The sequence below is a fragment of the Embleya hyalina genome, from assembly GCF_003967355.1.
GTDB classification, from domain to species: Bacteria; Actinomycetota; Actinomycetes; order Streptomycetales; family Streptomycetaceae; genus Embleya; species Embleya hyalina.
The window spans coordinates 57,672-152,482 of sequence record NZ_BIFH01000041.1 but is presented as its reverse complement, the minus strand read 5'-3'; the positions used below and the strand labels follow the sequence as shown (position 1 = coordinate 152,482).

The 94,811-nt window shown below is 69.8% G+C and carries 72 protein-coding genes and 2 pseudogenes (1 of these 74 only partly in view); 30 read left to right on the top strand and 44 right to left on the bottom strand.

The genetic code is table 11. From position 1 onward, the window contains the following. The first annotated feature begins 21 nt into the window (after positions 1 to 21). Both EMA17_RS41550 and EMA17_RS41545 read left to right on the top strand, forming a co-directional pair. The gene (locus tag EMA17_RS41550; protein WP_126642416.1) at positions 22 to 816 is read left to right on the top strand and encodes an ATP-binding cassette domain-containing protein; all 795 of its coding nucleotides are present in this window, start codon (positions 22 to 24) and stop codon (positions 814 to 816) included. Further along, positions 813 to 2,099 carry a sugar ABC transporter permease gene (locus EMA17_RS41545; RefSeq protein ID WP_371863125.1) on the top strand — a complete coding sequence of 429 codons (1,287 nt, stop codon included), beginning with the start codon at positions 813 to 815 and terminating at the stop codon, positions 2,097 to 2,099. The genes EMA17_RS41550 and EMA17_RS41545 overlap by 4 nt, the downstream gene beginning before the upstream one ends. Before the next feature lie 69 nt (positions 2,100 to 2,168). On the opposite strand, the gene EMA17_RS41540 is transcribed toward EMA17_RS41545, so the two are convergent. Both EMA17_RS41540 and EMA17_RS41530 read right to left on the bottom strand, forming a co-directional pair. Beyond that, positions 2,169 to 5,012, bottom strand: coding sequence for a SpoIIE family protein phosphatase (locus tag EMA17_RS41540; protein WP_246127235.1), 2,844 nt, complete (start codon positions 5,010 to 5,012; stop codon positions 2,169 to 2,171). A gap of 589 nt (positions 5,013 to 5,601) precedes the next feature. After that, positions 5,602 to 6,030, bottom strand: coding sequence for a MarR family winged helix-turn-helix transcriptional regulator (locus tag EMA17_RS41530; RefSeq protein ID WP_126642414.1), 429 nt, complete (start codon positions 6,028 to 6,030; stop codon positions 5,602 to 5,604). Positions 6,031 to 6,116: 86 nt separating this feature from the next. Between EMA17_RS41530 and EMA17_RS41525 the strand changes: the two genes are divergently transcribed. Together EMA17_RS41525 and EMA17_RS41520 are read left to right on the top strand one after the other, a co-directional pair. Continuing rightward, positions 6,117 to 6,851 (top strand): SDR family oxidoreductase, encoded by a 735-nt coding sequence (locus EMA17_RS41525; protein ID WP_126642413.1) that lies wholly within the window; start codon positions 6,117 to 6,119, stop codon positions 6,849 to 6,851. 277 nt (positions 6,852 to 7,128) lie between these two features. Then, entirely contained in the window at positions 7,129 to 8,304 is a 1,176-nt protein-coding gene (locus EMA17_RS41520) for a PP2C family protein-serine/threonine phosphatase (protein WP_126642412.1), read from the top strand. Positions 8,305 to 9,109: 805 nt separating this feature from the next. On the opposite strand, the gene EMA17_RS41510 is transcribed toward EMA17_RS41520, so the two are convergent. Genes EMA17_RS41510 through EMA17_RS41485 form a run of 6 tightly spaced genes read right to left on the bottom strand, consistent with a single transcriptional unit; the run spans position 9,110 to position 23,112 of the window. Further along, positions 9,110 to 10,609: a hypothetical protein gene (locus EMA17_RS41510; protein ID WP_126642411.1), complete on the bottom strand. Its 1,500-nt coding sequence runs from the start codon at positions 10,607 to 10,609 to the stop codon at positions 9,110 to 9,112. Continuing rightward, complete coding sequence (locus EMA17_RS41505; RefSeq protein ID WP_126642410.1) at positions 10,606 to 11,115, bottom strand: hypothetical protein; 510 nt, start codon at positions 11,113 to 11,115, stop codon at positions 10,606 to 10,608. Before EMA17_RS41505 ends, EMA17_RS41510 begins: the two co-directional genes overlap by 4 nt. After that, positions 11,112 to 15,323: a discoidin domain-containing protein gene (locus EMA17_RS41500; protein ID WP_126642409.1), complete on the bottom strand. Its 4,212-nt coding sequence runs from the start codon at positions 15,321 to 15,323 to the stop codon at positions 11,112 to 11,114. Before EMA17_RS41500 ends, EMA17_RS41505 begins: the two co-directional genes overlap by 4 nt. Beyond that, positions 15,320 to 17,584 carry a hypothetical protein gene (locus tag EMA17_RS41495; RefSeq protein ID WP_126642408.1) on the bottom strand — a complete coding sequence of 755 codons (2,265 nt, stop codon included), beginning with the start codon at positions 17,582 to 17,584 and terminating at the stop codon, positions 15,320 to 15,322. The genes EMA17_RS41500 and EMA17_RS41495 overlap by 4 nt, the downstream gene beginning before the upstream one ends. 7 nt (positions 17,585 to 17,591) lie before the next feature. Then, entirely contained in the window at positions 17,592 to 21,923 is a 4,332-nt protein-coding gene (locus EMA17_RS41490; protein ID WP_126642407.1) for a DUF6603 domain-containing protein, read from the bottom strand. 19 nt (positions 21,924 to 21,942) lie between these two features. After that, on the bottom strand, positions 21,943 to 23,112 hold the full coding sequence (locus EMA17_RS41485) for a ComEC/Rec2 family competence protein (RefSeq protein WP_126642406.1): 1,170 nt from the start codon (positions 23,110 to 23,112) through the stop codon (positions 21,943 to 21,945). A 430-nt stretch (positions 23,113 to 23,542) separates the two neighbouring features. On the opposite strand from EMA17_RS41485, the gene EMA17_RS41480 reads away from it, so the two are divergent. After that, complete coding sequence (locus tag EMA17_RS41480; RefSeq protein WP_246127234.1) at positions 23,543 to 24,448, top strand: DUF6461 domain-containing protein; 906 nt, start codon at positions 23,543 to 23,545, stop codon at positions 24,446 to 24,448. A gap of 266 nt (positions 24,449 to 24,714) precedes the next feature. On the opposite strand, the gene EMA17_RS41475 is transcribed toward EMA17_RS41480, so the two are convergent. From EMA17_RS41475 to EMA17_RS41460, 4 genes are all read right to left on the bottom strand, one after another. After that, the gene (locus EMA17_RS41475; RefSeq protein ID WP_218043234.1) at positions 24,715 to 24,876 is read right to left on the bottom strand and encodes a hypothetical protein; all 162 of its coding nucleotides are present in this window, start codon (positions 24,874 to 24,876) and stop codon (positions 24,715 to 24,717) included. 185 nt (positions 24,877 to 25,061) lie between these two features. Continuing rightward, the gene (locus EMA17_RS41470; protein WP_126642404.1) at positions 25,062 to 26,630 is read right to left on the bottom strand and encodes an RICIN domain-containing protein; all 1,569 of its coding nucleotides are present in this window, start codon (positions 26,628 to 26,630) and stop codon (positions 25,062 to 25,064) included. Positions 26,631 to 27,040: 410 nt separating this feature from the next. After that, a complete protein-coding gene (locus EMA17_RS54805; RefSeq protein WP_246127233.1) occupies positions 27,041 to 27,256 on the bottom strand; it encodes an alpha/beta fold hydrolase in 216 nt (71 codons plus the stop codon). Positions 27,257 to 27,552: 296 nt separating this feature from the next. Then, positions 27,553 to 28,365 (bottom strand): MBL fold metallo-hydrolase, encoded by an 813-nt coding sequence (locus tag EMA17_RS41460; RefSeq protein ID WP_126642403.1) that lies wholly within the window; start codon positions 28,363 to 28,365, stop codon positions 27,553 to 27,555. Between the two features lie 936 nt (positions 28,366 to 29,301). On the opposite strand from EMA17_RS41460, the gene EMA17_RS41455 reads away from it, so the two are divergent. After that, entirely contained in the window at positions 29,302 to 29,748 is a 447-nt protein-coding gene (locus EMA17_RS41455; RefSeq protein WP_126642402.1) for an Rrf2 family transcriptional regulator, read from the top strand. A gap of 774 nt (positions 29,749 to 30,522) precedes the next feature. Here the strand turns inward: EMA17_RS41455 and EMA17_RS41445 are convergent. The 9 genes from EMA17_RS41445 to EMA17_RS41405 form a co-directional block, all read right to left on the bottom strand. Continuing rightward, positions 30,523 to 31,104, bottom strand: a complete 582-nt coding sequence (locus tag EMA17_RS41445; RefSeq protein WP_126642400.1) for a cysteine hydrolase family protein — start codon at positions 31,102 to 31,104, stop codon at positions 30,523 to 30,525. Then, the gene (locus EMA17_RS41440; protein ID WP_170222341.1) at positions 31,101 to 32,465 is read right to left on the bottom strand and encodes an MFS transporter; all 1,365 of its coding nucleotides are present in this window, start codon (positions 32,463 to 32,465) and stop codon (positions 31,101 to 31,103) included. The genes EMA17_RS41445 and EMA17_RS41440 overlap by 4 nt, the downstream gene beginning before the upstream one ends. 71 nt (positions 32,466 to 32,536) lie before the next feature. Further along, positions 32,537 to 34,270: a hydantoinase B/oxoprolinase family protein gene (locus tag EMA17_RS41435; protein ID WP_126642399.1), complete on the bottom strand. Its 1,734-nt coding sequence runs from the start codon at positions 34,268 to 34,270 to the stop codon at positions 32,537 to 32,539. Next, positions 34,267 to 36,378: a hydantoinase/oxoprolinase family protein gene (locus tag EMA17_RS41430; RefSeq protein WP_126642398.1), complete on the bottom strand. Its 2,112-nt coding sequence runs from the start codon at positions 36,376 to 36,378 to the stop codon at positions 34,267 to 34,269. Before EMA17_RS41430 ends, EMA17_RS41435 begins: the two co-directional genes overlap by 4 nt. 171 nt (positions 36,379 to 36,549) lie before the next feature. Further along, positions 36,550 to 37,686, bottom strand: a complete 1,137-nt coding sequence (locus EMA17_RS41425) for a pyridoxal phosphate-dependent aminotransferase (protein WP_126642397.1) — start codon at positions 37,684 to 37,686, stop codon at positions 36,550 to 36,552. A 63-nt stretch (positions 37,687 to 37,749) separates the two neighbouring features. After that, on the bottom strand, positions 37,750 to 38,181 hold the full coding sequence (locus tag EMA17_RS41420) for an ATP-binding protein (RefSeq protein ID WP_218043233.1): 432 nt from the start codon (positions 38,179 to 38,181) through the stop codon (positions 37,750 to 37,752). A 144-nt stretch (positions 38,182 to 38,325) separates the two neighbouring features. Then, positions 38,326 to 39,039: a GntR family transcriptional regulator gene (locus EMA17_RS41415; protein WP_126642396.1), complete on the bottom strand. Its 714-nt coding sequence runs from the start codon at positions 39,037 to 39,039 to the stop codon at positions 38,326 to 38,328. A gap of 311 nt (positions 39,040 to 39,350) precedes the next feature. Further along, a complete protein-coding gene (locus EMA17_RS41410) occupies positions 39,351 to 40,034 on the bottom strand; it encodes a CoA transferase subunit B (protein WP_126642395.1) in 684 nt (227 codons plus the stop codon). A 1-nt stretch (position 40,035) separates the two neighbouring features. After that, the gene (locus tag EMA17_RS41405) at positions 40,036 to 40,806 is read right to left on the bottom strand and encodes a CoA transferase subunit A (RefSeq protein ID WP_126642394.1); all 771 of its coding nucleotides are present in this window, start codon (positions 40,804 to 40,806) and stop codon (positions 40,036 to 40,038) included. 210 nt (positions 40,807 to 41,016) lie between these two features. Here EMA17_RS41405 and EMA17_RS41400 point away from each other — a divergent pair, with 210 nt between their 5' ends. Then, a complete protein-coding gene (locus tag EMA17_RS41400) occupies positions 41,017 to 42,903 on the top strand; it encodes a helix-turn-helix domain-containing protein (RefSeq protein WP_126642393.1) in 1,887 nt (628 codons plus the stop codon). Positions 42,904 to 42,992: 89 nt separating this feature from the next. Here the strand turns inward: EMA17_RS41400 and EMA17_RS53475 are convergent, their stop codons facing one another. The 3 genes from EMA17_RS53475 to EMA17_RS41385 all read right to left on the bottom strand — a co-directional run bounded on the left by EMA17_RS53475 (position 42,993) and on the right by EMA17_RS41385 (position 45,267). Next, positions 42,993 to 43,298: a hypothetical protein gene (locus EMA17_RS53475; RefSeq protein WP_126642392.1), complete on the bottom strand. Its 306-nt coding sequence runs from the start codon at positions 43,296 to 43,298 to the stop codon at positions 42,993 to 42,995. 389 nt (positions 43,299 to 43,687) lie between these two features. Next, the gene (locus EMA17_RS56185) at positions 43,688 to 44,068 is read right to left on the bottom strand and encodes a hypothetical protein (RefSeq protein ID WP_371863124.1); all 381 of its coding nucleotides are present in this window, start codon (positions 44,066 to 44,068) and stop codon (positions 43,688 to 43,690) included. Positions 44,069 to 44,616: 548 nt separating this feature from the next. After that, positions 44,617 to 45,267: a TetR/AcrR family transcriptional regulator gene (locus EMA17_RS41385; protein WP_126642391.1), complete on the bottom strand. Its 651-nt coding sequence runs from the start codon at positions 45,265 to 45,267 to the stop codon at positions 44,617 to 44,619. A 69-nt stretch (positions 45,268 to 45,336) separates the two neighbouring features. Here EMA17_RS41385 and EMA17_RS41380 point away from each other — a divergent pair, with 69 nt between their 5' ends. After that, positions 45,337 to 46,782 (top strand): MDR family MFS transporter, encoded by a 1,446-nt coding sequence (locus tag EMA17_RS41380; protein ID WP_126642390.1) that lies wholly within the window; start codon positions 45,337 to 45,339, stop codon positions 46,780 to 46,782. A gap of 367 nt (positions 46,783 to 47,149) precedes the next feature. Here EMA17_RS41380 and EMA17_RS41375 read toward each other — a convergent pair whose 3' ends face one another. The 4 genes from EMA17_RS41375 to EMA17_RS41360 form a co-directional block, all read right to left on the bottom strand. Beyond that, positions 47,150 to 47,533: a hypothetical protein gene (locus EMA17_RS41375; protein ID WP_126642389.1), complete on the bottom strand. Its 384-nt coding sequence runs from the start codon at positions 47,531 to 47,533 to the stop codon at positions 47,150 to 47,152. 90 nt (positions 47,534 to 47,623) lie between these two features. Next, positions 47,624 to 48,025 carry an SRPBCC family protein gene (locus EMA17_RS41370; RefSeq protein WP_126642388.1) on the bottom strand — a complete coding sequence of 134 codons (402 nt, stop codon included), beginning with the start codon at positions 48,023 to 48,025 and terminating at the stop codon, positions 47,624 to 47,626. Positions 48,026 to 48,477: 452 nt separating this feature from the next. After that, entirely contained in the window at positions 48,478 to 48,873 is a 396-nt protein-coding gene (locus EMA17_RS41365) for a hypothetical protein (protein WP_126642387.1), read from the bottom strand. A 229-nt stretch (positions 48,874 to 49,102) separates the two neighbouring features. Beyond that, on the bottom strand, positions 49,103 to 49,747 hold the full coding sequence (locus tag EMA17_RS41360) for a TetR/AcrR family transcriptional regulator (RefSeq protein WP_126642386.1): 645 nt from the start codon (positions 49,745 to 49,747) through the stop codon (positions 49,103 to 49,105). Positions 49,748 to 49,875: 128 nt separating this feature from the next. Between EMA17_RS41360 and EMA17_RS41355 the strand changes: the two genes are divergently transcribed. Beyond that, the gene (locus EMA17_RS41355) at positions 49,876 to 51,342 is read left to right on the top strand and encodes an amidase (RefSeq protein ID WP_126642385.1); all 1,467 of its coding nucleotides are present in this window, start codon (positions 49,876 to 49,878) and stop codon (positions 51,340 to 51,342) included. A gap of 974 nt (positions 51,343 to 52,316) precedes the next feature. On the opposite strand, the gene EMA17_RS41350 is transcribed toward EMA17_RS41355, so the two are convergent. The 3 genes and pseudogenes from EMA17_RS41350 to EMA17_RS55635 all read right to left on the bottom strand — a co-directional run bounded on the left by EMA17_RS41350 (position 52,317) and on the right by EMA17_RS55635 (position 55,040). After that, on the bottom strand, positions 52,317 to 52,925 hold the full coding sequence (locus EMA17_RS41350; protein WP_126642384.1) for an NADPH-dependent FMN reductase: 609 nt from the start codon (positions 52,923 to 52,925) through the stop codon (positions 52,317 to 52,319). A gap of 501 nt (positions 52,926 to 53,426) precedes the next feature. After that, positions 53,427 to 54,044, bottom strand: a pseudogene (locus EMA17_RS54795) (IS701 family transposase); the annotation flags it as partial. Between the two features lie 69 nt (positions 54,045 to 54,113). Further along, a complete protein-coding gene (locus EMA17_RS55635; RefSeq protein ID WP_126642382.1) occupies positions 54,114 to 55,040 on the bottom strand; it encodes a calcium-binding protein in 927 nt (308 codons plus the stop codon). A 1,381-nt stretch (positions 55,041 to 56,421) separates the two neighbouring features. Here EMA17_RS55635 and EMA17_RS41335 point away from each other — a divergent pair. From EMA17_RS41335 to EMA17_RS41315, 5 genes are all read left to right on the top strand, one after another. After that, complete coding sequence (locus EMA17_RS41335; protein WP_246127238.1) at positions 56,422 to 57,153, top strand: sulfite exporter TauE/SafE family protein; 732 nt, start codon at positions 56,422 to 56,424, stop codon at positions 57,151 to 57,153. A gap of 164 nt (positions 57,154 to 57,317) precedes the next feature. After that, complete coding sequence (locus EMA17_RS41330; RefSeq protein WP_126642381.1) at positions 57,318 to 57,788, top strand: hypothetical protein; 471 nt, start codon at positions 57,318 to 57,320, stop codon at positions 57,786 to 57,788. A 199-nt stretch (positions 57,789 to 57,987) separates the two neighbouring features. Continuing rightward, positions 57,988 to 58,656, top strand: coding sequence for an ATP-grasp domain-containing protein (locus EMA17_RS41320; RefSeq protein WP_126642380.1), 669 nt, complete (start codon positions 57,988 to 57,990; stop codon positions 58,654 to 58,656). Beyond that, complete coding sequence (locus tag EMA17_RS52225) at positions 58,656 to 58,829, top strand: hypothetical protein (RefSeq protein ID WP_160161749.1); 174 nt, start codon at positions 58,656 to 58,658, stop codon at positions 58,827 to 58,829. Before EMA17_RS41320 ends, EMA17_RS52225 begins: the two co-directional genes overlap by 1 nt. Positions 58,830 to 58,910: 81 nt before the next feature. Further along, entirely contained in the window at positions 58,911 to 59,939 is a 1,029-nt protein-coding gene (locus tag EMA17_RS41315) for a methyltransferase domain-containing protein (RefSeq protein WP_246127232.1), read from the top strand. Between the two features lie 1,899 nt (positions 59,940 to 61,838). On the opposite strand, the gene EMA17_RS41305 is transcribed toward EMA17_RS41315, so the two are convergent. Continuing rightward, positions 61,839 to 62,942: a phage tail sheath family protein gene (locus tag EMA17_RS41305; protein WP_126642377.1), complete on the bottom strand. Its 1,104-nt coding sequence runs from the start codon at positions 62,940 to 62,942 to the stop codon at positions 61,839 to 61,841. 890 nt (positions 62,943 to 63,832) lie between these two features. Between EMA17_RS41305 and EMA17_RS41300 the strand changes: the two genes are divergently transcribed. Further along, positions 63,833 to 64,159 carry a thioredoxin family protein gene (locus tag EMA17_RS41300; protein WP_126642376.1) on the top strand — a complete coding sequence of 109 codons (327 nt, stop codon included), beginning with the start codon at positions 63,833 to 63,835 and terminating at the stop codon, positions 64,157 to 64,159. Between the two features lie 198 nt (positions 64,160 to 64,357). Here the strand turns inward: EMA17_RS41300 and EMA17_RS41295 are convergent, their stop codons facing one another. Beyond that, a complete protein-coding gene (locus tag EMA17_RS41295) occupies positions 64,358 to 64,720 on the bottom strand; it encodes a UBP-type zinc finger domain-containing protein (protein ID WP_126642375.1) in 363 nt (120 codons plus the stop codon). 696 nt (positions 64,721 to 65,416) lie between these two features. Between EMA17_RS41295 and EMA17_RS41290 the strand changes: the two genes are divergently transcribed. Further along, entirely contained in the window at positions 65,417 to 65,791 is a 375-nt protein-coding gene (locus EMA17_RS41290; RefSeq protein WP_160161748.1) for a peptidase inhibitor family I36 protein, read from the top strand. 667 nt (positions 65,792 to 66,458) lie between these two features. Here EMA17_RS41290 and EMA17_RS41285 read toward each other — a convergent pair. Further along, positions 66,459 to 66,692 (bottom strand): annotated as a pseudogene (locus tag EMA17_RS41285) (transposase); the annotation flags it as partial. 42 nt (positions 66,693 to 66,734) lie between these two features. Between EMA17_RS41285 and EMA17_RS41280 the strand changes: the two are divergent. Next, a complete protein-coding gene (locus EMA17_RS41280; protein WP_126642373.1) occupies positions 66,735 to 67,151 on the top strand; it encodes a hypothetical protein in 417 nt (138 codons plus the stop codon). A 477-nt stretch (positions 67,152 to 67,628) separates the two neighbouring features. Here EMA17_RS41280 and EMA17_RS41270 read toward each other — a convergent pair whose 3' ends face one another. Beyond that, the gene (locus EMA17_RS41270) at positions 67,629 to 67,970 is read right to left on the bottom strand and encodes a hypothetical protein (protein WP_126642371.1); all 342 of its coding nucleotides are present in this window, start codon (positions 67,968 to 67,970) and stop codon (positions 67,629 to 67,631) included. Between the two features lie 325 nt (positions 67,971 to 68,295). Between EMA17_RS41270 and EMA17_RS41265 the strand changes: the two genes are divergently transcribed. The 3 genes from EMA17_RS41265 (at position 68,296) to EMA17_RS41255 (ending at position 72,037) form a co-directional block, all read left to right on the top strand. Then, the gene (locus EMA17_RS41265; RefSeq protein ID WP_160161747.1) at positions 68,296 to 70,152 is read left to right on the top strand and encodes a DUF8189 domain-containing protein; all 1,857 of its coding nucleotides are present in this window, start codon (positions 68,296 to 68,298) and stop codon (positions 70,150 to 70,152) included. Between the two features lie 760 nt (positions 70,153 to 70,912). Continuing rightward, positions 70,913 to 71,293: a hypothetical protein gene (locus EMA17_RS41260; RefSeq protein WP_126642369.1), complete on the top strand. Its 381-nt coding sequence runs from the start codon at positions 70,913 to 70,915 to the stop codon at positions 71,291 to 71,293. 207 nt (positions 71,294 to 71,500) lie between these two features. Beyond that, positions 71,501 to 72,037 (top strand): SMI1/KNR4 family protein, encoded by a 537-nt coding sequence (locus EMA17_RS41255; RefSeq protein WP_126642368.1) that lies wholly within the window; start codon positions 71,501 to 71,503, stop codon positions 72,035 to 72,037. Positions 72,038 to 72,083: 46 nt separating this feature from the next. Here the strand turns inward: EMA17_RS41255 and EMA17_RS41250 are convergent, their stop codons facing one another. The 8 genes from EMA17_RS41250 to EMA17_RS41220 form a co-directional block, all read right to left on the bottom strand. Further along, positions 72,084 to 72,572 carry a hypothetical protein gene (locus EMA17_RS41250; RefSeq protein WP_126642367.1) on the bottom strand — a complete coding sequence of 163 codons (489 nt, stop codon included), beginning with the start codon at positions 72,570 to 72,572 and terminating at the stop codon, positions 72,084 to 72,086. A 38-nt stretch (positions 72,573 to 72,610) separates the two neighbouring features. Next, on the bottom strand, positions 72,611 to 74,005 hold the full coding sequence (locus tag EMA17_RS41245; protein ID WP_126642366.1) for an amidohydrolase family protein: 1,395 nt from the start codon (positions 74,003 to 74,005) through the stop codon (positions 72,611 to 72,613). 75 nt (positions 74,006 to 74,080) lie between these two features. Beyond that, complete coding sequence (locus EMA17_RS55630; protein ID WP_281290598.1) at positions 74,081 to 74,212, bottom strand: hypothetical protein; 132 nt, start codon at positions 74,210 to 74,212, stop codon at positions 74,081 to 74,083. Between the two features lie 476 nt (positions 74,213 to 74,688). Beyond that, positions 74,689 to 75,588, bottom strand: a complete 900-nt coding sequence (locus tag EMA17_RS41240) for a dihydrodipicolinate synthase family protein (protein ID WP_126642365.1) — start codon at positions 75,586 to 75,588, stop codon at positions 74,689 to 74,691. Between the two features lie 45 nt (positions 75,589 to 75,633). Next, a complete protein-coding gene (locus EMA17_RS41235; RefSeq protein WP_126642364.1) occupies positions 75,634 to 77,226 on the bottom strand; it encodes an N-acyl-D-amino-acid deacylase family protein in 1,593 nt (530 codons plus the stop codon). 57 nt (positions 77,227 to 77,283) lie between these two features. After that, positions 77,284 to 78,342 carry a dipeptidase gene (locus tag EMA17_RS41230; RefSeq protein ID WP_126642363.1) on the bottom strand — a complete coding sequence of 353 codons (1,059 nt, stop codon included), beginning with the start codon at positions 78,340 to 78,342 and terminating at the stop codon, positions 77,284 to 77,286. Then, positions 78,339 to 79,595 carry an NAD(P)/FAD-dependent oxidoreductase gene (locus EMA17_RS41225; RefSeq protein ID WP_160161746.1) on the bottom strand — a complete coding sequence of 419 codons (1,257 nt, stop codon included), beginning with the start codon at positions 79,593 to 79,595 and terminating at the stop codon, positions 78,339 to 78,341. The genes EMA17_RS41230 and EMA17_RS41225 overlap by 4 nt, the downstream gene beginning before the upstream one ends. Positions 79,596 to 80,162: 567 nt before the next feature. Then, positions 80,163 to 81,590 carry a serine hydrolase domain-containing protein gene (locus tag EMA17_RS41220; RefSeq protein WP_126642361.1) on the bottom strand — a complete coding sequence of 476 codons (1,428 nt, stop codon included), beginning with the start codon at positions 81,588 to 81,590 and terminating at the stop codon, positions 80,163 to 80,165. A 116-nt stretch (positions 81,591 to 81,706) separates the two neighbouring features. Between EMA17_RS41220 and EMA17_RS41215 the strand changes: the two genes are divergently transcribed. The 6 genes from EMA17_RS41215 to EMA17_RS41190 all read left to right on the top strand — a co-directional run bounded on the left by EMA17_RS41215 (position 81,707) and on the right by EMA17_RS41190 (position 89,303). Continuing rightward, positions 81,707 to 82,759 (top strand): alanine racemase, encoded by a 1,053-nt coding sequence (locus tag EMA17_RS41215; RefSeq protein ID WP_126642360.1) that lies wholly within the window; start codon positions 81,707 to 81,709, stop codon positions 82,757 to 82,759. A gap of 165 nt (positions 82,760 to 82,924) precedes the next feature. After that, a complete protein-coding gene (locus tag EMA17_RS41210) occupies positions 82,925 to 83,944 on the top strand; it encodes a 1-aminocyclopropane-1-carboxylate deaminase (protein WP_126642359.1) in 1,020 nt (339 codons plus the stop codon). Continuing rightward, positions 83,944 to 85,620: a CocE/NonD family hydrolase gene (locus tag EMA17_RS41205; protein ID WP_126642358.1), complete on the top strand. Its 1,677-nt coding sequence runs from the start codon at positions 83,944 to 83,946 to the stop codon at positions 85,618 to 85,620. The genes EMA17_RS41210 and EMA17_RS41205 overlap by 1 nt, the downstream gene beginning before the upstream one ends. Then, positions 85,617 to 87,311, top strand: a complete 1,695-nt coding sequence (locus EMA17_RS41200) for a CocE/NonD family hydrolase (RefSeq protein WP_126642357.1) — start codon at positions 85,617 to 85,619, stop codon at positions 87,309 to 87,311. The genes EMA17_RS41205 and EMA17_RS41200 overlap by 4 nt, the downstream gene beginning before the upstream one ends. Next, a complete protein-coding gene (locus tag EMA17_RS41195) occupies positions 87,295 to 88,398 on the top strand; it encodes a P1 family peptidase (RefSeq protein ID WP_126642356.1) in 1,104 nt (367 codons plus the stop codon). The genes EMA17_RS41200 and EMA17_RS41195 overlap by 17 nt, the downstream gene beginning before the upstream one ends. Before the next feature lie 62 nt (positions 88,399 to 88,460). Next, positions 88,461 to 89,303 carry a M55 family metallopeptidase gene (locus EMA17_RS41190; protein ID WP_126642355.1) on the top strand — a complete coding sequence of 281 codons (843 nt, stop codon included), beginning with the start codon at positions 88,461 to 88,463 and terminating at the stop codon, positions 89,301 to 89,303. A gap of 9 nt (positions 89,304 to 89,312) precedes the next feature. Here EMA17_RS41190 and EMA17_RS41185 read toward each other — a convergent pair whose 3' ends face one another. Further along, complete coding sequence (locus tag EMA17_RS41185; RefSeq protein WP_246127231.1) at positions 89,313 to 90,953, bottom strand: PucR family transcriptional regulator; 1,641 nt, start codon at positions 90,951 to 90,953, stop codon at positions 89,313 to 89,315. A gap of 319 nt (positions 90,954 to 91,272) precedes the next feature. On the opposite strand from EMA17_RS41185, the gene EMA17_RS41180 reads away from it, so the two are divergent. The 4 genes from EMA17_RS41180 to EMA17_RS41165 form a co-directional block, all read left to right on the top strand. Then, on the top strand, positions 91,273 to 92,874 hold the full coding sequence (locus tag EMA17_RS41180; protein ID WP_126642354.1) for an ABC transporter substrate-binding protein: 1,602 nt from the start codon (positions 91,273 to 91,275) through the stop codon (positions 92,872 to 92,874). A 65-nt stretch (positions 92,875 to 92,939) separates the two neighbouring features. Further along, positions 92,940 to 93,905, top strand: a complete 966-nt coding sequence (locus EMA17_RS41175) for an ABC transporter permease (protein ID WP_126642353.1) — start codon at positions 92,940 to 92,942, stop codon at positions 93,903 to 93,905. Next, positions 93,902 to 94,771 (top strand): ABC transporter permease, encoded by an 870-nt coding sequence (locus EMA17_RS41170; RefSeq protein WP_126642352.1) that lies wholly within the window; start codon positions 93,902 to 93,904, stop codon positions 94,769 to 94,771. Before EMA17_RS41175 ends, EMA17_RS41170 begins: the two co-directional genes overlap by 4 nt. Continuing rightward, a protein-coding gene (locus EMA17_RS41165; protein WP_246127230.1) for a dipeptide ABC transporter ATP-binding protein crosses the window boundary here: on the top strand, positions 94,768 to 94,811 show its 5' portion. 1,939 nt of this gene lie beyond the right edge of the window; 44 of the gene's 1,983 nt are visible here — the first part of the coding sequence; it begins with the start codon at positions 94,768 to 94,770; the stop codon falls past the right edge of the window. Before EMA17_RS41170 ends, EMA17_RS41165 begins: the two co-directional genes overlap by 4 nt.

Genomic DNA, 94,811 nt, shown 5'->3' with positions numbered 1-94,811 from the left:
CCACCGGTCGCGGCGAAGGAGATGGTCCACGTGGCAACGACGCCGCTGCTGGCCCTGCGCGGGATCTGCAAACGTTTCGGCGCCCTCCACGCGCTCACGCGCGTCGAGCTGGAGATCAACGCCGGGGAAGTCGTCGCCCTGGTGGGCGACAACGGAGCCGGCAAGACCACCCTCGTCAAGGTGATCACCGGCGCCGGCCCCGCCGACGAGGGCGTCATCGAGTGGAACGGCCGGCCGGTGCGGATCGGCCGGCCCCGCGATGCCCAGTCGCTGGGCATCGCGAGCGTCTACCAGGAACTGGCCCTGTGCGAGAGCCTCGACGTGGTCGGCAATCTCTTCCTGGGGCACGAGATCTGCCGGGCGGGCGTGCTCGACGAGGTGGCGATGGAGCGCCGCGCGAGGGAGCTCGACCTGCTGGACGTGCTGTCCGTCCGCATCCCCAGGACGAGGGTGCCGGTCGCCTCGCTCTCCGCAGGGCAGCGGCAGGCTGTCGCGATAGCCCGGACGCTGCTGAGCGAGCCCAAGGTCCTGATCCTCGACGAGCCCACCGCGGCGCTGGGCGTGGGGCAGACCGCGCACTTCCTCGATCTGATCGAGCGGCTGCGGGAACGCGGCCTGGGCGTCCTGCTGATCAGCCACAACCTCGGCGACGTCAAGGCCGTCGCGGACCACGTCGCGGTGTTGCGCCTCGGCCGCAACAACGGGTTCTTCGACGTGTTGACCACGTCGCAGGAGCAGATCGTCTCGTCCATCACCGGCGCCACGGACAACGCCGTGACCCACCGGAAGACGCAGCCGTGGGAGGCGACGCTGTGACCGGTACGAAGACACCGGGCGACATCGATCGCAACAGGGCCGGGGCCGTCACCGACCGGCCCGGCGCTCGCGACCCGAGGGCCGGGGATCGCCCATCCGGCCCGAAGGGCTACGCGAGCGACTTCGTCGTCAGGCTGCGCAACGGTGAACTCGGCTCGGTTCCCGGTGTGTGCGCGGTCATCGTGATCTGGACGACCTTCCAACTCCTGGACAACCACTTCCTGTCCCCGCGCAATCTCTCCAACCTCAGCGTGGACATCGTCGGCACGGGGCTGATCGCGGTCGGGCTCGTCTTCGTTCTGCTGCTCGGCGAGATCGACCTGTCGGTGGGCGCGGTCAGCGGACTCGCGGCGGCGGTGTTCGCCGTGATGAACGTCAACAGTGGCATGCCCGAGTGGTTGGCGGCCGTCACCGCGGCCCTCGTCGGGGGCGGGATCGGTGCCCTTCAGGGGTTCTTCTTCGCCAGGGTCGGCGTACCCGCCTTCGTCGTCACGCTGGCCGGACTGCTGGTCTGGAACGGCCTGATGCTCTATGTCCTGGGTGCCAACGGCACCATCAACCTGCACTCCGGCGGCTTCGTCTCCGCCCTGACCGAACGCTATTTCCACAATGAGGCCGTCGCGTACGGGCTCGCGGCGATCGGAGCGGCCGGGTACTTCCTCGCGTCGTACCACGACGAGCGACGCCGCAGGGCGGCCCGGGTCTCGTCCCGCTCGCTCGGCGGGATCGCCGTGCGCACCGGCACCGTGGCGGTGATCGGCTTCGCGGCGGCGTACGTGCTGAACCGGTTCGAGGGCCTGCCCCTCGCCCTGCTGATCTTCCTGCTCTTCGTCGTCGGTCTGGACTTCGTCCTGCGGCGCACCAGATATGGGCGGAAGATCTTCGCGATCGGGGGTGGTGCCGAGGCGGCCCGCCTCGCCGGTATCAACGTGGTGTGGATCCGCGCCTCGGCGTTCGCGGTCTCCGGGACGCTGGCCGCGTTCGGCGGGCTGTTCCTCGCCTCGCGCGTCGCCTCGGTGGGACAGACCTCGGGCTCCACCAACCTACTGATCGACGCCATCGCGGCGGCCGTCATCGGTGGCGTCAGCCTCTTCGGCGGACGCGGCACACCCTGGTCCGCGCTGCTGGGTGTCCTGGTCGTCCAGTCGATCGCCTCGGGGATGGTGCTCATCGGCATCCAGACGTCGGTGCAGTCGATGATCACCGGTGGTGTGCTGCTCGCCGCGGTGGTCCTCGACTCGCTCTCCCGCCACTCCCGGAGGTCGCACGGTGTGGTGCGGTAGTCGAAGCCCGCGGGCAATCGAGCAGGCGGCGAGGCGGCACGCCGGCGGGGCCGGCGTCGTGTCGGCCGTTTACGCGTCGAGTGCCTGTTCGGTCCAGATGCACTTGCCGGTGAGGGTGTAGCGCGTTCCCCATCGTTGAGCCATGGCGGCGACGAGTTGGAGGCCGCGTCCACCCTCGTCCGTCGCGTGGGCGTGTCGGATGTGAGGCGTGGTCAGACTGCCGTCGGTGACCTCGCAGATGAGGGTGCGGCTGCGCAGCAGGCGCAACTGGATCGGACCCGTCGCATGGCGGATGACGTTGCCGACGAGTTCGCTGACGATGAGCTCGGTGGCCATTTCCAGCTCCTCGCCCAAATGCCAGATCCGGAACTGCTCGTGGACGTGGTGCCGGGCCTGGCCCGCGGCCGTGGGGTCTTCGGGGAGGGCCCAGGTGGCGATGTCACCCGGCGAAAGGGAACAGGTGCGGGCGACGAGGAGGGCGGTGTCGTCGGTGGTGCGGCGGTGCTCCGGCAGCAGGGCCGCGGTGACGGCGTCGCACAGTTCGTCGGGTTCTCGGGCCGGCCCGTCACGGTCGGCGAGAGCGGCGGCGACGGTCTCGGTGAGGTGACGCAGGCCCTTGTCGATGTTGAGACCCGGGGTCTCCACGAGACCGTCGGTGTAGAGGACGACGAAGCTGCCGTCGGGCAGGGACACGTCGTGGACGCCGAAGGGCGGGGCGGCGATCCCGAGTGGCGGGTCGGGATCGAACGTCAGCAGGGACGCGGTGCCGTCGCGGTGGGCGACCACGGGCGGGAGATGGCCGGCGTTGGCATACGTGAGGATCTGGGTGGTCGGGTCGTAGACGCCGTACAGGCAGGTGACGAAGGACTCCTCCCCGAGTTCGCCGACGATGTCGTCGAGTCGGGTGAGGACGTCGTCCGGAGGCAGTTCGAGGTCGGAGAGCGTGCGCACGGCGGTGCGCAGGCGGCCCATGGTGGCGGCCTCGGGCATGCCGTGGCCCATGACGTCGCCGATGACCAGAGCCACACGGTCGCCGGACAGCGGAATGATGTCGTACCAGTCGCCGCCGATGTCCGCACCGTGTCCGGCGGGCAGATATCGGGCGGCGGCGGTGATCGCGGGAAGCGACGGCAGGGCCCGGGGCAGGAGGGCGTTCTGGAGGTCACGGGCGCGCGTCGTGGCCACGTCGTACTGCCGGGCCCGCTCGAGCGTGTGGGCGAGTTGGCCGCCGAACACGGTCAGCAGGCTCCGTTCGTCCCCGGTGAGATGTCGCGGCCGGTCGAAGGAGACGACGACCACACCGATCTCGCGGCCCGAGACGATCAACGGAAGGAAGGCCCACGCCTGCTTCCCTTCGGTGATCGGGCAGTCCACCGGCCCGGGATGGCCGGCGACGAGGTCTTCGGGTGACTCGATGAACTTCGGTGCGCGGGTGCGCAGAACCTCTCCCAGAGGTGTGGCGGCGACGACCGGCATGCCGTGGAGGCGATCGAGGAGCGCCGGCGGATAGCCGACGGAGCCGACAAGGTCCAGTCGCTCGTTCCCCAGGGCCAGGATGACCAGTCCGGTCGCGTGGAGGGGAGGAAGGACGCTCTCGGCCACGGCGGCGGTCACGTCCCGGGTCGTGGTCGCCTCGGCGAGTGCTCGGGTCAGTCGGGTCGTGAAGGCGGCGCGCTCGGCGGCGGCGCGTTCGGCGGCGGCGCGCTCCGCTTCGCGCAGGCGTCTTTCGGTGACATCCGTGATGTAGAGGGTGAGTCCATCGGCAAGGGGGACCAGCCGTAGGTGGTACCAGCGATCGGTATCCGGCCACGGCACCTCGAACCCGTCGGGGACCCCCGTGGCGACGGCTCGGCGGGAGCGCTCCTCCAGCAGGGGCACCTTCCGCACGACGTAGACGCCCCACAACGACCGCCCCACCAGGTCGCGCGGCCGGCCGAACAGACGCTCGGCGGCCACGTTGACGAATCCGATCCGCCCGTCGCGGTCCACGGACAGGAAACCGTCGCTCATGTGTGCCAGGGCACGCCCCACCGATTCCAGCGCGGCATGGGTCTCGGTGGTGTACGACATGGTGCCGACCAGCCGAGTCGGCTCGCTGCCCCGGTGCGAGACCGCCCGGCCGCGGAAGCGCACCCAGGCATACGTCCCGTCCGAGCGGCGAACCCGGTACTCGCTGTCCGCCCTGCCACGGGTCCTGAGTGCCTGTTCGACGTCTCCCACCACCCAGGGGAGGTCATCGGGATGGACGTAGTCGTCGAAGGTCGAGAGCCGTCCGTCGAAGGTCTCCCGCTCGATGCCGATGGCGTCGAGCAACCGCTCGTCGAGGACGACCTCGTTCGCCTGCACATCGAATTCGAACTCGAACTCGGTGGAGGTCTCACCGGGGCCCTGTCCGGGAGCACGCTCCGGTGGCGTCCCCAGCAGAGTGCGCGAGACGGTGTCCGGCGTGGGAGGGGCCAGCCGCAGCCGTTCCGCCGCCCACCGGGCCACCTCCCCGAGAAACGTTCGTTCCTCCGCGGAGAGCGCGTCGGTCACCGGCAGCAGCACCGACAGGACGCCGAGCGGTCCGTCCGGTCCGGACAGCGGTACGGCCGCCATCGCGGAGCGCGCCGAGACGTCCGCGGCGGGCGACGGGTGAGGCGGGTCCGAGGGGTTGCGTTCGGGGCGGTTCGCGGTGGACGCGAACGCGAACTCGCCGGTTCGGAAGGCGCGCGCCGGAGCCACCGAATCGGTGATCCGGATGTCCTCCCAGTTGCGGGTGACGGCTCGGGGCAGTCCGCTGCTCGCGATCAGATGCAAGCCCCGGGAGGCGCTTGCGCTCAGGTGTCCCATGGCGCCGAATCCACCGAGCGCCGCGGTCGCGTGCTGCGCTGCGGCGGTCAATACGTCGGTGTCCGTCGTTTGGTCGTCCAAAGCCGCGAGCAGGCACAATCTGTCGGTTCGTGCCGTCCCCGTGCCCGTGCCCGTCTTCGTGCCCGTCCCGCTTCCCGGGCCCGAGGGGCTGCCGAGACCTGCGGTCGGTCCAGCCTTTCCGTCGGATCCGTGTTGCACGACTCGGCTCCTTCAACACCTGATATGCATCATTTCCAGGAGAAAAATATCACATTAGTGTCTATTTATTGATTTTATAGGTAGTTATCCGTATTGCTGCTCGGCTGAAACCTCCCGCAGGAAAGGCCGCCGGGGGCCGGACGCACGATCGGGTGCCGGCGCCGCAGGACGGCACGAGCGGAGCGGGGCAGGCCCTGTGCCCAGGGTTCCCTGCGGTACAGCCACACCCCGATCGGCGCGAAGGCGGCGATGATCGCCGCATCCCACGCCGGCGCCTGCCGGACGTCGGTGGCGGTCGGGCCACCGAGTACGAGGGCGCGTACCGCGCCAGCGTTGCGTGGGACCGGGAGCGTCGACCGACCCGATGCGGTTCGTCCGTGAGGAGCATCCGAAAACGGCCGGCTCCGGCCGACGAGTTCGCCGGCCCGCACCACGAAGTGCTCGCGGTGTGTCAGGAGCGGAGGGCTCCGGTCGCGGTCTGCGCCAGTTCGGCGAATCGCAGTCGCAGGTCGGACGGCCAGGACGCGAGTCGCGTCTCGATCGCCGCCGTGACCGCGTCCCTGAAGCGGGCGACCAGTTCCTCGCCCCGATCGGTCGGGTGGACCCTGGCGACCCGCCGGTCGTTCGGGTCGGGCCGCCGGCGCACCAGGTCGCGCCGTTCGAGCCGGTCGACCAGCCCGGTGACGTTCGTCTTGTCGCAGTGGAGCCGGGTCGCCAACTCGCCGTGTGTCAGCTCGCGTTCGGCCACGGCGGTGAGCAGTTGCGACTGTTGTGGAGTGAGTTCGAGGTCGCGGCTGACGGTGCCTCTGATGCCCTCGACGACACAGCACATCTCCAGCAGTACACGCGCCAGTTCCGCATCGGGTGTCGACTTCGCCATGCGTGGAGCCTAGTTGACAAGTCCATGACATCGACTGTTTAGTCGATGATACAGACTATCGATGATATCGACTGAACGGGGTCGTCATGTCGAGCGAGCGTCAACGCGTCGCGGTCGTCACGGGAGGTTCCCGCGGGATCGGCCGGGCCACGGCCCTGCGCCTGGCCGCCGACGGATCGGCCGTCGTCGTCAACTACCACGCGGACGCGGACGCCGCCCGACGGGTGGTCGAGGCCGTGGAGGAGCTGGGCGGCCGCGCCGTGGCGGTACGCGCGGACGCCGCCGACCCCGGCGAGTTGCGGGCACTGATCGACACGGCCGAGCAGCGTTGGGGCGGCCTGGACGTCCTGGTGCACAATGCCGCCGGTTTCGTCCGCGGCCCCCTCGCCGACGCCGCGGACGACGACTACGAGCACGTGTTCGACCTGAACGCCCGAGCGGCCTTCGTCGCGCTGCGCGAGGCCGGCCGACGTATGCGCGACGGCGGACGCATCGTCTACGTCTCGTCGGTGGCCACCAGACTCTCCCCACCCGGCGAGGCCCTGTACGCGGCCGCCAAGGCCGCCGGGGAACAACTCGTACGCGGCTTCGCCCGCGAGATGGGCGGCCGCGGCATCACGGTCAACAGCGTCCTGCCGGGACCGACCGACACCGACGGCTTCGCGGCCGCCGGCGCGCCCACCGAGGCACTCGTCGCACGCACCCCACTGGGCCGACTGGGCCGACCCGAGGACATCGCGAACGTCGTGGCCTTCCTCGCCTCCCCCGACGCGGCCTGGATCACCGGCCAGAGCGTGACCGCGGACGGCGGCCTGACCTGACGCCGGCGAACAACCGCGCCGTCACGGCACCCGCACGAAGACGCGCCGCCATCCCGGTGCCCGTCGCCCCGGGCGTGGCACCGGGACGCGAAACCGGGGCGTGGATTGTCGACGCAAGAGCTTCCCCGATCGTGTGGCCGCCGTCGACGAGGCGTCATGCGGACGGGAAGCGTCCCGACCGGCGTTCGACGATCTTCGCCGGCCCGAACGGGCGACGAGATGCGGCCGGCCCGCCGATGCGGTCGTTTCGGACGCCTCGGGGAGTCAAGCTGTATGTATGGGGTCGTTCCAACGCTCGGCTCCCGGATCGGGAGTCGGCGGTCGCAGCCGGGTCCTGACCGTACTCGCGCGGTGCGTGCCGTTCGCCATCGCACTCGTGGTGGTGGGGATCGAGTTCTCGCCCGCGCACTTTCTGTACACCGGGCCCCTGCTGACCGCGACGCCGGCGCTGGCCGCGGTCACGATGGGCCCCAGGGGGACGATCTCGGCGGCGGCCGTCGCTCTGGCCGTGAGCGTGAGCACCGCCACCTACAACCAGGCGTGGGGCAGCCAACAGGTCTACACGAATTTCCTGGCCATTCTCCTGGTGTCCGCGGCCAGTGTCATGACCAGTCGTTTCATGCGCACGCGCAGACGGAACGAACTCGAGCGGATTCGCCGGATCGCCGAGGCGGCGCAGAGAGTCCTGCTCCGGCCGGTGCCCGCGCGCCTGGGCCCCCTGCGGACCGCCAGCATGTACCTCGCGGCGGAGAGCGGCGCGCAGATCGGCGGTGACCTGTACGAAGCCGTGCAGACGCGGTACGGGGTCCGGATGATCATCGGAGACGTCCGCGGCAAGGGGCTGCCCGCCGTGCGCTCGGCCGCGGTGGTACTGGGCGCGTTCCGCGAGGCCGTGCACTACGAGGACGACCTGGTGGAGGTCGTGGCCCACTGCGCGGCCGCGTTGCGACGCGAACGCGCCATGCCGTGGGCGATCGATCGGGACGACGACGAGGAGCAGGCGGAGTCGTTCGTCACCGTGCTCGTGGCGCAGGTACCCGACAGGTCCGTGGTCGAGATGGTCAACTGCGGCCATCCGCCGCCGCTGGTGCTGCGCCGGGGCACGGTTCACGCTCTGATGCCCCCCTCGCCACTTCCGCCCCTCGGCCTGGAGGACCTGATCACCGGTCCTTTGGGCGAGGCGGAGAGCTATGTGTTCCTCCCCGGCGACCGTCTGCTGCTGCACACCGACGGCGTTCTCGAGGCACGCAACCGCGACAACGATTTCTTCGCGCTGCCCGAGGCAATGGAAGCGGTGCCGACATGCGCCCCGTCGGAGTTCCTCGAGGAACTGCACCGGGGATTGCTCCGTCACACCCAGGGCCGCCTGGCCGACGATGTGGCCATGATCGTCGCGGAACGGCTCGACGGCGAAGCCGACACCCCCACGGCGCCGCATGACGCTCCGGAATGACGCCGCAGCCCTGTCGATCCGGCGCGGAGTCACCGGCGACGAGTTCCCACCCGGGTGCCCGGTTCGGTGATCGGCGCGTCGATGCCGCCGCCCACGCCCGGGACCATTTCGTGCCCGTCTCGGGACAGTTCGGCAGCGGATCCGGCCCGAGACCCGGAAAGGGGACCGGGCACAGCCGTCCCGACGCGTCCCGCTCCACCGTCCCCACCGACGGGTCGCCGGGCCTGCGGTCGGCGAACGCGGTCCGCAGCTCCGCGGCGAGGTCCTGGTTGGCGGTGTCCCTGGGACCTGGATCGAACAAGGAGGCCGGGCGCGGTCATCGTCATGCCCTGGGGCACCGACTTCACCACCGGAGACTGCACCCTGCGCCTGGTCGTCGACGCGGACGGACGCTCCGCGAGCGGACCGTTCACGATGGCCACCGCGTTGACTGCCTCGCCCAGCCCGTTCCGGACGACCGGGGTGGCGGAAGCCTGTGGCTGTACACCGCCGACACAGGCCACGGGCATTCCGTCGCCGCCGCCGCCGGGTACACCCCGAACACCCTCCAGAGCGAACCACGACGCCTGTGGGACGAGGTCGAGACGGCCTGGCGCTGGTGGGATGGCCAACAGCGCCCCACCGTCCCCGACTTCGGCCTCACCGCCACCATCGCCGACACGGCCGCAGTCGGGCAAGTGGTCTGGTGTCGCGACCGAGACCGGCGGACGGACATCGAGAGGCAACACGCGTGACCGCACGCTGTCTTCCGGGGCCCGCCGATCCATTCCGGCGGGCCCTGCCACTTCCCTCCGCTCCGGCGGAGTCAGGACTCGGGATCGACGGTTGCCGTCTCCTTCTCCTGTTTGACCTCCACGGATTGTTGGGCGTTCTCGGCGGCCTCTTCGGACGAGAGGGTTGAGGCTACGTGGTAAGTCTTCCAGTCGGAATTCCGGTAGAGGGTCCTGGAGGTGTCGACGGGCACGAACTCCTGCGACGAACCGGCCACATCCTCCTCGAGGTACCTGTTCGTGTGGCTGACGAAACGCAACGTGTCACCCGCCCGCAGCACCCGGTGACCGCCTGCGGTGATGTTGCCGGTAGCCGTGATGTTGCCGGTCGTGCTGATCGAACCCGACGTTTGGCTGATGCTGTTCTCGACCGTGAAGGCGCCGTTGATCGTGGACTTGACCTTGATGACGGCCAGGGTGCCGTAGACGTTCATGTTGGCCGTGTCCTTGATGTCCAGGCGGCCCGTCTTGAGCCAGATGTATCCGTTGGCGCCGGGGTCGACGGTGACGTTGCCGTTGACGGTCAGGGACTTGCCGGACTCGACGGTGACGTTGCCCTTGGCCGTGATGGTGCTGTTCGTGGTGAGCGGGCCGTTGGCGGTGAGTTCGCCCGTGGTTGCCGCCGGGCCGGCCTTCGCGGTGAGTGCGCCGAAGACGGTGATCTGGCCGCCGTTCTGCGGGATGGTCAGCCCGGCCTTGCCCTCGAGTGCCAGGGTGTTCTTGACGGCGATGGTGCCGGCGGTGGTCGGGGCCGCCACGCTGGTGACGGCGATGTCCGGGGTGTTGACCTTGATGTATGTGGTGAGGTAGCGGACTTCGTTGCCCATCTTGGCTTCGAGGGTGAAGCTGGAGTCGTCGACCAGGGCCACCGGGGAGGTCCAACTGCCGTTACTGGCCGGGGCGGAGCCCTGGGTGCCGTCCGGCTTTCGGTAGTACATGGTGTACGTCGCGTGTGGGGTGCCGTCCCACAGGAGGGTGGCCTTGGTGTTGCGGGCGATGGCGACGGTGGCCGGTCGGAAGCTGTGCAGGTAGAACGAGTCGTCGCGCTTGCGCACTTCGCCTCGACCCTCGCGCTCCTCGAACCGGCCGGTCGCTCCGGTGGTCGAGGTTGATTCCTCCCAGACGATGTCGACCGGGCCGACTCCGCCGTTGACCTCGATGCCCCACAACTCCAGGACGACGCTCCAGGTTCCGTCGAACGCGGCGGGCTCGTCCGGCGGCGGCGAACACGTGAAGATCACCTGGTTCGGGTCGCGGGTGTCGCGGTCCACGGTCCACTGCCGCTTGCCGGCGGGGACGGTCAACTCGTACTTGATCAGCCCCGGTTCGCCGGTCAGCGCGGATGCCTGACGGCCGGTCGGGATCCGGACCTTGAACCACTTGCAGTGCACGGGCCAGGAGCCGCCCGACTTCACCTTGCCGTAGGTGAGGGTCAGTTTGGCGTACTCCGGTTTGGCGAACGTCGAGACGTTCGGCGTCGCCGGCTCGGGCACCATGGCGGGCGGGAGCAGCATGGGAAGGGCGGCGGTGGTCACGGCTCTCCAACTCTCTCGGACGGCGTGGCGGTGGCGGTGGTGAGAGTGGTGTTCCCGGCGCGGCGCTGCGGGGGGCCGTCACCCGGCGCGGTGTCCTCGGTGATCCGGCTCAGGGTGCCGAGCGGGGTGCTGATGTCGAGGATGAGGGTGAGGGTCCAACTGCCGTCGAAACCGGCCGGTTCGGCGGGGGTGAGGGTGAGGAGGGTGGTGGTCGGGTCGGTGGTGCCGGTTTCGACCAGCCACTGTCGGCCGCGCCCGGGGCCGCGTCGCACGTCCAGTCGGGTGCGCAGGATCACGGGTTCGCCGGTCCGTACGACCGCGTCGTGGGCGGTCGGGAGCGCGAGGGCGATCCGCGCGCAGCGCACCGGCCAGGCGGTGCGGCCCTCCGGGTCGTCGCCGACGGTGAGCCGGACACGGTGGAGGGCCGTCTCCTCGGGTCGGGTGGCCGGCGCCGGGGTGTGCTCCAGGCGGTACGGGAGCAGCAGCGCCGAATCGGGGCTGGTCACGAAGCACTTCCTTCCTCGACCGGGGCAACCGGGGCAACCGGGGCCACCGTCGGAGCCGGCGAACCCCCGCCGCCCACCGCCGCCGCGCGCCTGCGCACCGAGCCCGCCGGTTGCAGTTGGAGGTAGCCCGAACGGGCCACCGGCAACGGTGCGTCGGGGTGGGACAACGGGTCCGCGTTGTGGATGACGTGCTCGTCCCAGTCCGGCAGTGCCGCGCCGTCGGCGGTGCCGTCCACCACGATCGGTTCGGCCCAGGTCCACTCGCCGTGCCAGGCGGCGGGGCGGGGCATCACGAGGGAGCTGTCCGGCGGTTCGGCCCGCACGCCGAACTCCCGGACGGCCCACGGCTCGTCGGCGGCGCCGGTGTACCGCAGCCGCAGGAAGCGCACGGCGAGCGGGGGTTCCACGTCGTGGTGGATCTCGGCCACCCGGTCGTAGCCCCGCAGCACGGTCCACTGCTCGCCGTCGGCGGACGCCTCCAGTTCGGTCGCCGCCGGAATGCCGCTGCCGTCGGCCCGGCCGAGGAGGATGTCGACGCCCGCCACCTCCCGTTCCACGTGCAGGTCGAGGCCGACCCAGTCGCCGGCGACCGGCGGTTCGACGCTCTCGTAGGAGGTACTCGGGTCGCCGTCGGCCATGGCGGCGGCGGGATGCCCGGCGCCGGCCTCGGCGGAGGCCGAGGCGGTGGGCGGGCCGAAGCGGTCGGGGGCGAGCAGGGGATTGAGCCGGAACGAGGCGCGGATCCGGGCCAGGGCCCGATGCGTGGTGTCGGCGTCCACCCCGACCTCGGCGACGGGCAGGATGTCGGTCGTGGCGTGCACGGCGGTGTGCGGGCAGGCCAGCAGGGTCAGGTGGTGGGTGGCGGGACGATCGGCGGGCCGAGCCGGCACGGTGAGGTGGGCGCCGGTGTCGATCGCCGTGACGTACGTGTTGGCCGGACCGTTCGGGTCGACGGCGTGGAAGCGGTGGTACCGGGTGCGCCGGTCGTGGTCGTCGGCGGCGAAGTAGCCGATGAGCCCGTCGGAGAGCCGGTCGGGATCGCCCAGCCGTACGGTCCAGCGATAGTCCGGGTAGTCGCGATGGTCGGGGTACTCACCCGCGTCGGGGTAGGGCTCGCCCGCCGGCACGAGCGCACGTTTCCAACTCGGGTCGCTCAGCGGCTCACCCATCAGGTCCAGGTTGAGCCGGGCCCGGACGAGTGCGATGGGGCGCCCGATCAACCGCGCCGGGGACCGGTCCTCGTCGGGCGCGGGCTCGACGATGTGGTCGAGCGCGGTGTCGATCGTCTCGGTCAGTGCCTCGAATGCCGCCAGCTCGTGGCTGAGCAGGCCACGCGCGAAGGCCGCGAGGTGCGGGTAGGCGGCGGCGAAGTCGTCGTCGTCCGGGTGCCGGAACGGCGCGTGCGGAAGCGTATTCCAGGCAGTGGTACGGATGTTGTCGACGTCGCGGACCACCCGCAGTTCGCCCAACGGCTCCCCGTCGGGGCCGTAGGCCAGGAGGGTCCGGTCGAGGTGGTTGACCAGCAGCCATCCGGCCACCGGCGTCTCGGCGCCGGCCGATCCCGCGACCTCGACGGCCCCGGTTCCGGCCCCATCCACCTCCGCGGGCGGCTCGTCGACCCGCAGCGGCACGGGATCCAGCCGCACCCGGGCTGGTTGTGCGATCCGGGGCGGCAGTTGCACGAAGCGCTGCGGGCCGGGCGGGTCGCGGAACAGATCGCGATCCGGCACCACGCTCTCCGCCCGCACGAGCGGAAAGTGGATGGGCTGGCTGCCGACCGGCTGCACCAGCGAGCACACCCGGCCGAAGCGGTCGACGACGATCAGTTCGATGAAGTGGAACTGGCCGGCCCGTACCGGCTGGAAACGCCGCGTGCCATGACCCTCGGCGCCGTCGGGGACGTGGTTGGTCTCCCCGGCCAGGGCCAGGACGGACGCGTCGGTGACGGCCTGGGCGGCGCCGTCCTGCTGGAGGAGCCAGTCGTGGAAGCCGTCGAGGCTCTGGGAGAGCACATCCATTGTCTCCAACTCCGAGCGCATGTCCCGCAGTTGCCGGGCCAGCTCCGGCGGCGCGTGGTCGGCGAGTCGGCGCGCCTGCTCGCGCAGTACGTAGCGGGTGGAAGGGGTGACGAAGGCACGTGCGCCGAAGGCGGTCCACCGTCGGCCGCCGTCCCCGTCGCCCTCGGCCGCGTTCGTACCCTGCCAGCGGTAACGGTGGATGTCGGGTTCGGGGTCGCCGTCGCGACCGGGGCCGAACTCCCAGTTGAGGGTGGCGTCCGGACTCCGGTACGGGGTGGCGCAATACTTGACCTCCCACTGGAGGTAGAGCGGCAGCCAGGGTTGCCGCCACACGCCGGTGTATTCGGGCCACGGACCCACGGAGTTGGCGTCCGGGTCGGCGACGACGGCGTGCAGCGCGGTGCGCGCGGGCTCGCCACCGGTCGTCGGGGTGCGTACGGCCCGGTCGAGCAGGGCGAACTCCGCCACCAACGCCCTGATGCCGCCCGGCACTTCGGGGGTGTTGACGGGCAGCAGCGGGGTGCCGGAGACGTCCGCCCAAGTGCCGTTGATCTTCACCCGGGTCAGCAGCCGGGACGGCAGCCGGCACGGCAGCGGGTCGTCCTCGTCCCGGCCGAGCGGTTGTGACGTACCCGAGCCGGTGAGCGCGAGGACGGGGTCTGCGGGGCTGTGGAAGCTCTGCCGAGGGGTGCGCCTCAGCTCCAACTCGGCGGGCAGTTCGCGGGTTTCCGCGTGGCGATCGATCGCGGCCTGGAGCGTTTCGGGAGTGAGCCCGTGCGGGACCTTGGGCGCGAGCCGTTCGACTTCGGCCCGGCAGTCCGTCACCCGCGTGCCGGCGTCCCGGATCCGCGCGTCCCAGGCGACCTCGTCGAGGTCGAAGTCGAGCGGGCGGCGGTTCTCGGGCAGGTGGCGCAACCACCACAGGCGCCAGAGCCGCCACTGCGCGGCGGCGAGGTCGTGGCCGGCCCGGTCGTAGTCGTCCTGGTCGTCGTTGAGGTCCGCGATCCAGTCCGGTTGCGCCGGCGGCGGGGCCTGGTTGTCGGCCTGTCCGTTGGGTCGGTTGACCACCTGCCAGCGGGCGCCGCCGTCGTGTCCGCTGAACCACGACCGGCGGGTGATCTCGTCCAGGGAGACCTGCCCGTCGGGGTGGTCGAGTTCGTCGGGGTTGCCGTGGAACAGGGCGCGGACCCGGTCGGCGAGGTCGGTGTCGCCGGTCGGCTGCGCGGCGAGCGCGGCGACGGCGTCGGCGGTGCTGTGGCCGATGGCGACGTTGACGTTTCCGCTCGCGGGGCGGTCGGACTCGGGGTGTCCACCCTCGCGGTCCCAGGGGATGCCGAGGGCGGTACCGACGTACCGGGTGCGGGTGATCGTGCTCGGCATGCCGTCGGGCGCGGCCCAGCCCAGTGCCCGGAGCACGTCCGCCGGGTCGTCGGGGTCGGCGTCGGGGGGCAGCAGGCCGGCGATGTCGCGGGCGGTGGCGAGGATGTCGGCGTCGTCCCGGCTGTACCAGCCGATCACCTGGTAGCTCACGGTGCACGGCGGTGGGTGGTTGTCGTTGGCTTTCAGGTCGGCGAGGGTGTCGTGGAAGAGGAACACGTTCTCGTGGTACGGCGCGAACGCCGCGAACGCGGGCAGTCCACTGCCGATGGCGGTGAGGAACAGGGGCCGGGCGGCCGGCTCGCGCCAGGGCCCCTCGCTCAGTGCATGCGCCCGGCCGATGTAGTCGGCGCGAGGCCGCTCCCTGGGCGACGCCGGGTCCACGAACGGAGTGAAGGCGGACTCGACGGGCCCACCGTCGGCCTTCTCCAAGTAGTCGGAGTGGACCAGGAACCCGGCAGCCTTCAGCGTGCCCCGCACCTCCGCGTAGCGGACCACGAGCCAACGGTTCGGCACCAGCGGGAACGTGCTGACACCGGTGGCGGCGTCGATCACGCCGGTGCTCAGCGCCTCGGGCAACTGCCACTGGACATGGATGCCCTCTTCGGGGTTGCCCTCGGCGTACTGGACGGGCGGTTCGGCGTTGCTGCGGAACTCCTCGGCGAAGGTCCACGGGTAGCGCGGGCTCCAGCGACGAAAGTCGTCGTACGCGGCCACGTCACGCGTGGCGAGGAGCGCGTGGACCTCGACGGGGACGATCAGGTCGGTGTCGGCCGTCGAGGCGCTGCCGGTCGTCGGATCGGTGTCGGTCATCGGGCGCTCTCCCGTTCCGGCGCGGGGTCGAGGGTCAGGCGTTGCTCGACGGGGGCGTTGACGAGTTGCAGGGCGAACTCGCCCGGCGCGAGGTCGCGCAGCGCGGGGTCGAGCCCGGCGGCGAGCGCGGGTACCAGGCCCCGGTCGCCGCGCAGGGCGAGCACCTGCGGGACGTCGCCCTCGTGCGGCAGGCGCAGGTGGCGGGTGAGCAGGCCGCCCTCGGCGGGGTAGTCGCGGCGCAGCGGGTGGCCGAGGTTGTCGCCGGGTCGGTGGTCGCGCAGGTTGATCACGCTGTTGTCGCCGGCCCCCTCCTTGCTGTCGATGCCGAAGTGGATGCCCTGGCCGGGTTCGCGGATGACGATCTCGTCGGGCACGGCGTCCAGGAGCACCAGCAGGGTGTCGGGGGCGAGGTGGTCGCGGCGCAGTTCGCCGACGTCGGCGCCGGCGATGCTCGCGATGAGGTCGAACACCGGCCAGGCTTCCACTAGTTCGGAGCGGATCAGCAGTCCGGCGCGGCCGGCCGCCCCGGTGCGGGTACGGGTGCGGCGCCGGTCGACGGCGGCGGTGAGCGCGGTGTCGGCGAGGGCGTCGAGGGAGCTGTGTACGCCGACGTCGCGCGCGCCCGCGAGCAGCGCCTCGATCCAGTTCTCGTCGATGCGGAAGAGCCGGATCGATTCCGGGGGGAGCATCGCGGGGTGTGGGACGAGGTAGTTGAACGGTACGCGGCGCAGCAGGGTCAGTTCGTCCAGCCAGGCCGGCAGCGTGCGGGTGTGTCGTTCGGCGGCGGCGGTCAGGGCCGCCGTCGCGGCTTCGGCCGCGAGCGCGGCGCGGGCGCCCTGCCGGGTCGGGCGGGTACGCCGGCGCCGCGTCGGCGTCGGGGCCGCCCGGTCGGGCGTGGCCGGCGGGCGGCCGAGTGCGTCGAGCAGGCGGGCGGCGAAGCCGGGATCGGCCAACTCGCGCAGGGTCCGCCCGTCCGGGTCGCCGTCGGCGAGTGCCCGGCCGGCCGCGGCTCGGGCCATCACGGTCGCCGCGGTGTTGGCGAGTTCGCGCCGGGCGCGGGTGATCTCCTCGCTGTAGTCGGGGTCGCTCAGCGCCAGGGTGCGGCCGAGGGTCCAGGCGGCGGCGTAGGAGACGTCGAACAGGCCGTGTTCGGGTTCGTAGATCAACGCGTGGTCGGCGGTGGTCTTGGGCGTGTCCCGGGCGAAGTCGCGGGTCTCGGCGGCGATCACGGGGACGAACGGGCCGCGGTACCAGCCGTAGGTGGTCTCCCCGGACAGCAGCCGGTACGGCACCGGGGTGTAGCCCAGGTGCAGTCGGCGGCGGGTGTAGTCCTCGGCGTCCCCGGTGGATCGGGCCGCGACCTCGCCGTTCGGGCGCAGGCGCAGCGCCAGGTTCTCCCGGTCGGTGCGCGCGGGGGCGACGAGGTTGCCCAGCAGGGCGGCGGCGTCGCGGGTGCCGGCCGGGTCGCTGGTGAACGTCCACGAGTGCAGTACGCACAGCCGCACGAACCGGATGTCGGCGTCCAGTCGGCCGGGGTCGAGCTTGCCGTCGAAGCCCTCCAGGGAGACCAGGTGCGCGGTGTAGGTGCCGGTGTGCCGGGGGAGTCGGTTGGCGGCCAGGACGGCGTACCGACCCTCGGTCGGGATCTCGCCGTCGTCGAGGAGTCGCGGCTTGGTGGCGACGTCGCGGACGTGGGCGAGGTAGTGCAGTTCGTCCTCGCGCGGTACGAGCGCGGTGAACAGCGCGGCGGGCACGTCGATGCTCTGGCAGCGGCTCGCCGCGACACCCGGGGTGATGCCCTCGTCGCTGAGGTCGGGGCCGAGGATGCCGGCGCCGGGGTCGCGCAGTTCGGCGACGGTACGGGTGGTGGTGCGGCCCATTCCCTCGGGGTCGTCGGGCAGTTCGCCCGCCCGGAAGAGCATCAGCGCCAGCCAGGGCGCCTGTTCGGGTACCGCGCGGCCCTTGGTCAGCCGTTCCCAGGGCAGGATGGAGCGGTCCAGCGTGATGTGCGGCAGGGTACGGCGGAAGTCGCCCGCGGCGCCCTCGGCGGGGTAGTGGGCGTGCACGGACGCCGGGTCGAGCACGAACCGGACCGCGCGGATCTCGAACTGCCGCGTGGTGGTCGGGATGGCCGGGTTCGCGTCGACCCGGTCGCCGCCCTTGGTCAGGTGGTGCTCCGCCGTGAGGGTGTAGACGCCGGCGGGGGCGAGCGGGCGACGGTAGTCGTGGAAGGCGACGAGGAGGTCTTCGGTACCGCTCAACGTCGGTTCACCTCTCGGCTGTGGTGGTCATGGGCGCGGTGGTGAACGTGCTCCTGGCGAGGTCGGCGTAGCGGGTCGGCGGTTCGTCGGTACCGGGGGCGAGGCCGAGCGCGGCCAGGGCGGCGTGTACCGAGGCGCGGCGTTCGGCGGTGGTGGGCGCGGCGATGCCGGTGTCCGGGTCGACGATGGCGCGGATACTGCCCTCGCCCTCGTCGTCGGGGATCGACGGCGGCCCCTCCGGGTGCGCGCCCAGTCGTGGGATCTCGGCGTCCGGGAGTCCGTCGGCCTTCAGCGCCTTGCCGTCCACCCAGCCGACGGCGGGGCCCAGTTCGGGTTCGGGTATCTCGAAGGTGAGGCCGGCCGGGCGGTCGGTGAGCAGGCCGTCGCCGTCGAGCACGTCCGTGGGCTTGCCCAGTGGCGCGCCCCACATGCCCTTGGGCATGTCCTGCCGGTGCACGGTGACGCGCCATCCGGTGGGGGTGTACTCGGTGTCGAACCGCTCGAGCGTGACGTGGTGTTCGGAGACCACGCCCTGTCCCTTGGCGCCCATCGGCCGGATGTCGATGGTGTCGTCCGCGCTGCCGGCGAAGGTCTTGCCGTTGAGGGTGATGCGGCTCGCGGGCACGGCGGACTCGGTGCGTACGGTGAATCCGTCGCCGGAGACCAGCAGCGGCTCCCCTGCGGCGGACCGGCTCGCGGATTCCTCCGGGTCGACGTCGACCAGCAGTCCGGCCAGCGGGGCGATCGACAGCGGCGCGGGCAACTGCACGGCGAACTCGGGCCATTCGACCGCCGGTACACCGGCGCGGTCGGCGCCGAAGCCGATGGTGAAGCCGATGAACCAGACCTTGATCCGGGCCCGGCCGCCGATCGGCGGCCCCCACAGGTCCAGCGACACCCCGACCGACAGGGAGACCCGCACGCGGATGAACAACACCTTGACGGTGGCCGCGACGCCGATGCTCAGGCCCATCGACAGGTCGAAGTAGAAGGGTTTCCACTGCACGAGCGCGTCCAGCCAGGCGGTGAACCAGGCTTGCAGCTTGATGCCGTGTCCCTTGTCGTAGTTCGCGGACAACTCGCCGCCGGCCATGAACGCGCCGTCGGTGAGCGCCGCGTACACCTGGCCCCGGATGGCCACCGGGCCGATCGCCCAACGCCAGCCCACGCGGGGCGGGTTGGGGTAGTACGCGGGGCGTTTGAACCGCGGGTGGTAGCCGCCCAGGGTGAACACGAAGCCCCTGCCGCCGCCGACGGCGGTGCGGTCCTTGCCCCAGATGTACAGGGACAGTCCGCCGGTGAGTTCGGCCGCCGGGTCGATGACGTAGGAGCCGGGCGCGATGACGGCGTCCATCGAGAACAGGCCGTGGTCGTGGTGGTATCCGATGGCCAGGTCGATCACGACGCGGGCGATCGGTTTGGTGGCGGCCTTGGTGCGCGGCAGGTCGATCGTGGTGCGCCCGATCAGCAGCACCTTCCACTGTTCGCCCCCCTCGACCAGGAGCAACGCCCGGGAGCGGATGAACTCGAACGAGCTGAACTCGATGCCGCCCGCGCCCCAGTACCGGCCCTCGCGCGGGGTGATCCAGCCGCCGGGACCGGCGAGTTTCTCCAGCACCTGTTCCGGGGTGTCGCCGCTGCCGCTCCCGTCCAGGCGGTCGACCAGCGGGAAGGTGCCGACGTCCGCGATGGTCGGGGTGCGGACGGTGCTGTTGACGCCGAAGCCGAGCGAGAGGGCGATCACCCGGAACGGGGGCGGGCCGAACAACCCCCGCTCGCCGCCGGAGAGTTCGCCGAACAGGAACATCGACGACCAGCCGTCGACGGCCTTGGCGTACGAGCCGGCGGCGTGCAGGGCGAAGAATCCGGTCTCGATGGAGGCGAGTCCGATGAACTGTTCGGTCAGGCCGGGGGCGACCTCCGAGCCGGTGCGGCGCTCGACCATGCCGCTGATCCGCAGCGGCGGTTGGTGCAACTGCACGCCGGCGCCGCGCAGTCGGGGCGAGACGGTCAACTCCCCGTCGATGCCCAGGCCGAGGCCCATCAGCACGAGCCGGACCGGGCCCACCGACAGGACGGCGTCCAGCGCGACGAGGATGCGCCCGTCCGCGAGGCCGACGCCGATCCGCGAGATGCGCACCGCCCCGAAGGTCAGGTCGAGGTCGCGCGCGCCCGTGTCGGCCGGTGCCGCGTGCACCGTGAGCGGGGTTCGGGCGGCGGCCACGAGCATGCCGCCGGGGCCGGTGGTGATCGGCAGCAGCAGCGGGTCCTGCGCCACCCCGCCGATGCTCAGCTCGATCTGTACGGCGAAGCCGGGCCCGGCCGCGGCGCCGCCGGCGAAGCGCGGCAGTCGACGTTCGCGGCCGGAGTCGATCCGGTGCAACGCGTCGTTGATCGCGGCGGCCTGCGGCGCGTCCCAGCCGGTGGGCGTGGAGGTGAAGGCGATGCCGTCGACGACGAGGTCCGCGCCGGGCGGGATCGCCTCGCCGACCAGCGGCAGGTCCGAGGCGCGTGCCCCGAGCCGGGCGCGCACCGCCGCCGCATGCACCCGGGGCGCGCCCGGACCGGTGCCGGGGCGGGCGGCGTAGACCCAGCCCGTGTGTTCGGTCGAGGCGGTCAGCAGCACCCGGCCGGTCGCGGACTCGTACCGCACCGACAGTGCGGTGAGCACGGGCCGCAACACCTCGGGCAGGTCGGGCAGTTCGATACCGAGCGCGGCCACCAGGTCGGTCAGCGCGACGCCTTCGTCCGCGTGCCATGTCCCGGTGATCGTCGCCGCCGGGCCCTGTTCGTGGTACTCGACGGCGAAGACCAGCGTGCGCGGGTCGTCGTGCCCGTCGGGGACCCGCACGGTCAGTGTGCCGGCGACGTTCTTGTCGTACCCGCCGGCCGCCCGACGCGTCAGCCGGGCCGTCAGGTCGAGCACGGCGTCGGCGTCGCCGAGGGGGAAGGCGCAGGAGCAGCCGAGGTCGAACTCCCGGCCGCCGCTGTCGAACGACACCCTGGTCTCACGTACCGTCAGGTCGGCGAGCAGTGCGGGTGGCGCCACGTCGAAGAGCGCGAACAGGTCGGCGGGGACCAGGTCGTTGGCGATGCCGGAGAATCGCCACAGGCCGTTGTCGTAGCGGGCCGCGATGCTCAGCCGGGTGCCGCCGACGGCGGCCTCGGCGCTCAGCCCGACGGTGCGGCCGGCGGTCCCGGTGCCCTCGACGGACAGCGTGATGCCGGTGAGCGCGAAGACGTCGCCGATCTCCCAGTCGCCCGCCAGGTCCAGTTCGACACCGAAGTCCTTCGACCGCGCGTCGAGCCACGCCCCGAACGCCTCGACCGTCCCGGTGGGGATCTGGGCGCCGGGTACGAAGAGGCCGAGCACGTCGGTGAGCGGGAGCGGTTGGAGCAGCTCGGCGGTGAGGTCGAGTTCGGGTACGGAGACGGACACGCCGACGAAGGCATCACCGACGCGCAGGACGCCACCGAGTCGGGCGTGCACGTTCGCCCCGGTGCTGCGCGGGGACGCGATGCCGAACTCGGCGTCGATCTCCTCGACGTCGAACACGCCGGGGATCAGGTCCCAGCGGGCCGGGATGCCCACCCGTACCGACGCGCCGAGCACGGGATCGAGACCGGCCGCCGCGCGCTGCGCGTCGGGGGTGAACACGACGCTCAGTTCGAGGAGTTCGAGCGTGGCCGGGAGCGGCAGGCCGGGCAGGTCGGGCAGCACGAAGCGGCCGGCGGGTACTCCCGGGACGAGTTGGCCGAGGTCGCCGAGGGTGGTGAAGCCCACTCCGGCGAACGCGCCGTGCAACGTGTACGTACTGGCGGCCGGGCCGGTCTGCACGAGCGTGCGCAACCGCAGCGCGGCTCCCCCGGCGGCGGCGAACGGGAGGTCGCCGCCGACGGTCGCGACCGTGGACACCGCGTCGTCGGCGCCGGGTTCGGCGGACAACACCAACAACAGTCGGTCGAAGCCGTAGGAGCGCAGGAAGCCGGCTTCGAGCCGGAGGTAGGGGAGGTCGATCTTCCACTCGCCCGGGTCCGGCGCGGTGGTCAGGGTGACGTCGACGGTCAGACCGACCACCACCGGCGGCGATGCGGTCGTGTTCGCGGTGAAGGTGACCGTCGCCGCGGCGCCCGGGGTCAGGCCGGGCACGGTCACCGCCCCGGAGAGGGTGAGGTGTTCCGGGTCGACGGCGGTGACCCCGGTCACGGCCAGCGGGCCGCCGAGGTAGGTGCCGAAGAGGTCTTCCGTGCCCGGCACGGCCAGTTCGGCGGCGGTCAGGCGGAATTCGCCGCCGATCGTGGGAAACCTGCGCCGGAGTTCGTCTGTGGTCAGCGCCATGGCGTTGTCCCCCCGGGTCTCAGTAGCCGATCATGACGTTGCCGGCGGCGTCGAGCGTCAGGTGCCACGTGCCGCAGATGAAGCGCTCGTCGTCCGGTGTCGTGGGCGTCCAGTCCGGGTTGACCATCAACTGCGAGGTGAACACGCCCCGGTCGGTCTGGTCGACCAGGAACGACGGGTTCGGCGCGGCCCGGTCGTCGAAGTAGGTGTACTCGTGCGGTTCGGCGGGCTGGACGACGCCGGACCACGTCTTCACCTGTTCCAGGTGGCTGATCTTGGGGATACCCGAGCCGTTGAAGGACTTGGTCCCGGAACTGACGGTGAGCCGCTGCGGTTTGATCAGCTTGATCCACCGCTCGCGGGAGGAGGTGTCGCTGCCGTGGTGCCCCATCTTGAGGGTGACGTTCGCCGAGGGCAGCCGGGGTGCCCAGTTGGCGAGGATGAAGTCCTCGGTGACCACCGTCGAGTCCGCGGCGAACACCATCACGGCCTTCTTGTAGACCAGCGCCAGCACCGCGCTGTCCGGGTTCGGGTCGTAGCGTTCCAGTTCCTTCCGCAGGCGCGTCTTCTCGTGCGGATCCGTCGCCGGGGCCAGGCACTTCTCCCACTTCGCCTTGCGCGTCGCGTAGGTGCCGGTGGCGTTGGCCGCCACGGCGTAGAGCCCTTCGTCGGTGCCCAGGCGCACGATCGGCTGACCGTACTGCCAGGGCACGCCGGTGCCCCCGCCGGCCGGGGGTCCGCTGAACGCGAGGGAATTGGGCAGTGGTTGCGCGCCGTTGGCCTGGAGCCACCGGTAGGTGGCGTTCGGTAGACCGCCGGACTTGTCGCGACCGTTCTGGTAATCCTCCAGCACCCCGGTGTAGTAGGCGGACTTCACCGTGAATCCGTCGAGCGCGCGCACCAGCAGGTTGTAGTGGTCCTCGTCGGCGTGCGAGATGAACAGGTAGTCGATCGTCTTCCTCGGCACGAAGGTGGCGAGGAGGCGCTTGACATTGGTGAGGGCGTCCACGACCTCCTGCGTGGGGGTGGTGATCAGGCAGCGTGCGCCCTTGGTGGAGCCGCAGTCGATCAACACCACCTCGCCGGTGCCGTGCGGTGGGTCGGGGAAGATGATCAGGGTGCAGTCGCCCTGACCGACACCGACGAAGATCACCCTCGCGTGGGGGCCGGGTGGCACGGGAATGGCCATCGCAGACTCCAGACATCTCGGATGTGCAAGGCAGCGGAGCGGCTGGACGACAGGTCGACCGGGCGACCCGGCGGCCGGGCGGTGCGGCTGGGGTCACGACGGCCGGGCGTGCCTCGGGAGTCGGGCCCTATCCGGGCGCGGGACGAAGTCCCCTCCGCATCGGATGACCGACGAGCGGATCCACCACGGACACCGGCACGAGACGCCCCCTCGCCCTCTACGCGCGTGACCTGACACTGCTTACGGCTCTGCCAGGTCCCGATCAGATCACACTTCGCAATCACCCGGTACCACAAAGCGATATCTCGCCATGCGATGGCCGAATCCTCCACATCACTCTCGCCGCCGCCCCGACACCGTCCGCGACGCGCCGCACCGGACCCTGCCGCCCGACCGGGCCGACGCCGTCGTGCCGCGCTACCGCCTGGGCATGACGCCGACCACCACCGCCGGCCTGATGGGCCTGGACGTGCCCGCCGTCGCCCCGCACCTGGTCATGGCCGAACGCGCGCTGCCGCCGGCCGCCATCCGCGACGTCGAACGCACCCCGGGGCTCCGAGCGCCGCAGGCGATACCCGCCCGTCCGTTCCCGATGTATGCGCCTGTTCCATTTCGGCCGACCGGGCGGGTCCGGACCCGGGTTGCCGTTTGCGGGGTGACGGCGTCGGTGGCCGATGAGAGGTTGTGCCGCATGCATTCCGTCACTGCGGCCGACTACGGCTGGATACGCTCCTCGCCCTTCCTCGGGCTCGGCATGGAGGTCGGATACTGCCTCACCCTGGTGTGCGGCGTCGCGCCCGCGGAGGTGCTACGGGTGATGGAGGCCGAACCACTGGGGGTGTGCACAGGATTCCACGGCCTGATCAAGCGGCAGAGCGAACTCTTCGCCGCCCGGACGTGGGACGGGTCGTTCCTCGCGGGCGCGTTCACCGTGCCGGGCGAGAGCGGGGACTGGACCCTGGTCCTGCACTTCGACGGTGGTGTCGGGATGCGCGCCTGGTTCCTGGAGATCCTGTCCGCAGGGTCGCGCGCCGTCATGCATTCCAGCAACGGCGGCAAGCCCATCCACCTTTTCGACTGGTACGAGGACGGCGAACCGCGTACCACCTTCGAGAGGCCCGGGGCCCGCACCGGCAGCACTCCCGACGACCTGCTCCCCATCATGGAGGAGGTCTGGTGCGACCCCGACGGCCGAGCCGACCTCGACGTGTTCGACGACAAGGCGAACGTCTTCGCGCTCGCCGAGCGGCTGACGGGCGTGCGGGTGACGGAGGAACTCCTTTCGGAGTCCGCGTACTTGCTCGGCCACGTTCGAGAGGATCCCACCCGGGAGTAGGCCGGTGTCGTCAGCGCCTGATCCGTATCCCGGCCCAGAACAGCGCGGCTTCGACCGCTCATCGAGTACAGCCTGTCGTTCAGCCGGCACGGCCCTACCGCGTCGACGAACCGCGTGCAGCCGCCGGGGGAAGGCGATGCCCGCCCCCGCCTCCAGCCCCTCCCAGGCAGGAGCCTCGGGGTTGGCCGGCCCGAAATCGTGCAGGCGCCACACCTGCGTTCGAACTCCGGCATCCGCACCTCGGCAATCTCGGGTGTTTCCGACGTTCAGAACGGGGGTGTGTCCGTGTCACCGGTCGTGGCCGGCCAGGTCGGCCTGGGGCGGGGCCGTCGCAGGTGCGCCACGGCTTCCTCGATGCGGCCGAGGTCGATCAGATACCGGGCCGGGAACTCCGGATTGGCGGTGGGGTGCCGTTCGAGCTCGGTCACGGTCTCCTCGGGCCGACCGGCGTCGGCGAGCACCTCGAAGACGGTGGTCCGGGGCAGGGATTGCGGGTATTGCCGGCGGGGTGGTGTCGGTCCGGATGGTCATGCCGGTCGCGGGGGTCGGGCCGTACCGAAGAGGGGCGCTCCGACGGCCGGGGGCCGCAGGAGCGCCATGGGGTTGTCGGCTGTCAGTTGAGCGCGGCCCAGTTCTGGGTGGTGGTGTTGGCGGTCGGCTTGGTGATGACGGCGGCGCCGATGGTGACGGAGGCGCTGTCGAGGGTGAATCCGCTGGCCGGGTTGGTGATCGTGAAGGTCCCGCTGCTGTTCTGGGTGACCTGCCATTCCTGCCAGGCGTTGGAGGAGTTGACGGCCCGCAGGGTGGCCTGTTCGCCGGCGTTGTAGGGCGCGGTCAGCACGAGTGCGTCCGGGCAGCCGTCGATGAGTTTCGCCGTGCCGTTCGCGTTCGCCCTCAGCGTCCACTGCTGTCTGGTGCTGGTGGGATCGTAGGTGTAGAGGTTGGCGGGGGCGCTGCCGGACGCACCGCACTGGCCGACGCGTTCCATGGCCAGGCCGCCGCCGTTGGTGAGGGCGTGGGTTCGGCCGTCGCCCACGATCGTGGGACCGTAGTTGATGGCGTGGGCGGCCAGGCGGGTCAGCGCGCTTCCGGTGGTGGCGAGCGGGGGGTTGGCGGTGGGCCGAACTGCCTTGAAGTAGTCGGCGAATGTCGAGGGAGTGTGCGTGGTCAGCACGCTGATCGTGCCGTTCCAACCGCCGTCGACGTTGTTCCACAGGTCGAGCAGCGAGCCGTCCACGTTGCCCTGGACCTGGTCCCCGGTGTCCCAGCCGGTGGAGTAGGTGAAGCTCCGGCTGTCGCCGTTGGGCCACACGTAGCGGTAGTCCCCGAGGAGGTAGGCGGCGGCGGAGTCGGCGAAGCCCTCGACCCAGGCGCAGGTGCCGGAGCTGGCCTTCTCGATGTAGTGCGGGTTGCAGCCGGTTACGTTCGGCCACCACCCGTCGTACAGGCGATGCAGGAGGAAGTGGCCGCCCTCGTGGAGCACGGTGTGCTCGGAGTCGGGGTCGGCGGCGGAGAGGTGGACGGTGTTGGCCAGGTCGTAGGACGGGCCGTCGACCGAATCGGCGGTCCACCGGATGTTGAGTTCGGTGCAGGCGTTGTTGTTCGCCTCGTGGGTGGACCAGCAGTCGCTGACGGAGTTGTTGCGCTTCCACCACAGGAGGTTGACGGTGTCGAAGGCGTGCCAGGCCCGCGCGGTGCCGGCGGTCGGCTTGAGGGTGCCGAGGTTGACGCCGGCGGAGATGTCGGCCTGGGTGGGTGAGTCCAGGGTGTAGGGGGTACCGGTGGAGTCGCCGACCTTCCACAGCTTGGTGCTCTCGGTGCGGAACCGCACCCACATGCTGCTCATCGAGGTGGTGGAGGTGGGGGTGTAGCAGAGGTTGAAGCCGCCGTCGTTGACGCCGGTGTACTGGTAGTCGGGGGTGAGTTGGCGCGGGGCGTCGGTGGACTTCTCCTTGCCCCACAGTTGGGCGTTCGCGTTGCGGACCGGCTTGGTCATCGTGGGTTTGTTCGTGCCGGCTTCGGCCGACTGGTAGTCGTACTGGAGTTTGCCGCTCAGGCAGATGGGGGACGCCGCCGCGGCGCCGGACGCCGTCAGCGGAACGGAGACGGCGGCGAACAGGGTGGCGAGCAGGGCGGTGCCTATGGCGGCGAAGCCGCGCGGCAGCCGAATTCGGATGGGCAAGAGGTTCCTCCCCTGGGGCACTTCGAGGTCCTGTCCATACGGGCCGCCGCCGTGCGAGGAACCGGGCCGGCCCGTCACGAACGCAACGAAACTCCGGGCGCACGAGCAGAATGCAAGTCGCCCTGAAGTACCTGGCGTTACGCTGCCAAATCAGCTTGTCACCATCCATCCTGTAAGTTGCCCTGTTTAAGAAGAAGAGGTGATATTTTCATCGGCGGAGCGGTGGCGGTACCGGTCGACGTCGACCGGCTCGAACGCGTGAGCCACATCGTCGCCTTCGACCACGAGGCACCCTGCACGACCGGGTCTGACGATCACCGCGATCGACGAACGGGCCGGGACGGAACGCCGATATCCCGGAGAACTCGACGCCGCGCGCAGCGGCCAGTCCGCCGCGCCGGCGCACCAGTTCACGAATTCCGTGAAGGAGTCCTCGACGGTCGCGGCCTGCGTTCGCGGAAGTCCGCACCGCTCAGGCTGTGGTCCATGTTGCTGCCCGCGACCAACGCCCGGACCCGCCGTGGGAACAACTCGGCGTACTGTTGTGCCATCAGTGTTCCGGAGGACCTGCCCCGGAAGGTCAGGTGCCGATCGCCTAGTGCGGCCCGCAGAAGCTCGAAAACCACGCTGTGGGAGCCCGGGTCGGCCGCGAATCCGGTGTCGGGTATCGCGCAGGGATACAACCTTTGCGAGAAGAACCCCGCCCGATGTCGACATCTCGGACGGGGTCGCGGAAGCAGACGATCGGACCGTTACATGCCTGACCGAATCGAAAACCGGAGTGCCACCGTGCGACATCCGGTCCTTCCGGATCTACCATTTTGCGTTTCGACTCCCGCGAGACGACACGCGCTGTCGATGTGTTGCGCGTGACGCTGCCCCTGAGTCTTCCGGTCGCTCTGCTTACCGTTCCGATCGTGCCCTACACCGGCGAACCGCCCCTTGTTTGCTCGGCGTTCCCGATCGGGAGGGGTACGGGTTCTCCGTCGTTCACGAGTGCGACGGTGATGCCGCGCGCCTCGGCGGCTCGGCGGAAGCGGCGTTCGATGTCGGGTTGTTCGGTGTAGATGGGCGGGTTGTGGAAGAGCCCGTGGTGGATCGCGCAGGCGGTGCCGGCCCCGAGCGCGGCGGCGGCCTCGATCGCGTGCTCGGGCGTCAAGGTGGCGGGCACATCGGCCCCGTAGCCGTCGAAATGGGCTATGACGCCGTTGACCGGCACGAACGCGACGTCGAACGGGCCGTGGTCGCGGGCGATCTGCCACCAGTTGCCGTGCCACATAGTGTCGCCGCAATGGATGATCCGTCGTCCGGCGCCCTCCACGATCCAGGCGACCTGGTCGGCCTCGCTGCCGCGCCAGTCCAGCGCGACGACCGGCGTCACCGTCAACGGACCGATGTAACGGGGGAGCCCGATCTCCTGGGGGATCACGTCGATGCCGGCCTCCCTCAGCGTCGGTGCGATCGGTGTGTGGCAGCCGATGGTCCCGGAGGCGGCGAGCCGGGTGATCAGTTCGTGGTCGTAGTGGTCCGGGTGCAGGTGCGTGAGCAGTACGTGTGTCCCGGGAGGAGCGTCGATGGGAGGCAGGGGCCGGCGCGGCGACCCCATGACGGGGGCGAGCGGCTCGGCGTTTTCGAGTGGGTCGATGACCAGACGGGTGTCGCCGAGGCGAACCTCGACGCCGGCCCATGCCAGGCGACGCAGGTGGAGAGTTTGGGTCTGGATTTCAGTGGTCATTCCGAGCCTCCTTGTGGTGCGGCCGGTGGCCGCCGGGTGGGCGGTGATTCGTTTCGGTGCCGGTCCTCGTTCCCGCGATCGGCGGCCCGGCGGGTCTGCGGGTGACGATCGCGCCGAGCCGTTCGTCGCGGCCCCTGCGGTCGGGACTTCGGCGGCGCCCGGACGACGTCCGCCGGGGCCGTCGGCCGGTGGCCGGTCGAACCGACGTTCGCCGGAAAGCCGGCGCACACCGCCGCGCCGAACGAGGTCACCGGTTTCGCGACCCCCGCGGGCGGGCCGGCCGTCCGCAAGCCGTCTGTGGACGCGTCGTCGTCGACACCGACGAACTCGACACATCGACCGCCGATGTCTCGCGCGAGGGCCACGAGGTCGGCGCCGCTCGGCGCCTCGGGCCCGATGACGTCGTACACCGTGTCCTCGTGCCCGTCCCGGGTCGGGACCGCGGCGGCCGCCACCGCGCGGTCCTCACGGGTCACATGGGCGACGGCACCGGTACAGCCGCTGGTCACCGACCGGCCCGACGCGACGGCCCGCTCGACGACCGGTACTTGCATGTGCATGTGGAGGTTGTTGCGCGGCGTCGTCCACCTCGGGCCGCTGTCGTGCGGCGCCCGCTCCGTGCCGGCGTGGTCGGCGACCACGCGCCGGGTTGGCCGATACCGGTTCCGGCACGGACGTGTACACCACGTGCCGGACACCCGCGTCGGCCGGGGTCGCGACGACGGCGCTCTGCCGGGCGAGGCGTGCGCCGATCCGAGCGGCGAGTACGACCTCCCGCAGGTCGGTGTTCCGCGGTACGAAGCCGGCGGCGGCGCGCCCCGAAGGGCCGGAAGCTCCGGCGATGCCGATCGTCATGCCGCTTCCAATCCGTAGTCATGATGATTGCGAATTCGCTTTACTGTAGCCACGCTGATTACGAAATGGCAAGATGGGGGCATGGCCAGACCGACCAACACACAGTTCGCTGTCGCCGTGCACCTGCTGACCTACCTCGCGGGCAGGACCGACGGCACGCCGGTGAGTTCGGACGAGCTCTCCGGGAGCACCAACGCCAACCCCGTTCACGTGCGCCGGGTGCTCGGCCCGCTGCGGGAAGCCGGGCTGGTGCGCTCACGCCCGGGCGTGCATGGGGGCTGGGAACTGGCCGTCGACGCGGGGGACATCACGCTCGCGCAGGTCTGGCGACTCCTCCAGGGCGCCGACCCGGTGTTCGGACTGCACGGACCCGACCCCGAGTGCGCCGTCGGCCGCAGTGTCCAGCAGACGCTGACCGCACTCGAGCGAAGGGTCGCCGACGCCGTAGCCACCGAACTCGAACGGTTCACCGTGCGTGACACCCTGAACGGAGCCGTCGCAGCGCCGGCGCAGTCCGCCGACGTGTGACGGCTCCGCCGTCGACTTGGGGGTGTTGGTGGTTGTGGGCGTGTGCGACGGCGAGTTGGGCGTGGGCGTAGGCGCGGACGATGGGTGGGGTGTGGTGGTCGGCGGTGGCGGCGGCCCGTTCGGCGGGGGCCAGGGCGTGGCGGTGGCGGCCGAGTTCGTGGGCCTGGGTGGCCAGGGCGCGCAGGGCGATCGTGTAGGTGGCGGGGTCGTCGGCCTCGGCGGCGAGGTGGGCGGCGGCGCGGTGGTAGTGGCTGGGCGAGGGCGTCGGCGCCGTCGTCGGCGCACATGGTGCCGAGCAGGACGGTCAACTGCGCGGCCGAGGACAGCAGTCGCGCGCGGATCGGCCCGTCGCGGGCCAAGTGCAGCCAGGTGGTGACGTCCAGGACGGGCGCCACCAGCGTGCCGTGCCCCAACCCGGCCCCACCTCATCGAGGCCATGCTCCCGCGTCGCGGCAACCGGTCGCACAACGTGGGCCGGACCCGCATCGCCATCGGCACGCAACAACTCGACGATCCCGGCGGCGAGTTCGGGGAGGCCGTCCACCAACACCTCGGAATCGGCCAACGCACGGACTTCCGCACGCCACCCTCGGCGCCGCCGACCGGCTTGCCCCTCACCCCCGCCGGGCTCGTCTTCCCTCCATCGCGTTCCCAGCCCGGTCAAGGCCGCGATACGTTCCGTCGGCCATGTGGCATGTCGTTGGCGCGCGTTGGCCCGTGCGATACCCGGTTTCACCATCCGCACCGCACACGCACGCCGGGCCGTCGAGGTGCTCAGGCTTCCGGGCGGTGGTCCTCGATCCAGGCCCGAGAGGTCGTTACCCGGGCGCCCCGAGCAGGGAAGACACGCTCCATGAAGAAGTCGTGGACGTCCGGCTCGGCGTCGGCGCAGGCATCGCTCACGACGGTGACACGGTAGTCGAGGTCGAGTGCGTCGACGAGGGTGGCCGCCACCATCGCGCTGGTCGCGACACCGGTCAGCACGAGGGAGTCGACGTGCCCGGCCCGCAGCAGCAGGTCGAGGTCGGTGCCGGCGAAGGCGCTGGTCCGGCGCTTGCCCACGACGGCTTCATCCGCCCGTGCCTCCAACTCCGCGGCGATTTCGGTGGCCTCCGCACCTTCGTGGAAGAGGTTCCCGGCCTGGTGGAACCGCTGGAACAGCGGGTTGTTCGCCGAGACATCGGCGCCTGTGGGCCGCAGATGGGTGCGCACGAAGATCACGAGCAAGCCGCCGGCCCGCGCTGCGGACAGCAGCGACAACTGAGCGGGCACGGGTTGCCGGGCGAAGGGATAGCTCGCGAGGATGCCCTTTTGCATGTCACCGACGATCAAGGCCGGATTCGCCGGCACGATCATGCGATCTTCTCCTTCTTGGACAGCGGGAGCACCTGACGACTCGTTCCATCGTGCTCCGCTTTGCGCCCGGCGGTGAGGAGGATCGCCGCACCGGCGACCATGATGAGCGCGATGGTCAGCAGTGCGTAGGTGTAACTGCCGGTCGTGTCGGCGATGAAGCCGGTGAAGTAGGGGCCGACGAAGCCGCTGATGTTGCTCACCGAGTTGATCACGGCGATGCCCGAAGCGGCGGCCGCGCCGGTCAGAGACAGCGGCGGCAGCCGCCAGAACTGGGGCATGGCCGTGTAGATACCGGAGACGCTGAGGCAGAACGACGCGATGAAGACGACATTGTTGTGCGTGAACGTGGCTGTCACCAGGCCGACGACTCCGACGCCCATGGGAATCACGGTGGAGGACACCGCCGACATGCCTGAGGCGACCTTGGGCCAGACCGCCATGGCGATGATCGCGAACGCCGACGGGATGCCGGCCAGCAGCACACTGCTGACGTTCGAGATGCCGGAGATGCTGCCGGTCAATGTGGAGATCATCGTGGGGAGGAAGAACGCGATCGGGTACAGGCCGAAGACGATGGCGAAGAAGGCCAGCGCCAGCGTCCAGACCCGCGCGCTGGTGAGGGACTGGCGCACGCTGGACAGCGCGCCACGCGCTTCCTGCTCGGATGTTTCCTGCGCGAGCCGGCGTTCGATGGCCTCCTTCTCGGCCGTCGTCAGCCACTTGGCGTCGCGGGGCCGGTCGGGCAGCATCGTGAAGACGAGGATTCCGGCGAGGAGGGTGATGGCCCCCTCGACCAGGAACAGCGATCTCCATCCGGCCAGTCCGGTGAGACTCTGTCCCCAGGACAGGAGGGCGGCGGCGAGGGGCGAGCCGATGATGCCCGAGAGCGGAATCATCATGAAGAACGCCGACAGGGCCCAGGACCGGTACCTGCGAGGAAACCAGCCGGTCAGGTACAGGAGGATGCCCGCGGCCAGTCCTGCTTCGGCGAAGCCGAGAAGGATCCGCATGGCGTAGAGCTGGCCGACGTTTTGCACCCCGGCCGTCGCCATCGTGACCGCGCCCCAGGTGACGAGGATGCGAGTGATCCACCGTCGTGCCCCGAATCGGCGCAGCATCATGTTGCTCGGCACCTCGACGAGGACGTAGCCGATGAAGAACAATCCGGAGGCCAGTCCCATCTGCGAGCCGGAGATGCCCAGGTCCTTGCTGAGGGGCGCGGCCATGTAGCCGAGGTTGGCGCGGTCGATGTAGCTCATGACGTAGGCGATTCCGATGAACGGGATGATGCGTATGCCCACCTTGCGCCACAGCCGGCGCACGGATCGGTCGGTGGGGGCGGGGACGGTGACCTCGGCCATGACGGTGACCTCTTCTCAGGCGTGGTGCGGGGGATGCTCCGGGGCGCGGCCGGGCATGGGAGAGCGGTCGTTCAGCGGTGGTGAGCGGAGCGGAGTTCTCGCGTGGCCGCGGTGTCGACCGTGCCGGTGGGCGTGATGACCACGCCGTAGTCGCGGGCCGCGCCGGCGACGGTCACTTTCTGGTCGAGTACGTCCTGCAGGACCCGGTCGGCCTCCCGGGTCAGGGCGCTGCCGTGACCTCCTCCGCCGGCGGTGACGTGGCGGTGCCGGTCGCCGGCGACCAGGGTCCGGATGACCTTGGTCGGCAGGATCTGCTCCTGCGGTGTTCCGGGGTTGAGCAGGTTGGACGAGGGAGTCCCCGGTCCTCCTCCCGCAAGGCCGTAGGGGAGGTGCCGGCGCCGGTCCGAACGGATCTGTACCGAGGCCTCGGGGTGGAGGATCGTCATGTCGCGGAAGGTCGACAGGCCACCGCGCCATCTGCCCGGTCCGCCGGTGTCGGGGAGATAGCCGTAACCGTCGATGCGAAGGTGCCCGGACTGCTCGAGCTCCTCGATCGGCGTGTTGGCGAGGTTCGCACCGAGCGGGCTGATGCCGTCCACCCCGTCGCGGTCGGGCCTGGCCCCCCAGGCGCCGCACAGGACATCCCACAGGACGGCGCTGGATCCGTCCTGCTCGGTGACGCCGATCGCGATGGAGTCGGGGCCGCCGTCGCCGGCGGCGGGGACTCGGTGGGGGAAGACCGGTGCCAGAGCGCCCAGGACGGTATCGATGATGCGGTAGGCGACCAGGCCGCGTGCCCCGCGGGCGGAGGGCCGTCTGCCGTTGAGGATGCTGCCTTCGGGGATGACGAACGTGAAGGGGCGGTAGAAGCCGCTGTTGGCCGGGATGTCGGATCCGAGGGCTCCCTGGATGGCGGCGTAGGAGGCGGACTTGGTGAACGAGGCGGTGGCGTTGAGCGCCGAGGCGACCTGCGGGGACGATCCGGTGAAGTCCAGGTGCAGGGCGTCGCCGACGATGTCGACGGTGACGCGGAAGGGGATGGGTGGCGAGCCGAGCCCGTCGTCGTCGATGTAGTCCTCGAATGTGTAGCTGCCGTCGGGGGCTTCGGTGACCGCGGCACGCAGGAGGGTCTCGGAGTAGTCGAGGAGTTCGTCGATCAGCGCAGCCAATTCGTCGGTCCCGTGGCGCCTGGCGAGATCCTTCAGTCCTTCGCCGCCGGCGTGGCAGGCGGCGAGCTGCGCCTCGAGGTCACCGCGCAGCAGGCCGGGCTCGCGTACGTTGCGCAGGATCAGGGCCAGGAACGTTTCGTTCAGTACGCCCGCTTCCACCAGGCGGGACGGCGGGATCTGGACGCCTTCGGCGAAGATGCTGGTGGACTGCACGGCCATCGATCCGGCGGCCCAGCCGCCCACGTCGGCGTGGTTGACGACCGTGACCGAGTAGCCGATCAGTTCCCGCTCATCGGTGAAGACCGGACCGACGGCGAAGATGTCGGGCAGATGCATACCGCCCAGGTCCGGATCGTTGAGGAGATAGATGTCGCCGGGACGGACGGTGTCCCCGAACGCGTCCAGGACGGCGCTCATGGCCTCGGGTATGGAACCGAGGTGCACCGGGCATGTGTTGGCCTGGGCGATGACACGCCCGGAGGCGTCGCACAGCGCGGCCGAGAAGTCCATGCTGGAGGCGACGATCTGCGAGTGGGCCGTACGCAGGATGGTGATCGCCATCTCGTCGGACAGTCCTGTTACCGCGTTGCGGAACACCTCGAATGTGGCGGCGTCGCGGATGGGGTGCGGGCTCATGACGATTCCTTGGTGGCAGTGGTCCAGCGGATGACGATGTTCTCGAGGCTGTCGCGCTGCGCGGTGGCCCCCGGCGGCACCAGGGTCGTCGAGTCCATGTCCTCGATGACCAGCGGTCCGGGCACGCGGTGGGAGGGCAGTTCGGCGCGGGCGATGACCGGGGTGTCTTCCGTGTGGTCGAACCGGCAGGCCCGGGAATGGGCGGGGCGGGAGTGCTGCGGGAGCAGACGCAGCGCGCGGTCGATGGTGATGGGGTTGCGTACCGTGCCCCGTACACGGATGTTGACGATCTCGATCAGCTCGTCGTCGCCCGCGCGACCGTAGGTGCGGCGGTGCTCGGCGTGGAACCGCGTGCGGGCTCCGGCCATGAGGGCGGGTGTGACGGTGCCGTTGGGTACCACGACCGGGAGTTCGAACCGCTGGCCGCGGTAGCGCATGTCGAGGACCCGCTGCACATCGGCTTCCGCGCCCGGCGCGGCTTCCCGCAGCGCCCGCGTGATGTCCTCGGCCATACGGTTGAACTCGGCGGTGAGCACGCCGGGTTCGTCGAATTGGGGGCGGTGGGGTGCGACCGACTCGCGGGAGGTGTCGGCCACGAGCAGGCCGAGGCTGCTGAACAGGCCCGTGTGCACGGGAACGATGACGGTGTCGATGCCCAGTTCCCTCGCCAGAGCGGCACCGTAGAGGGGGCCCGCTCCTCCGAAAGCCACCATGACCGCGTCCCGTGGATCGCGGCCCCGTTCACTGGTGACGGCCTTGACGGCCTTCGTCATGTTGGAGACGGCGACCTCGTAGGCGCCGCGCGCGGCAGTGGGGATGTCGACGTCCAACTGTTGGGCGATGGTGTCGAGGGACTTCTCGGCGAGGTCCGGACGGATCGTCACCCGACCGCCGGCGATGGACCGGGGACTGAGGTAGCCCAGGACGACATTGGCGTCGGTGAGGGTGGGATGGTCGCCGCCGTTTCCGTAGCACACGGGGCCGGGCTGGGATCCCGCGCTTTCGGGGCCGACTCTCAGGGAGCCTGCCGCGTCCACGGAGACGATGCTGCCGCCGCCGGCGCCCACCTCGGCGATATCGATGGAAGGCACCCGCACGATGTAGCCGGCGCCCCGGCCCATGCTTCTCGTGAGGTTCATTCCTCCGCCGACCTCGTAGTCGGCGGCGACGAAAGGCTCCCCGTTTTCGATGAGCGAGGCCTTGGCGGTGGTGCCGCCCATGTCGAACGCCACGACGGAGTCGAGGCCCATCAGTTGGGCCAGCTTCTGAACGGCGATGACGCCTGCTGCGGGGCCTGACTCGATGATCTGCACGGGCCGTTGCACCACGGACGCCGCGTCGAGGAGGCCGCCGCTGGACTGCATGATCATGAGGGGCTCGGTGATGCCCGCCGCGCGCAGCCCGTCGCTGAGCGCGCTGACGTAGTCGTGCACCTGCGGCCCGACGTAGCTGTTCACGACCGCGGTGCTGGTGCGCTCGAACTCCTTGATCTGCGGTGAGATGTCGACGGAGGCGGAGACGTACACGCCGGGCAGCAGTTCGCGCAGTTCGGCCGCGACACGTTGTTCCTCGTCGGGGCGGATATGGGAGTTGATCAAACAGACGGCGACGGCCTCGATGCCCGCCGCACGAATCCGATCGGCCAGGTCGGCCACCTCGGCGCTGTCCGCGGCGGGCCTGAGTTCACCATTCGCGGTGATGCGCTGGTCCAGTTCGTAGCGGTGGCGGCGCGGCGCGAGCGGCACGGGCTTTTGCCAGGACAGGTCGTACAGCAGGGGGCGGCGCAGGCGGCCGAGTTCCAGGACGTCCCGGAAGCCCTTGGTGGTGACCAGCGCGGTGCGCGCACCGCGCATTTCAAGGATCGCGTTGGTGGCCACGGTGGTGGCGTGCAGCATCGCGTGGACCTCATGCGTCTCGATGCCCGCGTCACCGAGCGCGGCGGCCGCCCCCTCGAGGACCGCGGTGCCGAAGTCGGGCGGAGTGGAGAGAACCTTGACGGGCAGGACGCGGCCGTCGGGCCCGAGGGCGATGACGTCGGTGAAAGTGCCGCCGATGTCGGCACTGACGCGCCAGCCTTCGTTGCGACCGGTCGTGGGTGCTCCTGACACGTTCGGCTCCTTCGGGGTGGGCCTGGGTGACGCGGACGACGCGCAGGCAGATGTGTGGATCATGGAATTGCGATCTCAAATCTTTCATCTGAGATCTTTTGCTGGATACAGAGCGCGTGCCCTCGGCGGGGGAGGGGCAGGAAGCAGCCGGGATCGCGGTCCGGCGGGGGCTCAGGTGCGGCGGACACCCGCGGTCAGGGAAGCCAGCCGGTCCGTGACTTCGGTGAGGGCGGCCGCGCTCCCGCCGTACAGCACGCGGGCATGGGTGGCCGGGCCCTGAAAGGCATCGCCCGCCAGAGCGGTGACACCATGCGACAGCAGCAGGTCCTCCAGCGCGCGGCTGACCACGCCGAGCGGGCCGAAGTCGACGAAGGCGAAGACTCCCGCGTCGGGCGGCGGGGTTTTCAGGCCCGCCCGGGCCAGACCGGCCACCAGTAGGTCGCGCCGCGAGCGCAGGGTCGCGAAGGAGGGTTCGATCCAGTCCTGCGGCCCGGTGAGGGCGGCTACCGCGGCGGCCTGCGCGACGTCGCCCACGTTGATCACGTCCCATTCGAGTGCACGGTGGATCGGTTCCAGCAGGTGGGCGGGAGCGTTCACGTATCCCACCCGCCAACTCGTGAAGGCGTAGTTCTTGCTGAGGCTGGTCACCGTGACCAGGTCGGGATGGCGGTTGCGCAGCAGCATCTGGGGCCGGTAGCCCGGGCCGTCCCATACGTAACGCTCGTAGGATTCGTCGGCCAGGACGATCAGGCCGTGGCGCGCCGCCACGTCCAGAAGCTGCTCGAGCCGCTCCCGACGGGGAAGGTAGCCGGTGGGATTGTTGGGATTGCAGATCAGCAGCGCCCTGGTGGCGGGGGTGACGGCGGCCTCGACGGCCGCGGGGTCGTGGTCCCATCCGCACTTCTCCTCCGACGGCACATAGATCGGGCGGACTCCCGCGAGCCGGATCATGCCGTCGAAGAAGTAGGTGGGGGCCGGCACGAGGACCTCGTCGCCCGGGTCCAGGAGGGCTCGGAGGACCAAGCTCATGCCATGTTGCGCTCCGTGGGTGATGAGCAGTTCGGCCTCCGGATCCGCGTCGACTCCGAAGGTGCTCCGCAGATGATCGGAGATCGTTCGGCGCAGTTCGGCCGAGCCCCGGCTCCGGCGGGGGAAGACCCGACCCGCCGCGATCCGGGCGGCCTCGACGACGTGTGCGGGCATCGGCAGCACCGGGACGCCGCCCATGGGGATCAGGTCGGCACACGGCCCCGACGCGTCAAGCGCGCGTTCGGCGAGTTCGAGGGCCGGCAGGCGTGGTAGAGGCATGGTGATTCCCTTCGGAGGCATGGAACGGCCGCAACGGGCGCCGCTCTGTCGGGGCCGGCCGGCTCACCTGAACGTGTCCGGCAATTCGGCCCAGACGGTCTTGCCGCCCGGATGCGGTTCGGTCGTCAGACGTCCGCCTCGCTCCCTGAGGAGAAGGTCGACGATCGCCGTGCCCCGGCCGCAGGTGGCGTCATGGGAAGCGGTGATGCGCCTCGGACACGTGGTGTGGTTGTCGCGGACCCCGAGCCGGAGCACCCCGCCGTCGCCGATGCCGAGCGTGACGCGGATGCTCGGAGTGCGCATTCCCGCGTGCGTGACGGCGTTGGTGACCAGTTCGGTGGCGATCAGACCCAGGGCGTAGATGAGGTCCCCGTCCGCGGGGAGCCCCCATTCGGAGAGGACCCCGGCCAGGCGGTGCCGTATCCGAGGCACCGCCGAGCGCGAGGGCGGTAGCTCGAAGGTGCGGATCGGGGGGTGGAGCGTGCTGGTGTTCATGGCGGTCTCGCTGCACGTAGTGAGCGGACATCTCAGAGTCGAATACTGAGATCGCTAGTTCTCTTGCTGAGATCTCAGTTCACCACTGGGGAAACCTTCTGTCAACGGTTCCGGAACGTCTGGGGGGGAACTCGTCGTCACTCGTCAGGACACCTGGATACTGGCCCCGGTGATGGAATCGCTGGACAGGAGCGCGCCGATGATGTGCTCCTGCGAGGTCCGCGTACGGGCGCTCATGGCCGCGCGGGCGGCGGCGGGGTTGCGCTCGCGGATGGCCTCCAGAACGGCGCGCCGCTGGTGTGCGGCCGTTGCCGAGAACGGCAGCGACTTCAAGGTGATCCGCAGGACGCGTTCCAACTCGTCGAAGGCACGGACGATCGACTGGGCCAGCATGTCGTTGCCGCAGCAGTTGGCGATGATGGCGTCGAACTCGAAATTGGCCCGCAAGAAGTCGTCGACGCCGGCCCTGTCGCCCAACTCGTAGGATGCGCCCAGCAGTTCCTCCAGGCGGGCCAGGCTCGACTCCGGACAACCGTGCTCCGCGGCCAGGCCCGCGGCCTCGGTCTCCAGGAGCTGCCGGAACGCGCACAGGTCCCGGGTGCCCTTCAGGGTCACCGGCAGGATGCGATACCCCGATCGGGGCAGCGCCTGGACCAAGCCGTCGCGCTGGAGACGGGTCAGCGCTTCCCGGACGGGCATGGTGCCCACACTCGCCAGGCGCGAAAGGTCGGTCTTGGTGACGTGTGCGCCGGGTCGCAGCTCGAGCTCGATGATCTGCCGCTTGATCGCCAGGTAAGCGCGCTCCGTGGCATTCGAGTCGGCGTGATCGGTGCTGAGGATGGCCGGCAGATACTTCACCTGCCCATCCTAACGATGATGATCCCAGTTGGTATCAGTCGGATCTCAGCGGGTCTCGCCGGGAGGCACCACCGCGACGTCCTCGTACGGGCCGCGAAGGGCGAACACCGACGGCGGCGCCCGGCCCGGCAGCCCCGCCGCCGCGTACACCCGGTCCACCGGCGGCGCGCCCGGTCACCTCGGCGAGCCGGTGTTCCGGCCACAAGGCCCTTCGCGCGCACCGCCGGCTTCCGAACCGCGCCGTCGCCCTCGCGTGTGCCGGATCGACGGCGTGTCCGGCCGGGAACCCTGCCGTGGTGCCGGCATCGTCGTCAAGGCTCCGGAAGCCATACGTCAGGGAGCGCGTTCGGCCGGATCATGCCGCGGGCGATCGTCAGGGGTGCGTCGGTGCTTGCGACGACCTCGGCTACGGTGACTCCCGGGGCCGTCTCCACCAAAAGCAGGCCGAAGTGGGTCACGTCGACGACGGCGAGGTCGGTGATCACCCGGTGCACCACAGCGCGTCCGGTGAGCGGCAGGGTGCATCGCCGCACAAGTTTGGGTCGCCCGTCGCGCGTGGTGTGCTCCATGACGACGATGACGCGGCGAGCGCCGTGCACGAGGTCCATCGCGCCGCCCATCCCCTTGACCATGTGTCCGGGCACCGTCCAGTTCGCCAAATCCCCCGTCGCCGAGACCTGCATGCCGCCGAGGACCGCGGTATCGATGTGGCCGCCGCGGATCATCGCGAACGACAGCGCCGAGTCGAAGAAGGACGCGCCGGGCAGGGTCGTCACCGTCTCCTTGCCCGCGTTGATCAGGTCGGGGTCGACACGGTCCTCCTCCGGGTATGGGCCGACGCCCAGGATCCCGTTCTCGCTTTGCAGTACGACGTCGACGCCGGGCGGCAGGTGGTCGGGGATGAGCGTCGGCAGCCCGATGCCCAGGTTGACGTAGCTGCCCGGGGCCAACTCGCGTGCCGCTCGGGCGGCCATCTGTTCGCGGGTGCGTGCCATGTCAGTTCCCTGCCTGGGTGGTCGCAAGCGCGGTGGTGCGCTTCTCGATGCGCTTCAGGCCCGGATCGGCGACCACAACCACACGCTGGACGAAGACACCGGGAAGGTGCACGTGATCGGGGTCCAACGCACCCGCAGGGACCAGTTCCTCGACCTCGGCCAGGGTGATACGCCCGGCGACGGCCACCAGCGGATTGAAGTTCCGGGCGGAGGAGTGGAATACGAGGTTGCCATGGGTGTCGCCGACCGCCGCGCGCACCAGCGCGAAGTCCGTCGTGACGGATTCCTCGAGCACATATTCCGCGCCGTCGAAGAGGCGGGTTTCCCGGACCGGCGAGGCGACCTCCACCGTTCCGTCCGCGGAGTACCGCCACGGCAGTCCGCCCTCCGCGACAGCTGTGCCCACCCCCGCAGGCGTGTAGAACGCCGGGATGCCTGCGCCGCCCGCCCGGAGTCGTTCGGCCAGCGTTCCCTGCGGGACGAGTTCCACTTCCAGCTCGCCCTCCAGATACTGGCGCGCGAACTCCTTGTTTTCCCCGACGTAGCTCGACGTCATCCGAGCGATCCGCCGTGCGGCCAGCAGCATGCCCAGACCGCCGTCATCGACGCCGCAGTTGTTCGAGACCACACGCAGTCCCCCCGTTCCGCAAGCCAGTAGTGCGTGGATCAGGTCGTGCGGGATGCCGCACAGTCCGAATCCCCCGACCGCGACGGTCGCGCCGTCGGGGATGTCGGCGACTGCCTCGGCGGCGGATGCCCATGTCTTGTCCATGGTTCGAAGACGGTAGGGCCACGACGCCGATGCGGATATGTATGAGAGAACCACACCCTGTGGCGATGTGATGGGTGAAACCGCCATGCCGGAGCGGCGGACTACTCGGCGTGATCCCGAGGTGCCCTGCAGGGGGCGGGAGCCGAGCGCTTGCGCATGCCGATCGCAGCGGTTGAAGACTCCCGGGGTATTCATGTGCATAATCACCCGATGGACGCTCTTACGGCGACGGCCGCCGTGCGCGGTCTGCTCACCCTCCTGCACGACGAAGCGCCGGCGGCAGAGTTCGAGGCCGTCGTCGACAGTGTCCGCGCCGCCGGCATCAGCCCTGCTCTGCTCACCGAGGTCGACGCCGCATATGCGACCGCGATGCGGCTTCGCGACGCCCTTCGGGAGCACCGCCGCCGCGAAGCCGAACTCGCCGCCCTCAACGACACCATCGGCGACCTGGCCGCGCTGCGGGACGTTGACGCGGTGCTGTCCGCGATCGTGCACCGGGCGCGCTCGCTTCTCGGCTCGGACACCGCGTACTTGTCACTGCAAGACACGGACGCGGGCGACACGTATGTCCGGGTGACCGCGGGCGCCGTGTCACCGCGGTTCCGGCAACTGCGCATGGCGATCGGGGATTGTATCGGAGGCCTGGTCGCCGAACGCGGCACCCCGTTCGTTACTGCCGACTACTTCGCCGACATCGGTTTTCGGCATACCTCTCGTCTTGACGAGGGAGTCGGCGACGAGGGGCTCGTCGCCATGCTCGCGGTGCCACTCGTCGTCGACGACACGGTGATCGGGGTGCTGTGGGCCTCCGACCGTCGTCCGCGAGTGTTCCGTCCGGGTGAAGTGTCACTGTTGACCGCGCTCGCAGCCCACGCGTCCGTCGCCATCGACAACGCGAATCTGCTCGCCGAAACACGGTCCGCGATCGCCGAGCTGGCCGACGCGCATGCCGGAGCCCGGGCACACAGCGCTTCGATCGAACGCGCCGCCGCCGCCCACGACCGGTTCACCGGGCTCGTCCTCGCGGGCGCCGGGGTGGACGACGTCGTCCGAGCGGTGGGGGAACTCGTCGGCGGTGACGCGTCCGTGCTGCTCGGCCCCGACGCCGGAAGCGCCACGGACGCCACCGACCCCGATTTCGCGGCAGCCCGCGTGCAAGCGCTGGCCACCGGGCGCGGGGCCCGGGTCGGCAACGTCGACGTAGTACCGGTTGCGGCCGGCACCGAGTGGTTCGGCGTACTGGTGCGTCGCGGCGAGAGCAACCCGCCCGACTCGACGGCTTCGGACATGCGCACTCTGGAGCGCGCGGCGATGATCGTCGCGCTACTCCTGTTCTTCCGACGCTCGGCGGACGAGGCCGAGCACCGGCTCGCGGGGGAGCTGGTACGCGACATCCTTGCGGCCCCGTCGCGGGACCGGAGGGCGATCGGTGACCGGGCGGCACGATTCGGTGCGGACCTGAACCGGCCGCACGTCGTCGTGGTGGTCCAGGTCCCCGGCGCCGACCGTTCGCGAGTGGCTTCGGCGGCTTGGCACTTGGCCGCGACATCCGGAGGCATGGCGGGCGAGATCGACGGAGGCGTGGTCCTGCTGCTTCCCGAGACGGACCCTTCGGCGAGCGCGCGGCGCGCGGCGACGGAGATCGGCCATGCGCTCGGGCGCCCCGCGACGGCGGGGGCCGCCGGTCCGGCACCGGACCCGGACGCGATTCCCGATCGGTACGCCGAGGCCGGCCGCTGTGTCGCGGCTCTGCGCGCGCTCGGCCGCTCCGGGGAGGGCGCCTCGGCTGACGAACTCGGCTTCCTGGGCGTGCTCTTGGCGGATACGAAGGACATCGCCGGCATCGTCCACGCGACCCTGGGCCCGCTGCTGGACTACGACGCCACACGCGGCGCGGAGTTGACCCGAACTGCCGCGGCGTATTTCGACTCGGGGCGCAGTCTGGCGCGGACGCGCACGGTGCTGCATGTACACATCAACACCGTCACACAACGGCTGGACCGCATCGCCTCCTTGCTCGGCGCGGATTGGCGGGAGCCCGATCGAGAGCTGCAAATCCGACTGGCGCTGCATCTGCGGGGGATGCTGCCGAAGTGATCCGGTGAGGGTTCCTCCCTCGACGCGCGCCACGACGCCGGGCACCGCAGCTCGTCGCACCGGTTAGCCAGTGCCGCGCCCGGCAACGTTCACCCCGCCGCGGTACCTGGTCGCCCCACCGAAACGTCCGAGTACTCCAGTAGCGGGCGTGTGGTAGCCGATCCCGGAGTGTGGGTGCAGGAGGCCACGAATACCTCGATCCACTCGCGGGCGTGCGCGAGCGAGTCGAAGAAGCCCGGAAAGTCACCCTTGTACTGGATGGTCCTGAAGTTCGCCTCGCTGTAGGGGTTGTCGTTGGAGACCCTGGGCCTGGAATGACTCCGGGCGACCCCGAGGTCGATCGGGAGTTGGGAGACCTTCCTCGAGGTCGTCGACGTGCCGCGGTCGGCGTGCACGGTCTCGGGTCTCGGGGACCAGGCCGTTGCGCTCGATGGCGTCCGCGACGAACTCCCTTGCGCGTTCGGCCGATTCGGCCCTTTCGACGGTGTGCCCCACCACGTATCGGCTGAGGATGTCGATGATCACGTAGGCGTGGAACCACACGCCTTTCGCCGGACCCCTCGCTTTGCTGATGTCCCAGGTGAATACCTGCGAGGGGGCGTCGGCGACGGGTTCGGGCACGGTTTTGGCGGGGTGGGTGGCCCGACGGCGGCGTTCGCCGACCTGGCCGGCGGCGCGCAGTACGCGATACATCGTCGAGATCGAGCAGTGGTGGCGGCCGGCGTCCAACTCGCGGGCCCAGATCTGCGCGGGCGGCAGTTTTCCGCGAACTCGCCGGAGTTCGTCAACTCCATGATCGCGGCGCGTTCGTTCGCGCCGAGGCGGGCGCGGAGCGGGGTTTTCGAGGCCTCGGGGCGACCGGGTGGAGGCGGCGGTGGTGGGTCGCGCGGGAACGGCCGATGCCGGGCCGAAGGGGTTGGGGTGGGCCGTGAGCGCGACGGGGGTGGGTGACCACCGCGTTCGACAGGCCGACGCTCGCGTAGCGCAGCGGCAGGGTGGCCGGCACCTCCCAGCGTGTCCGCGCGCACGTGACGGACGCGGCCGCGGCTTCGATGGTCACCGGGATCGTCGCGGGATCACCGACGGTCAGATTGCCCAGCCGTGCCCGGAGCGCCGCCGACCACTCCTGCCGGCCCTCGGCCGAGCGCGAGGAAGATCTGCTCACGCGTCTCGAAGAACCGCGGCATCGTGGACTTGTGCATACCCACGCCCGCGGCGATGTCCGTGAGTGCCACCTCGCGCACGCTCCGTTCGATGCCGAGCGATCCAGCGGCGTCGAGAATCGCCGGCCGGCGCCGCTGCTTCGCGGCGCGGTGGGGCCTGGCGGATTCGCCACGGACCGGGCCGGAGCCTCGATGCGGATTCCCGAAGTCGTGGCGGAAGACGACCCCACAGTCGGCGAGACGGTGTGCGCTTGGCGGTCCCGTGCGCGCCGCAGGCCACCCCGAGCGCGTCGGCGAGATCCTGGTCCGAGTCGTCGGGCATCCGGACCCGCCCTCGTATCCCATCCGCGGGCGGGCGCCGTGCGGATGGCGCAGACGCACCCGGTCGACCCCGTCGACCCTGGCAGGCGACCGGAGTCCGGCAATGGAGCAGTCCCCGGATCGGTTCACGGGCGGCGGTGTCGATCGGGTCGCCGAAGCCGCCGGAGGCCGCCCGGGAACCGGCCCGGCACCACCCTGACGGACCGCCGAGCGCAACGTCACGCCGTTCCTAACGTGTGGCGTACGCCCGGATGAATGCGTGGGCCCCGTCGATCATGCTCTGACGGACCTTGTCCGGGGCGGGGTTGGCGGGGACCGGTTGACGGTTGTAGGCCAACAGGATCGTCAGGGCGAAGAAGTGGTCGGCGGCCAGACGCGGGTTGTCCGTGTCCAGGAGTCCGGCGTCGACGAAGTCGGCGATGCGTTTCGCGAACGCCTCCTCCACCACCACCGTCGCGATGTCGTCCTCGGTCGTCGGCGTCCGCAGGCGCTCCTGGGCGACGAGTGCGAAGCCGGCGGCGTAGTCGGCGGAGCCCACGATCGACGTGCCGAGGTCGATCGCCAACGCGGTGAACGCCTTCTCCAGTTGCGGCACCGTGGTGATCTGCGCGCCCTCGGGGAGGTGCTCGTCGAGCGCCCGGCACGCAGTGGCCATCAGTGACTGGGAGGCGTCCGTGAGGATGGCCAGGAAAAGGCGCCGCTTGTCGCCGAAGTAGTCGTACACGGTGCGCTTGGACACCTCGGCGCCGGCCGCGACGGCATCCATGCTGACGCGGTCCACTCCTTGGCGTACGAACAGATCCCGCGCGGCGGCGAGGATCGCCTTCCGCTTCTCCAGGGACCCCTCGCGCACCGACTTCTCCGTACCAACAGTGCTCATCCGTACCTCCGAAGGTCACCCTACACCGACCGGTGCAGCTACTACACTGCACGGTGTAGTGTGCGCGCTATGACCTCGACAACGACGGCCGAGCAGGCCGCGACGCCGGTGACCGATCGCCGGTTGACCCTCATCAGCCTCGTCCTGGCCCTCGGAGTGTTCACGACGCTTTTGGACACGACGATCGTCAACATCGCCCTGGACCACCTGCAGGGGGTGTTCCATGCCTCGGTCGCCCGGACGCAGTGGGTCGCGACGGGCTATCTGCTGGCGTTCGTAGCGGTGATCCCGGTGAGTGGGTGGCTCTCCGAACGGTTCGGCGTGCGCAACGCGTGGCTGTTCGCCGTGGGCGCCTTCCTCGTCGGCTCGGCCCTGTGCGGCCTCGCGGATTCCCTGCCCCAGCTCATCGCCTTTCGGGTGGTCCAGGGAATCGGCGGTGGCATGGTGATGCCGATCACGCTCACCATCGTCACGCGGACAGCCGGCCCGGAACGTATCCACAAGGCCACAGCCGCGGTCATGCTTCCCGGCCTCCTCGGTCCGATCCTCGGATCGGTGCTCGGCGGCGCCATCCTGCAATCGCTGAGCTGGTACTGGCTGTTCTTGATCAATGTGCCGGTCTGCGTCGCCGCGCTCGTGCTCGGCCGGGTCCTGTTGCCCTCGACCCCCGGACGGCGCGGCCACCGGCTCGACATTCGCGGCTTCCTCCTGCTCACGCCCGGCGTCGTCGCCCTCGCCTACGGCATCGGTGAGATATCCGAAAAGGACGGCTTCGCCGCCGTCGGCGCCTGGCTCCCGCTCGCCGTCGGTGCCGTGCTGCTGGCCGCCTTCACGGTGCACTCGCTGCGCGCCCGTCGTCCCGCTCTCGTCGACGTCCGCATGTTCACGCGGCGCAGCTTCGGCCTGGGAAGCGCCATCACGTTCGCGGGCGGGTTCTCGACCTACGCCCTGTCCTTCCTGCTTCCCCTCTTCTACCTGCAAGTTCGCGGCGAGACGGTGCTGCACACCGGCCTGCTGCTCATCACGCAGGGACTCGGCGTGATGTTCTTCGTCGTGGGCGTGCGCAACGTCGCGGCACGGTTCGACAGCCGCTTCGTCATCGCCGTCGGAGTGGTGCTGACCATGATCGGGACCGTGCCGTTCGCCCTGGCGGACACCCACGGCGGAACGGCGGTGCTACTGGCCGCGCAGTTCGCCCAGGGACTCGGTTTCGCCGCCACCACCTTCCCCGTGATGACCCTCGCCTTCTCGAATCTGAGCCACGACGAGGCTCCCCGAGGCAGTGCGGCGTTCAGCGTCGTACAGCGCGTCGGGGCGCCCTTCGGCGTCGCGGTCGTCGCCGTGATCCTGCAGAACCTGCTCGACGGGGCGACCACGCCGGCGGACAGACTCGCGGCGTTCTCCGGAACGTTCTGGTGGATCTTCGGCCTCAGCGCCATCCCGCTTCTGCTCGCCTTCTTCGTTCCGTCGGAGAAGCGCACCGATCCCGCCGAGCCCACCGACCCGGCGCGATAGACGCGCCGACCCGAAACACGCCGGCCGCGCCCGCAGTGCCCAACGCGTGTACGCCATAGCCCCGGCGAACGCGGCACGCCGTTCCTCGGGGAGGGCGGCGCGGATCCCGACGAGGGTGTTCGGCAGCTTGACGTGCTCGCCGCGCACCACGGTGGTGTACCCCTGGGCCATCGACGCCCTCTTCCATCCCCGCCCGGGTGGCGGGTGGGCGGGGCTACGCCGCCATTGCTCTCGCGCGCACTGCGGGTTCGCCCTCCGGCGTTTGCGCGGCTTGGTACGTCAAGCGCATCCACGCCAGGACGGACGTCGCCAACCGCGCGGAGCCGACCCAGCTGATCCGGGCGTCTGCCCAGGCACCCGCGCCGCGTCAGGACACATGGCGAGGGCACACGTGGGGGGCGACCGGCGGTGCACCGCCGGTCGCCCCCCACGCGGCCTTCGGGTCCGCGAGGTAGACATAGGCGCCGGCGTGATCCTCCTGGGTGGGCGTCACCCCGAGCATGGTGCCCGCGGCGATCCGCTTGTCTCGTCCGCCGACCCTATCCACCGAGGAGGCGCTCGCCCCCGACGCCGCGAGCCCGGAGAAGGCGGTGGCGGTCGTGCCGCCGAGGGCCACGCCGTTGACCCGGACCGAAGGCGCCGGGTCGGCCGACAGATGCTGCACGACGCCGCGCAGCGCCCACTGGGAGCTTCCGTGCAGCACCCCGCCGCCCAGGGGGTGGAACTCCGATTCGGACAGGGTCGGGGTCACGGAGCCCCCGCCGCGTGCAGCGCGGGCCATGCCGTAGGGCGACGGGCGTGGACAGGACGTTCACCCGCCACATCTCCTCGGCCGCGTCGATCAGTGCCTGCACCGACAGGGTGCGCAGCGAGGCGTAGTGTCGAACACGCCGACGCAGCACGTCAGATGGTCGAGTCTCCCGGCGGCGTCGACGGCCCGGGCCCGGGCCTGCGCTGGCACGGGTGGGCTGGTCGCGTCGCCGACGACCGCCCGCAGGGGCCGGCCCGGGTTCTTCTTCGCCGGTGCGCGATAGGCGGCGTTCTTGTATTCCGCCGATGCGTTCTTCGGCACGAGGCACCAGGAGTACATCTGCATGCGCCTGGGGCCGACCGGCTGGTAGAGCCGCATGGTGACGAAGCGGACTCCCGGTTCGCCCGGCACCGGACCGAACGGCTGCATCGGGAAGGTGAGGTTCGGGAAGACCGAGCCGACGGCCGTGTGCGTCTTGGCGAAGACCCCCACCTGCTCGGGCGTCAGAGTCTGCTTCGTCTCCTCGGCCGGTTCGTCGGGGGAACCCGCCGAAGGCCGGGAAGTTCGGGCTGTGGCCCAGGCCGATGTCGTGTCCCTTGCCCGGGACGCTGACGGATCAGCCCTGGCTGTGCGTGGCGTCCGCCGCGCTGGTGGGCCACCAGTCCGTGTCGGCGAGCCGGCGGCCCGTGCACCTCGAGGCCGCCGAAGCCGTGAGTCGCCCAGGGAGTCGCCGAGTTCGGGGGCTTGAGGGTCCGGTGTGCCGAATACCGGCCCCTGGTAGCGGTCGACGCGGACGCGCACCGGACTCCAGTTCTTGCGCTTGAGCCGGCCCGCGTAGCCCTCGTCCATGTACGGGACGCCGATCAGTTTGCCGGAGTTCTTGTACGTCTACCCGTGATGGGAGCATCGGAAGTGAGACGCATTGCCCATCTCGGCCTTGCACATCACGCCGAAAGGTGGGGGCTGGTTGCCCGTGGGCGCCAGAGGGTCGGGCCGGTGGCGCGGAAGATTCCGACACTGCCGATGCAGTCGCCGGCGGAGGCGAGCAGCGGCGCGGTGAGCGTCTGCATGAGGACCGCGCGCTTGCGGTCGCGGCTGAGCATCTGTGCGGACATCTCGCCGGCTTCAGGCGGAGATCTGTAGGGGGCTCCATCGGGCCGCGCCAGGCCGAACCGGTTGGCCCAGTCGGAGCCGGGGACGCCAGGTGGAACGGGACCGACATGGTGTTCGATCCGTGGGTTGGCGTGGACGGTATGTCCGTCGGCCGATGCACAGACGACGCCGACGTCGAGGGCCGCCGGTTGTGCGAGCAGCGGCCGGATCGCCTCTGCTGCCGGCATCGTTCCTCCTTCGGCGGCTCACCGGTGAGCGCCGGCGCCGCCGTCGACCCCCTGCATGCGCTCGGTCGGGGCCGAGGACCCGATGGCGCCCGTCCCGCCCGTGATCAGTGCGTGCTTTCCCGCACGACGATCCATCCGACTCATTCTCCGCACTCATGCCAAGGGCGTGTGGTTGCGGTGGCAGCGGTTCCGGCGACGACGACGGGCCTCCCCGTCGTCTCGGAGGACGTCACACCGCCCTTGCCGTGCCGTCGGTGGATGCCCGGGACTCGCCGAGGGGGGAGCGGTGGTGAGCCAGGATTCCCTCCACGATTCCCAGCAGGCGGTCCCCCGCTTGATCGATGCTTCCGTTGTGGGTGCTGACCTGCGCGCCTTCCAGTACGAAGGTGATCGCGGCCGCAGCCTGCTCCGGATCGCGCAGTCCGGCCTCGGTGCACATGCCGACCAGTCTGTGGGCCTGGTGGGCCTTGTGCTTCTCGATCACTTGCCGTGCGGGATGGGAGCGGTCGGGCAACTCGGCGATGGAGTTGATGAACGGGCAGCCCCGGTGCGAAATCGCCGGCAATCCCTCGGCGATGAAGCGGGCCAGGCCAAGGATCTGGTCCCCGGGGCGGCCGGGGTGCTCGGCCTCGACCCGGTCGAAGGCCGCCTGGTACTCGGCCGCGACGATCCGCAGCCACTCGGCGACCAGCGCGTCCTTGGTTTCGAAGTGCCGGTAGATCGCCATTTTGGTGGTCTCGGCCCGCTCGGCGATCGTCTGGACACCCACCCGCCGGATCCCCTCGCTCTGGAAGAGCTCTTCCGCGGCGTCGAGGATGCGCTCACGAGGCGGCAGTTTGGCCACCCTGCTCGGTCTGCCGACGCTTGCTGCCATGGCTGCTCCGTGACGTCCGGTCCGTTGTGGGACCACTTGATTTCCCCTGTTACGGTACCAGTCGGTGCTGCACGATACCGATGGGTATCGTTCGGGACTCGAAGGTATCGTTCTCGATGGGAGCAACAATGAGAATTTCGGAGTACGTGAGCTTCGACGCGGTCGGGCTCGCGGAGCTGGTGACCGAAGGGGAGGTGACTCCCGCCGAACTGGAAGCAGCCGCACGCGAGGCCGCGCAGGCGGTCGATCCGCGGATCAACGCCATCGTGGAGACATGGCCGACCGACGACGAGCCCGGTCCCGGCAGCGCTGCGTCGGCCGGGGTTCCTTTGGCCGGGGTTCCTTTCCTGATCAAGGACCTGGGCGTCGCCATGGCCGGGAAACGAATGGAGTTGGGCAGCCGTCTCGCGGCCGGCAACGTCTCCGGCGCCGACTCCTCGCTGATGCTGCGCTTGCGTCGCGCGGGGCTCGTGACGTTCGGGCGTACGGCGACACCGGAGATGGGCTACAGCAACACGACGGAGCCGGTGCTGTACGGCACGACCCGCAACCCGTGGGACCTGGCGCGCAGCGCGGGCGGATCCAGCGGAGGCGCCGGCGCGGCTGTCGCCGCCGGCGTGGTCCCGATCGCGCACGCCACCGACGCCGCCGGCTCGATCCGCGTCCCCGCCGCCTACAACGGCCTGTTCGGATTGAAGCCCACCCGTGGCCGGGTCTCCGTGGGGCCCTACTTCGACGAGCTCTTCAACGGCCTGGTCGTGCACGGCAGCGTCAGCCGCACCGTACGCGACAGCGCGACACTGCTCGACCAGATCCGCGGCCCGGAACCGGGTGACCCGTACTTCGCCCAGGAGCCGTCCCGGCCGTACGCGGAGGAAGTCACCCGCCATCCCGGCTCGCTGCGGATCGGCGTACTCACCCAGGCATGGGGTGGGCGCCGCACGATCACGCCGGTGGCCGACGCGCTTTCCCGCACCACGCGCCTGCTCGAGTCTCTCGGCCACCGGGTGGAGGAGGTCGAGGTCGACCTCGGGGTCGACTGGGAGGAGTTCGTCCTGGCCAGCGCCCGGCAGTGGACGGCGAACCTGACGGCCTCGATCGACGAGCTGGCCGCCGCCTTCGACCGCCCCATCGATTCCTCGACCCTGGAGCCGCCCACCCTGGCCGGCTACCACTACGGGCGGCGGGTCACCGGCGCCCAGTTCGTCACCGCTCTCGAAGTCCGCAACCGGATCGCCCGAAGCCTGGCGCGGTACTTCGGCGCCCACGACATATTGCTCACCCCTACCGTGCCGGAGCTTCCCGTGCTCTTGGGCACTCACGCGGCGGACGCGGAGACGCTGGACGGCCTCGGCTGGCTTCGGTACCTCTTGGATCTTTCGCCGTTCACCGTGGCGTTCAATGTGGCGGGCACGCCCGCCATGTCGGTGCCGGTGACGGCCGACGCGGAGACGGGTCTCCCGATCGGTATGCAGTTCGCCGCCGGATACGGGCTCGAAGGTCGCCTCTTCCGCCTTGCCGGACAACTCGAACAGGCAAGCCCCTGGTCGGGCCGGACCCCGACGGTGTGGGCGGGGAACCACACGGGTCACTGAGGAGTGCTTCCGGAGCCGGGAGCCGCCACGCTCTGTTCGACGGTGAGCGTCGACCGCGACCGTGAACTCGCCGCGTTGGGGGAGACGGCGTTCGCCCGATCCCGCGAAGTCGTCGTGCACGCGGTGCACGGACCGGGCGGGGTCGGCACGTCCGTGCGCGCCACCCACCGGGCCGGAAGACGACCCGCAACACCGCGATGGGGGCAACGCCGACAGCACGACAGCGATCGACGCGGGACTGGCCGCGCCGGCACGCGCCCTGCAACCCGGACTCGTCGGACTGCCCGCCGAGTTGCAGGCCGAACGCGCGATCCGCCGGCTCGCCGACCACCACGGGTGGCTCCTCGTCCTGGAGGACGTCGACGACCCGCCCGCATCCGCCGTTTCGGACCGGAGTCCCGGATCACGTACACCTGATCACGCCGTTCGCCCCCCGGGCCACCGGGGGGCGAACGCGGCAACGTCGTTACCGGCCGGCCCTGTTCGGGCTTCGACGGGGTCCGACTCGAACCGAAGGGATCTTGTGGAAGATATGTCGTACGACATATCTTCCGTCGGCAAGCAGGTGGTCGGAGGGCAGGGCGGGCGGGTCGAAGGGGATCTCCGGGTTTGCCGTGGGTTGTTGATGCTGCCGGTCGGCCTCGTCAGGGACGGCGTCGAGTTGCTCGGCGGGTCGCGGGCCCGGCGGCGTCCGGGACCCAGCGGATTGCCTTCGGGTCGACATGGTGGCGATGGCCGAGGGTCTTGCCTCAGGTTCCGGCGGCGGCGATCCCTTCGCGGGTGTTCTCACTGTCGTGTCGTGCCGGAACTCCGGCACGGTGGTGAGGACCGAGAGCATGGTTTTGGTGTCGGAGTGGTCCGAGGCGGGGTCGATGCCGGATGGCAGGCCGGGCTCCTCGGTCTCGACCGGGTCACGAAGGGGCCGACCGTACCCCGCCCGTCGAGCCGGCGTCCGCCGCGTGGTTGTGCCGGTTCTACTGCTGGTCGTCGTGGAGGGCTTCGAGCATCTGCTCGTCGATGGCCCTGATCCGGTCGCGGTAGGGGTGGAGGGTGGCTTCGACGTCCTTGAGCTGCCAGTTCTCGTCCACGTCGGCGTCGGTGATCACCAGTTCCAGGTGGTCGTCCAGGGCGCGCATGTGCAGGCCCTGCAGGACGGACAGGAGCTGGGCGACTCCCTTGCCCCCTCCGCGGGTGCCGTAGCCGGCGACCGCGGCCGGCTTGTCGTGCCACTCCCGGTACAGGAAGTCCAGGGCGTTCTTCAGGACGGCGGGGTAGCCCCAGTTGTACTGCGGGAAGACGAACACGAAGCCGTCGTAGGAGCCGACGGTGCGGCTCCACCGGCGGGTGTGCTCGTGCTCGTACTGCTGGAGCGCGGCCTTCAACGGCTCGTCGAGCAGGGGAAGGCCGACGTCGGCGAGGTCGAGCAACTCGTAGGTCAGCGGGCTGTCCCGCTGGAGGACGGTGCGGATCCATTCGGCGATGTCGGGGCAGATCCGGGTGGGGCGGGTGCTGCCGACCACGACGGCGATGCGGTCGCCGGCCCGCCGCGTCGCCTGGGTGTTCGGGGTCTGGGCGTGGTCCATATGAGATCTCCTTGCGGTGTGCTTCGGTGCCGCAGCGTGACCCTGCCGGCCGTTCCCGTGGTTTTCGGCGGCTCCCGGTACCGCCGCGGTTCGCCACGAGTGCGGCGGATGACGGCGGCTACGAATTCTTCGCCGGTCTGCTCCCGGCGCGGGGCAAGCGTGCCACATGTCAAGGCGTGTCCCGAATCGGCGCCTTGCCCCGCGCTTCGCCGTTCAGGGGATGGCCGGTACGGCGGCGGGCAGTTGTGCGGGCAGCAGTGCGATGCCGAGGGCGAGGGCGAGGGCGACCGCGCCGACCGCCGCGCGGATCACGAACGTGGTCGTGTATGCGTCCCAGGTCGGAATCGGTGTGCTTCCGAGCCTCGCACGATCGACGCCTACGCCCGCGGCTCGGCCGAGTATCCGGAGCCGTGCGGGCTGGACCTCGACCCGCTGACCGCCTGCCGGTCCGATGTCGCACTGTACGTCCGGGAACTGTTCGAACGACCCAGCCGCCTCCGGCTCCGCAGCTGTCGTGTCGAGTTGGGCATATGCGAGGTGGTAGGCGATCTCGTCGGGCCGAGTGGTGCTGCGGCGGGCCGGTGCCCACCGTCGGCGGGTCTGGTTCTCATTCCTGTGGTCGTACTCCGCAACGGCGGGCAGTCGGATGGCCGTCCGGTCGTTGACGCGTGGCCCCTTGGCGCCGTCCCCGCACGAGATCCTCTCCCAGGCTTCCGTGGGGGCCTGGGCAAACAACCGGTCGATACATGGACAGGCCATGCCTAACCGGGACTTGGGTGCCGCCAGGACGTAGCCGAGACCGGATTGTTCCAGCAGACGTCGGAAGCGGCCTTCCCGGCCGTGGGCCGAGTCGGCGGTGACCCGGGCGAAAGGCGGGTCGGAGGCAAGGGCCCGCAGCGCCAATGCCTTGGCGAGGTCGCCCTTGGTGTGGAAGTCCCGGTCGTCGGGAATCCTCGCCGCGCGGCAGCGGTCGCGGTCCTCGGTCCGGGACTTGGGGAGATAGAGCTCGCGGTCCACCGGTGCGCGGTCTCGGGTGGAGGCGTAGGCGGTGAAGAGCCCGATCCGGCAGTTCTCGGTGCGGCCGGCCGTGCCGGAATACCGGCGTCGAACTCCCGCGGCGCGCGCGGCGTGCGGATGTGCCGGGCGGACGGGTACGTGGTTCCGGCCGCCCGGCGGGTGTGCGGGGGTTCAGGGGAGTTCGCAGTCGACGCGGGTTCCGCCGCCGGCGCCGACCTCGCATCGATCGACGCCCAATCCGCCGTTGAGCGCGTCCAAGCCGCCATCGCCGTAGAGGTCGTCGTTGCCCGATCCGCCGATCAGGGTGTCGTTGCCATCGCCGCCCAGGATCCGGTCATTGCCCGCGCCGCCGTCCAGGTTGTTGGCGATGGCGGAACCGACGAAGGCGTCGCCGTAGGGACCGCCTTCCAGGTCCTCGACGTCGGAGCGGATGTCGATGGTCTGGTATCCCTCCTGCCCGTCGTTGCGTACGTCGTCCAGCTTGACCGACACCGGACCGGTCGCGGCGGCGAAGTTGACCACGTCCTTGCCGGGGCCGCCCGAGATGTTGCGTGCGTCGCCGGTGGCGGTATAGCTGATGATGATCCGGTCGTTCCCCAGCCCGGCCTGCACGTTCGCACTCTCCATGACACGAATGGTGTCGTTTCCGGCGTCTCCGAGGGCCGTGCAGCCGGACACCCGGATCGTGTCGTCACCCGCGGCGCCGTTCGCCTTGCACACGTCCGTGGACGAGGTCCGAAACTGGATGTCCAGTGAGTCGTTCTTGTCGCTGGCATCGATCTCCAGGCTCGTCCAGTCGGTCTCCATGTGGCATCTCACCTTGTGGTCGGTGTACTTCGTGCAGCCGTCGCCGACCACCATCGAGGTGGCCAGATCCTCCACCACCAGGAACTCGTCCGGTTCCCCGGAGGTGCGGATGTCGTTCACCGCGCCCGGCGACGCGATCACGTGCACCACGTCGTTCTCCTGGTACACCAGCGTGGGGCCCGCCAGCGCGGCCGCGGGTGCCGCCGCGGCGACGACGGTGCTGCCGGCCGTGCCGCCCGCCACCACGAGCAACACGGCCGTGAGCTGTGCGAACCAACGTTTCACCGACATGCGCGTCCCTCTCCTTCGGGTCGTGACGACACGCACGTGCCCGGCCGGGACACGGGCGCGCCGCCGCTCACCGCCGCGCCCCCATTGCCGAACGACGTCGTGGTCGACGTGCGATCGGGGAGCAGGCGAACAGGGAACGCGAGGGAACGCGGCGGAGCGGGCGGTGCGCCCGCCGGCACCAAGCGTCCTCCCCGGACCGGGCCCACGACAGGACGCGTTCCGGCCGAACCACGCCCACCCGTCGACCGAGCCCGACTCGCCCGAAGCGCCGCGACACCCGCCGTGCAAAACACCCTTATCGACCCGCCGGTGCCCCCGCGCATCCCGTCGACCCGAACCGGCCACGAACCGTTTCCGTCTCGGGACCCACCCATACATCCACCCGACACCGCGGAGCCACCGACAACGCCGGCCCAAAGCACCCCGTCACCGTTTTCCCGACCCAGCAGGCACACGGGCAACGGCTCGACGATCGCACGCTTGCTCCGCGGTTGGGCTCGGCTTCGGTCGCAGAACACTTCGCGGGCCGGCGATTGCACGGCCTCGTATTGGGCCTGCCTTTGTTGTCGCGCGCCCAAGGAGGTGTAGGAGATCGCGAGTTGACGGTCGGGCGTGCCCCAGGACTCGGTCTTTCCCGACGGTTCGCCCCGAGGAGCCGTGGTCACCTCAGACCGAGCAGCACGCCGTGGCCGGCCTGATCGCCCTGATCGCCCTGATCGACGAGTACTTCGATCATCTCCCCGGTGATCTCAGGGAACGCCCCGAGACGTCCTGATGGATGGGTTCGCCGGCGGCCCCCAACACCTGCGGACCCCGAGGGGAAGAATGCCGTTGTCCGCATTGCCGTTACGTGTCCGTCGGCGACCGACGAGGCGTCGTCGGTGATGCGCGGTGACGATCGTCGTGCTGGTCGGTCCGGGTTTCGCGCCCACCTCGGCCGTCGGCCTGGGCTACGAGGGCCGGTGGTACCTCGACGGGTACAAGATGTTCCTTTTGTTCCGTCCGCGTGTCGAAGCGGATCGAGAGGACCGTCGACCGTCTGCGAGTCGGCGGGCCTCAGGCCCCGAACGATCGGGGCGCAGCGCCCGGTAACTCCGGTGCAATCTCGGTCCGTGCCCGGGGAGGGATGGGTCCACCTCCAGGGCGCGGGGGTGAACCCCACTTACCGCCTGAGCGACGGCATTCGCATCGAGGGCGAATGCGACGCGTGGGTGATCGAGGTTCTCCTCGACGGCATCCCGTCCGCCCCGGCCCGACCCCGCGACCCACACCCCGTCGATCACCCGTCGGGCGACGATCTCCGGTATAGCTGACAGGTCGTCGGATCGTCGTCGTCCCGGTGACGCCGCCCGTACCGCCCCGTACCGTCTCGAGGTTGCCCGTGTCCGATGCCTGGTCCCTCGCGCTGATCATCGGCGCGATCGTGCTGCTGGGCGCGACCGTGCAGCGCCTCAGCGGGATGGGGTTCGCGCTGGTCGCCGCGCCGGGCCTGGTGCTGCTGCTCGGCCCCGCACAGGGAGTGGTGCTGTGCAACGCCGGGACGTGCGTGATCAGCGCGATCGGCCTGGCCACTTCCTGGCGTCGGGTCCGGCCCGCCACGATGGTGCCGCTGGTGGTCGCGGCGGCATGCACCGTGCCGCTGGGCGCGTGGATGGCCGCACACCTGCCGGAGCCGTGGTTGCTCACGGGCATCGGTGCGGCGGTGTGCGCGGCCGTCGTCCTGGTCATGCGTGGTGTCCGGGTACCGGCGCTGCGGGCCCGGCGCGGCGCGGTGGCCGCCGGCGCGGCGAGCGGCTTCATGAACTCCTCGGCCGGCGTCGGCGGCCCCGCGGTGTCCCTGTACGCCCTCAACGCCGGTTGGACCGTGGCCGAGTTCGTACCCAACGCCCAGTTCTACGGCGTCGTGGTCAACGTCTTCTCCCTGGCCGCCAAATCCCCACCCCACCTCACCGCCCCCGCGTGGGCCACCACGATCACCGCCCTCGCCACCGGCGCCGTGCTGGGCCGCCTCCTGGCCGCCCGTACCTCCGAACACCGGGCCAAGCGCACCGTCCAATGGCTCGCCCTGGCCGGGGGCACCACCACCCTCACCAAGGGCCTGTGGACCCTGTGACGCCGGCCTCGGTCGCCGTACAGACTGCCACGGCGAGGGAGTTCATATTTGCCTGGATCGCGACCGCAGGACCCGTGAGATCAGCCGAGGTCACCAGGAAATCCGCCAAGTACGGGTGCAGGCCTGGCATTATCAGTGGCACCGACCCAAGGAGTGACGAGACGGTGAGTCAAGCGAGCATCAAATATGCCGCTGCGGCGCTGTGTGCTGCAATAACAGAGCATGCCGCTCTATGTGAAGACGATCCTGAAAACGCTCCGATGATCGCTCCTCTGACCGGAAAGATCCACGAACTGGTTCGCAAATATGGAACCGCCCTTCGCGACATCTCGGGCTGGTCTAATCCATTGCTCGGTATTCCGAAAGAGACCCCTGTTTCGGACAGTGATTTGGTCGAGGAAATTGGCGACGACCCGACCGAACGCTGCTGGGTTTCCGTCGTTGACCAACATGCATTGTTCGTCAATGACCCTGATGCGCTTGTGAACCATGCCGAGGAGCGCATCGGTGAAAAATTCGAAACCGTTGTCGAAGCTCTACTTGCCCTTTTGAGCGCGGACGGCTGGAAGCCGGAAGCATACCCGGGGCAGGTAATCGAAAGTGACTGGAGATCTACGGACGCGTGTATCGGATAGTTTCGGTGGCCGTGGTTCCGGGGGTGACGTTGAGTGCGGAGCGCGGCGATCCCGATGGCGATCAATGCCGGTCGGGCGGTGGTGCGTTGGTGGCGGCCGAGGACCATCAGCGTGCGCACGTTCACCGCAAGGGCGTCGATGGCAGAGGTGCGGACGTTCACGAACGCCGAGTGATAGGCCAGGCGTTCCCCCCGGCCGCGTGGCGGCGCTCCGGACCCGGGCGGTACCGGAGGCGGTGCGGTCGCGAAGTCCTGCCGGCCAGAGCGCGCGCCGGATCGCCCTCGAGGACGTCCGCGCGGTCTACTGGCGTCGCCCCATCACCGTCCACGCGAGCGCCACCCCGGCGGGACCGGAACGCGACTTCGCCGAACGCGAGGCCCGCCTGGGACTGCCCGGAATCCTGACCGCGCTGCCCGACGTCAGCTGGGTCAACGACCCCGCACGCGCCGCCGCCGGCACCAAACCCGCCCAACTGGCCGCGTTCCGCGCCGCCGGCCTGGATACCCCCGACACGTGGATCGGCAACGACCCCGTCACCCACGGCCGCTTCCGCGCCGACCACACCCCAGTCGTCGGCAAGACTCTGGGACCGATCACCCACACGGACGCCACCGGCACGCGCCACGTCGTCAACACCACCCGCGTCCCCGACGCCCACGCCGGCCACCCCGTGTCGCCTCCACCGCGCACCTCGTCCAAGCCGAAGTCGGAAAACGGGCGTTCGAGTACCGCGTCGCCGTCGTCGGGGAGCGCCTGTTCACCACCGAGATCCACGTCGACGTCCCCTACCTCGACATCCGCACCGCATCCGACGAACACACCTCCTACCGGCCCGGAACACTGCCCGCCGCGCTCGCGCGCCGCGTAGTGTCCGTCACCCGGGGCTTCGGGCTCGTCTTCGCCGCCTGGGACCTCATCGCCACCCGAGACCACCGCGTCGTGGCCCTCGAACTCAACCCCGGAGGCCAGTGGGGCTTCGTCCCGGGCCACCACCACATCACCACCGCCATCGTCGACCACCTGGAGCACAGCACCCGATGACCACCCACCCACCCGCGGACACGACCCCCGCGTCCTCGCCGGCCGACACCGACGAGACTGCGCCACGCCATGGTCGACGCGATGACCACCGAAGGCATCCGCCCGGACGTGCTGGACGCGTTCCGCGCCGAGTCGCGGCACGTGTACGTACCCCGCTTCGTCCGCCGGATCGAGACCGCCCCGGGGACGTGGGAGACCCGCGTTTTCACGCCCGACCACCCCGACTGGGCACGCGAGGTCTACACCGACCAGCTCCTGGTCACGGCGACGATGTTCGGCGACGACGGCCCACCGCTGTCCTCCTCCACCGTCCCCTCCCTGATGGCCGCCATGCTCGATGCCCTCGCCGTCGAACCCGGCATGAGCGTGGTCGAGATCGGCGCCGGCACCGGCTACAACGCCGGCATCCTCGCCCGCCTCGCCGGCGACGACAACGTCACTACCGTCGACATCGAACCCGACGTGACCACCACCGCCCGCCGCGCGTTGACCGCGGCGGGACACCCTCACGTCACCGTCGTCCACACCGACGGCAGCCGGCCACCCGCCGCGCCCCGCAGCCTCGACCGCCTCATCGCCACCTGCGGCGTGGATCGCGTCCCCAGGACCTGGCTCGCCGCCGTCAGACCCGGCGGCCGCCTCGTCCTGCCGCTCGGCACCGGCGTGGTCTGCCTGACCGTCGACGAACACGGCCACGGGGAAGGCCCGTTCCTGGCCATGCCTGCCTACTTCATGGGCCTGCGCACGACCGCGGGCAGCAACGGCATTCCCTATCCGGGGGATCCGACCGACCCGCTCGAACCGTGCGCGATGCCCCTCGACGCGTGGCACGACGACGCCCTCCGCTTCCCCATCGGTCTCGCCCTGCCCGCGTCCGACCTCGGCCAACGCGACCTTCCCGACGCGCTGACCCTGTGGACCGGTGACGGCTCCGTCGCGACCCTCCATGCCGACGGTACGTGCCGCCAGTCCGGGCCGCGCCGCCTCGCAGACGAACTCGCGAACGTCCGGCGCGACTTCGAGAGTGCCGGTAGACCCGGGCGTGAGCACCACCGGCTCCGGATCGACCCACAAGGACGCCACACGACCTCGTTCACGCCCCCGGCGTAGCCTGCCCACGCGCCGGCCCCGCAGAACCGCCACCTCGATCGGGCCGTCCGGGAGCGGGCCGGGCGGTCTTCGCGTGGGAGGCGAGTCATGCGGGCGTGCAGAAGGGCGGCGAGGGTGAGTTCGGTGCCGTCGGGGTGTTTCCGGCTCGGCAGGTGGGTCAGGCCCGGGGGCGTGTCGCCAGTGTTCGTGGAGGTCGGCGTTGGCGCCGATGTCGTCGAGGAGTCGGTGGACGACGCACGCGGCCTCGGTGAGGACCCGGCGTTGGGTGTGAATGTTGCTCGCTGATCGGCGACATCGGCCTCGTGGTTGCGAACTCTCGCCGTCGTTCGTGCAGCCCCGGGGGCTCGGGCTCAACGGGGCCTCCGGGTCGCCCTGCCCGGTCGTGGCCGTCGACGACGTGGCAGCGCAGGCGTGCCTCTCCGGGAAAACCGCATCGATGGAAGGCGTCGACCACGTCGTCGGCAACCCGACCCTGCGGGCCGCCGGCCGATCCGGAGCGGATCACAGGTCCAGCACGTCGCGCTGCTGCTACGAGCGTCCGGTGCCGCCGACGTCCGCGGGCTCGTCCTTGCCCGCGTCCCCTGGAACGGATGACCCTCGACGGGGCAAAGGGCGGGTGGCGCGTAGCCGGCGACACGACCGCGATCCCCTCCGTTGCCCACGGTGCCCGCCGCTCGGCGCAACGCGATGATCCGCAGATCGGCCTGCCGCGATGCGTACCAAGTGGTCGGCCGCAGGCGCCGGCGAGTACAACCTGGCCGACCCCGTCAACGCGTGCGGGTCGGTACCGGTTGCAGATCCTCCAGCCCCAAGTCCGCGAGTGCCCGGTCGACTGCCGGGCGCAGCGGGTCGGCGTCGAGGAGCGGGCATCCACGCCCTGGAACACGACCCCGCCACTGCGGACCAGTGGACCTTCAGCGACTGCATGAGCGGCCCCGACAGCGACGGAAACCAGGGGCGTGCCATCGACAACTACACCGTCGATGGGACACACCAGGGACGCATGGACGTCACCGACGGGAAGGGCGGCCAGTGCGTACAGGTCTGGCCCGAATGGAACGGCCACTACAACCAGCTCTTTCAGCCCCGCCTCTCAGCTACCAATGCTGACCCGGCCGGGCCGCACACCCGCGGCGGAACGCGACCGACAGGCCGCGGGGCGTCCCACGGCGTTCGGGCCGGTCGGGGGCGGATGTGCCCCCGGCGGTGCGCGGACTGTATAGGGGGTTCATCGTGGGCAACCCCGATCCATCCCGGCCGGCCCGCCCGGCCCCTGCTCACGGCCGGCGCATCCCCAACACGTCCGACGTCGCGTCCCGTTCGGCAGCCGGCTTTACCCGCCTGCTTCTGGTCGTCGTCACCCACAACCCCCAGCCGGACGTTCTGCGCTCGGCCGTCGAACGAGACCACCGTCTCCACGAGGTTGCGTGTGCGGTCGGCCGTGTCGGGTCGGGACGGGTGGTGGTGCCGGTGGCCGGAGGAAGGGCGTCGAGTGGTGTTCGGGTCCGCGACTTTCGCGGTGTCGTTTCGGGCGCCCCCGGCGGCCGGCCGACCACAGCATGGCCAGGGGTGCCGTAGGGGCCCGAATGCCGGACGGCGAGCGCGGTGGCGCCGTCGGGACCCTCCCCGCCTCGGTGCGGTCGAGGGCTCGGGCCGCCATCGGATCGACGTCGTCGACCGTCTCGAGCCCGGCGCCCGCACCCTCTCCGACAGCTACGGCCGGAGAGGACGGGCCGCTGTCGGTGGGTCCCCACCCGCCCCGCCGAGGGTGACCGCGACAGGGTCGACGCTCCGCCGGCGCAGGCTTCGGGTGAACGGCGGGTCCGAGGCCACGTTCACCCCGGCCGGCCCGTCGGTGCCCTCGTTCCCGCCTCCGTATCCCGTGCGAGGGCGCCGGCGTCAGGCCCGGCCGGCCGTGCCGGTGCATTCGAGGATGACGAACTCGGCCGGTCGGATCGCGGCGAGGCCGACCCTCAGGACGAGTTCGCCGGCTTCGACCTGTTCCTCGGTCATGGTGACGTTCCGACCGACCTGGACGAAGTACGCCTCCTGCGGTTTCGTCCCCTGCAGCGCACCCCACTGCCAGAGGTCGTGCAGATGGTGGTCCGCCGCGGCCCGCAGCCTTTCCCACGTCGGCGGGCTGTTCGGCTCGGACGCCACGGAGGCGAGAGCCTTCGTCAGGTCGCGCTCCACGGTGTCGGCCAGTCGCCGCACCGGAAGGTGCCGCCACCGCTCGTCGTTCGTGTCGAGCGTGCGGGCGCCGCGGACGAGCGTGCCCCGGTCCGCGAACTCGCGCAGGACGTTGACCGGTTGGGCCTCGTCCTGCTCGGCGTCGGTCACCGTCAGGAACGGACGCGCGATGCCCTCGACGGCGATGTTCGCGGGGGCCTTCCACACCCCGCGCTCACGATCGACCCGGCACCACACCCCGGCGACGGCGCCGACGGGCGGCACCGGTTCGGCGCCGTCCCCCGACGGCACCAGCCACGGGTGGTACAGGGCCGCGTGCGCGTTCTCGTCGAGGCCCAACTCGAAAGCCTTCGCCGCGTCGCGAGCCCGGCGGGCGTCGTGATCGCGATCGGCGTGCAGGATGGCCATCGCCCGGTGGCCCGCCGCGTAGGCGGTCACGGCCCGCGCGGTCTCGCCGGCCGCGTCGGCCCCGCCGTCCCACAGGCCGAGCGGCACCAGGATCGTCACGTCGGTGAAGGCTTCGACCGAGGTCAGCACCTCCGTCAGGGGCTTTCCGGCGGTGTCGGCCAGGTAGCAGTAGCCGCCCCCGTTCCCGAAGTACCCGCGCAGCACCTCGCCCGTCACCCCGGACGACGCGTCCTCGCCGACGACCCGGACGAGATCGGGCGGCCCGTCGACCCGCACCACGCCCTCGAAGGCGGCGGCGAAGTCCCCGAGGAAAACCGGCACGGCGGTCGCGCCGGGCGTCACCGTCAGGGGCGACGGGGCGTCCCCGCCGCCGTGGACGCCGCTGTATTTCACTGAATCCGCCATCGCACACTCCATCCAGGTCACAACACTCCTCTGCGAAGCGTAACTTTCGGATGACTCTCGGTGGCCGGATTCCGCGTTGTCGTCACCGGGCCCGGCGCGCGAGGACCCCGGCGCGGGCTGAGCCTGGGGTGGTTGGTTGGTGTGTTCATGGTGTGTGGCCCGGTGCCTTGTCCGCCCGACCCGTCGAGGTGTCGGTGTCCGGCCCGTGGCACTCGGCGACCCGACCCACGAACGACCACGTCGTCCCACCGCCCGACGCGGCGACCCGAAACACTCCCACCGGTACCAAGGCGCACCTCCGCCCCACTGCGAATCTCACATCTCACCGCACATGAAGCCCCGGGGCCGACAGCTGCCTCACCTGCGCGCGCCGAGGTCCGTCGGCGGCCGTTCCTGCTGCGACCGACGGCGAAGCACGCCGGGCATGTCGGTTGTCGATCGTCCGGCCTGCCCGTTCGCGATCCGACCGGCGTGTCTGCCCCATGACGACTCACCCCCGACGCCCCGGATCCGGTACGGCCACGACCCCCGCACGCCCGGACCCCGACCCCGACCCGCCCGAGAGCCGGCTGATCGGCGGCCCGCCGGACGGCGAGTGGCTGGTCCCGGTCGACGACGGCGACGCTGGCCTGTGTTCCGTCCTCGGCCATGTCGGCCAAGGCGGCCAGGACGCGATGGCGGCGACCGATGTCGGCCCGGCTGCCGGCACGGTCCGCGATGGTTCGACAGCATGGAGTGACCATCCGTCGCGGGGAAACGCAAGAGGGGCATCTCGGCCGGATGTCGGCGAGATCGAGTCCCGATTGTCGCGGGGGCTCGCCGGGTTTCGACTTTTGTGGCCAGTCTGGGGTCACTGCGGTTCGATTCATTCCCGGTGAGAGGACTGATCCATGGCAGGCACCGTCATCGACGTGACCGACGCGGACTTCGAGGCGAGGGTGGTCAAGGGGACCGGGCCGGTGCCGGCCGTCTTCCGCGCGGAGTGGTCCGATGTGTGCCGGGCGCTCGACCCGGTGCTGGTCGATGTTGCGAAGGAGTACTCCGGCCGGCTGACCGTCGCCCGGCTCGACATCGACGAGAGTCCGACCACCACGCAGAAGTACGGCATCAACCAGATCCCCACGCTCCACGTGTTCAAGGGCGGCAGGATCGCCGGCACCTGGATCGGTCCCGCGAACAAGGCACGGGTGGTCGCCCTGGTCACCCCGCACCTGTAACCCGCGGCACCCGACCGGACATCCGAGCGGGCGCCGACGACGGCCCGCGCCGGACAGCCGGACCGGACGTTCGTGAGAACCGCCCCACACGAACCCCTTCCCGGGCTCGAAGGCGCCGAAGTCCCGGCGTGGACGAGTGCCGCGGGCGGTGAACGCGTGAACGCGAAGGTGCCTGTGGGTGGCCGACCGGGTGGTGGGTCAGCGGAGTCGTTGCTGCCAGTCGTTGGGGACACGGCCGGCGGGGCCCGGGGCGGGCTGGGTGGTCGGGTGGGCGGTGGGTGCGGCCAGCGGCGGGCCCTCGTAGAACTGTTCGGTCTCGGTGTTCCAGTACCAGTCCTCGCCGGGTTCGAAGCTGGCCAGGAAGGGATGCCCCGCCGAGCGTGCGTGCGCGGCGGCGTGCTGGGACGGGGAGGAGTCACAGCAGCCGACGTGGCCGCAGGCGGCGCACCTGCGCAGGTGGAACCACCACCCCTGACCCTCGCCGGCCAGGCACTCCACGCAACCCTCACCACTGGGGGGAACACTCGGATCGATACCGGGAATCGTGTTGTCGTCGCTCATCGCCACACCTCCTGGACCACTGTAGGACGACACCCGGCCCGCCCCGGGGACGAACACGCGACGCCGCTGCGGTGCATGGGTGGTTTGTCAGTGGATCGTGTCACCGGAGTGGGTGGACGAGGAAGCCGCAGGTCGTTAACTCCTGGACGAGATCGAACAGAACATGCACCACATCCTGGGACGACCCCTGCGCCGGGACGGGGTACCCGCCGACTGACCCGTCCCGCGAGCCGGCCACGTCCTCGGGCCTCTTCGCACCGCGAGCACCTGCTCGGCTCACGTGTCGGACGCCCGGAGTTCGCAATGCTCTCCTTGGTCGGTGCCGCGCCGTGTTCGGGGCGACCTGAGAGACCGGCATCAACTCCCTAAAGGTACCCAATCTGGGTGATACGGAGCCCATACGGCGAATGCTCGACTGGGCGGCGGCCAGGGTCTGGGACCCCCGCGAGGAGTGGTTCATGGGGGCACCTCGTCTCGGATGATCCGGTTCGCCGGACCGTTCGAGGCGAGGCCGCGTCCCTTTGTCCGCGCCGACGGAGTCGGGTTCTCCGGCTGGGGCGTACTCCTTACGGGTCAACAGTGCCGCTTGTACGCATGTTCTGCCGACGACAACCAGGGGGCACGGCGATGCTTGCCGGAACCGGGCGGGTCCCGTCCGCCCTGCCAATGTCGATCACGCCCACCGAGGAGTATTCCGTGGCTGACAGGAACGTCACCGTCCACACCGAGCGCGGCTATCGAGGTCGCAGTCAGACCCTGAAGCCGGGAGCATACGACGCGAGTGAGTTGAAGGAGGGGGAGGACACCATCAGTTCGGTCCGGGTGCCGGACGGCTGGACGGTCTGTCTGTACGAGGACCCGAATTTCACGGGCAGGTCCAAGCTCCTCACCTCGTCCACCGACTACGTGGGGGACGACTTCAACAACGTCACCTCCTCGCTCATCGTCGCCGACCCCGCGGCCACCGAGGACATCGACGTCGACGCGAAGTCGTTGATGCGCCTGACCCAGGGCTTCCCGCCGAAATATGAGCAGGTCATGGTCCTCAGCTTCACCATGGTCGGCGAGTAGCCCCCGGTAGTGCCCCGACCAAGGGTCGTGATTCGGCCGGCACGTTGGGTGCGAAGACGTGTGTGATGCCGGAGGATCATGCGTTCGCCACCGAGCCGGAACCGGCCGCCCGCCAATGCCTGCGGGACATCCGACATCGCCCTGCGCTCCTCAACGGCTTCGTCGCAGCAACCGCCCTGACGCGATGAACAACACAATCGGATCCGCAAAGCTCAATGGAGGGCGTCTGAGAAGGGTTGTTCAGGGAACGTGACTTGGTAGTCGTCTCTCGGGGGATGATCCTCGAACCGCCCCTGCCACGCCCCGGCCACTCGGGCCCGGACCCGATCCACGTCCGCCGCATCGGCGGCCTCGCCCTCGGTCCCCGAGCGATCCGACCGCGCCGGCACCACCGTCGTCGCCCCCGCGTCCCTGCGTCCGAGGAGACGCCCCGCCCGGTTCCGAAACGCGAGCCACACATCGGTACCCGCCGCCACGGCCACCGCCCCACCCGACGCCAACGTCACCAACGACTCCGCCAACATGCCGTTCCCCCTCTCCACCGCCCCGGCCCGGCCCGGAGAATCAGCGTTTGCACATATCCGTCCGACCACCGAGCAATCGACAATCCCAAGCCCCGGCGGGGCAATCGCGGCGTGTCAGCGTCCTTGTGCAAGTCCTGGGCTGGTCACCGAACGCTGAGGCGGTCTTCGAAGAAGAGCGGGAAGGCGTTGAGGGTGTTCTTCCAGTGTGGCGCGACCAGGTTCGGGTCGCGTGCCCGCTGCTCGATCTGTTCGCGAACCGCCAGGTAGAGCACCTTGAGCGCGGCTTGTTCCGTGGGGAAATGACCGCGGTTGCGGGTGACCTTCCGGAGTCTGACGTTCATCGACTCGATCATGTTCGTGCTGTAGACCACCTTCCTTGGAGACTGCGTTTGAGATCTACGGCGATCGTGGGTGGAGAGATGTTCCAGCCTCTGCTGGTGAGCGATGCGCGGGTCCCCTTCGTCGGCGACTTCAGAGAGCTTGAACAGGGCAGCCCGGATGGGCCGTCGCTGCGGTCCGCGGTCAAGGCCGAGGCGTCCGCGAATGCTCGTGAGCTGGTCGAATACCTGCGGCACGGTGCCCAGTTGGCCGCGACGACCACGCTCGTGCGTGACGTTCTCAGCCCCGACAGCGCTGTGATCGGCGGGCTGCACCTGCTGACGGACGGGCACTGGCTTTGGTACTCGGACCTGGCCCACTACGTCGAGCACTACCACGTGACACTCGACCCGCAGTTCATCGCGCACGCGCAAGCCACGGGCTGGACGGTCCCACAACTCGATGACGCGGACCTGCTCGCATTGGAGGCGATCCTTCTCGGTGAGGATGTGGACTGAGCCGATCGCTTACGAGCCAGGCGTCCGTCCCACCGCCGAGACCCGGGTGAGCGGTCGGGGACCCGGTTGTGCAGCCGGACCTGTGCGCGTGAGCCGGCGCACCATGATGCCGATCATTGCCCAACGAATATGGCGGATACTCACTCGGTCTCATTCGTGCCGGTGGATTTTCACTGTTCCATCGCAACGCAGTGGCGGATTCCTTGCCGTCGACTTCGATCACGACCCGTCGGTCGCAGGGCAGGAGCAGCAGGAGGCCCATGCGGAACCGCAACAGTGCGTCCACTCCGCGTGTGTGGGCGGTCTTGGGGTCCCAGCGCAGCCAGACCTCGGGCAGCAGCGCGGGGAAGTCCGCCGTCGTGGCGCCGACGATGGCGTGGTAGAGGTCGTACAGAAGCCGAATCGGCATGGGCTCGGCCCGGCGGGAAGAGCTGTTCAGGACGGCTCGGATGCCGTATCACATCAGCCGCAGTGTGATCATTCCGCTGTTTCGGGTACGCCCTGCTCGAACCCGATGCGGCAGCGATCCACCTGGTCGGCCACCTGTTCCATGAACCAGTGCATGATCTCGTAGGGGATGACGTGTTCGTCATGGCTGTGGATGTGGACCCTCGGCCCCAGGTCAGGGTCCTCGTCGGGAACGAAAGCCACCAGGAAGGCAGTTCCAGGCAGGTGAGTTGCCGCGTCGGGGACCTCGGTCCGGGCAGCCGGCGTCGGCACAGCCTCGCTCAGCTCCACAGCCCACGAATCGTCGGGCAAGGCGTAGGTGAACCGGACGGCGTAGTGACGACCTGCGTGTTCTCGTAGCTCTGCGGGCATGACGGCAGGCTGCCACAGCTCGCAGTCGCACACTCTGGATATCGGCGCAGTCCGGTTGGCGGGATAAGGGGCGCCGGTGCATACGGGACAACCCTCGGCAACGGCGCGCCGTGTCCGTGCACGCCTGGTGTCGGCGAGGTGTCCGCGACCGTCCGTAGGGTCGTCGGCGGACGGTTCGCGTGCCGTGTGTGGAACCGCCGTTGAGAATGGGGGTAGTTCGGTGGGAGGTCGGTGGAGAGGGGCCGCGCTGGTCGTGGCCGGTTTGATGGGTGTTCAGGTGTTGTCGGCGCCGAATGCGTCGGCAACTTCGCTCACGTCGCACTTCGTGCAGATCGTGGCGCACCAGGACGACGACTTGTTGTTCATGAATCCGGACGTGTCCGGAGGGATAGCGGCGGGCGTCGACACGACCACGATCTACCTGACCGCCGGCGAGGGCGCAACGCCGGACGGTGAGAAGGACAACGAGGAGGTGGATGTCGCCTATGCCAGGACACGCCAGGCGGGCGTGATGGCCGCCTACGCGCGGATGGCGGGGTTGACCGACGACGGCGTCTGCGGGAGGGATCACGCGGGTCCGGGTGGGTGTTGGACCCTGATCGAACGTTCGTTCCCCAATGGTGCCCTGGTCGAAGAGTTCACGCTGGACACGTGGACGGGTCTGAAGCTGGTCTTCTTGAATCTGCCGGAGCTGGGGAAGGACTACAACTCGGGTTCACTCTCCGACCTCGAGGAACAAGGTGGAGAGAAGCAGGCCAGGACCCTGGACATGGATGGGGACCCCAACGGGGGTCCTTGGCCGCGGCAGTACTACCGGTCGGACGTGGTGACCCTCGTATCGGACCTGTTGGCCTACTACGGGGCCACCACGGTGCGGGCACAGGATTCCGCGCCGGACTTGCTGATGGCTCCCTCCTATCCCGAAGGCGACCACCTCGCCCACATCGCCGCATCGCGCTTCGCCGACGCCGCCGTCGCGCGCTACGGCGGTGTCCACAACGGTCGCGTGCTCCTGGAGCACTATCGCGACTACAACATCGACGAGATGCCGATCAACCTGTCCCAGGCCCAGGTGACGGAGAAGAAGACGACCTTCGCCGACTACGACGAGAGGGACGACCGGGTCGGAGCCGGTTACGACGACGGATGGGGACCCCGCGAATATTCGCGCGCACCCCGCGGGACGCGTTGGATGGGCCCCGACGCGGAAGGGCTGCTGCACGCCTTCGTGGTGGAGGCCGGCGATTTGTACGAGTGGTCCCAGGACAGCACCCTGACCTGGCACGGCCCTTACGCCCACGGCAACTACGGCTTCTACCTGAACCCAGGCCTGAACGTGTCCCGCAACGCGGACGGCCGTCTGGAGGTCTTCGCCCAACGCCGCGACACGGGGGAGATCGTCTCGCGTTTCCAAGGCCTCGGCGGGGGATGGGGATGGGGCGCCCTCGGCTCACCCAACGCCGGAGTCGACTCGCTCCGGGTGAGCAGCCCGGTGGTGGTACCCAACGCAGACGGTCGGCTCCAGGTGTTCGTGCGCCATAGGGGCGGCGGCATCAGCACCCGCTGGCAGGCCCAACCCAACGGCGCCTGGAACGGCTGGGTCGACATGATGGGTTCCGGCATCCAGGGCCCACCCGCGGCGGTCACGACCAACAGCGGTCGAATCGAGTTGTTCGCGGCGACCACCGGCAAGGTGCTGCACTGGTACCAACCGGCTCCCAACGCCCCGTTCCGATTCGACACCGCGTTCCCGGGCATCGTGGCCGCGAGCGGCCTGTCGACCGGGATCAACGCCTCGGGCCGCATCGAGTTGTTCTATCGTCAACCCGGCAGCGCCGAGTTGACGACCCTGTATCAGGCACAGCCCGACGGCGGCTGGCTCGGCCCGGCGACGATCACCGGCGCCCCGGGCCTCGGCGAGCCCGCCGCCGCCACGAGCGGCGGCCGCATCGTGACGATGGTCCGCAACCAGGGTGGAGGAGTGAGCTTCTCCCGCCAGGCCGGACCCGACCAGCCTTTCGGCCCGTGGACCGACCGAGGCGGCCTGCTCGTCGGCCTCCCCGCCGCAGCCGCCGGCCGAGACGGCACGATCGCCCTGCTGACGATCGGCCCGGGCGGCCAGGTATTCAACAGCCGGGAAAACCCCGACGGAACATTCTCGTCCTGGAACATGATCGGCTGACCCCCCGACGGCAGGGCCCGACACACCTGTCGCCGATCCACCCGACGCGTTCGCCACAGCCGCATCACAACCAGGGAACGAGCGACGACGAAGCCGTCATGTGACGCCCGGATCGAGACATCGTCGACACGATCCGGCAGCGCCGCGCCGGGTGTTGGTGACCCACGCCCCCGACCGCACCTCCTCACCCCCGCCGCCTGCGGGCACGTCGACGACCTCGACGTGCCCGCGCGGGACCTCCAGGTGCCCCTCCCGCGCGAAGAACACCCCGGCCGTGGCCAATCCGACCGCGAACACCCCGCACCTGCTGCGCCCCGCCCTCGGCCCACCCGACACCCCAGCCCGCTCCGCCACCACCCCGGACGAACAGCGCCGCGACGCCGACGACGGGCAGCGCCTCCCGCTGCGCCGGTTCAGCTGCGCCCATCCCGAGCGACCCGGCGCTCGCCCCAGCGCCCGATCGCGACCCCGCGGTGCACGGTCCCGGGCCCGGGAACGACCACCTCCCGCACCGCCACCGCGCCGCCGTCGTCGGCCTCTGCGTCATCACCGGCCCCCACGCCACCCGCCCCGATCCGGCCTGCCACACCCGCCGTCGCCTCCCGAACGCCGCCGTCCCGCGTCCCGGCCTCGCGACACTCGGCCCGGCCACGCCCGCCGACGGCCCACCGTTGGGTCTGTAAATCGAAGCTAGTTTCACAGTCCCGAGCTCGCCGAATAACTAAAGGGCGATACGGAGTTGCAAACGGAAGTCGACGGGATGATCAGCGGCTTCGATCCGACAGTGACCAACACGGGTGAGGATCGTGATATCTGCAATGTTCCCCGGAGTGGGCGATTTTCGAACGATCCTTACTATTTTAATGCCGTAGCCGGAGGGGCGGTTGCCAGTGGCGACAGGGCATTGATTTGTCCGCAAGACGTCGGCAATGCACGCTCCGGTATCAGTGGCATTCATCCGCCCGGCTGGCCGAAGGCTTCCAATGGAGACTGGGAGAAAGAGCATCCTTATGCGCGATGCCACATCATTGCCAATAGTCTCGGAGGGCCGGACAAGGAGGTGAATCTGTTCACGTGTGTTCACGACACGATGAACAATTCATGGATGAAACGATCGAGGGGAGAGTGGGGAGCACTGTAACGAAGCCCAAAATCAAGCGAGCCATGTACTACGTGGTTTCCTTGATCTACGCTACTCCCGGTGAGCTCAGGCTTTCAGGAGCAACGCTGCAGGCACGCTTGGTCGACAGGGCCCACGGGAGTCACGAGTCCCTCTACGGCGTGGCTCTGCCGCACTGGCCCAATATTCTCGATCCGATGCACAGTGACAACAGGGGAGCGAGGCAATATGTCAGAAACACTTGCAAGGCTCAGTAGGATCCTGGGGTCGCCCCCCGAAAATATGTTGGACACGCTTGAATGGAGCGATCTGGAACTGCAGATCGGAACCCGACTCCCGGTCGACTACAAGATCCTCGTGAGCGCCTATCCACGTCTGTGTCTGGCGGATTTCATTCGCCTTCTCGACCCGAGGAAGTCGATCCCGGGCCTTCGTCCACTCGAAGCGAACGCTTGGAATTCAGAGTGGTTGGCCGATATGCGCGAGGACTTTCCGGAAGAATTTCCATATCCGGCTTTTCCGGAACCAGAGGGAGTTCTCATGTGGGCCAACACGACGGATGGCGACTACTGTTACTGGCAGGTTATCGGTGAACCTGAAGAGTGGGAAGTTGTGATCAGCACCGACAAGGGACGATTCTGGTCGCGGTTCCCGGGGGGCGTCATCGACTTCCTGGAAGCCCTGGAAATTCGTCCTGAAACACTTCCGCAACCGCTGCGCCATTTTCCCAGGCCGAGCAGTGAAGTCTATTGTAAAATTGACTGAACTGGGCGGCGACGATCCGACCATCACCGGAGGGAAATGATTGACGTCAAAAGGTGCTGGGTTGAGACGCTGCTTGGAAAATCTGCCAAGCACCCCGCGAGTCATACTCGACGATCCTTGGGTGTGATTTCACAGTTGTGGTTGGTGTGTGGGTGGTGCCGCGTGCCGGTATCGCGCCGGCGGGTGTCCCGGGGGCGTCGGTCAGGCGCAGGACGGCGATGTCGGCGCTCTGGCCGGGGGTGAGGGTCGCGCCGGCGCGCGGGGCGGTGAAGTCGGCGACGGCGGGCAGGACGAGGGTGCCCGCGCAGTCGATGACGATCATGTTGTCGTCGCCGGCCGCGGTCAGCAGACCGGGGCCGATGCCCACGATCACCGTGCCGCCGATCAGGACGTCGGCGCTCTGCCAGTCGCCCAGCAGCGGATCACCGGTGATGACGGCGCCGCCGGTCGGCAGCAGCGGCCGGCCCTGCGGGGCGCGCAACTCGCGCAGCAGGTCGTCGTCACCGTGCGGGATGGTGGAGGAGGTGCTGGTCATGTCGATACCTGAAGACGGTCGAAGTGGTGAAGCCGTCGTCAGAGGGCAGGGGTGTTCAGCACGTATTCGCGGGAGGCGTGGACCTCGGCGCGCAGGGCGGGCAGGTCGACGTCGAGGACCTGGCCGTTCCACTTGCGGGGAGTGCCGTTGATGAGGACGGCGCTGATGTTGCGCGCGTCCGAGCCGAGCACGACGGTGCCCACCGCGTCGTTGAGCGGCATGTTGTTGAGGTCCTCGGCCCGGATGACCAGCAGGTCGGCCTTCTTGCCCGGGGTGAGCGAGCCGGTGACGCCGGCCAGGCCGTTGGTGCGGGCGCCCTGGAGGGTGGCGAAGTCCAGGACGTCGTGGGTGGTGATCCGGGACGGCGGCTGCTCGGTGCCGTGGACCGCGTTGACCGCGCGCATTCGCTGGATGGCGTGCAGGGCCCGCATCTGCGTGAACATGTCGCTGACCAGCGCCACCTCCACATCGATGCTCAGCCCCGGCCGCACGCCGACGGCCAGGGCCTCGTCGATCGCGGGGATCGCGGTCTCCAGCCCGATCTGGGCGTCCGAGGTCGGGGCCAGGGCGATCGTCGTGCCGCCGGCCCCGATTGCCTTCCAGGCCTCGCCGGTGAGGCCGGTGGCGTGGATGAGGGTGAGGTCCGGGCCGAGGAGGCCGTCCTTCGCCCAGTTCAGGATGGCCGTCGAGGAGGAGGCGCCGAAGACGGCGTCGACGCTCACCCCGATGCCCAGGTCCTTCGCCGTGCGGGCGAGGGAGGGGCCGTAGGCCAGGGCGGGTCCGGCGATCTCGTCGGTGGCCAGGGCGGCCAGGCGCAGGGTCAGCAGCTGGTCGTCGCCGGCGAAGTACGTGTCCTTGAGGCGGGCCAGATCACCGGGCCACTGCTTGTCCCAGCCACCGAAGTGCGGGCCCATCGAGGCGTGCACCCCGCGGATGCCGGTGTCGATCAGCGCCTGGACGGCGGCGTCGGAGTGCTCGGGGGTGCGGGAGTTGTGGGAGAAGTCGAGCATGGTCGTGATGCCGCTGTCGATCGCCGTCAGCGCGGCCAGCTTCGTGCCGACGTACATGTCGTGCGGCCGGTAGACGGTGGCGTAACCGGCGAGGGTGGACATCACGTAGGCGCCGAGGTCGTCGACGTCCGGCATGATCCGGCGCAGCTGCGTCTCCCAGGCATGCCGGTGGGTGTCGACGAAGCCCGGGGTGAGGATCGTGCCCGCCGCGTCGACGAGCACCGCACCGTCGCGGTCCAGGCCGGTGCCGATCGCGGTGATCGTGTCGCCCTCGACGAGTAGGTCGGCGCCGTGCAGGACACCGAGGCCGGCGTCCATGGTGACGATGGTCGCCCCGGTGAACAGGGTGCGCCGCTTCGGGTCGACGGACCGCTGCCGAAGCTGTTCGAGCACGGCCGGGCTGGTGGTGTCGGAGGAAGACAAAGGGGGTCCTGTTCATCGGGCCAGGGCGAAGGGGGCCCGGCCGGGTGGGCGATGACCTCAGCCTCGGTCCATCTGTCAGGAGCAACCAGGCCGCTGTTTGCCCAGGTACAGCACACCCAGGCTCACATCGCCCCGTGACACCACGACGCGCACGAACCGGTCGTTGCCGTCGCACGGCACCTCGGCGGTGCCCACTCCACACCTCATCGCGCTATGACGGAGCCTCAGTCACCGACACACCACACATTGGCGACCGCTGACAGCCCCTGGAGGGGCTGTTCACGGACGAGGACTTCGTGCAGTGGTATCCCGTCGACGGACGTCGCGGTCTGTCGCCGGCACGGCCGGCACCGGTGTCGGTGTTGCGGTATGCCGAGAATCTCACCGACCGGCAGGACGCGAAGACCCACCCATGGCCACCATGACCGCCGCCGCCCCGTTCGGCGTCGCGAGCGATCCGCGGCTCGATGTTCGAGGCGCGGTTTCGGGCAGGGAACAGCCTGTCGGTGGCGAGGGACTGGAGAACGTTTGTCCGTGTCGGTACGGCGATGTGCTCCGGCCGGATGGGGTGCGCCGGCGCGATCGGCGGTCCCGGTCGCGCCGCCGGTTCCGGACCGGCCCGGCCGGGCGCCTCGGGTGGCCGGCCGAGGTGAGGGCTGGGGCGGTGTCGATCGAAGCGTCCGTCAACAAGCGAGTTCGATGCCTGCACCCCGCAGCAGTCGAGCGAACGTCGCCGCGTGCTCCCGAGCGAGGGGGAGGGTCGGGAGCCGCGGAGGGCCGCTGGGGACCCCGACGAGGTCGAGGCCGGTCTTGATCGCGCTCGCGTAGTTGTGCGTCTCGAGGAACTCGCAGATCGGGAAGATCTTCGTCCACTGCTCCCGGGCCCCGGCGATGTCGCCTCGCACCGCGAGGGTCTCGTAGAAGTCCGCGCACAGCCGAGGGATGACGCTCGCCGCTCCCCAGACACCCGCCTGCGCGCCGGCTGCGAGGCCGGAGAACGTGAGGGTGTCGTAGCCGTTGAGCGGCTGTATGGCGTCCGCGTAGTGGTGCACAACCGTCGCGAATTTCACCGCGTCACCGCCGGTGTCCTTGAACGATGTGACGCGGGTGTTCCGAGCGAGCTCGGCCAATTGCCCGGCCGACAGGTCCAGTCCGGTGGCGTCGGGCAGGTTGTAGAACATGATGTCGATGTCCACGGCATCGGAGACGGCCCCGTAGTGCGCCACGACCTCCTCCCAGCGAAGGGCGCCGTAGTAAGGGGGCACGATCATGACCGCAGTTGCGCCGGCGTCGGCCGCGTGCCGGGTGAGGTCGATCGTCTCGCCGGTGGTCAACGCTCCGGTGCCCACGACGACGGGCACCCGACCGTCCACGGCCTTCAGGTAGAGGTCGGCGACCTCCTTCCGCTCGGTGATGCTGAGCGTCGTGAATTCGCCGGTGCTGCCCAACGGCACCAGGCCCTGCACGCCCGCGCCGACGATGTGCTCCACCTGGCGACGGACTCCTTCGGCGTCGACGGTCGAACCGTCGTCGCCGAAGGGGGTCACCACGGCTGCGAGAATTCCGCGGAACGACGTTGTCATTGTTCTCCTTCGGTGGTCGTGCTCGGGATCGGCGGAATCGCGGGACTACTTGCTTCCGCGTCGTAGTGCGCGCCCACCCAGGTCGTCGGTCGGCCCGCCCTCGCGGAAGGCGACCACTCCGTTGACGACCACGTGCCGCATCCCCTCCGCGTACCGGTGCGGGTCGGAGTAGGTGGCAAGATCCCGGACCTTGTCGGGCTCGAAGATCGCGAGATCCGCGAAGGCGCCCTCGCGGATCACGCCGCGGTCGGCAAGACGCAGCGTCCGCGCGGGAAGACTCGTCATCCGCCGGACCGCATCCTCGAGGTGCAGGACCCCCTCCCGGACATAGGGGCCGAGCACCCGGGCGAAGGACCCGTAAGCCCGCGGATGTGTCGGGCTGTCGCTGTACGGCGGAGCAGCCGTCCATGCCTCGGAGTCGGAGCAGACGGAGACCCACGGGCTCTGCAGCGCGAGACGGACGTTGTCCTCTGTCATCTCGAACAGGGCGATGATCATCCGCGAGTCCGCCACGACGATGTCCACAAGCGTGTCGAGCGGATCCGCGTCACCGTGCCGCGTCGCGACCTGCGCGAGTGTCATGCCGTTCCACTCGGATGTGTCGCCGCCCAGGAGCAGGATTCCGTCCGCGCCGCCCGCGCTCAGGTAGCAGTTGTCCCAGTCGGTTCCCGGGGCTCGGATGGCGTCCTTGACCGCGGTTCGGAAGTCCTCGCACATGAGTTTGCCGCGCAGGGCGTCCGGACCGCCGTCGTGGAACCGCGGGGGGATGCAGGCGTCCAAGCCGGTGGCGCCCGCCTCGTACGGATAGATGTCGGCGGTGATGGCGAGGCCGCGGGCCCTTGCCTCCTCGATGCGCGCGATCGCGGGGGCCATCGAGGGCCAGTTGTCCCGGCCTGCCGCCTTCAGGTGGTAGACCTCGGCCCGGGCTCCCGACCTCTCGGCGATCGTGATGAGCTCGTCCAGGCTCTCGAGCAACGCGTCGGACTCGTTGCGGATGTGCGAGATATAGAGCGCGTCGTGCCTGGCGAGTACCTCGGCGAAGGCGGTCAGCTCCTCGGTCGAGGCGTACATGCCCGGGGCGTAGATGAGGGCGGAACCCAGCCCCAGTGCCCCGTTCGCCAGTTCTTCGTCGAGGAGCCCGCAGGCGGCGGTCAGTTCGCCGGCCGTCAGCGGCCGGTCCTCCTGACCGGCGAAGGCCATGCGAAGGTTGTCCGCCCCCACGAAGCTGGCGAGGTTCGGTCCGACGCCCGAAGTCGCCATGTGGTTCAGGTAGTCGTTGATCCGCGGCCACTCGTGCCGGACGTGCGTCTGCTCGGCGTAGTCCTTTGCGATGGCACGCATCCGGCCCTCCACGGGGCCGAGCGAGTAGCCTTCGCCGAATACCTCGGTGGTGACACCCTGGTACAGGTCGGAGAGACCTCGGGGGTCGCGTTGGAGCGACTCGTAGGCCTGGCTGAGCACGTTGACGAAGCCGGGCGCGACCACCGCGCCCTCGGCATCCAACTCGGCGACGTCGGAATCGGGTACCTCACCGACGGAAACGATGCGGTCGCCCCGGACGAGTACGTCCGCGCGCCTGAGCGGTGCGCCGGTGCCGTCCGCGAGGAGGCCGCCGCGCACCACGAAATCACTACTCATCCCAACTCCCTGTCTCGAACACGTGCATCGTCTTGAACACGTGCATCGGATCACGCCCTACCGCTGTGCCGGGACGACATCGTCGAGCACCCGGAGGATGTTCCCGCCCATCAGCATGGCGAGCTCCGAAGCGCTCCACCCACGGTCGGCCAGGCAGTCGATCAGGGGAGCGAAGCCGGAGACGTCCCCCATCGACACCGGGAAGTCCTCGAACCCGTCGTAGTCGGACCCGAGTCCGATGTGCGCGATGCCCGCACTCTCGCGTGCGTGCTCGACGTGATCCGCGACATCGGCGACCGTGACGACGGGCTTGGGTCCGACCTTGCCGCTGTCGAACCAGTCGCGGTAGTCGCTCGAGAGGAACATCGGCACGAAGGCGATCATGAGAACCCCGCCGTTGGCCGCGAGCGACGCGAGTACGTCGTCGGGGACGTTGCGGGGGTGCGGACACAACGTCGCACACGACGAGTGGCTGAAGACGACGGGGTCGTCGGAGATCGCGATGGCGTCGCGCATGGTCCCGGTCGACACGTGGGCGAGGTCCACCAGCACGCCCAGCCGGTTCATCTCACGGACGACGTCACGACCGAACTCCGACAAGCCGCCGTGGTTGACGACGTCCGTGGCGGAGTCCGCCCAGTCGACGTTCACATTGTGGGTCAGGGTCAGGTAGCGCAGTCCCAGCGATGCCAGGACTCGGAGGACACCGAGAGAGCCGCCGATGCTGTTGCCGCCCTCGGCCCCGAGCAGGCAAGCGATCCGTCCCGTCGACCACGCGGCCCTGACGTCGTGTCCCGTTCGCGCCGCCACGAGGTCCTGTGGATAGCGCGCGACGAACCTGTGCACGAAGTCGATCTGCTCCAGGGTGTACTGCACGGCCTCCGCCGGCGCCAGATCACTCGGGGCGTAGACCGACCAGAACTGGCCCCCTACCCCGCCCGCACGCAGCTTGGGGAGATCGGTGTGCAGCCCGTGCCCTTCCCGGTCGAGACCGTCGACCGAGTGGCTTCTTGCGAGTCGGGAGGCCCAGGCGAGGTCGTTGTGCCCGTCGACGACCCGGGAAAGGCCGAATGCTGCGAGTGAAGTCGGGTTCGCGTACGACGGAACAGCCGTCATCGTGGGTACGCCCTGATCTTCTTGCGAGCGAAGCGCTGCGCCGAGAACGGCCCGGTACGGCCGTCGTCCCCCGTGGCGATCGCCTCCGCGAGGTGCACACCCGCAGCTGGGGAGATCGTCATGCCGAGCATCTGGTACCCGGTGGCCACGAACACGTTCGAGTCCGGTGCGAGTCTGCCGATCATGGGCAGGCCGTCGGGAGCCACCGGACGAAGCCCCGACCACGGGGCCGACTGGTCGGTCCACGGTCCGAGGAGGGCCCGAGCGGAGCGCTGCATCGCGTCGACGCGCCGCTTGGGGATGCGGGTCGGGGAGTTGGTGAAGTCCATCGCCCCAGCGACGCGCAGAGTTCCGCCCATCGGAGAGATCGCCAGGTGTGTATCGAGGGTCTGGATCGCCTGCTTCGGCATCCGCCCCGGCCGGACGTCGAAGCTGTAGCCCTTGCCTCCGATCACCGGCAGGTGATGACCGATCGAGCGGGCCAGCGCGGTGGTGTTCACCCCCGCCGCGAGCACCACGTGGTCGCCCTCGTGGACATCGCGGTTCGTGCGAACCGCTCGCACCCGCCCGTCCCGCACGTGGAGGTGCTCCACGGGCTCGTGTTCACGGATCTCGACACCGGCGGCGACCACCTTCTCGATCAGCGCCGCCATGTACTTGTGGGGAACGACCTGCCAGTGGTTGCCGATCAACGCTGCCGCTTGGCCCCTTGGCACCACGGGGTCGAGGTCCTGGACCGCGCTGCCGGTCAAGACCTCTGTCGTGGCCCCCTGTCCGAACTTCGCCAGCGGCTCGATCTTCTCGATGAAGTGCTCCACGTCCGCGGGGTTCTTCGAGATGGCCAGGAGACCGGTCTTGTCGAAGTGCTCGTCCAGGCCGAGTCGTTCGATGAGCTTGAAGGAGGGGTATCCGAGTGTGGACAACGCCGCCAGGCCGTCGAAGTACGACCGGTCGTTGCAGTAGCGCGCGAACGTCGCGATCCACGGGCCCAGGCGCAGGAGAGCCGCAGGCGAGAAGTGGAGCGCGGAGTCCCGCCGGACGAGATCCTTCAGCCCGTGCATGATGATGCCGGCCTCGGGCACCGGCCCGGCCTGAGCGGGGCATATCCAGCCGGCGTTGCCCCAGGACGCGCCGGCGGCCGCGGCGCCGGCGTCGAGCACCGTCACGCGCATACCGACCTCGCTCAGCGCCCACGCCGTCCACAGGCCGGCGGCGCCGGCACCGACCACGACGCAATGCTTGCCATTCGTCACGTCCAACAGCCCTTCAACTCGAACTCGTCTCAAGGAGGGACTGTGCCAAGGGTCCCGGACGCGTTGTTCGTTCATTCGGACCAGAAGCCGGGAGCATCATGGTGACCCGCACAGGCGGGCTGCTCGACCGGGGAGACGGGCGGGGCCGATGAGCGTTGTGGCACATCGGCCCCGCGGAAGTCGTTGCCGCAGCGGCGGAGGAGTGGTTCGCGTTACTGCCGAAGAAAGCCCCACCACGTCCGTCCGGCGGTGGGTCGCGCGGGGACGTGCCGGGCGGTCGCGCACACGGCCGACCCCGGATGATCGGGGCCTGCGGCGCAGGAGTTCGGTCTCAGCGACCGGCCGGGTCGAGTGCAACATCGACGATCGTCGCTCGGTAACGCCCAGGTTCCTTGTACGGTCGCCACGCAGCCCCGCCAGGAAGGCGAGTGTGTGCGGGCGGGCGTCCATGATCGTGACCAGGGGGCTGGGCTGTCCACGGGAAACAGGACCGAGGCGATAGCGCTCCCACGCCTTGCGCCGATCGGAAGACGAGGTCCGGGCTGGTCAGGCACACGACGCCGGCAGTCACACCGAGTCCGGAGAGGAACCGGGCCGCGGCCACGACCTCGTGAAGGCTTCCGATCGGGGAGCGACTCGCATCTGTGATGCGAGGTGGGTCGCGGGCCCGTCCGCTCCGTCCTCCCAGAGGAAGGTGGCCGCGACCGGGTCGGTGACGGGCGGCATCGTCATGAGGAACGTCGTTCCGCCGGCGTAGGTCATCGGCGTCGAGAAGTCCCCGTGGAAGTCGGCCCAACGGCCGCTCGTCGTGAAGGACGCGACGAGACCGGAGGCTTCGGCGCGTACGTCGATCGTCGCCTCGTCGCTCATCCGGAACCGCCCGACGTACGGCGTGACATCGACGTCCGCCTCGACCGGGTCCGGCGTGGCCGGCAGGCCGACTCCCACCAACTGCTCCAAGAGTTCGGACACCAGCTTGTCGCCCATGCCCTGGACGTCACCGCTCGCCATGACGCAAATGGCGACGCCGTGGTCGGGCGCCAGGACCAGGCGGGACTGCTGACCGCACGTGCTCCCGATGTGGCCGACGACGCGCGGTTCGAGATGCTCGATCGACCATCCCCAGCCCCAGGCGGGACCGCGGCTCGGATCCGGCTGGACGACGTGGGGCTCGCGCATGCTCCGCGTGGTCTCCGCACTCATCAGCCGCGCGCCCGACGGCGCCAGGCCGTTTTCCAGGTGATGCCGGGCGAACGCCAAGAGGTCGGCCGGCGTTGCCGCGAGCGTCCCCCCGCACGGCCCCGACGTCCTGGGGTCGAGCCAGGTCGAGACCGGCGCGAGATCGTGCGACCCCGGTGCCGCCGGCACGTGACCGACCACCAGGGGTCTCGTCATCGTTTCCTCGGGAAGTGTCGAGGTGCTGCCGAGCCCCAACGGTTCGATCAGGCGCGTCCGCAAGGCGTCGTCCCAGGTGGATCCGGTCACGCACTCGACGAGCCTGCCCAGCACGTTGTACCCGGAGTTGGAGTAGGAGAACAACGCTCCCGGCCGGTGCAGTTGAACGAGGTCGCGGTAGCTGTCGACGATCTTCTCGACCGCGTCGTCGCTCCGGATGTTCGGCTCGGCGGCATCTCCGAAGAACCCGCCGGAGTGCGAGAGCAGTTGTCCGACGGTGACGGTGCGCGCCACCTCTTCGTTTGCCAACCGCAGCGACGGATCCAGGTAGTGGTTCACCGGCAGGGACGGGTCGACCAGCCCCTCGTCCACGAGTTGGAGAACGAGCGTCGCGGTCCACACCTTGGTGAGGGAGGCGAGCAGGAACACCGAGTCCGTCGTCACCGGAACGCTCGTCCCCAGTTTCGCGATCCCGGTGGCGACGACCTCGACCCTCCCGCCGACCAGCACACCGGCCGCGGCACCCGGAACGCGGTACTGGTGCGCGAGGTCGTCCAGGCGCTGTTGGAGATCCCGGCGGTCAACCATTGGTGTCAACATGTCGGACAGTGTGCCGGGCCGTTCCCCTCGGCCGGTTGTGCGAACAACCCAACTTGCAGCTTTTCTTCGGATCGATTCACCAATCAGGGCGCCGATCGGAAGAGGAGGATCCTGCCATGCCGAACACCCCCTACCTGCACGTCGACCTGGAGCGGCTCGACCGGAACATCCTCCGAGCCGCGGAGTGGGCCTCGACGAACGACCTCACGCTCCGTCCTCATGCCAAGACCCACAAGTCGCCCCGGATCGCCCGGCGCCAGATCTCGGCCGGCGCCGTCGGGTTGACGGTGGCGACGATCGGGGAGGCGGAAGTCTTCGCGGAGAGCGGTGTGACCGACCTCTTCGTCGCCTACCCGCTGCACGTCGACGACCAGGCGGCCGGCCGGCTCGGCGCCCTGGCCTACAAGGCCCGCGTCGCGATCGGCGTGGACTCGGTCGAAGGCGCGACCCAGGCGGGTCGCATGGTGGGTCGCTACGGCGTGGAGGTGGTCATCGAGGTGGACAGCGGCCACCACCGCAGTGGTTGTCGACCTACGGAAGCCGGACCGATCGCGACCGCCGCGACGAATTCGGGGTCGACGGTGAGGGGAGTCTTCACCTTTCCGGGACACAGCTATGCAAGGGACGGCGGGGTGACGGCCGCGGTCGACGAGGCGCGAGCGCTCTCGATCGCGCGCGCGGCCGTGGAGGACACCGGAATCGAGGTCGCGGTGGTCAGCGGGGGATCGACGCCGAGTCTGGGCCACACCCGGACCGAGACGATCACCGAGGCGCGCCCCGGGGTCTACGTCTTCGGGGACGCCCAGCAGTGGGAGTTGGGGGTGATGGATTCCCGGGACATCGCGCTCACCTGTCGTGCGACGGTCGTCAGCCATGCCGGCGGCCGCGCGGTCCTGGACTCCGGTGGCAAAGTGCTCGCCGCCGACAGGGCCGCCTTCAACACCGGAGGAGGACGCCTGCTCGACCACCCGGACGCCCGGATCACTCTCGTCTCCGAGCACCACGCCGTCGTGGACATGGGCGAAGCCCCGTTGCCTCCCTTGGGAAGCCAGGTCGCGGTGGTTCCCAACCACTGCTGTGCCGCTGTCAACCTGGCCGAGTACCTCTGGGTCGACGAGAAAGGAGGCATGCGTCCCTGGGCCGTCGCCGCGCGGGGACGCAACAGCTAGGCCGTGTCTCGGCCCCGGCCCGCTCGTGCCCGGTCCGGCCCGGGACGGACTACGAGGTTCGGCCTCGTTCACGAGGCGAGGCATCCGGATGAATGACGATTCGATCGCGTGAGGCCCCTTGACGGCCTGGTCGGCGATCTCCGTATCCGCAGAGGAGAATGACCCGTGTCCTTGGAGGACTTCCCCCGCCACCCGCTCACCTTCGGCCCCAGCCCGGTGCACCCGCTCCCACGTCTGAGCGCCCACCTCGGCGGCGCCTCGATCTGGATGAAGCGGGAGGACTGCAACTCCGGCCTGGCCTACGGCGGCAACAAGACCCGCAAACTGGAGTACCTCATCCCCGACGTGCTGGCCCAGGGGGCCGATACGCTGGTGTCGATCGGTGGCCACCAGTCCAATCACACCCGGCAGGTCGCCGCGGTCGCCGCCCACCTCGGGCTGGGATGCGTCCTCGTGCAAGAGAACTGGGTGCCCTCCTGGACCGACCCGTTGAGCACCGAAGTCGGCAACATCCTGCTCAGCCGGGTCATGGGTGCGGAGGTGCGACTCGACCCCGCCGGGTTCGACATCGGCTTCCGTGACTCGTGGCGGCAGGCGCTCGACGACGTGGAGAGGCGCGGCGGCAAGCCCTACGGAATCCCCGCCGGCGCATCCGACCACCGGCTCGGCGGTCTCGGCTTCGCCAACTGGGCGTACGAAGTGGCCCGCCAGGAGCGGGAACTCGACACCTTCTTCGACACCATCGTGGTCTGCACCGTCACCGGTTCGACACACGCGGGGATGATCGCGGGCTTCGCGGCACTCCAGGACGCGGGCGGCCGCCCCCGACGGGTCATCGGCATCGACGCCTCGGCCACGCTGGAGAAGACGATCGACCAGGTCGATCGCATCGCCCGCAGGACCGCGGAGCTCATCGGGCTCAAGCGCGACCTGCGCCAGGACGAGATCACCGTGCTCCCCGGCTGGGCCGGTGACGAGTACGGCATCCCCGTCCCCTCGACCCTCGACGCGATCCGCCTCACCGGCAGGACGGAAGGGATCATCATCGACCCCGTCTACGAGGGCAAGTCGATGGCGGGCCTGATCGACCTCATCCACAACGGCGACATCCCCAAGGACTCGAACGTGCTGTACGCGCACCTCGGCGGCCAGCAGGCACTGAACGCGTACGCCAAGGCCTTCTGATGCCCGCACCGCAGGGAAGCACCACAGAGATCCGAGCCCTGTGGAACTGTCGCATCCCCATGCGCGACGGCATCGAACTGGCCGCCGACATCACGGTCCCGGCCGGTGACGGTCCATTTCCGGCAGTGGTGACACGGACCCCCTACAACCGCAAGCCAGGAATCTGGATGCAGCGGCTCGTCGCCGCCGGCTACGCCTACGTCATGATCGACATGCGAGGACGCGGCGACTCCGACGGCGACTTCCAGCCCTTCGTGCACGACGGCGACGACGGCTACGACACCATCGAATGGGTCGCCGAGCAGACCTGGTGCACGGGCCGGGTCGGCATGGTCGGGCTCAGCTACGAAGGTCTCACCCAGTGGTGGACCGCGCGGACCCGGCCGCCACACCTGCGCTGCATCGCACCGATGGCCATCGGAGTCGCCGACCTCGGCCCGCGACCGAGCTTCGACACAGGTGTCCCGCACCTCTACTGGAGCTGGTGGTTCCACCAGGTGACCGGACGGACCCAACAGCACTACGGCGCCCCCTCGTGGGGGCCGAACATCCGACACCTGCCGCTGCGCACCCTCCACGAACAGGTCGGCACCGGCGGACGGTGGTGGCCCATGTACGTCGACGGGGAAATCGACTACCTCGGCAAGGACTTCGTGTTCGGCGACGACGACTGGGCGAACCTCGACCTGCCCGTCCTGGTCACGGTCGGCTGGTGGGACGACCAGAGCACGATGGCCACATGGGTCCGACTGGCGCAGTCGCCCGCGGGCGCCCGGTCGCAGCTCCTGATCGGAGCCTGGGACCACGGAGGAAACCGTTCGCCGAGCCCCGTGCTGGGAGGACTGGACGTCTCCCGGTCGGTCATGGACACCGTCGGACACGTCGAGCGCTTCCTGGCCCGGCACCTCAAGGACGAGGACGAGCATGCCGACGTCCATCCGTGCCGGGTCTTCCGGACCGGGACGATGCGGTGGGAAGACCTGGACGAGTGGCCGTCCACCGCGGTCGAGTCGACCCACTGGTACCTGACGAGCGGCGGCGATGCCCGCACGCTGAACGGGAACGGCGAACTCACGCCGACTCCCGGGGAAACGGCCTTCGACACGTACGTGTTCGACCCGGAGGAGCCGGCCCGGGATTTCACCAACCTCGACCTGTTCGCCTGGAGCGACCCACCCCACGACCAGCGCTACCTGCTGCGCCGCCCCGATGTCCTCGTCTACCGAGGCCCGACGCTTGAGGAGCCCGTCGACGCGAGTGGTCGGGCCGAGCTCGACGTCTTCGTCTCGTTGGACGCCCCCGACGCGGACGTGAGCGTCATGCTTCTCGACGTACACCCCGACGGCCGGATGATGCTCGTCGGGAGCGAACTCGGGTCGTGCGGGCTCCAGCGCGTCTCGATGCGCTCCGGGCCCGGCTCGGCACCCGTCGACCCCGGGGAGATCGTCGGACTGCGCATCCCGCTGGTCTGGCTCCACCACACGTTCCTGCCCGGCCACCGCATCGCGCTCGCGGTCACCGCAGGCGCGTTCCCGGCCTTCGCACGCAACCTCGGCACCGGCGAGCCCTGGGCCGACGCGGTGGACTCGCGCGTCGTGAGCGTGACCGTCCACCACGGTCCGAAGCACCCCTCGCGGCTCGTCCTGCCCATCGAGAACAACAAAGGAGCGGAATGAGATTCACCGACGTCTCCCGCGTGCGCTCCCGCTTCGACGTACGCGTCGAGGCACGGGACGGGGTCGAACTTTCGGTCGACGTCTACATGCCGGCCGACCCGGGTGACTACCCGGTCCTCGTCACCCGGACGCCGTATGACAACAACCGTGCGGACCAGAAGCCTCCCGCGAGCACGGCGCCGCAGGTCCCCTCGGACCGCTTCAAGCTGCTCGCCGCACGCGGATACATCGTGGTCGCGGGTGACGTGCGCGGCCGCGGTGACTCGGACGGCGAGTTCGAGCCGTTCCGCCACGAGGCCACCGACGGTGCCGACACCGTGACCTGGGCCCGCGACCTTCCCGAGTGCAACGGCCGCCTCGGCTCCTTCGGTGCCGGCTACGCCGGGTTCGCGGCGCTGGCCGCCGCGTCGGCCGCTCCGGTCGACGCGCTCGCTGTGTGGTCTCCGTTCGCCGCCGCCGAGGGCCTGCCGACACGGGGCGGTGCCGTCCGACTCGACTGGTTGTTCTGGATGCACCTCGTCGGCGGCCGGGTGCGAGGACCCGTCGACGCACCCCCCTGGAGGTCGATCTTCCGCAGCCGGCCGCTGTCCGGCATGCACGAGGCACTGGGCAGGCCGGACGCGCCGTGGCCCGACTGGCTCGCCCACCTCGAACCCCGGGACCCGCACTGGAGCAGCCTGACTTCGGGAGGCGGGGCGGAGACGAACGCGGCGCCGACCCTCCTGGTATCCGGCTGGTGGGACGGCGGACTGAGCGCCACGATGAAGCACTGGGAGAGCGTCTCCGCCTCCGGCGGGCGGCACTCGCTGGTCATCGGGCCGTGGGACTCGGCCCGAACCCGCAGACCCGTGAGCATCATGGGTGGAGTCGAGTGGGGGCCCGGCTCCGTCGTCGACCCGGACGAACTGCTCCTCGAGTGGTTCGACCACCACCTGCGAGACGACCCGTCGCCCCGGGCTCCCGCCCCGGTACGTGTCTTCGTCACGGGCCGCAACGCCTGGGAGGACCTCGACCGGTGGTCGGCGGCCGACGACGTCGAGACCCTGTGGCTGACCTCCGCCGGGCGGGCGAACACCCGCATCGGAGACGGAAAGCTGACACCCCACGCACCGACCCGCGAGGCGGCCGATCACTTCGTCCACGATCCCGACAACCCCGTGCCCTGGCAGCCGGGTCATGGGTCCTTCTCACGGACCGGCTCGGCGGCATTCACCCTCGAGACGTCGTTCGCGACCGGCCGCGACGACACGCTCACGTACACGTCCGCGACCGTCGACGTCCCCACACTCGTCCGCGGCACACCGGTGGTCCACCTGTTCGCCGAGACCGATCGCGACGACGCCGACTGGGTGGTCTCCCTCGAGGACGTGTTCCCCGGCGAGACGAGGACCGTTCACCTGGCACACGGGGTCGTGCGCGCGGGATCGGTGCCCGCGTTCCGGTCGGGTGTCCCGGTCGGCTACCGGATCCCGATGACGCAGGTGGCGCACGAGTTCCAGCCGGGGCACGCTCTGCGCCTGGTCGTGACCTCCAGCCTCTTCCCGCTCTACGCCGTCAACCTCGGATCCGCCGACTACCTCGGCGCCACCGAGGCCGAACGCGGCTCCCACTCCGTGTCCCACGGACCCCGATTGCCCAGCAGGATCGAACTTCCCCTGCACCGAGAGGAAACCCATGACCAGGCTTCGTGACCTCGGCATCGAGACCGGAATCCTTTCCCCGGGACCACGCAACGCCATCAGCGATGTCGCCGGCGTCACCGTCGGGCACACCACCGTCATTCGCGACGACGACGTCATCGCCCGCACCGGGGTGACCGTGGTGCGCCCACGGCCGGGACACGTACGGACCCGGCCGTTGTTCGCGGGCTCCGCCACGCTCAACGGCAACGGCGAGATGACGGGTCTGGAGTGGGTTCGCGAAAGTGGTCTGCTCACCACGGACCTGGCCATCACGGGTACCCACAGCGTCGGCGTCGTCAGGGACACCCTGGTCGCGATCGACACCGCTCACGACACCTTCCGCAACGCCTTCTCCCTGCCGGTGGTGGGCGAGACCGCGGACCTGTCGTTCAACAGCGGCAACGCCCAGTTCGTCACCGGCGAGCACGTCCGAGCGGCCTACGCGTCGGCGTCCGCCGACTTCGACGAGGGGAGTGTCGGCGGGGGAACCGGCATGGTGTGCCACGGATTCAAGGGCGGGATCGGCACCGCGTCGCGTCGCCTCGACGAGCGCGCCGGCGGCTGGACCGTCGGCGTACTCGTCCAGGCCAACCACGGGACCCGCCACGACTTCAGGGTCGACGGCCGACCCGTGGGCCGCCACCGACGCTTGGCACAGGTCCCCCTGCCGGGGCGGATCGAGCCGGGGGGAGAGCCGTCCATGCCGCCCGGTTCCGGATCGATCATCGTGATCGTGGCGACGGACGCCCCGCTGTTGCCCGACCAGTGCCGCCGGCTGGCCACCAGAACCGGCATCGGCGTCGGCCGGGTCGGCGGCGGCATCCAGGACTCGAGCGGCGACATCATGCTCGCCTTCTCCACGGCGACCGAAAACGTGCCCACCGAGGGTTATGCCGGCGGATACCCGCCGCTGACGCGCCATTTCGCGGTCCCGCATCAAGCGCTGGACGACCTGTTCCGCGCCGTGGTCGAGGCCACCGAGGAGTCGATCGTCAACGCCATGCTCGCCGCCCCGACGATGACCGGCGCGCGCGGCTTCACCGCGTATGGGCTCGACCCGGAGGATCTCCGTGCGGCCTTCCACGACGTGCGCTGACCGACGTCCGCCTCTCAGGCATCCAGGCATCCAGGTATCGAGGTATCGAGGAGGAGGGTCTGATGACCGGTTCGATCTACATCAGCGTGGACATGGAGGGCGTCGCGGGTGTCTCGCGCCTGCACAACGTCGTCCCCGGGCACCGCACCTACGCGCGCGGCCAGGAACTGATGACCGCGGAGGCCAACGCCGCCGTCGCCGGGGCGTTCGACGCGGGAGCGACCCGGGTGGTGGTGGCGGACAGCCACGGCCCGATGGACAACATCCTGCCCGCACGATTGGACCCACGTGCGCGGCTGATCAACGGCAGCCCCCGCACCTGCGGCATGGTGCACGGCCTCGACGGCGACTTCGACGCGGCACTGTTCATCGGGTACCACGCCGCCGCGGGCGCCTCCGGGGTGCTCTCGCACACGTTCACGGGGTTCTGGACGGAGCTTCGGCTGAACGGCCGGGCCGTTTCCGAGGCGGACGTCAACGCCCTGTACGCCGGCCGGTTCGGAGTTCCGGTGAAGCTCATCACGGGAGACGATCGGACCTGCTCGGCCGGGATCGCGGGCGTCGAGGGCGTGCATCGCGTCGAGGTCAAGCGCCACCTTTCGTACACCTCCGCCGAGGCGTTGTCCCCGACCACCGCCGGCGCGCGCATCCGGGAAGGCGCGGCGCGAGCCGTCGCGGATTCGTCGATCCGGCCCGCGATCGTCCCGCCCGCGCTGGAGGTGGAGATCGACCTGAAGTTGTCGGCGAGTGCCGACCTCGTCGCCATGGTCGCGACGGCCGAACGCACGTCGGAGTACACCGTGCGAATCCGGTGCGCCGACGTGGAGGAGATCTACGCCTTCATCGGCGTCGCCGGAGCGCTGGCCGCGCACGTGGTCGCCACGCAGGCGAGCGCCGCGCCGTGACGCGGCGACTCATTCGACCGCGGGGTTCATCAGACGCAGCTGAAGCATCAACGCGAACCTCTCGTCGGGGCTCTCCAGATCGATCTCCCCGACCTCGCCGAGCCGCTTGAGTCGGTAGCGGAACGTGTTGTGGTGCACCCCGGCCAGGGCGGCGGCCGCGTGGATGTCGCCGAAGGCGTTCAGCCAGCACTCGAGTGTCTCGCGCAGGCTTCCGTTGCGCCGCTCGTCGTACTCGAGGATCCGGCTCAACGGGCCGGCCACCGGGGCTCGATGCGCCAGGGTCAGGTCCTGAAGCTCCAGCACCAGCGCGTCGTAGTGCACCTCCGACATCGTGGCCGCCGTGCCCGGCGTTCCCCGTGCGCGCAGGACGCGCAGTGCGCGGTCGGCTCGCGCCCGCGACTCGTCCAGGCGGATCGGGTCGCCGGTCGCGATGCCGACGCCGATGACGGCCGGCACCCGCGTCCCCGTGCGTTTGAGGAAGTCGACCGCGAGTCGCTTGGTGCGCTGCTCGCTCTGCTCGACGCTCCCGGTCAGGGGGATCAGCCCGTACGACACGTTGCCGAGCAGGGCCGTCGCGGAGCGTGCCGCGACCGAGCTGAAGTGCATCGCGAACGCGTCCGCCAAACGCTGACGATCACTCGCGTGCCGCGACGGATCGGTCTCGTGCACGCCGTCGTCGATGATGTCCATCGCGACGACATTGACGGTCCTCCCGAGCAACCCGAGGCGTCGGAGCGCGTAGGCGGCCTTGGGTCCTCCCTCGAGAGCGGTGGCCACCAGATCCGCGCGCAGGCGGTGGTCGACGTCCGCTCCCGCTCGTCGACGCAGCAGGTGCAGCGCGACGAGCTTGCCGGCGTCGATCAGGGCCTGTGACCGTTCCGGGGACGGCGGTCCGGCGACGGCCGCCCAGATCGACCCCAGGATCTCGTCGCCGGCGCGCACCGCGATGGCCAGGCGCGGAATCTCGTTCTCGCTGACCTTGGAGGCCTCGACGTACAGCGGCCCCTCGGTGCGGTACAGGGCCTTGAACACTCCCCGACCCTCGTCCTCGCGGAGGTAGACCTCGGGGACCTGGCGGTCGAGGATGGTCCGGATGCGCGCGGCGTCCGCCTCGTCCTGTCGCCCCGAGAACGCCAGCACCCGATAGCGACGGTCCTCGATGGTGACGGGCGCGTCGATCAGCGCCGCCACGGCGTTGGCGAGTGAGAACAGGTCGCCCGCCGAGACACCGCCCAGGGTGCTCGTCACGTCGTCCCCGACATCGTCCTGGGCCACGACGGTACGGAGCAGGTCGGCGAGCTGAAGCCAGTCCGCGCCCTCCGTCAGGGTGAGCAGGGCGACGCCCGAGTCGTGGGCGGCATCCAGGACTTCCGGCGCGCGGTCCAGCGGCGCCCGCACGATCAAGGCCGCGGCGTTCCGCGTCCCGAGCAGGCGCAGCAGCTCCGTGACGTCGGAGGCGCCGTACACGCCGATTCCGAGGACCAGAGCCTCGGGCGGAAGCGCCCTGCCGTCTCCGGGGTCGTGCATGACGACGGCGCCGACCTGTTCGTGCGCCTTCACGTCACCGACGATCACCTCGAGGAACGTGCCGCCCAGGTCATTGATGATCCTCGACAGGCTCGCACGCTGTGGTTCGGACATCTCGCTCATACCTTCCGTACCTTACGAGAAGCCCGACCGCACGTCTTGGGAAAAGTGAACGAACTTGCGACTCCTGTTCATCTTCGGTTACCAAAAATGACGTTCGCGCGACCCACGGCCACAACCTCCGGCGGACCCGGGCGAAGGTGAAGGGAAGGTTGCGCAAGTTCGTTCGGCCGAACGATTCGGGCGGGAAAACTTGGAAGATCGTCACCAGAACCGTTCCGATCCACGGACATACTCTCGTCCGAATCCGTGAGCCTGATCACGTTCGAGCAGGCGGCACACAATCGGCCGGGGTCGGATCCCCGGCACGAGGAGGACGGTCATGACGCGTAAGAGGTCCAAGAGACTCGTGGCGGTCGGCGCCACCGGTGTATGTGTGGCAGCGCTGCTGACCGGCTGCAACGGCGCCGAGAAGCCGGGAGCCATCGGCGGGAAAGCGGACCACCTCCGGTGGGGAATCGTCGCGGACAGCCTCGACAGCGTCGACCCGCTCACGCTGACCTCGGGCAACGCCCTGCTCGCCACGGTCTACGACGCCCTGCTCACCGCCGACGCCGAGGGCCAACTGGCCCCGGGTCTCGCGGAGTCGTGGGACACCCCCGACGCCCTCACGTACGTCTTCCACCTGCGCAAGGGCGTCAAGTTCTGGGACGGCACCGAGATGACGTCGGCCGACGTGGTGGCCTCGCTCGACTACGACCGCCTGTCGCCGTCCCCGTACGAGTCGCTGTTCGTGAACGTGGCGAACGTGACCGCGAAGGACCCGTACACCGTCGTCCTCACGATGAAACAGGCCGACGCCAGTGTGCTGTCACTGCTCGCCAGCGTGGGAGCGAGCATCTTCCAGAAGAAGTTCCACGACGAGCACAAGACCGACTTCGGCAAGCCGGGCACCCTGACCATGGCGACCGGGCCGTACCGGGTCGACACCCTGAACCCGACCGAAGGCGCGGAGTTCTCCGCCAACCCGGACTGGTGGGGCGGCACGCCGACGATCCGCAAGGTGTCGGTCAAGCCCTTCAAGACCGTGACCAGCGCCGCGCTCGCCTACCGGTCCGGCGGACTCGACGCCGTGTACCCGCTCGCGGACCCCCGGGCGTTCGCCGCGAGCTCCAAGGCGAAGCCGGTGAGCGTCCCCGGCTGCAAGCAGACGTTCATGTCGCTGAACACCCAGGTGGACCCCTGGAACGACGTGCACGTCCGGCGCGCCTTCGCCTACGCGCTGAACCGCAAGGACCTCGCGATCGCCGAAGGCGACGACGCGGTTCCCTACGACAGCCTGCTCCCGGCCCAGGTCCTGGCAAAGGTGGCCGACAAGGCGGACATCGACGCCATGATCGGCTCGCTCCCGACGTACGGGTTCGACCTGACCAAGGCGAAGGAGGAGATCGCGCGGTCCGGCCACCCGGACGGCGTCAAGGGAACCTTCGAGGTTCCCGAGGACGGAGTCCGTCCCAAGATCGCCCAGGCCATCGCAGGCATGGTCGCGAAGGCCGGGATCGAACTCGACGTGAAGGTCCTCTCCGAGGCCCAGTACACCCAGCGCGTCGGTGAAGGAGCAGCCAAGGACAAGGTCCAGCTCACGATCCAGCGCCTGGACTGCTCGGAGGAGCCGAACACCACGGCCGGCTTCCTCCTCGACGGTTCCCAGGCCGACGTCGCCTACGCGAACTACGCCGCCTACCGCAACCCGGAGGCCGACAAGCTGGTCAAGGCGGGAATCTCCACGACCGACCGGGCCGGCCGATTCCAGGCGTACTCCGCCCTGGACAGGCTCGCCGCCGAGGATGTTCCCTACATCCCCCTCTACCTCGGCAAGAACGCTCTGGCGCTGTCCGGCAGGTTCGCGTGGCCCGAGCTGAACCCCTTCTCCTCCGCGTACGGTCCGGCCGCGTGGGTGGCGCAACTCAAGCCCGCGTCGTGATCGCACGACGCGGCCGGGAGAGCCGCGGCCACACCGGCCGAAAGCCCCGACGAGACAAGGCAACGATGCGAACACGAGCGACCGCTTCCCTGGTGGTGAGCCGGATCCTGGTCTACGCCGGGATGCTGGTGCTGATTTCGTTCGTCATCTTCTCCTTGCTGTACATCACCCCCGGCGACGCCGTGGGCAACCTGCTCGGCACCCGCAGGCGCACCCCGGAGACCGAGGAATTGTTGCGACGGCAGTACCACCTGAACGAACCGTTCCTCACCCAGTACTGGATCTGGTTGAAGGACGCCGTACGGTTCGACTTCGGAAACTCCTCGGTCTCGACACTCCCGGTCACCGACGAGATCAACGCACGACTGCCCAACTCCCTCATCCTCGCGGGCGTTGCCTACGTGCTGACCATGCTCATCGGAATACCGTTGGGCCTGGCCGCGGCGGCGAAGAAATCGACGGCCGTCGACCGCGGCATCGTGGCTTCGGTGATCGTCGGGTTCAGCACGCCGGTCTTCGTGGGCGCGGTGGCCCTGCTCTATGTCTTCGGCGTGCTTCTGGGCTGGTTCCCGGTCTTCGGCGCCGGCACCGGCTTCGTCGACAAGCTCTGGCACCTGACCCTCCCGGCGATCTCGCTCGCGATCGCCGGCGCCGGGCTCATCGTCAAGCACACGCGGGCCGTGATGATCAAGGTGCTCGACCAGGACTACGTGACCTTCGCCCGAGCACGCGGACTGACGTCTCGCCGGGTGTACCTGCTGTACGCGTTGCGCAACGGCCTGATCCCCGTGATCACCGTCAGCGTGCCCCTGCTCGCCTCCCTGGTCACCGGAGCGGTCCTCGTCGAGGTCACCTTCTCGATCCCCGGGATCGGCGACCTGCTCGTGCGATCCGCCGCGAGCCAGGACCTCCCGACCCTGCAGGCCATCGCGCTGCTGGTGGCCGCGCTGATCATGGTCGCGAACCTGGCGGCGGACCTGCTCTACATGGCCGCGGATCCCCGGATCAGGCACGGAAGGTCGACCACATGAGTGCCATCGTCCCGCAGCTCGGGGACCTCGGGAAGTCCACGCGCCGCCGCTCGAAGCGCCTGCCCTGGACCGTACTGGTCTGCCTGGTGATCGTTGCCGGCGTCGTCCTCATGACCGTCTTCGGAGCCGCGTTGGCCCCGCAGGACCCGGCCGCGCAACACCTCACGGAGGTCCTGGCCCCGCCCGGTTCCGGCCACTGGCTCGGCACCGACGAACTGGGTCGAGACGTCTTCTCCAGGCTGATCGCCGGAGCACGCACCGCGTTCGTCGGCCCGCTGGTCGTCACGATCGGCTCCATGCTGATCGGGAACCTGCTGGGCCTGTGGAGCGGATACAAGGGCGGTGCCGTCGACGCGATCGTCATGCGCTGGGTCGACTTCATGTGGGCGCTGCCCGGACTGCTCATCATCGTGGTCGTCGCCGGTGCGTTCGGCGGGGGCTACTGGATGGCGGTCGCCCTCCTCCTCGTACTCACCATCCCCTTCGACACGCGCATCATCCGAGGCGCGACGCTGGAGCAGGCGACCCTGCCCTACGTCGAAGCCGCACGTGCGCTGGGCCTGTCGAATCGACGGATCATGCTCCTCCACATCTGGCCGAATCTGTCCGCGACCGCCGTCGCCAACGCGTTCCTCACCTTCGCCGGCGCCATCGTCGCGCTCTCCGGACTCTCGTTCCTCGGCTTCGGGGTCGACCCGGGTTCGCCGGACTGGGGCCGCATGCTCAGCGACGGAACCAACCTGCTCTTCGAGAACCCCGCGGCGGCACTCGCGTCCGGCGCCATGATCGTGGCGACGGCGGTCTCGATGAACATCATCGGCGACTGGTTGTACGAGTCGCTTTCGAGTCGTGGAGGAAGCAAGTGATCGCCCCCGGGAAGTCGCACCGCCCCGCCGCGCACGAGAC

Coding starts and splice junctions, on each gene's coding strand:
- EMA17_RS41550 (WP_126642416.1), top strand. CDS start 22: ATGGTCCACGTGGCAACGACGCCGCTGCTGGCCCTGCGCGGGATCTGC.
- EMA17_RS41530 (WP_126642414.1), bottom strand. CDS start 6,030: ATGGCGAAGTCGACACCCGATGCGGAACTGGCGCGTGTACTGCTGGAG.
- EMA17_RS41525 (WP_126642413.1), top strand. CDS start 6,117: ATGTCGAGCGAGCGTCAACGCGTCGCGGTCGTCACGGGAGGTTCCCGC.
- EMA17_RS41520 (WP_126642412.1), top strand. CDS start 7,129: ATGGGGTCGTTCCAACGCTCGGCTCCCGGATCGGGAGTCGGCGGTCGC.
- EMA17_RS41500 (WP_126642409.1), bottom strand. CDS start 15,323: ATGACCGACACCGATCCGACGACCGGCAGCGCCTCGACGGCCGACACC.
- EMA17_RS41490 (WP_126642407.1), bottom strand. CDS start 21,923: ATGGCGCTGACCACAGACGAACTCCGGCGCAGGTTTCCCACGATCGGC.
- EMA17_RS41485 (WP_126642406.1), bottom strand. CDS start 23,112: ATGGCCATTCCCGTGCCACCCGGCCCCCACGCGAGGGTGATCTTCGTC.
- EMA17_RS41480 (WP_246127234.1), top strand. CDS start 23,543: ATGACGCCGACCACCACCGCCGGCCTGATGGGCCTGGACGTGCCCGCC.
- EMA17_RS41460 (WP_126642403.1), bottom strand. CDS start 28,365: ATGACCACTGAAATCCAGACCCAAACTCTCCACCTGCGTCGCCTGGCA.
- EMA17_RS41455 (WP_126642402.1), top strand. CDS start 29,302: ATGGCCAGACCGACCAACACACAGTTCGCTGTCGCCGTGCACCTGCTG.
- EMA17_RS41445 (WP_126642400.1), bottom strand. CDS start 31,104: ATGATCGTGCCGGCGAATCCGGCCTTGATCGTCGGTGACATGCAAAAG.
- EMA17_RS41440 (WP_170222341.1), bottom strand. CDS start 32,465: ATGGCCGAGGTCACCGTCCCCGCCCCCACCGACCGATCCGTGCGCCGG.
- EMA17_RS41435 (WP_126642399.1), bottom strand. CDS start 34,270: ATGAGCCCGCACCCCATCCGCGACGCCGCCACATTCGAGGTGTTCCGC.
- EMA17_RS41425 (WP_126642397.1), bottom strand. CDS start 37,686: ATGCCTCTACCACGCCTGCCGGCCCTCGAACTCGCCGAACGCGCGCTT.
- EMA17_RS41420 (WP_218043233.1), bottom strand. CDS start 38,181: ATGAACACCAGCACGCTCCACCCCCCGATCCGCACCTTCGAGCTACCG.
- EMA17_RS41410 (WP_126642395.1), bottom strand. CDS start 40,034: ATGGCACGCACCCGCGAACAGATGGCCGCCCGAGCGGCACGCGAGTTG.
- EMA17_RS41405 (WP_126642394.1), bottom strand. CDS start 40,806: ATGGACAAGACATGGGCATCCGCCGCCGAGGCAGTCGCCGACATCCCC.
- EMA17_RS41400 (WP_126642393.1), top strand. CDS start 41,017: ATGGACGCTCTTACGGCGACGGCCGCCGTGCGCGGTCTGCTCACCCTC.
- EMA17_RS41385 (WP_126642391.1), bottom strand. CDS start 45,267: ATGAGCACTGTTGGTACGGAGAAGTCGGTGCGCGAGGGGTCCCTGGAG.
- EMA17_RS41380 (WP_126642390.1), top strand. CDS start 45,337: ATGACCTCGACAACGACGGCCGAGCAGGCCGCGACGCCGGTGACCGAT.
- EMA17_RS41365 (WP_126642387.1), bottom strand. CDS start 48,873: ATGCCGGCAGCAGAGGCGATCCGGCCGCTGCTCGCACAACCGGCGGCC.
- EMA17_RS41360 (WP_126642386.1), bottom strand. CDS start 49,747: ATGGCAGCAAGCGTCGGCAGACCGAGCAGGGTGGCCAAACTGCCGCCT.
- EMA17_RS41355 (WP_126642385.1), top strand. CDS start 49,876: ATGAGAATTTCGGAGTACGTGAGCTTCGACGCGGTCGGGCTCGCGGAG.
- EMA17_RS41350 (WP_126642384.1), bottom strand. CDS start 52,925: ATGGACCACGCCCAGACCCCGAACACCCAGGCGACGCGGCGGGCCGGC.
- EMA17_RS55635 (WP_126642382.1), bottom strand. CDS start 55,040: ATGTCGGTGAAACGTTGGTTCGCACAGCTCACGGCCGTGTTGCTCGTG.
- EMA17_RS41315 (WP_246127232.1), top strand. CDS start 58,911: ATGACCACCGAAGGCATCCGCCCGGACGTGCTGGACGCGTTCCGCGCC.
- EMA17_RS41305 (WP_126642377.1), bottom strand. CDS start 62,942: ATGGCGGATTCAGTGAAATACAGCGGCGTCCACGGCGGCGGGGACGCC.
- EMA17_RS41300 (WP_126642376.1), top strand. CDS start 63,833: ATGGCAGGCACCGTCATCGACGTGACCGACGCGGACTTCGAGGCGAGG.
- EMA17_RS41295 (WP_126642375.1), bottom strand. CDS start 64,720: ATGAGCGACGACAACACGATTCCCGGTATCGATCCGAGTGTTCCCCCC.
- EMA17_RS41280 (WP_126642373.1), top strand. CDS start 66,735: ATGTTCCAGCCTCTGCTGGTGAGCGATGCGCGGGTCCCCTTCGTCGGC.
- EMA17_RS41270 (WP_126642371.1), bottom strand. CDS start 67,970: ATGCCCGCAGAGCTACGAGAACACGCAGGTCGTCACTACGCCGTCCGG.
- EMA17_RS41260 (WP_126642369.1), top strand. CDS start 70,913: ATGATCAGCGGCTTCGATCCGACAGTGACCAACACGGGTGAGGATCGT.
- EMA17_RS41255 (WP_126642368.1), top strand. CDS start 71,501: ATGTCAGAAACACTTGCAAGGCTCAGTAGGATCCTGGGGTCGCCCCCC.
- EMA17_RS41250 (WP_126642367.1), bottom strand. CDS start 72,572: ATGACCAGCACCTCCTCCACCATCCCGCACGGTGACGACGACCTGCTG.
- EMA17_RS55630 (WP_281290598.1), bottom strand. CDS start 74,212: ATGAGGTGTGGAGTGGGCACCGCCGAGGTGCCGTGCGACGGCAACGAC.
- EMA17_RS41240 (WP_126642365.1), bottom strand. CDS start 75,588: ATGACAACGTCGTTCCGCGGAATTCTCGCAGCCGTGGTGACCCCCTTC.
- EMA17_RS41235 (WP_126642364.1), bottom strand. CDS start 77,226: ATGAGTAGTGATTTCGTGGTGCGCGGCGGCCTCCTCGCGGACGGCACC.
- EMA17_RS41230 (WP_126642363.1), bottom strand. CDS start 78,342: ATGACGGCTGTTCCGTCGTACGCGAACCCGACTTCACTCGCAGCATTC.
- EMA17_RS41220 (WP_126642361.1), bottom strand. CDS start 81,590: ATGTTGACACCAATGGTTGACCGCCGGGATCTCCAACAGCGCCTGGAC.
- EMA17_RS41215 (WP_126642360.1), top strand. CDS start 81,707: ATGCCGAACACCCCCTACCTGCACGTCGACCTGGAGCGGCTCGACCGG.
- EMA17_RS41205 (WP_126642358.1), top strand. CDS start 83,944: ATGCCCGCACCGCAGGGAAGCACCACAGAGATCCGAGCCCTGTGGAAC.
- EMA17_RS41200 (WP_126642357.1), top strand. CDS start 85,617: ATGAGATTCACCGACGTCTCCCGCGTGCGCTCCCGCTTCGACGTACGC.
- EMA17_RS41195 (WP_126642356.1), top strand. CDS start 87,295: ATGACCAGGCTTCGTGACCTCGGCATCGAGACCGGAATCCTTTCCCCG.
- EMA17_RS41190 (WP_126642355.1), top strand. CDS start 88,461: ATGACCGGTTCGATCTACATCAGCGTGGACATGGAGGGCGTCGCGGGT.
- EMA17_RS41185 (WP_246127231.1), bottom strand. CDS start 90,953: ATGAGCGAGATGTCCGAACCACAGCGTGCGAGCCTGTCGAGGATCATC.
- EMA17_RS41180 (WP_126642354.1), top strand. CDS start 91,273: ATGACGCGTAAGAGGTCCAAGAGACTCGTGGCGGTCGGCGCCACCGGT.
- EMA17_RS41175 (WP_126642353.1), top strand. CDS start 92,940: ATGCGAACACGAGCGACCGCTTCCCTGGTGGTGAGCCGGATCCTGGTC.
- EMA17_RS41170 (WP_126642352.1), top strand. CDS start 93,902: ATGAGTGCCATCGTCCCGCAGCTCGGGGACCTCGGGAAGTCCACGCGC.